A 115,343-nucleotide genomic window follows, 5' to 3' on the forward strand; every position below is an offset into this window, starting at 1 on the left:
CTTAGTTTGCCTGCTGGTGTAGATGTAGAAATTAAGCTTTAATGGAAGAGTTTGAGGGGCGTCATGTCTGAAAAAATAGGAATTTTGGGTCAAAAGTTAGGAATGACTCAGGTTTTTGGTGGAAATGGATTTGCTGTTCCTGTAACTGTTGTTCAAGCTGGGCCATGTCCTATAGTGCAAATTAAGACAGTAGAAAAAGAGGGGTATAACGCTCTTCAGATTGCCTTTGGTGAAGGGAAAAAGAAACATGTTTCAAAGTCTATGCAGGGGCATTTTTCTAAAGCAGGTTTAAGTCTTTATCGAAAAATACAAGAGGTACGTCTTAAGGGTAGCTTAACAAGTTATGAGGTAGGACAAGTCCTTACAGTAGGATTATTTTCTGTAGGAGATAAAGTAAAAATTACCGGGAAAAGTATTGGTAAAGGCTTTCAAGGGGCTATGCGTCGTTGGAACTTTGCTGGCTCTAAAGATAGTCATGGTTGTGAAAAAGTCCATCGTGCAGCTGGCTCTATAGGTAATAATACATTCCCTGGACATGTCTTTAAAGGGAAAAAGATGGCTGGCCATTGGGGTACAGAGAAGGTGACAGTTCAAAATCTTGTTGTAGTAGATATTCGGCCAGAGGATAATATTATTCTGATACATGGTTCTGTTCCAGGGCCAAAAAATAGTTTTTTATTTATATCTATGCAATAGGTTTGGAGAAAATATATGGCGATTGTTACAGTTTATAATCAGCAAAAAGAAGAAACTGGTAAAATTAATTTATCTTCTAAAATATTTGAAGTTCAAGTGCAGCCAGAAATTCTCCATCTTGTAGTAAGAGCACAGTTGGCAGCTAAGCGTGCAGGAACTCATTCTGTCAAGACAAGAGGACATGTCTCAGGTGGTGGTGCAAAGCCTTGGCGTCAAAAAGGAACTGGACGTGCACGTGCTGGCTCAAATCGTTCTCCATTATGGAGAGGGGGAGGAATAGTTTTTGGCCCTCAGCCTCGTGATTATAGTTTTAAAGTCAATAAAAAGATTCGTAGCTTAGCGCTATGTATGGCATTATCTTCACGTTTTGCAGAAGAAAATCTTATAGTAATTGATAATATTGTCCTTCCTGAGATAAAAACAAAGCATTTTGTTGGAGTTGCAAATATACTTGGACTTCATAAGGCTCTTATTGTTGCTCCAGTGGAGTCAACACAACTTTTGCTTTCTATGCGTAATGTCCCTAATGTTAAATTGCTTACTTATGATCGCTTAAATGTATATGATATTCTTAAGTATAAACAGCTTGTATTATTAGAGGGTGCTGTTCAACATATTGAGGCTCGTTTAAAATAGGTGGTTATTTATATATGCATCCTACACAAATTATATTACGTCCTGTTATAACTGAAAAAGTAACTATACTAAGAGACAGTGTAAAAAAAGTTGCATTTTTTGTACATCCTCAATCAAATAAAATTGAGGTTAAAAAAGCTATAGAGTTACTTTTTAATGTTAAAGTTATGGCTATAAATGTAGTTAATTATACTCCTCGGGTACGCACACGTAATCGTCGTAAGGTACATGTTTCTGGGTGTCGAAAGGCATATGTGACTCTTGCCCCAGGAGAGAAGATTTCATTTTTTGAAGGATTATAATAATGGCTATACGTAATTTAAAGCCAACTTCACCAGGTTGTCGCTTCCAGACTATTTCAGATTTTAAAGAAATTACTTGTTCAAGCCCTGAAAAAAGTCTAACATATGGGCTTTGTAAAAAAGCTGGTCGTAATAATCATGGTCATATAACTAGTCGGCGTCGAGGTGGTGGTGCTAAAAGGTTATATCGTCTTATTGATTTTAAAAGAGATAAGGTAGGAGTTCCAGCAAAAGTAGCACAAATAGAATATGATCCAAACCGTACAGCACGTATAGCATTATTGCATTATGTAGATGGAGAAAAGCGTTACATATTGGCTCCAGTAGGTATTAAGCAGGGTGATATTATAGAAACAGGCGTAGATGCTGATATAAAGCCTGGGAATTCACTTCCAATGCTTCATATTCCTATTGGAACACTAATTCATAATATTGAATTAAATCCTGGTCGTGGAGGACAACTTTGTCGTTCTGCTGGAGCTTATGCTCAGCTGGTGGCTAGAGAGGGTAAGTATGCTTTGTTAAGAATGCCATCAGGTGAGGTCCGTAAGGTTTTAGCCAGTGGGGCAGCAACAGTAGGGCAGGTAGGTAATATTCACCATGAAAATATTTCGTTAGGTAAAGCTGGGCGTAATCGTTGGCTAGGACGTCGTCCTAAAGTTCGTGGAGTTGCAATGAACCCTGTTGATCACCCTCTAGGTGGTGGTGAAGGAAGAAGCTCAGGTGGTCGGCATCCAGTTTCTCCATGGGGGATGCCAACTAAAGGTTACAAAACTCGAGATAAAAAGAAACCTTCTTCACGCTTAATAGTTAAGCGTCGTGGGCAAAAATAGGAGTAGTTATGCCTAGATCTTTGAAAAAAGGCCCTTTTGTGGATAAAGATCTTATGAAGAAAGTTGATGCCGCAATAGCTAATAATGACAGACGAGTTTTGAAGACTTGGTCTCGTAGATCAACAATTTTACCTGAGATGGTAGGATTAACGTTTGCTGTTCATAACGGTAAAAAATTTCTTCCTGTTTTTATAACTGAGAATATGGTTGGCCATAAGCTTGGAGAATTTTCTCCTACACGTACTTTTTATGGTCATGCTGGTGATAAAAAGACAAAGGCAAAAAAGTAGTGGTGAAGTAATATGGAGTCAAAAGCATGTGCTAAATTTATACGTGTTTCACCTAGGAAGGCAAGGCTTATTGCTTCTAATGTTAAAGGAAAAACTGTTGAGTTAGCAATGAATATATTGAAATTTACTCCTAACAAGTCAGCAGGTATTATTTTAGGTGTAATGCGTTCTGCGCTTGCAAATGCAGAGCATAATGCAAAGCTAGATGTAGATACTTTGATTGTTAAAGAAGTAATAGTGAATGAAGGACCTACATGGAAGCGTTTTATGCCACGTGCACAAGGTCGTGCTACTCATATTCGTAAAAGAAGTAGCCATATTTCAGTGGTATTATCAGAGGGGCAGGAATAAATCATGGGACAAAAAGTACATCCATATGGATTTAGGCTTGGGTATAATAAAAATTGGCAGTCTCGTTGGTTTAGCAAAAAAGATTATGCAAATTTTATATATGAAGATTACAAAATTCGTAGTTATATAAAAAAATTATTATATAGTGCTGGTATCTCTAAAATGGAGATTGAGCGTGCAGGTGGAAAGATATGTTTAATGTTATCTACTGCACGTCCAGGTATAGTTATTGGTCGTAAGGGAGTTGAAATTGAAAAGCTTCGTCTAGAATTACGCAAAAATTTTGGACAAGAATTTTCTCTTGAGGTTACTGAAGTCCGTCGTCCAGAAGTAGATGCACAACTTGTAGCTGAGAATATTGCTATGCAACTTGAGCGTCGTGTAGCTTTTCGTCGAGCAATGAAAAGAACTGTTAGTATGGCTCGTAAGTTTGGTGCAGAGGGAATAAAAATAACTTGTTCTGGCCGACTGGCTGGTGCTGAAATTGCTCGTACAGAATGGTATCGTGATGGACGTGTACCCTTACAAACACTACGTGCAGATATTGATTATGGTTTTGCTGAGGCACATACAACATATGGTATTATTGGAGTCAAGGTATGGATTTATAAGGGTGAAGTCCTTGATAAAGAGGTTGAAAAATAATGCTTGCACCTAAAAAAGTAAAATTTCGAAAATGGCAGAAAGGACGTTTGCGTGGTCCAGCATTACGTGGAATTTCTATTGCATATGGCGATATTGCCTTGAAGTCAACTGAGCATGGAAAGTTAACAAGTCAACAAATTGAGGCAGCTCGTATTGCAATGATGCGTCATATAAAGCGTGGAGGAAAAGTTTGGATTAGAGTATTTCCTGATCATCCTATTACAGCAAAGCCACTAGAAACACGTCAAGGTAGTGGTAAGGGTTCTCCAGTAGGTTGGTGTGCACCAGTAAAGCCAGGCCGTATTTTGTATGAAATAAAAGGTGTAAATATTGATCTTGCTAGAGAAGCATTAATTCGTGCAGCACACAAATTACCAGTAAAAACAGTTATTGTTTTAAAAGAGAGGCTGTAGTGAAAGATAATAAATATCAGCTAATGGATGAAGCAAGTTTAAAATTAAAGTTAGCTGAAAAACGTGAAGAGCTTTTTAAATTACGCTTTCAGCATGCTGCAGGTCAACTGGAAAAGACATCATCTCTTTTAGTATTAAGAAGAGATATTGCACGGATTTTGACAATATTGAAGGAAAAGGTATAGCTATGCCTCAGATAATAGCAAAATGTAATGGTCGTGTGCTTGTTGGTACGGTGATTAGCGACAAAAATGATAAAACTATTATTGTGCATGTTGAAACACTTGTGAAGCATCCTTTACTTAAAAAATTTATTCGACATAGAAAAAAGTTTACTGCTCATGATCCATTAAATGAATGTAGTATTGGTGATACAGTAAAAATAATAGAGTTTCGTCCATTAAGCCGGAATAAACGTTGGCATCTTGTGGCAATACTTGAAAAGGCTGTTTAATAGGGGAGAGTTATTATGATTCAAGTTGAGTCTACACTTCAAGTTGCTGATAATTCAGGGGCTAAAAAGGTTGCATGTATTAAAGTGTTAGGTGGTTCTAAGAGACGTTATGCTACTGTGGGAGATATTATAGTAGTTTCAGTTAAAGAAGCAATTCCACATAGTAAAGTTAAAAAAGGTGAAGTATTACAAGCTGTAATTGTTAGAACTAAAAAGGAAGTTCGTCGGATGGATGGTTCATATATTAAGTTTGATTCTAATGCTGCTGTATTACTTTCTAAGCAAGGAGAGCCAGTAGGAACTCGTATATTTGGTCCTGTAGCACGAGAATTGCGTGCACGAAATTTTATGAAAATTATATCTCTTGCACCTGAAGTTTTATAGGAAATATTATGCAACAAATACGCATACATAAAAATGATAAAGTAATGGTTATTGCTGGCAAAGATAAAGGTAAAATTGGCAAGGTTCTTAAAGTTTGTCATAAGCATAATAGAATACTAGTAGAAAAAGTAAACATAGTTAAGCGTCATGTAAAACCAAATCCATATCGTCGTGAACATGGTGGCATAATAGAAAAAGAATTGCCTATAGTTACTTCTAATCTAATGATTATTTGCTCTTCGTGTACATCTCCAACACGCGTACACTATCGTTATTCTGAAAGTGGTAAAAAATTACGTATTTGTAAAAAATGTAATGAGTCACTATAAGGTGATATTATGACACGACTTGAAAAATTTTATCAAGAAAAAGTAGTTCCAGCTTTACAAAAAGAATTTCTTTATAAGTCTATTATGCAAGTTCCTACAATTGAAAAAATTTCACTCAATATTGGACTTGGTGTTGCTAGTCAAAGCAATAAAATTATGGAAGAGGCAATATCAGAGCTTTCTTTAATTGCTGGTCAAAAAGCTGTTATAACTCGCGCTAAGAAGTCAATTGCATCATTTAAGTTGCGTGAAGGGATGCCGATAGGCTGTAGGGTAACTTTAAGAAAAGAGCGTATGTGGGATTTTCTTGATAAGTTAATGAATTTTGCATTACCTCGAGTCCGAGATTTTCGTGGTGTTTCAGAAAATGGTTTTGATGGTCATGGGAACTTTACACTTGGTATTAAGGAACATTCTATTTTTCCTGAACTGGAGATAGATCGTATTGAAAACACTAAAGGTATGAATATTACTATAGTTACTAGTGCTGTATTAGACAGTGAAGGTAAAGTTCTATTAGATTTATTAGGAATGCCTTTTAAAAAATAAAATAAGGGGTCAAAATTGTGTCACGTACTTCTCTTGAAGTAAAGGCAAGACGTAAACCTAAATTTTTTGTTCGTGCATATAATCGTTGTCCTATATGTGGTAGAGGGCGTGCTTTTATGCGTAAGTTTGGTTTATGTCGTATATGTGTTCGTAATATGGCTCATCGTGGTGAGCTGCCTGGTGTTCGTAAATCAAGCTGGTAATAATGCAATGTGTTAGGAGAATATATTAATGATGACTGATCCTATTTCGGATATGTTAACACGTATTCGTAATGCACAGTTGGCTCTACATAAAGATGTAGCAATCCCATATTCAAAGATAAAATATTCTATTGCAAATATTCTTAAAGAAGAGGGTTATATTAATGAATTAACTTTGAATAATGGTACTATTACTCTTTACTTCAAATATTATAAAGGCAAAGCTGCTATTGAAGGCTTGAGGCGTATAAGTAAATCTGGAAGAAGAGTTTATGTAAGTACACATGATATTCCTTCTGTACAAAATGGATTAGGTATTTGTATTCTTTCTACATCGATTGGTGTGATTGGCTGTAATAAAGCTCGTTGCTCAAAAGTGGGTGGAGAGCTTTTATGTGAAGTATGGTAGGGATATTATGTCAAGAATTGGAAAGTTACCTATTATGATTCCAGCTGGTGTGGAAATTACATTTGGTGAAAAAAATATTAGTATAAAAGGACCAAAGGCAACTCTTGTTACACCAAAGTGTGAACTCCTTTCTTATGAGCATAAAGAAGATAAAATAATTTTAACTTGTAATTTTGATACACGTGAATCATTAGCACAGTATGGATTACGTCGAACTCTTTTAGCTAATTGTATAGAAGGGGTAACTAAAGGTTTTTCAAAAACACTTGAAGTAATTGGTGTGGGATATCGTGTTTCAGTAAAAGGTAACATAGTTGAATTGTCTGTAGGTTATTCTCATCCTGTACATATTGAACTACCTGATGGTATTACTGCAAAAGCAGAAGGTCAAAAGCTTACAATTATGGGATCTGATAAAGTCCTAGTAGGTGAGATGGCAGCACGGATTCGTCGTATACGTAAACCTGAACCATATAAAGGTAAAGGTATTAAGTATGAAAGTGAAATTATACGTCGAAAAGCTGGTAAGTCAGGTGGCAAGGGGAAAAAGTAGTTAGGAGTAGTTATGAGTATTAAAAGTAAGAATAAACTTAGACAACATCGTAAAATTCGAATTAGAAAAAAAATTTTTGGTACTGCTGACCAACCAAGACTAGTAATTTTTAGATCTAACTTACACATTTATGCACAACTTGTTGATGATATTACAGGATCTACTCTTTTAACAACTTCAACTCTTTCTTTAAAAGATAATGGAATAAATATTCGTGCTAATAAATCTGGTTCAACATTAGTTGGGAAAGAGATTGCACGTTTAGCAATAGAAAAACAGATTATAAAAATTGTATTTGATCGTAATGGATATTTGTACCATGGTAGGGTAAAGGCAGTAGCAGATGGTGCTCGTGAAGGCGGATTAAAGTTTTAGGTTAGTTAGGAAGAGGCTTTTATTATGGAACAAAGTGAATTAGGCTTCATTGAAAAAGTTGTTTCTTTAAACCGTGTAGCTAAAGTGGTAAAGGGTGGTCGTCGTTTTAGCTTTAGTGCGCTTGTGGTTGTTGGTGATGGTAAGGGGAGTGTTGGTTTTGGTCTTGGGAAAGCACAAGAAGTTCCTGAAGCATTAAGAAAAGCAACAGAACAAGCACGAAAAGCAATGATGAAAATTCCTCTTATTGAAGGTACTCTTCCATATGAAATACTTGGAGAGTTTGGTGCAGGTAGTGTAATGCTTAAGCCAGCATCTCGTGGTACAGGTATAATTGCTGGGGGTGCAGTTCGAGCTATAATGGAAGCAGCAGGAGTTACAGATGTACTTGCAAAAGCTATTGGTACAAATAACCCTCATAATGTTCTTCGAGCTACAATGGCAGGCTTGTCAGCATTACGTAGTGCACAATTGGTGAGCAATATTCGTGGTAAATTGTTAGAAGCACCAAGGAAATAATGATATGTCTTATATTAGAATAAAGTTGAAAAGAAGTCGCATCAACTGTACTCCTATTCAGCGTAAAGTTTTGGATGCACTTGGGCTTCGTCGTCGTGAAATGGTAAAAACTTTTACAGATAGTGCTTCTATTCAAGGTATGATTATTAAGGTATCACATTTAGTTGAGGTAAGTAATTTATGAACTTAACCACACTTTACCCATTTTTAGAAGAGCGTAAATTGCGTAAAAGAGTCGGGCGTGGTTCTGCTTCTGGTTTAGGTTGTACTTCAGGGAAAGGGAATAAGGGACAAAATGCCCGCTCAGGTGGAGGCGTTCGCCCAGGCTTTGAAGGTGGCCAAATGCCATTACAGCGACGTTTACCAAAACATGGATTTAAAAATGCATTTTTTAAAGTTGAATATGCAATTTTTAATTTGGATTGGTTAACAACTTTTTTTAAAGGGAAAAATGAAATTTTACTTGAAGATATTTATAGCCATAAATTATGCTCTGTGGGTACCCCTGTAAAAATTCTTGGTTCAGGTAGCATTTCTAATATAGTGACAATTGAAGCACATAAATTTAGTCGGTCTGCATTGAAGAAGCTTCATGAAGTAGGTGGTCAAGCAAAGATTATAGAAAAATAGGGGTATATTATATGGCCGTTAGTACTACAACTCTTAATGCAGCACCTGAATTAAAGATAAAATTATTATGGACAGTAGGACTTTTGTGTGCCTATCGTATTGGCGTCCATATTCCTGTTCCAGGAGTTGACGGAATTGCTCTTACTCATTTTTTTGAAAGTGTAGCAGGAACCTTGTTTGGATTATTTGATATGTTCTCAGGTGGAGGCTTGAGAAATGTATCAGTGTTTGCACTTGGGATTATGCCATATATTTCTGCTTCAATTATTATGCAGTTATTACAGGTAATTATTCCTGACTTTAAGAGAATGGCAAAAGAGGAAGGTGCAGCAGGACGATACAAAATAACACAATATACTCGTTATGGAACGGTGATTATTACTCTTATTCAAGGAATTGGCATTGCTATTGGTCTTGAAAGTATGTATAGTCCTACTAATATACCTATTGTATTGGAACCAGGCTGGGTATTTAGAATTGTAACAGTTTTAACCTTAACTGCAGGGACTGTTCTAATTATGTGGCTTGGTGAGCAAATTTCAGAAAAAGGTATCGGTAATGGAATATCTTTAATTATATTTTCTGGAATTGTTGTTGGTATTCCTGGTGCAATAGTCAAAACATATCAGTTAATAATACTTGGTGATATGAATATACTAATCGCATTAGTTTTAATGTTATTTATGTTTGCTGTATTAACTGGTGTTGTTTTTATGGAAAGAGCTCAACGAAGAATTCCTATACAATATGCAAAAAGACAGCTAGGAAGAAAGGTTTATGGTGGACAATCAACACACTTGCCTCTCCGTGTTAATACAGCAGGTGTAATTCCACCTATTTTTGCTTCAAGTCTTCTTTTATTTCCTGCTACAATGGCTAGTTTTGATATTTCTGATTGGTTAAAAGATATTGCAGTTTGGTTTTCGCCATCAACTATACTTTATAATTGTATTTTTTTAGTACTTATTTTCTTTTTTTGTTATTTTTATACAGCAATTATTTTTGATTCTAAAGATATTTCAGAAAATTTAAAAAAAGCTGGTGGTTTTATTCCTGGTATTCGTCCAGGAGAGAAGACATGTGAATATCTTGATGGAGTCCTTTCAAGACTTACTCTTTGGGGGGGGGTATATATTTCAATTATTTCAATTTTACCTATGATGCTTATTTCTCAATTTAATGTCCCATTTTATTTTGGGGGGACAAGTATTCTTATTTTAGTTGGTGTTGCAATGGACTTTATGTCTCAAATTGAGTCACATTTCATATCTAAACAGTATGAAGGGCTCATGAATAAAAAGACTAAAGGACGAGGCTAACTTGTGAAAAAATATAGAGGTACATTCCTTAAAAATGAAAGAGAAATAGGAATTCTTAAAGAAGCAAATCGTATGGTAGCTACCATACTTGAAGAATTAGAAAAACAAGTTAGACCTGGATTATCTACTCTTTATTTTGAAGACATTGTGCAACAAATGTGTCGTGAATTCAAAGTTAAACCAGCATTCCAGGGTTATTATGGATATCCGTATGCACTATGTTGTTCTGTAAATGAAGCTGTTGTTCATGGTGTCCCATCAGAAAAAAAAATTCTTCAAGAAGGAGATATAGTTAGCTTTGATGTTGGGGTTTTATACCAAGGATTTTATGGTGATGCTGCTAGGACAGTTCCTGTAGGTACTATTTCATCGGAAGCATCTCAACTTATACAGATAACAAGAGAAAGCTTAGAACTTGGTGTGTTAGAGACAAGAGCAGGAAATCATTTATATGACATTTCTTCTGCAATTCAGCATCATGTGGAAAGTGCAGGCTTTCATATAGTTAAACGTTTTGTAGGACATGGAATTGGCATAGGGTTGCATGAAAAGCCTGAAGTTCCTAATTTTGTTCCTACTGTAGGTTTAGGAATACCTTTAAAGGTAGGAATGGTATTAGCAATTGAGCCTATGGTAACAATAGGTTCTCCAGAGGTAGAAATATTAGAAGATAAATGGACAGCTATAACTTGTGATAGAAGTTTAGCTGCTCATTTCGAGCACAGCGTTGCTATACTTCCATCTGGACCTTGTGTGTTAGATAGTCTAGTATAATTTAGTATTTGACAAAATATTTTAAAAAAGTTAAGGCTTCCTGTTTTATATAAATAAGTAAGAATTAACTGGTAAGGTGTGGAAGTAGCCATGAAAGTTAGACCATCTGTAAAAAGAATTTGTCCCAAATGCAAAGTTATTAGGCGTAGGGGGATACTTAGAGTTATCTGTGAAAATCCTAGGCATAAACAACGCCAAGGTTAATAGTTAGGAGAAAAACTGTGGCTAGAATAGCTGGTATTGATTTGCCAAGAGGTAAACGTTCAGATATAGCATTAAGTTATATTTATGGTGTTGGTAGAGTAACAGCTCTAAAAGTTCTTGATGCTGTAGGTATTAACTGGAGTCGTAGTATTGATGATCTTTCTGCTGAAGAGTTGAATGAAGTTCGTAAAGAGCTTGAGAAAAATTATAAGGTAGAAGGAGAGTTACGTAGAGAAGTGTCAGCTAATATTAAACGTTTAATGGATATTGGCTGCTACAGAGGTCTTAGGCATCGAAAGGGTCTTCCTGTTCATGGTCAGCGTACTCATACAAATGCACGTACAAGAAAAGGACCAAGAAAAGGTGCTGTAGGAAAGAAAAAGTAAAATTTATACTTTTTTAATCATTAGTTAATTCAAGTCTATTATATAAAAGAGAAGTTATGGCTAAACCAAAACGTATTGGGAAAAAACGTGAAAAGAAAAATATTCCTGTTGGAGTAGTTCATATTCAAGCATCTTTTAACAATACAATAATTACATTTACAGACCCACGTGGAAATACTATTAGTTGGGCAAGTTCTGGTCAAAGTGGTTTTAAAGGTTCACGTAAATCAACTCCTTTTGCAGCACAAGTTGCAGCAGAACAGGCTGCACGTCGTGCTCAAGATAATGGTATGCGTACTGTGGGGATATATGTAAAAGGGCCAGGTTCTGGACGTGAATCTGCTATGCGTGCTATTAATGCTGTAGGATTTAAAGTTGCTTTTATTCGTGATATTACCCCCATTCCACATAATGGTTGTCGCCCACCTAAGAGGCGTCGTGTCTAGTTTTTACTAGAGGAGGATTGTCTTGGCTAAATATAATGATGCCAAATGTCGTTTATGTCGTCGTGAAGGAACTAAGCTTTTTTTAAAAGGTGATCGTTGTTTTACTGATAAGTGTGCATATGATCGTCGACCATATGCTCCTGGACAACATGGTCGTGTACGGAAAAAAATGAGTGATTATGCCATACAACTACGTGAGAAACAAAAAGTTCGTCGAGTATATGGTGTATTAGAAAAGCAGTTTCGAGAATATTTTGTCCATGCTGATATGGCAAAAGGTATTACAGGAGTAAATTTGCTTTCTTATTTAGAACGTCGTCTTGATAATGTTGTGTATCGTCTTGGACTTGCAAATTCACGCGTTCAAGCACGTCAACTTATTAGACATGGAATTTTTACATTAAACGGACATAAGGTCACTATCCCTTCATTGCAAGTTAATGTTGGAGATAGTATTGAGGTACCTGAAAAAAATCGTAAAATATCTGTTGTTGCTGACGCACAATCGATAGTTGGTCGTCGTGGGTGCCCATCTTGGCTTGAATTAGATGCTTCCACTTTTAAGGGTGTTGTAAAGGCGCTACCTCAGCGTGAAGATATTCAATTCCCCATTAATGAGCATCTTATTGTTGAGCTTTACTCCAAATAGGTGGAGGATTATATGCTCTTTAGAGAAGGAACTAGGCTTATTAATTCACGTAACTGGGCAAAACTTGTACGTCCAGAAGCAGTGATAAATAATATGGAATCCAATACTACGACATACGGACGTTTTGAGTATGAACCACTTGAACGTGGGTATGGTATTACTATTGGTAATGCATTACGAAGGGTGTTACTTTCATCTCTTCAGGGTGCTGCATTTGTATCTGTAAAAATTCTTGGTGTTCAACATGAGTTTACAACTATTCCTGGAATACTTGAAGATGTAACAGATATTATTCTTAACCTGAAACAGGTTCGTTTAGCTATGGATACAGATGAACCACAGCACCTTTCTCTTTTTGTATCTAAAAAAGGGATTGTTACTGCCGCTGATATCCAAACGAATCAACATGTTGAAGTTTTAAATCCAGAACAACATATTGCAACATTAACAGAAGATATTGAGCTTCGAATGGAGTTTGAAGTTCGTATGGGTAAGGGCTATGTTCCTGCAGAAATGCATGAAGATCTTCATGAGGAAATTGGTCTTATTAAGTTAGATTCAAGTTTTTCACCAATTCGTAATGTAACTTATGTAGTAGAACAAGCACGTGTTGGTCAGATGACAAACTATGATAAGTTAGTGCTGGAAGTATGGACAGATGGTTCAGTTTCTCCTGAAGATGCTATTGCATACAGTGCTAAAATTATCAAAGATCAAATTTCTGTTTTTATTAATTTTGATGAGCGTATCTCAGGGAGTGGTGGAAATGAAGGTAGCGGTAGTTCAGATCTGAATGATAATCTGTTTAAAGGTATTGATGAACTTGAACTTTCTGTACGTGCTACAAATTGTTTACGTAGTGCTAATATTTCGACTGTTGGAGAGCTTGTCCAAAAGGCAGAAGCTGATATGTTAAAGACAAAGAATTTTGGGAAAAAATCTCTTGATGAAATTAAGGCACTTCTTACTAGTATGGGGCTTGATTTTGGTATGAAGATTGACGGATTTGAGAAAAAATACCAAGAATGGAAAAGGAAGCAACATCATGAGGCATAAAAATTCTGGTAAAAAATTAAATAGAACCCCATCTCATCGAAAAGCATTATTTCGGAATATGGCAAATGAACTTATTAAGCATGGAAAAATTTGTACAACTGAGACAAAAGCCAAAGAATTACGGAGGATTGTAGAACCTCTTATCACACTGGCTTTAAGAAATGACTTACATTCACGTAGATTAGCTTTTCAATCAATGGGTGATCATCAGTTGGTAAAGCATCTATTTAATAATGTAGCTCCAGCGTTTGTTAATGTTCCTGGTGGTTATACTAGAATTACGCGCCTTGCATTAAGAAGAAAAGGTGATTGTGCTCCTATGGCAATGATTGAGTTTACTTGTCAAAAAATTGATGAAAAGAGTATTTAGTAATTTTCATTGAATAATACATAATAATAAAAGGTCACCTTTTCATTTATAGGTGACCTTTTATTATTATTATTATTATTATGTATTATTTTATTTGACGCAGTTATGACTAATTTTTCTTTTCTATAAGATTTATATTGAAATTTTACTTTTATCTTCTTATCTATTTTCAATAATGTAATAATAAATTAAATGTAGTGTTATTAGAAATAAATTAACAGTACATCACCTTATTAATTTTTATTAGTTTTGGTAATAGCTCATTATTAATAATATAACTCTTGAGGACCTATGATGAATAACATTTATCCTATCATTTTGTGTGGAGGAAGTGGTACTCGCTTATGGCCGTTATCAAGAGAATATTATCCAAAACAATTCATTAATTTTGGTTCTGGCACTCTATTTGAGAATACATTGTCGTGTATAGCTTCGTTAAGAAATGTCCAAAATCCTATAGTAGTCTGTAATGAGGAACACCGTTTTTTTGTTTCGAAATTGTTACAACAACAAAATAGGGTTGCAACAATTATTTTAGAGCCAGAAGGGAAAAATACAGCCCCTGCAATTGCCCTTGGAGTATCTGCGGTTAGTGAGTTAGAAAGCGATCCTCTTATTCTTGTTTTGCCTTCAGATCACCTTATCGGTTCTAATTCTATTTTTCACTCAGCAGTAATGAGTGGAATTTCAGTTGCCATTGAAGGACATTTTGTAACATTTGGGGTGAATCCTACAGGTCCAGAGTCAGGTTTTGGTTATTTACAATATGGGCAAGAAGTTAGTGATGGTATTTTTAAAATTTTAAACTTTACTGAAAAGCCTAGTAAAGCTAGGGCAAAAGAGTTTCTTGCATTAGGCAATTATGCATGGAATAGTGGAATTTTTCTTTTTCGTGCTTCAACTTATCTAAATGAGTTAGAATTATTAGCACCACAAATTTTTAGTGCTTGTAAGCAAGGGTGGGATGAGCGTACTCAGGATCCCTTAGGTTTTTTCCGTCCTAATAGTCAAAAGTTTTTACAATCACCTTCAGGTTCTATTGATTATGTCATAATGGAAAAAACAGAAAAGCTTTATATGGTTAAACTTGAAACCAATTGGAGTGATCTGGGTTCATGGGAATCATTTTATAATGCAGAGGTACATGACAGTATGGGAAATGTTGTATCTGGAGACGTTATAGCTCAAGATACTGAAAATTGTTACCTTAATTCTACACAACGTCTTGTATGTGCATTAGGTGTTAAAAATATTATTGTTGTTGAAACAGCAGACGCTGTTCTAGTTGTGGATAGAAATCAAACACAAAATGTAAAAAATTTATTGGAACAATTACGTATTTCAGGTCGTACAGAGTCTGAAACTCACATGCGTGTTTTCCGTCCTTGGGGAAGTTATGAAACACTTTTTTCTAGTACAGGTTATAAAGTAAAAAAAATTACTGTTTCTCCTGGAGCTACATTATCACTTCAGTTACATCAATATAGAGCAGAACATTGGATTGTTGTATATGGAATAGCTAATGTTACTATAAATAAAGCAGAGCATATAGTAAAAGTTAATCAGTCTATATATATTCCTGTAGGTGTAGAACACCGGCTAGCAAACTATGGAGAAGAACCTTTGGAAGTTATTGAAGTACAGTCAGGCTCATATGTTGGAGAGGATGATATAATTCGCCTTGAAGATGTTTATGGAAGAACAGAGTAATAATTATTGAATATTCTATAAAAATATAGCTAAAGAATAGAGACAAGTAAAAAGATATTACTTTTTATTTTTAAGATTAAATAAATTAAAAGTAAGATAAATAGGAAGGTTAGTTGTGTGTAATCTAAACAAGAACATAAATAATGAGTGATTTGTTGTTGATTTTTATTAAGGATAGTAGAATAATATTCTTATATTTATTTACTTAAAAATAATAAATAGTTTTTAGTTACTCTTAGTTAATATGAATTCTAGAGTAGAATCTATATCCCATCACTTTTAGGTTGTTTTGATGATTGATGAGACTGAAAAACCAAATGTTGTTGCATTATTCCCGCTAGTTATATTTCTTACCCTCTTTATTGGGACTGGTATATTTTTAACTTTTATGGGAACAGAGATGGCTTTTTATCAGCTTTCAGCAACAGTCGCTATCCTCCCAGCTATTTGTATAAGCGTATTACAGGGGAAGTCTAATTTAAGCAAAAATATAACGATATTTCTCTATGGAATGGGTGAAATTAATATCGTTACTATGTGTTTAATTTATTTATTAGCAGGCGCATTTGCTTCTGTAACTACTTCTATTGGTTGTGTTTCAGCTACAGTTAATTTTGGTCTTTCTCTTCTTTCTCCTTCAATGATTTTACCTGGTCTTTTTCTTACTGGAGCTTTTATCTCTACAGCAATGGGTACAAGTATGGGAACTATTGCTGCTATAGCTCCTATTGCTGTTGGAGTAGGGCAGCAAACAGATATTAGCCTATCACTTCTTATGGGAGTAGTTATAGGTGGAGCTATGTTTGGTGATAATCTTTCTTTTATTTCTGATACAACTATTGCTGCAACACGTAGTCAAAATTGTGAGATGAAAGATAAGTTTCGGATGAATTTCTTGATAGCACTACCAGCAGCACTAATTACTATATTCTTACTTTGGGCTAGTGGTACATCTTCCTATGTGGTGCATAACGAGTCATATGAATTTATAAAAGTTTTACCATATCTTGTTATTATTACTTTAGCTATGATAGGTATGAATGTCTTTGTAGTGTTAGCTGTTGGGATACTTTTTTCAGGAATATTAGGTTTAAGCACTACAAATTATTCTTTTTTAATTTGGGCCCAAGATATCTATAAAGGTTTTTTGGGGATGAATGAAATATTTGTACTATCAATGCTTATCGGGGGCCTTGGAGAGCTTATAAGATATCATGGTGGTATTGCCTGGCTTTTAAAAATGGTAGATACTTTAGTAACTCATTTATCAAAAAGAAAATCTCCAAAGGTTGGAGAATGGTGTATAGGTTTACTTGTAACTTTAGCTAACTTATGTGTTGCTAATAATACAGTAGCAATTATCTTAACAGGGAAGATGAGTAAAGAAATTGCTGATAAACATGGGATTAGTTGCCGTAAAAGCGCTAGTTTATTAGATATTTTTTCGTGTGTCATCCAAGGGCTTATCCCGTATGGTGCACAGTTATTACTTGCAGGATCCATTTCACAGGTTTCTCCATTTTCTATAGCAATTGAAAATTGGTACTGTATGGCTTTATTTTTAGCTGCTTGTATCTCCATATGGATTGATTAATAGAGAACGGGACTATATAGAAATATTTTTATAGATATAGGTACGTTAAGCAAAATTATAATACATTAGTCTTATGCTGACAACAAACCTAACGTTAGTTAGAGAGGTTGCTGCAAGAAAAGTCATTGTATATATGCAATAGTTGATACTTAACTTATTTATTATTATTATTATTTTATAGTCTATTTCAAAATATTTTGACAATTATATGCAGACAATTTATTCATATATTTATATATGATAACCATATGTTTCCCTTCACTTTTACCACAGATACTGTGGTGATACTATGAATAATATAATTACAGCTATTAAAGGTTTTTCTGACTTATTTCAGCCAGAAAGTAATATGTTTTCATACATAGAACATACTGCTAGAGCTATTTTTTCTCTTTATAATTATGAAGAGTTAAGAATACCTCTTCTTGAGCGGACAGAACTTTTTTGTAGAAGTATTGGTTTAGAAACAGATATTGTACAAAAAGAAATGTACACATTTTTAGATCGTAAAAATCGATCACTTACATTACGACCAGAAGCAACAGCTAGCATTATTAGAGCATATATTGAAAATAAAAAATATACACAAGAAGCTGTGTCTAAATTTTTAAGTATAGGACCCATGTTTCGCTATGAACGTCCTCAAAAGGGGCGAATGCGACAATTTCATCAAGTTAATTGTGAATGTTTAGGAGTTACAGATAGTTATATAGATGCTGAAATAATTATTATGTTAATGCAATTTTTAACAGCATTAGAGATTAAGGATATTAGATTAGAAATTAACTCATTAGGATGCGCTGATTGTCGGCCATTATATAAAGATATATTACAGAAGTGGCTTGATCAGCTTGACACACAGACTTTATGTGATGATTGTCAGCGTAGAAAAGAAACAAATCCATTGAGAGTACTAGATTGTAAAGTTTCTTTTTGTAAAGAAAAGACAAGTCAAGCTCCTCACTTTTTAGACTATCAATGTAAAACCTGTCTTGATCAGTTTTCAACAGTGACAACTCTTTTAAGCTTAGAGAATATTCCATATATTATTAACCATCGTCTTGTACGTGGCCTTGATTATTATATGCGTACAACATTTGAAGTAATTTCTTCTAATATAGGTTCTCAAGGAGCCATTGCTGGGGGAGGACGTTACAATGGGTTGGTTGCACAGCTTGGTGGTCCTGATATCCCTGGTATTGGTTTTGCTTGTGGTATGGAGAGGCTAGCATTGCTTCTCCCACGAAAAGACTTGCCAAGGCCTGATTTTATGATTGGTGTTTTTATCGCTGAAGGAAAAGATAAAGCATTTTCTATTAGTTCACAATTACATAAAGCAGGTTTTAGTGGCGAAATGTTATTCAACTTAGGTAGCATGAAAAGTTTAATGAGACATGCTAATAAGGCAAGAGTACGTTATTGTTTGTTATTAGGAACTGAAGAGTTAGCATTGAATTCTATTTCTATTAAAAATATGGATACAGGAGTCCAGGAAAAAATTTCTTTAGATAAGGTCAGTTCTTATTTCATAACAAAGCTAAGTAAATAATATTGGGAGGAAAAAAGAGGATGTGTAATGTCTGAAAGCAAAAAAGAGGTTATAATATGCCAGTCTTGTGATGGATGGAAGCGTAGTCATACCTGTGGTGAGTTATCAATAAAAGATATTGGAAAGCATGTAATACTAATGGGTTGGGTACAATCACGTCGGGATCATGGTGGATTAATTTTTGTAGATTTACGTGATCGCTTTGGTATAACCCAAGTTGTTTTTAGTCCAGATAGCTCTTTAGAAGCACATTCAACAGCACATATTATTCGTCCTGAATACGTTATTGCTGTTGATGGAATTGTTCGTATGCGTCCAGAAGGGATGATTAACCCAAATTTGGAAACAGGACAAATAGAAATTTTAGTTTCTTCTTGGAAGCTTTTAAATATTTCGAAAACACCTCCTTTTCAAATAGAAGATAATATTGAAACAGGAGAAACACTCCGTTTGCAGTGGCGATATTTAGATTTACGTCGTCCAGTCATGAAGAAAAATATTATATTGCGTAGTAATGCTATGCAAATTATACGAAACTATTTATCTTCTCACGGTTTTTTAGAAATAGAAACACCATTTCTTACAAAGTCTACACCTGAAGGGGCTAGAGATTTTTTAGTACCAAGTCGCTTATATCATGGGAAGTTATTTGCTCTTCCTCAATCTCCACAGATTTTTAAACAGTTATGTATGGTTGCTGGTTTAGATCGATATTTTCAGATAACTCGATGTTTTCGTGATGAAGACTTACGTGCTGATAGACAGCCAGAGTTTACTCAGATTGATATTGAAATGAGCTTTGTTAACGAAGAACAGGTAATGGAATGTGCCGAACATTTAATGCAAACTCTTTTTCAAGAAGCATTATCTACAGAGATTTCACTTCCTTTCCCAAGAATAACATGGTTTGAAGCAATGAAGCAATATGGAGTGGATAAGCCGGATATACGATTTGGGTTAGAGCTTCATGATGTGACATCTATAGTACATATGTCAGAGTTTAAATTGTTTTCACATGCAAAGCTTGTAAAGGCAATAAGGGTCCCAGGAGGAGCTTCATTAAGTCGGAAAGAAATTGATGACTTTACAGAGTTTGTAAAAAATTATGGAGCACAGGGACTTGCATGGATCAAAATTAATGAAGAGGAATGGCAGTCACCAATTGCAAAGTTTTTATCAGAGAAAGAAAAAGAAGAGCTTTCTATAGAACTGAATGTATCAAAAGGAGATATATTATTTTTCCAGGCAGGTTCTCCTGAAGTTGTAAATGCTGCTCTTGGTAATTTACGTGTTCAATTAGGTAACTATTTAGGATTAATCCCTCAAAATACATGGTCTTTTGTGTGGGTAACAGACTTCCCTCTTTATGAATACAGTGAGGAAGAAAGGCGTTATGTTTCTTGCCACCATCCTTTTACTGCACCTAAAGAAAGTGATATTCATTTTATGAAGACTAATCCTGCAGAAGTTAAAGCTCGAGCATATGATTTGGTCCTTAATGGTAATGAAGTAGGTGGGGGCTCCATACGTATTCATCAAGCTGAGATACAGCGTCATTTGTTTGAGGATTTAGGATTTTCTTTAGAAGATATTCAACAACAATTTGGTTTTTTTATAGAAGCTCTTGAGTATGGCGCGCCACCACATGGTGGTATTGCCTTTGGATTAGATAGATTAGTTATGCTTATGAGTAACTCTGAGTCTATCAGAGATGTTATTGCATTCCCAAAAACTCAAAAGGGTGCTTGTCCTTTAACAGGAGCGCCAGACTTTGTTTCTTCAAAACAATTACGTGAACTTGGTTTAACTTTACGTAATAAAAATTAATTAACCTTATCTTTTTGTGGGAAAAAGGGTATGTTATTCCTATAAAATATAAGAAAACTATAGGTCTGTAGGTTTTATCTGGATAATTTAATGAATCAGAATAGCTATACTAAACCTCTTATAGAATGTAATAGTTTAACAAAACATTTTGCTATAAGGCATGGTGTATGGCAACGTATACAAGGATATGTACATGCTGTTGAAGAGGTTTCACTAACAGTTTATCAGGGTGAAACTTTTGGTCTTGTTGGTGAATCAGGTTGTGGAAAGTCTACATTAAGCCGTATGATTGTTGGGTTATTACACCCATCTAGCGGTGAGTTGTTTTTTAATGGTCAATCCATTTTTGATTCAGTGAACAAAAAAGCTCTTCGACATAAATTACAGATGATTTTTCAAGATCCATTTTCTTCTTTAAATCCACGCTTACCTATAGGAATTTCTATTGCAGAACCTTTAACAGTTTTAAAGGTATCTGCAAAGAAAAAGTTAGAAAGTATATTAGAGATATTAGAGTTTGTAGGTCTTCAACCAGAACAAAAAGATCGATATCCTCATGAGTTCTCTGGAGGACAGCGTCAACGTATAGCTATTGCTAGAGCTCTTATTGCTCATCCTGAATTACTTGTATGTGATGAGGCTGTATCGGCTTTAGATGCCTCTGTTCAAGCACAAGTATTAAACTTACTAAAAGATCTTCAAGCACATTTTGGTTTGACTTATATCTTTATCTCTCATGATTTAGCTGTAGTAGGATATATGAGTGATAGGGTTGCAGTTATGTATCTTGGAAGAATAGTAGAGTTAGCCCCAACAAAATCTTTGTTTGAAAGACCAGCACATCCATATACGCAAATTTTATTAGACTCTATCCCTATTCCTGATCCTTTTTCTCGAAAAACATATAGATTACTAAAAGGGGAACTTCCAAGCTCTCTTTCCCCTCCATCTGGTTGTCCTTTTCATCTTCAATGTCCAAAAGTTATGCCAATTTGTCGTAAAGAACTTCCTCAACTTACGGTATTAAAACAGACAGAACTAGTAGAAAAAAATAGATTTGTTCGTTGTTTTCTATATACATAATACTATTGTATTAGTATGAAGAAATTGTATAATAAAGGTTACGTTATAAGAAAATAAAGAATTTTTATGAAAAATAGGACTTTTATAATTAAGATGGTTATATAATATTAACATTAGCTAGAGTGGTAATAATAACAAATGAGTCAAATATCCCCTTTATACTATGGAATAATTCCTGCTAGATACGGTTCTTCACGTCTTCCTGGGAAACCATTAATAGATATTTGGGGAAAACCTATGTTTTGGTATGTATATCAGAATGCAGTAGAATCTAATATTTTTAGATCTGTTGTATTAGCAACAGATAGCGAAGAAATTGCTGAATCAGCCCATCAGTTATCAATTCCTTATGTTATGACAAGTGTTGAACACATTAGTGGTACAGATCGTGTGTATGAAGCAGCTATAAAGATGAATATAGAACCTGACTCTGTAGTAGTAAATATCCAGGGAGATGAACCATTAGTAAAGCCAGAAGCTATTCAACAACTAGTGGAGCCATTTATTGATGTTTCTATTCAGGTTACTACCCTTTCTACAAGAATTACAGCAAATCAAGCAATGTTACCTCATCAAGTTAAAGTTGTTGTGTCTTCTAATGGTGATGCTTTGTATTTTTCAAGGGCAGCCATTCCTTATTTAAGAGATAACGATACTGATGGATATTACTTAGGTCATATTGGGTTATACGCTTTTCGTATGCATACGTTGGATAAATTCGTTCATTTGCCACCGTCCCAATTAGAACAATTTGAAAAGTTAGAACAACTAAGGTTGCTAGAGAATAATATACCAATTCGTGTAGTAAACACTAACCATACTTCTCAGGGTGTTGATACAGTAGAAGATTTAGAAATTGTTCAAGGATTATTAGCTCAAAGAATGGAGGCAGTAAGTCGTTAATGAAAGCTTTGCTAGCACTAGAAGATGGATTTATTCTTGAAGGTCAATCTATTAATGGTCACTGTGAAAGTAGTGGTGAAGTTATTTTTAATACTGGAATGACAGGTTACCAAGAAATCCTTACTGATCCATCTTACTATGGACAAATGGTATGTATGACATGGCCTCTAATAGGTAATTATGGTATTAATAAAGAAGATATGGAGTCTGAAAAAATTCATGTATCTGCATTAATTGTTAAAGAGTGTTGTAGAAACCCTTCAAACTGGAGGTCTGAAACATCTTTACCTAAATTTTTACAAGAATATAACATAGCTGGGATTGAAGGTATTGATACTAGAGCACTGACAAGACACATTCGGATAAACGGAGCAATGAGGGGTATTATTTCTACCTCGATAACAGACCCTAATGATCTTATATTAAGAGTAAAGAAAGTTCCTTCTATGGAAGGGCAGAATTATGTTACAAAGGTTGCTCCTAATTCCCCATGGGTGTTGTATGGGCAATGTGTTGTACCTGCTGATATTAAAGAGGATGGAAGTTTTCTTTGGAAACAAAATAAGATACCTCTTATTGTTTATGATTATGGTATTAAGTGGAATATTATTCGGTTGCTAGAAGGAGCAGGTTTTGATCCATTAATGGTACCACCATTATTTTCTTTAGAGCAAGTAAAAGCATCAGGGGCTAAAGCTATATTTTTATCTAATGGTCCTGGCGATCCTGGAACACTTATAGATGAGATTCAAATTATTCGTGAATTAATGGAGTATTATCCTATTGCAGGAATTTGTCTTGGTCATCAATTATTAGGGCATGCTGTTGGCGGTACTACAAGAAAATTGACTTTTGGTCATCATGGTTCTAATCATCCTATAAAAAATCTTGCTACAGGTCATATAGAAATTTCCTCACAAAATCATGGGTTTTGTGTAAACTTTGAAAGTAATAATGATATAGAAGTTACTCATATTAACTTGAACGATAATACGTTAGAAGGTTTCATTCATAAAACAAAACCTATTCTTGCAGTCCAACATCATCCTGAAGCAAGTCCAGGTCCTATGGATAGCCAATATTTTTTTACTCGCTTTAAGGAGGTAGTACTATTAAAGTTAGGATGCTAACTTTAATAGTGAAGAACTTTTTAGTAAAATTTACATTATTTTTCTGTGGCTAGTTGAATATTTTGTGGGATTAATCAAGATGTTATCTCTTGGGTATAATTTTATTATGCTAATATTTCTTAACTTAAGAATTAACAAAAAGAAGCCTAGTTAATTGGTGTGAGGGAAGTGAGGTAGTTATGTCCAACGAATTGACACGAGTCAGACAGCAACTTAGCCAGATTCGTACACAGTTACGTAAGGATAAAATCCTTCCTGCTATTCAGGCATTACATCATGCAATAACAGTGATTATAAAAACACCATTATTAAAAGCAGAAAAAGAAGAGTTTGAACATATGCTTCATGATGCTTTAGGAAGTATTATGGAGCATCCAAAGGTGCGTGAAATTTTTCCTCTAACTATTATATATACAAAAGGTCAAGAGCGCCAATTATTGAGCGATGTTTATGAGTTGTTAACAGTTGTAGATTCAACTATTCAGGATGCTGCAAAAGAAGCATTAAAAGATTTTGAAACACGCAGAGAGAGATTGTTTAATGAGGGGCAGAAGCAGCTTGAAAAAGGAAATATTTTAGAAGCTAGAGAAGCTTTTAGTAAACTTGCTAAAGAATTTAAAGATGATCCAGAATTAATGGGCCAGATTGGTAAAATGTATCTTAAATATGAGTATTATGAAGATGCAATTATATACTTAGAGACAGCGTTAACTATTAATCCTGAGCTAGCATACCTTTATAATTACATTGGAATAGCACTACGTAAAGTTGGAAAGTTTGATATAGCTGAAAAATACTATCTCAGGGCATCTAAGTATTTAGGGAAAGATCCTAATCTTTTTTTTAATCTTGGGAGATTATATATTGATTGGGGAGATTGGGAAAAGGCTATTGTTTCGGCTTCAGCAGCACTAAAAGTACGTCCAGATTTTATGGAAGCCAAAAAGTTACGTAAGTATGCAGAAAGGATGAAACATAAGAACTCTTCAGTACTTTTTGAAGAGTGATGGTTCACAATAGTTAATTTATCTAAAAAATATTGAATAGTAATCTACCAGTAGAATGTTTCATGTAATACTTTACTACGGTATACATCATATTTACCCATAATTCCAGCAAGAGTGTAGGGTAATACAGTAAAGAATGACCATAATAATGTTTGTGGAGATACCCCAACCATCCAACCAATAATGCCGATTAAAAGAATTAATACTAATTGGTTACTTTTTTTCCTAAGTAGAAAAAATATAAATAATGAAGTTAATGTTGACCAAAAACTTATAGTAGCAATGATTGAAATATGTTGATTAGTAGAAAGAAAACAATAGTATATGAATATTGGTAGAAGTAAAATAATAAGCCCTATTATAACCTCAGTATATTGAAGAAATATCATCATACAAAGTATAAAGCACCCTATGACTAAACATATAGAAGAGATGATCTCTAAAGGTGTAGTAAGTGGTTGTATAATAGGTAATGGCTGGAACATAGCAGGAATATTAAGTGCAAGAAGTATTAAAGCTTTTCTCCATATGCCCTTATAAAGATAATAAATACTACCAAAGAGATAGGCTAAAGGGTTAAATAATGTTGAATCAGGAATGGGTGGATTAAAGAAGGGTAAGCCCAGGGAGTATGAAGGTGTAACAACCCTATTGTTAAAAAGATGAAAATAGTTTTCTTCATACAAAGCATGCTTTTTTTTCATTGAGTAACCCTTATTATATAGCTTTGGTAGATAGTCAAAAGACTAACAGATTTAGAAAGAGATACATAGTAGTTAGAGTTTGTTGTGGAGGGGGTATACCATACAACAAGCTTTTTGCTTTTTTATTAATGAATTGTTAGTAGAAAGCTGCAAGAATTAGAAAGTAGGTTAGAATAAAGTCAGAACTTTAGTAATATAACATTTGATGGTTAGTTAGTATTATAGGATTAAGACTATTATAAATTTTTTAATTAGGTAAAATAGTTACTAACATATTTAAAAAAGAACATTTTTTTCTTATTATATCAACGGATTATTATATCTTCTTATATATAAGAAGCTAGGTTAGTTGAAGAAAAAAGTTTAGTTGCGTAATGTAGTGGAGATTGTCTCCTACTGTTAATAAATAGTTTTTTATAATTAATTGTATTAATGTAGAAATTATTTATAGGGTGTTTCTTTTTATAGGAGTTCCTATGCATGGTTTATTTTTATTAAAAGGTCTAATCATTTTATGGGGTATTGGTGCTGGGTTAATAAGTTGTTCTTCAAATGAACAAGCAAGTATGCCAGCTCCACTTGTTGAAGTGATGACCATTGAATCAAAAGATACGCCTATTGTTTTAACATTTGTTGGACAAACAGAAGGCTCAAGGTCTGTTGAAGTTCGTGCTCAGGTTTCAGGCATTTTAATGAATAGAGCCTATGAAGAAGGGCAATATGTTGAAAAAGGACAGCTTCTTTTTGAAATAGAACCTGATACCTATAAAGCTAACTTAGAGCAAGCCCAAAGTATGATGGAGCAAGCTAAAGCAAAGTTTGTTCAAGCTCAACAGGAACGCGATCGTATTCTTCCATTGTATAAAAAGAATGCCGTTAGTCAAAAGGATCGTGATAGTGCTGTAGCTTCTTATAATGCTGCAAAGGCAGATCTTGATGCTGCAAAAGCTGAAGTTACAGAAGCTAAAATTAAATTAGGATATGCTTATGTAAAATCACCTGTTTCTGGTTATGCAAGTAAAGAAAATAAGACAATAGGTAATCTTATTACGGCAGGTTCATCTAGTGATAGTTTGCTTACAGTGGTTAATCAAGTAAATCCTATATATGCAAATTTTTCTATTCCAAGTCCTCAATACATGCATATAAAGATGTTAAAGTCTGAAAATCTTCTTACTATTGATAATCCTACGGCAACAATGACATTAGCAGATGGAAGTATATATAAAGAAACAGGTAAAGTAACTTTTATTGATAAACAAGTGAATCCATCAACCAGTGTTGTTGCAGCTAGGGCAGAGTTTATTAATCCAGACGCTCATGTGTTACCAGGACAATTTGTACGTGTGAATGTTCAAGGTGTTATATTAGTAAATGCTATTTTAATACCACAGAAAGCTCTCATTCAAACACAGAAAGGTACTGTGGTGGCAGTTGTTAACAAGGAAAATAAAGTAGAGATGCGTCCAGTAAGAATTGGACAAAATTATGGAGAAAATTTTTTTGTATATAGTGGACTCTCCAATGGAGATCGTGTGATTGTTGAAGGGAATAACAAGGCAATCCCTGGTCAACCTGTACGTCTAAAAGAATCTATACAACCCGCAATGAATGAAGCAGGCGGTAAGAAGTAATGAGTAATAAGGAGAATATTACAGAAGTGAAAGAAGGATTTTTTCTTCGCCGTCCTATTTTCTCTACTGTTATTTCATTATTTATTACATTTATAGGGATATTAGCTATTTTTTCTTTGCCAATTGAGCAGTATCCTAATTTAACACCTCCACAGGTAGAGATAAAAACAACATATAATGGTGCAAGTGCTAATACTGTATCTGAAAGTGTTGCTTCAGTCCTTGAAGAACAAGTGAACGGCGTTGATAATATGAGTTATATGAACTCTGTTAGTGCAGGAACAGGTACTATGACTCTTACTGTTACCTTTGATGTAGGTACAGATCCTGAAGAGGCCACTATTAACGTTAATAACAGGGTACAATTAGCAACTCCAAAACTTCCTCAAGACGTACAGCGAACAGGGATTTCTGTTTTAAAAAAATCTCCAGCAATTTTACAAATTGTCTTTCTTACTTCTCCAGATGAACGCTATGATACAATTTTTCTTAGTAACTATGCGCTACTTAACATTGTTGATGATTTAAAGCGTGTTCCTGGTGTAGGGGATGTTCAAAATTTTGCAGGACAAGATTATGCTATTAGAGTCTGGTTAAAACCAGATCGTATGGAACAGTTAAAAATTACACCAAATGATGTAATTAATGCTATTAATGATCAAAATATTCAGATTGGTGCCGGACGTATTGGGGATGAGCCTGTATCTTCGTCTATTGGGGTAACTTGGCAGATAATTACAAAGGGTCGGCTTGAAACGCCAGAACAATTTGAAAATATTATTCTTCGTACAGAGCCTGATGGATCAATCTTACGGCTAAAAGATATTGCACGGATAGAACTTGGTGCTCAAGTTTACAATTTTACAGGTAGGCAAGATGGACTTGCTGCTATTCCTATAGGCATTTTTTTAGCACCAGGTGCTAATGCACTTACAACAGCTGAAGCTGTTCGTGTTAAGATGAAAGAATTATCAACACAGTTTCCTGTTGGTGTAGCCTACGATATCCCTTACGATACAACTACATTTGTTAATATTGCTATCAAAGAAGTTGTTAAAACATTATGTGAGGCAATGTTTCTTGTTTTTTTAGTGGTTTATTTATTTCTACAGAATTGGAGAGCAACACTTATACCTTGTTTGGCAGTACCAGTGTCTATTGTAGGTACGTTTGCAGGTATGCATCTATTAGGTTTTTCTATTAATACATTAACAATGTTTGGACTTGTCCTTGCTATTGGAATTGTTGTTGATGATGCAATCGTTGTATTAGAAAATGTTGAGCGACATATATCTGAAGGGCAGCCAGTGCATATAGCAACAGCTAAAGCAATGTCAGAAGTAACTAGTGCTATTATTGCTATTGTGCTTGTGTTATGTGCTGTTTTTATCCCTGTAGCTTTTATAGGCGGCCTTGCTGGACGTATGTACCAACAATTTGCAATCACTATCGCTGTCTCTGTAGTGATTTCAGGTGTTGTAGCATTAACTTTTACTCCAGCGTTATGTATTGTTTTATTAAGAAATTATGAACCAACAACTAGTAGTTTTTTTAAAAATTTTAATGATTGGTTTGCTAATATAACAGGAAAGTATATTCATATTGTTAAGGTTTTATTACGTCGTACTTTATTAACTATTTGCCTTTTTTGTTTAGTATTATTAGGAACCACAGCACTTATAAAAATTGTTCCAAGTGGATTAGTTCCAGATGAAGATCAGGGATATTTTATATCTTTAGTTATGCTGCCTGATGGAGCTTCTCTTTCTCGTACTTCTAAGACTGCTAGTATCCTTGAGCAACAGCTTATTAAAGATTCTTCTGTAGAGCATGTTATGAGTTTTTCTGGATTAGATGCTATTAGTGGTGCTTCTAAAACAAATGCTGCTACAATATTTGTTACACTTAAACCATGGGGAGAGCGAAAGAAGAAAGATGAATCTTCTTTTGCTATTGTCCGGAAAGTGTTTGGGCTAGGTAGTGAGATACCTGAAGGATATGTTGTTGCTTTTAATCCTCCACCAATAAGTGGTATGAGTAATACTGGCGGGTTTGAGTTGTGGGTGCAAAATCGTATAGGAGCTAGTGAAGTTGAGCTTTATACTATGATACAGAAGGTACTTCAAAAAGCTCGGGGACGTAAGGAGTTACAAGGACTAAATAGTTCATTTGGTGTAAATGCCCCACAGTTATTTATAGAACTTGATCGTGAGCAAGCTGAAACTTTGGGAGTTAGTATTTCAGATGTTTTTTCAGCTATGCAGTCTACATTTGGCTCCTATTATGTTAATGATTTTAATCTATATGGTCGAACATTTCGTGTATATACACAGTCGGAGTCTGACTACAGAGCTCTTCCAGAAAATATAAAGGAAGTTTATGTTCGTAATAGGAATGGAGAGATGGTGCCTATTATCTCTTTACTAAAGGTAAAACCTATTGCTGGCTCTCAAATTATAGAACGTTTTAATGGTTTTCCTGCTGCTAAAATAATGGGAAGTCCTGCATCTGGATATAGTTCTGGTCAGGCTATGGATGCTATTGAGTCTGTAGCAAAAGAAGTCTTACCAGAAGGGTATACATTAGCGTGGTCAGGTTCTTCCTACCAAGAGCGGGTTGTGAGCGGTGGTGGATCATTTGTACTTCTTTTATCTTTAATTATGGTATTTCTCATCCTTGCAGCACAATATGAAAGTTGGTCTTTACCTTTGACGATATTAACAGCAGTTCCTTTTGCAGCTTTTGGTGCTATCTTAGCCATTTGGTTAAGAGGAATTGCAAATGATGTTTATTTTCAAGTTGCTCTAATTACACTTGTAGGTTTATCAGCTAAAAATGCAATTTTGATTGTTGAATTTGCAGTAGAAAAATATCGTCTAGATGGAATGAATATTATTGATGCCATTGAAGAGGCTTCACGATTACGTTTTCGTCCTATTATTATGACATCTTTAGCATTTATTCTTGGATGCGTTCCACTTGCTATTAGTACCGGAGCTGGAGCTGCCAGCCGTCATGCAATAGGAACAAGTGTTATTGGTGGGATGTTATTGGCTACGATTATTGCACCATTATTTATCCCATTCTTTTTCCGCTGGATTATGGTGATTTCAGAAAAATTTTCAAGTAAGAAATCCACTCAGGAGTAATCCATGAAAAGATTGTTACTCTGTATTATAACATGTGTTATTGTATCAAGTTGCTCTTTTGCTCCAGATTACAATCGACCACATTTAGAGTTACCTGAGGTATGGGTTAGTTCACCAGAGACAGGAGTTCCTGCTTCTATGCAGTGGTGGAAACGCTTTAATGATTCTACACTTGATATTTTAGTAGCAGAAGCTTTGCAGCATAATAGAGACTTAATTGCAGCTGTGGCCAGAGTAGATTATGCACAAGCTCAGTTAGGAGTTGCTCGATCAGATTTGTTTCCACATTTTTCAGGAAATGCTCAAGCAACACCTGTATGGGTAGATCATAAGAGGGTTACAGATGGACAATCTCCATATAGCGCAAACTTTTCAGCAAGTTGGGAAATTGATATTTGGGGAAAGATACGGAATGCCAAAGATGCTGCATTTTCTCAATTAATGGCTACAGAAGCAGAAAAAGAGGGTGTTTTTCTTTCTATTGCTGCCCAAACAGCAAATGCTTATTTTTTGTTGAGGAGCCTTGACTTACAATGTTCTATTGCAGAGAGGACAGTAAAAACACGTGAAGATGCATTAAGTATCTATACTGCACAATATCAAAAAGGATTTATTAACAAATTAGATTTAACTCGAGCAAAAACAGAAGTTGAGACAGCACGTACAGCACTTTATCAAAAACGTATTGCACAAGAGAATGCTGAAACAGCTTTATCTGTTTTGTTAGGCCGTTCTCCACGGTTAATTATGGACACAGCAATTGAGCGTGGGGTATCTATGAAAGATTTATCTTGTATTCCTGTTATTCCTCAAGGTATTCCTTCAGAGCTTTTAGAAAGACGTCCTGATATACGTCAAGCTGAATATACGTTAAAAGCTACTAGTGCAAATATTGGTGTGGCAAGAGCAGCTTGGTTACCATCTATTTCATTAACAGGATTATTTGGTATTGTAAGCCCACATTTAAGTGATTTATTAAAAAATCCTTTAAAAACATGGAGTTATGGGGAAACTGGAACTGTGCCTATTTTAGATTTTGGTCAGGTATACTATAATGTGGAAGCAGCCCAGGCAAAAGAACGTGAAGCATTAGCTAACTATGAAAAAACAGTACAAAATGCTTTTAAAGATATTCATGATGCTCTTATACGGCAATATGAATCAAAGAATATAGTTAATTCACTTGAACGAATGGTGAAAGAGTTACGTATAGCTGTACATCTTGCACGTACTCTTTACGATAATGGTTATACATCTTATCTTGATGTGTTAGATGCAGAACGTGCTCTTTTTCAAAGTGAACTAGATCTTGCTAGTGCTTGGAGTGATCGCCTATCTTCTATTGTACAAGTTTGTTTAGCATTAGGAGGCAGTTGGGAATAATAATTATGTGTTTAGTTATATTATCTCTTTTTCTATGTATATAGTAGCAGTGTGTAATGTGTTTTAGAGTTATTGCTAGACAAATAATTTATTCTCTATTATATATTAACTAATTGTAACTTAGGAGTCCTACATGGCCCATAAAAAAATTGAACGTAAAAAAGAACTTGATAGACGGCGTCAACGTCGTGCCAAACGCCTTAAGAAGCGTATCAAGGAGAATAAAGCTGCTAAAGCTACTAAGTAAATTTTTAGTCTTTAATTTATGAAAATAAATTGTGTCATTATTTTTTAATGATCATTGGACCAGCGGTTTCGTTTATCGTCACCGCTGTTGTTTTTAAGTCCATACATGTTGTGGAGCTAGTATATGCCAATTTATGAATATTATTGTACACAATGTGATAATACCTTTGAAGAGTGGTCAAAGAATGCGTCATCTCATGAACATAAAAAGTGTCCCAACTGTGGTGGAGATGCAAAACAACTTATTTCTAATACAGCGTTTATCCTTAAAGGAAGTGGTTGGTATGTAACAGAGTATGGAAATAAAAAAAGTGAAGAGCAGAACAAAAAAAATACTTCCGATAAAACAGAGGTGTCATCTGACTCTTCTAGCACTACATTAGAGTCTTCTGGTGATGGAAGTAGTTCTACAGAGACTCATAAGACACCTTCAATAAGTGAGCCTCAAAAAACATCTAAAGAAAAGCCTAAAGTTCAACAGAACACTAAGTCTGCTGTAACAGCATCAAGTGAAGTAACAAGCAGTAATGAAGCAACTATTAGTAAGTAATAATTATATCCTTTGAGGTATTATAAAGGTTAGGGTTTACATGATTGATCGTTATACACGTAAGGAAATGGGTCGTATTTGGACGTTAAACAATCGTTACCAGACATGGCTACGTGTAGAGCTAGCAGTATGTTTAGCTTGGAATAAGTTGGGTGTAATTTCAGATGATGCCTTCAAGACCATTCAGGAACGTGCTGTGATTGATGTGAATCGTATACTTGAAATTGAGAGTATTACACATCATGATGTTATTGCATTTTTAACAGCTCTAGAGGAGCAAATAGGACCAGAAGCTCGTTTTATTCATTTAGGTTGTACTTCATCTGATATTGTAGATACAGCAACGTCACTTTTACTTATAGAGGCAGGAGAGCTTATATTAAAAGGTTTTGATAAGCTACTTACATCTATTGAATCCCTTGCATTAAAACATCAAGGGTTGCTTTGTATGGGTAGAACACATGGGGTTCATGCTGAACCAACAACATTTGCCTTAAAGTTTGCTAATTTTTTTGCTGAAATCCAACGAGATAAAGAGCGTTTTGTACAAGCATTTAATGGTATTCATGTTGGAAAATTTTCAGGTGCTGTTGGTACATACACATTTCTCACTCCAGAAGTTGAAACTATTGCATGTGATATCCTTGGGCTTAAACCTGATACTATTTCTACTCAAGTTATACAGCGAGACCGTCATGCTGAATATTTCACAGCTCTTGCTATTACAGCAGGAAGTATTGAGCGACTTTGTGTAGAATTACGTCACTTACAAAGAACAGAAGTACGAGAGGTAGAGGAAGGTTTTCAGAAGGGACAAAAAGGTTCTTCTGCTATGCCTCATAAAAAAAATCCAATTTCTGCAGAAAACATGACAGGGCTTTCTCGCCTTATCCGAGGAAATGTTCTTGCTGCATTAGAGAACCAAGCATTATGGCATGAAAGAGATATTAGTCATTCATCAGTAGAGCGTGTAATAATGCCTGATACAACTATATTGATGGACTATATCTTTCATCGTTTATCTGGGATATTAGATGAATTAATCGTTCTTCCAGAAAATATAGAATGTAATATGCAGGCCTCATTTGGTTTATTTTATTCACAACGAATTTTGAATGCTCTAATAGAATCTGGGATGGGTCGTCAGGAAGCTTATGTTTCTGTACAGCGTAATGCTATGCAGAGTTGGGAGACTAAACAACCTTTTCAAGAAGTTATTATGGATGATACAAATATTGTATCTTGTTTAGGTCAAGAAATGTTAGAGAAGTTATTCGATACTAGTTTTTATCTTCGTTATGAAAAAGTTATATTAGGGCGAATATTTGGTGAATCTACTTTACAGAAATATCAAGCAAATAAGAAAAATTAATTAGGAAACTAATAGTTAGGTTGTGTGGTAATGGATATTTTAAAAAAACGATTAGCAAAAATTTTTTTTGAACGTTCATATAAAGAAGGAAATTTTACTTTAAGTTCAGGCCGTAAGAGCGATTATTATTTTGATTGCAGACAAACAGCATTACATCCTGAAGGGGCTTGGTTAATAGGAAATCTTCTTAATGCATTACTTGTTGATGTAGATATTTCGGCAGTGGGAGGAATGACCTTAGGTGCTGATCCTCTTATTTCAGCAATAACTGTTATTTCATATGAATTAGATAGGCCTCTTTCAGGACTTATTGTCCGTAAAGAGGCAAAGTTACATGGAACTGCTCAATATGTCGAAGGTCTTGCAAACGTCCATTCTGGAGATAGAGTTGCTGTTATTGAAGATGTTGTAACTACCGGAAACTCTTTACTTTTAGCATGCGAACGTATTAAAGCTTCCGGATTGACTATTGCTATTCTCTGTACAATATTTGATCGTGAAGAAGGAGGGAAAGAATTTCTTCAGGAAGCTGGTTATGAATTACGATCTCTTTTTACCCGTAAAGAGCTTGTAGACCTTGCAACTAGTCTATAATGTTATTTAACCTAGTTTAGTGATTGATAGTAAGTTAATCCTTAAAAAATAGGTTTCAACTAATAAGGTTATATTATATTTTCATTATATATTAATAGGAAATGTTTTTTTAAAGGTAGAGGTCTTTCTTTTTTTATGGTATAGCCTATTGTATATTGAATACATGCTTTCTTATTGTTTTATAAAGTGAAGTTGAATTTATAGTATATAGTAATTATTATAGTTAACTTTTTATTAGTTCCAATGGGTTGGAGTTCCGTAATTTAATACTTAGGATTAGTTGTATGTATTATGAGTTATTTTAATAAAATAAAAGAAGTCAGAAATAAATATTATTTTTATTTATTAATAATTGGAGGATGCTTTTTTTTTTACTATAGGTATCCACTTAACAACATTTAATACTTTTATAAGTATAAAAGATATCTTTCAAGTAAATAAAATAGCTATTGCTGAAATGCATTCTAGCATGATTCCAGGAAGAAGGGATAATGTATCTCTTAGAAAACCAAGAAATCAGGAAGGTACTTCGTATATTAGTCAGTTAAAGAATAGGACAGTTCAGTGGAATGATGCTTGGGTAAAACGATCGTTAACTTTTTTTGATTTTTATTGGCCTGAAGCATATACAGTATTCCAAGGTATTCCTTTTCAGGAATATAAAGATAAAGAAGTAAACTCATTTAAAGTAAACCAGTGGGTAGATAGTTTTTGTGGAGAGATCCATGTTGAAAAGGAAGCAGAATATTGGGTTTCATGGTTTCATCAATATTTACGTATGCCTAATAGTTCTATAGAGGGCATTCGCAAGCTTTATTGGAAGGAAAATGAACAAGGTGAATTAAAGATTGTTGGTATGAAGTGGATTCCTCAGGAGCTTGATTTAGAATCTTCATATTTAGAAAGTATAACTTCCAAAATTACAGCTTTTATCGAAGATTGGAGGTTTGCTTGGGAAACAGGGGATGTTGAAAAGTATGCTGTTTATTATGCCGAAGATTCTATTCAGGGTGATAGGCGTGGAAAAGACGCAATTATAGAGCATAAAAGATCAACTTGGAATACAAGGAAGCCAAAAGAAGTCTTTTTAACAGGTCTGCGTGTTATGGCTGTAAAAGATGGTATTCAGGTTGATATGGCACAAAGGTTTCATGATGCGTTAGCCTATAGTGATAAAGGAATAAAGACATTATTGTTACGTCCTACTGGCAAATCATGGGTTATTGTCCGTGAAGATTGGAGTGAGATACTACAATGAATACAAAAAGTAGCATGTTAAGCCTCATTCTTATGCATGACGATGGTGAAGCACGTAGTATACGTATAAGCAAAAGAGGTCTATGGCTACTAGTAATACTTACAATTTTAGCTCCTATAGCTGGTCTTATAGGTTTATGGGTTGGTTGGGAAGCTTGGGAATCTATGTCTAACTGGCAACAAGAAAAACTTGCTTACCAAACTCAGATTGATGAATTACGTGTTCAGTTAGAAAGATTTGCTACATTAGAAGCATTATTAAAACGTCAAGATGCTGCACTTGGTAGTAAAGTTGATAATCCTCAGCTACAGAAAGAACGCCAAGTAAATACATCAGAAAAAAAGGATGTAAAAAAAACTATAGAGGAGAATGAAGGAGTAGCAAAAAATTCTTCATCTATGGGTACAATCATGCCTCCTAAAGCTATCCCCCAGTCTTCTATAGTACCAACATCCACTGGTTCAGGGGTTAAGGAAATATCGCATGCTTTTGAATCTCATTCAAGTGATAAGCAAAATTATGAAGGGAATATTCATACTACTTCTATACAACCTTCAGTAGTTACAGGAAAAAGTGCTCATACAACAGGAGAGCAAAGTTCTTTCATTGACTATGGAGTTGTCAAAGTTGAAAACGTTCAAAAGCAGATTATACAAGGAAAACGTATTCAAGCACAAATAAGTTTATTTAATACAGAAAAAGTTCCTCAATTATCTGGCCACGTTCAGTTTGCACTTATTACTAATGATGGGAAAAAGTATGCGCTCTCTGGTTCTGATACAAGTTTTCGTATAACACGCTTTAAAAGCATGTTCATAGATTCTGAGTTGCCAGTATCGGATGCAATTGCACAAAAGAGTAAATTACTTATAGAAGTAGTTTCTGGTGATAAAGTTGTTTTCCGTCAATTATATCCTCTTTCTGAGAAATAGAGAGCTATCTTTTCATTTTATCTTTTTACCATATATTCTTCTATATAAACTAAAAAAGCAGAGTTTCTGCTTTTTTAGTTTATAATTATTTTGTTGATATCACTAATTCTAATATTAGTGGATTAACCATTAGGTTGAAATAAAGTAAAATAATTGAGAAAAAAATAACAAACAGGTTTATTTTTAAATAAAAATAACAAACTATAAAAATAATACAATGTAATAAATTTGGAATCATAATTGCAGTTAAACAACTGTTACCTCTATTATTGTAACTATTTTGAATGAGATTATAAAATAGTTAGCATTAAATATATTATATATAATATATTTAATAGAATTTAAAAAAGTATGTACTATTATTATTTTATTCAAAATAATAATTTAACTATCTCATAATATATTATATAATAATTTATTATGCTAGTTAATTACTGTTGAATAATCCATATGTATTAATCTTATATCTTTTAGTTTAATTATAATTTTTCATATTGTATTCATATTCTAGGTGTTTTTATTAAAGCTACTTGACATAGTGTGAAAATAGTAACAATATTTATTCTAATCTAGTAACTGTGCAGCTAAATATTGCTTTACTAGGGGGTAAAGATGTCTAAAGAGTCTCTATGGAAAAGTCCATGGTTTAAGTATCTTTTAGGCGGCTTTATATTGGGGATAATTGTTATTGTGGGGATTAACTGGGGTATGAAGGTAACAGACTCAAGGCCATTTTGTGCAAGTTGTCACATAATGGAGCAGGCAGCAGTAACAAATAAGTTATCCATACATGCTAACTTATCTTGTAATGATTGCCATGCACCACATGAGTTATGGAGAAAAATTCCATTTAAAGCAAAGGAGGGAATCCGAGATTTTTATATGAATACAATTGGGAATGCACAGTTACCGATTATTCCAGGAACAGAAACAAAAGAAGTAGTTAATGAAAACTGTAAGGCATGTCATGCTATATCAAATATGACTGTCTCAAGTACAGAGGCAAAACCCTATTGCGTGGATTGTCACCGTGATATGAAACACATGCATATGCAGCCAATCAGTAAAAGGATAGTAGCCGATGATTAATCAAATTATATTAAAGAGTGTATATGGGCTGTTACTTTGTTTAGTGGTTGTTCTTTCTGGGTGTGGTGATGTAGATACAGAGTTAAAAACACCAGAATATAACACAGGATTACCTGCAGATCATTTAGGTAATCTTGCTTTTAAAAAAATATTTCCTTTACATTATGCATCATATGAATTGAATAATGAAAGTAGTATTATGACAGTATATAAGGGCTCCGTTCCTTATATGAAGAATGATAATAAAGATCCTTTACCAGAAGGATACAAGTATGCACAACCTTATTTGAAAAATCTTTGGCTAGGTTATCCTTTTATGTATGATTATCGTGAATCTCGGGGCCATACTCATGCTATAGGAGATGTCCTAGACTCAGATCGTCCTAATCGTTATGCATTTAAAAGTGGTCTTCCTGCTACTTGCTGGAACTGTAAGACTCCACAGATGCTTAAGTGGACCAAAGATGATGGTAATGCATTTTGGTCAAAAGATATGAATGAGTTCCGTGAACGACTTCATCCAGAAGATGATACTGTAGGATGTGTCAATTGTCATAATCCACAGACAATGGAACTACAGCTTTATAGTGAACCTCTTAAAGATTATTTAGTATCTGTAGGAAAAGATCCTGATAAACTTTCAAGGCAAGAAATGCGTTCGTTAGTTTGTGCACAGTGCCATGTAGAATACTACTTTGAAAAGACAGGTGTGCCTGCTAAACCAGTCTTCCCATGGGCAAAAGGATTTAATCCTGAAGATATGTATCAATATTATAAAGAACATGGTGATTCTACTATTCCTGGATTTGAAGGCCAATTTTATGATTGGATACATCCAGTTTCAAAAACACCTATGATTAAGATTCAACATCCTGAATATGAGACATGGATTGATGGTCCTCATGGTTCAGCTGGTGTGACATGTGCTGATTGTCATATGCCTTATATACGAGGAGAGAATGGTCAAAAGATGTCTAGTCACTATTGGACATCTCCTCTTAAAGACCCAGAGATGAGGGCATGTCGTCAGTGTCATGCTGATAAAAGTCCAGAGTTCTTAAAAGAGAGTGTTGTTTCTGTCCAAAAAGCAACATTTGATCAATTGTTGATAGCTCAGGAGCTTTCTGTAAAAGCCCATGAAGCAGTACGGTTAGCTGATGAATATACAGGTCCAAGAGCTAATAATTATGATCAACTCATGATCCAAGCAAGAGATATGATCCGTAAAGGACAACTATTCTGGGATTATGTATCTGCTGAAAATGGAGTTGGATTCCATAACCCTGTAAAAGCATTGAATACCTTGGCATCTTCAATACAATATAGTCAAGAAGCTATTAACCTGGCTATGGAGGCAACAAAATATGCCATTGGGCCAAACCTTCAAGGAGATATTAAAGAAATAGTTCCACCTATTTTGGTTATGTCTCGTAAATTACAACAAGATCCAGAGTATCTTAAAACAAACCCTTGGTTTAAGTATCTAAAAGTACTACCAAAAGCTGAAATTGAATGGGATGGTACAAAATACTTAGGTGATAAATAACAAACTCTATTCATATAATTATGATATAAAATGAGCCCATTATACTAGTATAATGGGCTCATTAACTAATTAGTTTTTAACATATCAGAACCTATGAAAGACTAGCAACATCATTTTGTAATTCAAATACATCATGGAGTGTCCGAACAGCAAGCTCTGTATACTTTTCTTCTATTAAACAAGAAATTTTTATTTCTGATGTACTAATTAATAAAATATCAATATTTTCATCTTTTAATGCATTAAAAGCTTTTGCAGCAACCCCAGCATGGTTTCGCATACCAACACCAATGAGAGAAACTTTTGCAACATTAGTAGCACATTCAACGCTTTTCCCTCCAATAGACTTAATTAGCTCTTCCATTAGATTACATGCTCTAGTTAGATCTTTACGAGATACAGTAAAAGTTATGTCTGTCAGATTATTTCTACTTGAAGCTTGAATAATCATATCTACAAGGATGTGTTGTTCAGCTAGAGGCCCAAATATTGACGCTGCTGTTCCAATGTGATGTGGAATATCACAGAGAGTAACACGTGCTTGATCATTATCATATGCAATACTAGAAACAAGAACAGCTTCCATAATTGAATTCTCCTGAGTAACCATTGTTCCTGATGCGTTACTAAATGTAGAAAGTACTTTTATAGGGACATTGTATTTTTTTGCAAACTCTACAGATCGAATCTGTAATACTTTAGCACCCATAGAGGCCATTTCAAGCATTTCGTCATAACTAACATATGCAAGCTTTCTAGCTTTTGTACATAAGTTTGGATCGGTTGTATAAACACCTTCCACGTCTGTATAAATTTCACATTTGCATGAGCCTAAAGAAGCCGCAATAGCTACAGCAGAGGTATCTGAACCTCCACGTCCAAGGGTAGTGATTTGTCCTTCTTGTGTAACTCCTTGAAATCCTGCTATAATAAGAGCATCATAATTTTTAAGCTGCTTATAAAGCATGTCTCCATTAATGGAAATAATCCTTGCTTGTCCAAAGTCATTATTTGTTAAGATAGGAATTTGCCAACCAAGTAAGGAACGTGTTTTTATACCTTGCTTGTTAAGTAATAGACTAAAAAGTGTAATAGATGCATGTTCCCCAGTAGAAAGAAGACTATCAAGTTCTAAAGGGTCAGGGTTTTCTGCACATGAGTGTGCAAGCTCTAATAATGTATTTGTTTTTCCTGCCTTAGCTGAAAGGACAACAACAACTTTAAATCCGTTATTAAGAGCATTAGTCACTTTCTGTTGCACTTGTTTTAGACATTCTAATGTAGCAACAGAAGTTCCTCCAAATTTTTGTACAAGAATTTGCATAGAGTTATACTATAGGTGAAGAGAGATTTTGTGTATTCATTAGCTTTAATTGGATTACCTGTTGATGTTGTATCAGAGAGTCAATAATTTTAGCTGAGATTACTCCATGATGATAACACGATATTTGTCGAGTATTTTTTTCATCTAGTGAAAGAGAAAAAATAATACACTCAGTAGGAAATAGTTCTTCTGGGAGATATTCTGCCCATTCTATGATTACTAACCCTTGGTGATCATAAAGCAATTCATATATCTCTTCAGGGATTGTATGAGAGCAGCGATAAAGATCACAATGTATAACAGTAGGATTTGTTGGATAATAGTTACAAATAGTAAAACTAGGGCTTGAGACTTCAGCATATTCATTATACAGGAAATGTTGTACTAATCCACGAGTAAAGGTTGTTTTGCCACTTCCAACTTCTCCGTAGAGTAAAATAACAGGCATAAAAGAATAGTTTACAAGAAGAGTTGCTATATATTGTCCAAAATAAGTCATACTATTCGGGTTAGAAATAGTAAATATTACAGAGGGAGGAGAATTTTGTGTATAAGTTTTTGTAACTATAGAGGACATAGGTGGTGTGTTCTGCAAATTATTATACATAGGCACTATAATAACTGGGCTTTACAAGGAATTCAATAGATTCTTGTCAAGGATATAAAAAATATTGTTGCATGAATTATTGCTTGGAATTAATATAACAAGATAAGTAGACTTGTGAAGCAAAAGAGAGTATGAGTTTTAGTAGATGGAACAATATCATGGTCTTTTGGTTGTAAATAAGCCTCAAGGAATTACTTCAGCAGCTTGTACGTATTATTTAAAAAAAATGGGGCAAAGAAAAATTGGCCATGCAGGAACATTAGATCCTATGGCACAAGGTGTGTTGCTTATCCTTTTAGGACATGGGACAAAAATTTTTAACTATCTTCTTGAAGGAGGAGAAAAAGTATATAAGGCAACAGTTTGTTTTGGACAAACTACAGATACTTGGGATAGAGAAGGAAAAGTCCTTACAACACAGAGTTGGGAACATATTACTTCAGAAGAGGTTAGGGAACATATTTTTTCTTGGAAAGGTATAAACAAGCAGCTTATCCCACCATATTCTGCTGCTAAATATCAGGGGCAGCCTTTATATGCTTTATCCCGTAAAGGGGAAAACACTCCACATAAAACAAAGAAAATAGAAATTTCATGTGTGGAAGTTCTTACTATTAACCTCCCATATGTAACCTTTCGAGTTACATGTAGTTCTGGTACCTATATACGCTCTCTAGCCCACAGCTTGGGGATGCGAATGAGGTGTGGGGCTGTTCTCACAGAGCTGACTCGAGAGTATAGTTATCCTTTTGGGCTTGATACAGCAATTCCATTTGAGGATCTTGTAACCAATCCAGATTTATTACTAGATCGGATTATTCCTATTACAGCAGCATTGCCTGACTGGTCAATTGTTGTTGTTAATAAAAGTGAGGTTTCACAGATTAAAAATGGTATTCCCCTTTTTAGAAGAGATACAACATGTCTCTCAGGTAAAAAGACAGTACTTTTGCTGGAAGATGGAACACCTTTAGCACTTGCTGAAGCAATGAATACTTCTAATGGAGCTGTATGGACTTTACTCAGAGGATTATGGACATAAAACCTAAAATTATAATATGAGGAAATTGCTGTGGTAATGGATGCATTACAAAAAAAGAGTATTATTAATGTATATGCTAAACATGAGGGCGATACAGGTTCTCCAGAGGTACAGGTTGCATTATTAACTGCTCGTATAGAAGTTCTTACAGAGCATTTTAAGTTACACAAAAAAGATTTTCATTCTCGTCAAGGGTTATTAAAACTTGTAAGTCGTCGTCGAAAGTTACTTAGCTACCTAAAAAGTAGAAATATTCAATCTTATCGTGATGTTATTGCAAAACTTGGCTTGCGGAAATAATAATTGTTTTATTGGGGGAGAATTCCCCCTTTTTATTATATTTATATTATAATCTATAAATTTTATAGATTATAATTAGTAGTATAAATTTTAGATATAGTAAGAAAGGTTACATAATTCACCAAGTTGTTAATGAGTAATTTTATAAAATTATTATTTTGACTTACGGTTATTATAGTACTTTTTTGACATAAAAAGGAAATGTATGAGCTTTAGAAAACCCCCCATTCGTTTAGCTACTCAAGTTGGTGGTAAAGAAATTATTTTTGAAACTGGTTATATGGCTACACAGGCAAATGGTTCTCTTACAGTTCAATGTGGTGGTACCATTGTTCTTGTAACAGTTTGTTCTCAACCCCTTGAGTCTGACAAGGGTTTTTTCCCCCTTACTGTGGAATACTCAGAAAAGATGTATGCTGCAGGAAGAATCCCTGGAAGCTTTTTTAGACGAGAAATAGGACGTCCTAGTGAACGTGAAACACTTATTTCTCGACTAATTGATCGTCCTATTCGTCCAATGTTTCCTAAAGGCTTAGCAGAAGATGTCCAAATTTTGGCTAATGTAATTTCTTCAGATCAAGAAAATGAATCTGATATTTTAGCAGTAACAGGGGCATCAGCAGCTGTAATGCTTTCTTCTTTACCTTTTGAGTGTGCTATAGCAGCTGGGCGTATTGGACGTTTAAATGGTCAGTTTGTATTAAATCCTACAATTAATGAAATAGAATTAAGTGATTTAAATATTGTTTTTGCTGCGTCTTCAGAGGCTGTTGTAATGGTTGAAGGTGAAGCAAATGTTGTTGAAGAGGAAATCATTATTGAGGCTCTTGAATGGGGTCATAAAGAAATTCAGCCAATCATAACCCTCCAAAATAAAATCCAAGAACTTGCTGGACGAAATAAAATACCATTTGTTCCTGTTGAAGAGAATATAGTTTTTTCTAAAAAAGTAGAAGAATTAGCGGATAAATTTGGTATAGTAGAAGCTATGCAAGTTAAAGAAAAGCAATTTCGTAAAGAAGCTCGTAAAGCTGTTAAGGAAAAAGTGTTAGCTATATTAAAAGAAGATCCTCTTTATGCTGAACATAGTGATATACTTAATACAGTAAGTGAAATTATTGGAAATTTAGAAAAGAAGATTGTTCGTCAAAGAATAGTAAAAGAAAATTTACGTATTGATGGACGTGATACAATAACAGTGCGTCCTATAGCAATTGAGGTAGGTTTACTTCCACGTACGCATGGTTCAGCCCTCTTTACTCGTGGTGAAACACAGTCATTATGTATTACAACATTAGGAAGTTCAACAGATAATCAGAGAGTAGATTCACTTGCAGGAGATACAGTTAAAAATTTTATGCTTCATTATAATTTCCCTCCTTTTTCTGTAGGAGAAGTAAAGCCCGTTCGTGTATCTAGACGTGAAATTGGTCATGGTGCATTAGCAGAAAAGGCACTTAAATATATTCTTCCTTCTCAAAATACGTTTCCTTTTACAGTCCGTATCGTTGCTGAAACATTAGAATCTAATGGCTCTTCTTCTATGGCTGCTATATGTGGTGGTTGTTTATCATTGATGGACGCTGGTGTCCCAATTTCTGCTCCAGTGGCTGGTGTAGCAATGGGGCTGATTAAAGAAGATGATCAATTTATTGTTTTAACAGATATAATTGGTGATGAAGACGCCTTTGGTGACATGGATTTTAAGATTGCAGGCACAACTAAGGGTATTACAGCTGTTCAAATGGATATTAAAATTACTGGCTTGACTACAGATGTAATGCGCAAAGCAATGGAGCAAGCACGTGAGGCTCGTATACATATTCTTAGTGAAATGGCAAAAGCATTAGATGTCCCACGTTCTAACCTTTCACAGTATGCACCACAACACGCTGAGCTTGTAGTAAATCCTGATGCTATTCGGATGATTATTGGTCCTGGTGGTAAAAATATTAAACAGATTACAACTGTTACTGGTGCAGCTATTGATATTAATGATAGTGGAAAAATTTCAATTTTTGCTCCTACATCTGAAGCAATGGAACAAGCAAAACAGATGATTTTATATTATGATCAACGTCCAGAATTAGGTAAAAACTATAAGGGGAAAGTTCGTAAAATTTTAGAAATAGGTGCTATTTTAGAAATTATGCCTAATGTGGAAGCATTTGTTCATATTTCCCAACTTGCTGTTGAGCATATTGCACAGGTGACTGATGTTGTACAGCTAGGTGAAGATATGATAATTAAAGTTATTGAAATTACAGGTGATAGAGTCCGTGCAAGTCGTAAAGCAGTATTACTAGAAGAAGAAGGTATAACTTGGACTCCTGAAGAGAGTAGTCGTTTTTCTAAAGGAAATCGTAATGGTGATCGTAGTCGTCACAACAATAGAGAACGTACACGTCGGACATAACTTTTATTAAGAATAACTACTAGGTTATATAGGCTGATTGATTCTTCTTACTAAAGAAAAATCAATCAGTTTTGATTATACTATATTATTAAAAGTAGTAAATTTTTAACTTAGGTTATTTTGATAATATATTATGAAGTGCTTGATTAACAAGTGCTGGATTAGCTTGTCCCTGCATTTTTTTCATAACTTGTCCAATAAAAAAACTTAATAATTTTGTTTTTCCATTTTTATATGCGGCTACTTCAGTAGGATTTTCAGCAAGAACTTCAACTACAATTGTATCAATAGTCTTTGTATCAGAAATTTGTGTTAAGCCATGTTTTATTACGTAATCTTTAGGCATTAATTGTTTGCTAAATAAATCTTCAAAGATATCATGAGCAATTTTGATACTAATAAGATTTTCATCAATAATAGCTGCAAGTTCAGCAATTGCTTCAGGCTTCATTGTACATTGTTGGATTGTTATATTATGCTCATTAAGCATATGTAATAGTAATATTTTAATAAGGTTAGCAATTTTTTTAGGTTTTGGGTATAATTTAACTGCTTTTTCAAAAAAGTCAGCAAGTTCTCGACTTGATGTAAGTATTTCTGCATCCTGATGAGCTAAACCCCATTCTATTACAAATCGTTTTTGTCGACTATCCGATAATTCTGGGATTTCACCTTTCCATTTTTCTATTTCCTGAATAGTAACATAAATAGGTACTAAGTCAGGATCAGGAAAATATCTGTAATCATGGGCTGTTTCTTTATCTCTCATAGGGGTAGTGATATCTTTATCACTATTATAAAGACGAGTTTCTTGTATTATTGTTTTACCATCTTCTAATATATCTTGCTGACGATTGATTTCAAATTCAAGAGCTCGTTGAACATTTCGGAATGAATTTAAGTTTTTGATTTCAGTTCGAGTCCCTAGATGTTTAGAATTATATGGTCGTAAAGAAATATTTGCATCACATCGAAAGTTGCCTTCTTCCATATTTCCATCACTGATACCAAGATATGTTACAATTGCATGTAAGCTTTTTAAATAAGCAACAGCTTCAGAAGGAGTATTTATATCCGGCTTACTAACAATTTCAATAAGAGGTACTCCTGCTCTATTAAGATCTATAAAACTTTTATTTTCATGAGGAGAGTGAATACTCTTTCCAGCATCATTTTCTAGATGAATTTGGTGGATCCCTATTCTTTTATTGTTATTTTTTATAGTCAGATCAAGATATCCTGAAGTACAGAGAGCATGGGTACCCTGAGATATTTGATATCCGTTTGGTAGGTCAGGATAAAAGTAGTTTTTTCGAGAAAAAAAAGAGTGAGTATTAATTGTACAATGCAATGCAAGTCCAGCTTTAACTGCGTATTCAACAGCTAGTTTATTTAGGGATGGTAATGCACCAGGCATACCTGCGCAGATTTCACATATATTAGTATTTGGTGGAGTTCCAAATGTTGTAGGGCAAGAGCAGAAGAGTTTAGACTTTGTTCCAAGCTGAACATGTACTTCTAGCCCAATGACGGCTTCAAAGTGACTCATGTATAGATTTCTCCCTTATTAGGATGTTAGTGAATACAGTTGTGGGTTAAGAGAAGGATTGTTATACATCTTATATTGGAAATAAAGTTTAGGTTTTCGGATTCCTTGGTGGAATTCGTTTACTAGGTTTAGGATAGCATTATTAAGATCAATATGTTGTTCTTTTAGTACATGTAATTTTTGTTTACAATTTTCAATATGTTCAATAGTAACGTCGCTACGTTCGACCTGTTCATTCATATGCCATATCTTTAGGCTTAAAATAGAAGAGCGATCAATAGCCATTCCTAATGACTCAGTATTTGTATGTACATTGTTAGTATTAGTAGGTAGTAATGGTTGAATAAGGTTAAGAAAAGCTATATCAATTTGTTCCATAAAATCGTTTCGTTGTTGGTTTAATTGATCAATAGATCGTTTACATTCTGCAATCAGTATAGGTTCTATATCACGCCGACGTGCAATATCTTCTTCATGCCAGATTTTAAAATTAAATAGATGTTGAATAACAACAAGTTCTTTAAAAATAGATGGAGTATAGACAGTTTTTAGTTTGGGTGGCTCAATTTCAGGTAGTTCTTCATGCCAAAGCATAGTTTTTTGTGTTTGTAGTTCAAAACATTCTATAAGCATAGTTATACAATCGTGTATATTCATCAGAAAAATATCCTTAGAAAGTTTGTTATTATAACGATTGGAAAGTTATATTTGTTTTTTTGTTGAAAAGACTTTTAGTTGTTTGACCTATAGCTTAATTTTGTTATATTAATCTGATATTACTAACATTTAGTTTACACAATATAAAAATTATATGTTTTATTAAATAGTAAAATAAGTTTTTTATTTTTTATAGTTAAGAGTAATTTCAATCCGTTATAGTTTGAACGGTAATAGAATTGTTATTAATCCACTTGACTATATTTGTTTTTAACGAAAAATTACATAATTATCCAGTATGTTACTCGTATAAACTAATGGGAACAGGAACATACAAAAGATTGAAGATGGCTCATTAATGCATAGTGGCCCTATGTATTTATTTCTATTTATAACTATAGAGTAGAGGAGGCAGAATATACTGGTATAATTTAGTATAGTTAATTACCATTTATTTTTTAACTTTTTTATGTATATAAAAAAAGTTAGTTATTTTGATAGATAATAAATGAAATACAAAAGCAAAAAGTAAAGAATGCTATATTAATATTAAGAAACATTTTTTTATTTAACGATAAGAGATAATAATAAATACAATAACTATACTTAGTATAAGTTTCGTTAGGTTATTGATATCTATAAGTTAAAATCTGTGGAAGATAAAAGACCTTTTTTTTGTAGGTGTTGTAAATAGCTATAGTTGGCTGTAGTGTATATAAGAAGCCCACTTTTTATTCCTTGAATTCCAACACTATCATTGGGTTTAAGTACAAAACCTTCTTGTCCATCGACTGTAAGGAATGGTTCAATAGCATGAGGTGAAGGTGTAAGCGTAATTGTTGTTGATAGAGGTAAAACTAGCGGAGGTGTACTTCTGAAGAGTGTCGATACAGAGGTCAGTGTAAGTGCTTGCACATCAGGATGAACTAATGGTCCATGAGCAGAAATTGTATAACCAGAGGTCCCAAGAGGAGTAGAAACAAGAATACCATCAGAGCGAATCACTCCAATATGATGTTTATTAATAGAAACATCAACAGCAAGAACTCGTGCAAGAGCTCCACGTCCTACTACAACATCATTTATAGCAAAACCATTTTTTATAACTTGATTATGACGAATTATTGACCAGGAAAGGACTATTTTTTTTTGAAGAACAAGCTTATGAGAATAAAGTTGTTCAAGCATTTGTGGCCAGTTTTCAGGATGAATTTCTACAAGAAAACCAACTTGTCCAAAGTTAATACCTAAAACAGGTATTTGTTTTTCAATAAGGTTACGGGAAATACTAAGGAAAGTTCCATCTCCCCCAAGTATAATAGCTACTTGTGTATGAACAAGTGATTGTTTTAATTGTGACTCAGGAATATCAGATGAAAAGAGATTTGAGGTTACATTCTTATTATAAAACCAATGTTGGATATCATGTGCTGTTTTTTCTGCTTGAGGATTTCCTACTTTATATACAATAAGGGCATGTTTAAGCGTTTTCATATTAAATGTTGTTAATAATATTTTTTAGTGTGAATAATTAGTTTTTATAGTTAAGTTAAAATCATTTGTTATTAGTATAATCTTTTTATTATGCTTTATCATTAAAGATATATGTTATCTTAGTTAAGATAACAAGCTATAATAAAGAATAACACAGAGTTATAGTTGTCACCATGAGATGATCAACTTATTCTTAGCTGAAATAAAAAAAATTAGAAAGCTATTTATTTTATGTGAAAAGGAGTAGTCCTAGTTTCATGAATAAAGCATTTCAACTTATTACTTCCCATTTAGAAACAGGAATAAAATTACGTTCTGAATTTTTTACTGCTCATGCCAGTACAATAGTTGAGATGGCTCGACAAATTGCTTCATCAGTAGCATGTGGGGGTAAAATTATTATAGCTGGTAATGGTGGTAGCGCTGCAGATGCTCAACACTGGGCAGGAGAATTTGTTAATCGCTTTCTTTTAGATCGTCCTCCATTACCAGCTATTGCATTGACTACAGATTCTTCTATTTTGACTGCTATTGGTAATGATTTTGGATTTCATCTCATCTTTGCAAAGCAACTTCAGGCAATTGGTCAACAAGGGGATGTTTTTTTAGGTATTTCTACATCTGGTAATAGTGTAAATCTTATTGAAGCACTGCATGTAGCTCGTAAACAACGTATTACCACAGTTGGATTAACTGGCAAGGGAGGAGGAGGGATGGCACCTTTGTGTGATTTTTTGATTGATGTCCCTCATCAATCAACCCCTTTAGTTCAGGAGGTACATGCAACTATTGGACATATGCTATGTATGTTAATAGATTATTTCCTTTTTGAGAACGTTTCAGCTATTCAACCATTATTAAACGATCCAGCACCACATGAAAACAATGAATAATATTTTTTTATGAACAGTAGGAGATATTTCATATAAATATACTTAGTAAGTATGATATGTAAAAAGAAGTAGAAAAGTTAATTCAGTAACTATAAGAACTAATATAAATTTCAGTATAACTAGTGTATAAAAGTAGTAAGTTTAATATAAACTATTTTAGATAGGAAATAGCTGTGTATTAGTAAACTAACAACACTCTTATAAAGATTAATTATTAAGATTAATTAGCATCTACAGAGTAGTTTATATTTAAATAATGTGACTATTAAGGTATTAAATATAATATTATGCTATGGGAGTAACATAATAGTTGCTATTAATACTTTAATAGTTAGGAATAAAAATGAAAAAGATCACTATTGCTACAAGAGGAAGTAAATTAGCTTTTTGGCAGGCTAACTACATTAAAGATCAATTACAAAAAATGTATTCTTATCTTGAAGTAGATTTAATGGTTATTAAAACAAAAGGTGATCATATTCTTGATGTTCCACTGGCAAAAGTTGGAGGAAAAGGTCTTTTTGTTAAAGAAATTGAAGAGGCTCTTTTATCTGGAGAGGCTGATTGTGCAGTTCATAGTATGAAAGATGTCCCTATGGAGTTACCTTTTGAACTTTGTTTAGCTGCTATTACAGAACGCGAAGATCCTACAGATATGTTTCTTTCTATAAAGTATAGTGGTGTTAAAAGTCTACCTGAAAATGCATTAGTGGGGACAAGTAGTCTGCGAAGGCAAGCACAACTTTTAGCATTACGGCCAGATCTTCAAATTATACCATTAAGAGGTAACATTGATACTAGACTACGGAAACTTATGGCAGAAGAGTTTGATGCAATTATTATGGCAACTGCAGGAATAAAACGTTTAGGCCTTATAGCACCATATATGTCCTCATTGCCTTGTAGTGTTATGCTTCCTGCTGTTGGTCAGGGAGCCCTTGGGATAGAAGTTCAAAAAGAAAGACAAGATGTATTGGAGCTATTTTCTTTTTTAAATCATAAAGAGACATATCATTGTATTCAAGCTGAGAGAGACTTTTTAGCAGGCCTTGATGGTGGATGTCAGGTTCCTATTGCAGGTTATGCTACTATTTGTAAACAAGAAACTATCTGCTTAGAAGGTTTAGTTGCTAAGAGTGATGGTTCTGTTATGATCCGTAACCGGTTAGAAAGATCAGTAAGTGATGCATATGATATTGGTATGACATTATCAAAAATACTTCTTGCTGAAGGTGCGGATGATATTCTTGCATCAATGCATACTATCCTGTAACTTCTAATAGTTATGACATACCAGCATAGTTGATAATCTTAGTTTTTTTAACAGTTAGAATTTTTTAATACGTTTTTGGAGTACCATGTGGCTAAAGTTTTACCATTACCTGTATCTCGTCTTTGTGCAAGACTCTCGCCTGACCGAATCCCATGGGAAGTAAGTAGTGAAATTCCTAAAAATGTATCTCACCGTCTATCTCTTCAGCCTCGTGTGCATAAAGCATTAGAGCGTGCACTTGCTATAACGATTTCAGGTTATAATATATATCTTTCGGGAGAAGCACTGCTTGGCCGGTCATATCTATTAAAGGAATTTTTAGTCCCACGTGCTAAAAAAATGCAGACACCACCAGATTTACTTTTTGTACATAATTTTAATGAAGTAGACAAACCATGTTTACTCACTGTTCCTTCTGGACAAGGGAAAAAGATACAAACAGGATTAACAAAGGTTTTGTCTGAAATTCGTAAACAAGTTCCTTTGTGGCTTGAAAATGAAGAATATATTAAGAAGCATAATACAATAAAAGATAAGTTCCAAAGTAGCCGTAATAAACTTCTTAAAGAAATGCGAGGAGTGGCTAATAAACAAGAGTTTAATGTAGATCTTGATGAACATGGTGGATTAACATTATATCCGCTAGTTGAAGGAAAACGTTTAAGTGAAGATGAGTTTAATCGATTAGACGTTAATCTTAGGCAATCATTAAAGCAAAAAGGAGATAACTTATTAAGTTCAATGTCAAGTATGGTACGAAAATTAAGAAATGCAGAAAAAACATTCCAATCTGCAGAAAAAAATCTTGATCAAGAAGTAATTACAAATCTTCTTGATAAACTTTTTGTACCTTTTGTTGAAGAAGTATTACGACATTGTCCTGATAACAAATCACTAAAGAATTATTTTAATGAATTACAGAAAGATATTTTTGAGCACCCAGAGTCCTTCATCACACGTGATAATGCTTCTATAGCATTACATCAGCAACATGATGTTAGTCAGTTATGTCCTACAGAAACAGAGCAATATAGGTATTATATTAATATTTTTGTAGATAATAGTAATACAAAAGGGGCACCTATTGTTTTTGAAGATCATCCTACTGCTACACATTTGTTAGGTTGTATAGAAAGAGAAGCTGAAATGGGTGCATTAATAACTGATTTTACACTTATAAAGTCAGGGTCGTTGCATAAAGCTAATGGAGGTTTTCTTATATTACATCTTGATGATATATTACAACATCCTTTAGCATGGGAAGGATTATTGCTTGCATTGCGTTCAGGTGTTTCAACATTAGAAGATTTTGGAGAGACAACAGATGGAACTATACGTACAAAAGGGATTGAACCAGAATCTATCCCCTTAGATGTAAAAGTTATTCTTGTTGGAAATGAGGATTTTTATGAAAGATTATTGGAGCATGATGATCGTTTTAGTAAGCTTTTTAAAATTAAAGCTCAATTAACTACTACAACTGAAAGAACAGCTAAAGGAATCCGAAGTTGGCTGTTCCAATTATCTAAAATTATAGATGATACAATGCTATTACCTTTTGATGCTGAATCCCTTGCAGGACTTGTAGATTATAGTTCAAGAGAATGTGAGGATCAGAAAAAGCTTTCTTTACGTTTTCCTTTAATACGAGATGTAATGATTGAAGCATCTGCTATTGCAAATATGGCAGGCAATGAGCTTGTGCAAAAAATTCACTTAGATGAAGCTATTGCTTCTAGGCTGAATAGAGTCAACTTAGTAGAAGAACTCTTTATTGAAGAATATGATCGTGATCTTATAAAAGTTATGACAACAGGATGGAGTGTTGGTAGGGTTAATGGGTTGTCTGTATCTTGGTATGGTGATTTTGAGTTTGGATTACCACATCAAATTTCTTGTACAGTTGGTGTCGGTCATGGAGGAATTATTGATCTTGAACGTGAATCAGAGTTGGGTGGTCCTATCCATACAAAAGCTATGCTTATTTTGAAGAGCTATTTAGTTGATCAATTTGCAAAGAAAAAACCTCTTGTACTTACAGGTAGCCTTTGTTTTGAACAAAATTATGCTGGAGTTGAAGGTGATTCTGCTTCTGGTGCAGAACTTGCTGCATTACTTTCAGCTGTATCAGGTGTTCCTTTGAAATTATCTCTTGCCTTTACAGGTGCAGTTAATCAATCAGGACAAATTATGGCTGTAGGCGGGGTTAATAGAAAAATAGAAGGTTTTTTTGAAATATGTTCACGTAGAGGGCTTACAGGAGAGCAAGGTGTAATTATTCCTTATGATAATATTGATCATCTAATGTTAAATCCTAAAGTCATTGAGGCAGTCAAAGACAAAAAGTTTGCTATTTATCCAGTAAAACATATTACAGAAGCATTAGAACTTTTAACAGATATGCCTTCAGGCCGTCCTTTAAAAAAAGGAGGTTTTTCTCCAAACTCGTTATATGATAAAGTTGATAGCAGATTACAAGAGTTAGGTCATCTAGCTGAGCATGCATTCAGTAAAACTTATAGAAAAAAAACTAGGAAATAATAATCAGATAGTTATAACTACTAGTTAGGAACTATAACTTGTTTTACTTTGACTTTTAAAAGGTTAGTTATCCAAATACAACCAATAGAATAAAGAGCTAGGCAAATAAAGCCTATCCCAAATGTTAGGTGTTCCCCACAATATCCAAGAAACATTGTTATCCCTCCATTTGAAATAAGACCTGAGCTTGTCATAGACAAAGACATTAACAGAGCTTGTTGGCTAAGTGGAAAGCGTATAGCAAAAGCCTTAAAGATAGAAGGGAAAAGACATGATATCGAAATGGTTTGGAAGATGATACCTATAATAGATAGTGATGGAATATCAAATGCCATAGCGGTAAGGGCTAATGTATGAAGAATTAGGCAAAATTTAATGATAAAGTATACATTAAAACGATCTGACGCCCATCCTCCTAAAATTACAATAAAGGGAGTAATTAGCCGTGAACTAGATATAAGGATATTAGAACTTCCTGGTGTAAACCCTACCTCATCTGTGAGATATAATTGTAATATGCTAAAGACACTATATTCTCCAGCTTGAGCAATAATAAGTAGTATAACAACAGCCCAACTTGCTGGGGTAAAAAGAAGCTCTTTATAACCAGAGTAAGATGGTAAAGGGACATGTTCTTGTCCTCCTCTACCAAAAAATATAAAAAGTATACTAAGTACTAACATAGGCCAACCAAGGTAAGCACAAACACCTTGCCAATTAGTAACTTGTAAAAATAATTGAGCTAATAAAGGAATAAGTATAAAATTAAGATTAGCTGCAACTTCATGAATACTTATAGCTTTTCCCCAGTCTGAGGGATAAACAAGTGTTGATAGGACTGCTATTCCTGCCGGAAAATAAAAACCACATCCAAAACCTAGTAATGCAAAAAGTAATCGAGCTTCACTAAGTGTCTCCACATAAGGCATTAAGCATAGGCAGATACTTGAGAAGAAGACGGAAAAGGCTACCATATGTGCAGGAGTAATCTTTGAGAGTAAAAATCCACAGGAAAAAAGACTAATACTATATCCTATACTCTGCATAAGAAGAAGGCTTGTAGATTGTATATGGCCTATTTGAAGACTATTTTCTACATAGACAAGTAATGGGGCTAAGGTAGATCGAGTCATATAACTACATAAAAATAATAGAGAAACTGCGCTTATCCAAGGCAGTGCTTCACGAAAAGGCATTGGGAGAGTATAGTCATGTTTAAACATATATGAGGTTACTTAATAGTAGCTTGTTGTAAGTAAAAAATTAAAAAGATATTAGCATACTAATGAATTATTGAATTAATTCTAGTATAATTTTTTCAATGTTCAAGATAGATAAAGAAATAATAAAGATAAGAATAACATCAAGCTATGAATGAGTAAATATATTGTTATTACATATAGCATCTATCGTATAATATATAGATAATTATGACATATTACATGTTATAGTTATAGGAACAATTCTAATGAAATAGAAGAAGATCGTTATTACTTGTCTTTAAATGGAGTTCAATGTATTTGTTATACTGTGCTGAGTAATGCTTAGATTAAGTATAATGCATATAAATATTGTTAGAGTAAGGCATAGAAGGTTACAACTTATGTATAATACACAAAATTTATCTTTAAGAACTTTTTTTTCTCCTCAAATATTACCTGTTAAGTCAAAATTTTCTCAAGTTTCTGCAATTCAAAAAACTGTTATTCTTACAGGTTGGCTTGAAGAGCATAAGGCACAGAATGTGCTAGCCTTTGATGTAGTAAATAAAAATTTATGTATGGATATTGTAGTGATTTTAACAGCTACGTCTTCTCGTCATGCAAAAGGACTTGCAGATGGAATCCTTGAGGAGTGTACAAAACAAAATTTTGAATATCTTCGAATGGAAGGGTATCAATATGGTCAATGGATTTTAGTAGATCTTAATGATATAGTTATAAATATTTTCCAGGCAGGGATACGTGAGTTATATGCTCTTGAAACTCTTTGGAAAGGGTGTCCTTTATTAAATGGACAATTAGCCACTAATACTCTTTAATCAAGGATGTATTTATGAATGTAGTGCCAATACTATTACTAATTCTTGATGGTTATGGTCTTGCACCTGATAGTACTGGTAATGCAGCTAAATTAGCGTTTACACCAAACATTGATAGAATGTTAGCTATGTCAGGTGGAACTCAAATACATGCTTCAGGTCGTGCTGTTGGTCTTCCAGATGGATACATGGGAAACTCTGAGGTAGGGCATCTTAACATAGGGGCAGGTAGAGTTGTTTATCAACAAATGACACGTATTGATGTAGCTATTGAAAATAAAGAGTTAGATAGTAATCCAATTTTACTTGACCTTTTTACAAAAGTTAAATCATCTAATGGTCGATTACATCTTTTAGGATTGTTATCTAATGGTGGAGTTCATAGCCATATTAGACATCTTGAAGCTTTATTATCCATTGCTAAAGAGCATAATATTCAAGTGATATTACATCCTTTTATGGATGGGCGTGATACTGGTCCAAAAGATGGTTTAAAATTTATGAAAGAAATTGTTTCATTTTTAACATCTACATCTAGCGGGGTAATTGGTAGCTTTTGTGGCCGTTTTTATGCTATGGATCGTGATAAGCGTTGGGAAAGGATCAAACTTGCTTGGGATGCAATTGTACATGGAGTAGGCTTGCATGTGGAAGATTCTGTTAAAGCATTAGAGCAGGCGTACGCATCTGGAGAAACAGACGAGTTTATAAAGCCAAGAGTCATGGGCAATTCTAGTGTAAACTGTGTTCAGGATAATGATGCAGTATTATTTTTTAATTTTAGAGCAGATCGTGCCCGAGAGCTTGTCAGTGCTTTTATCCTTCCAGATTTTAATGGATTTGATCGTGGCCGTGTTCCCCATTTATCAGGGATTGCAACAATGACAATGTATGACAAAGAGTTTAATATTCCTGTTCTTTTTAATCATGAGAATATAACTAAAACATTAGGTGAAGTCGTTTCTGCTCTTGGATTGTTGCAGTTACGTATAGCAGAGACAGAAAAATATGCTCATGTTACATATTTTTTCAGTGGAGGACGTGAAGAGGTTTTCACAGGAGAAGAAAGGATACTTGTTCAATCTCCAAGAGATGTAGCAACATATGATTTAAAACCAGAAATGAGTGTGATGGAAGTAACTGATCGCTTACTAACAGCATGGAATAGTAAGAAGTTTTCTTTGATTGTGTGTAACTTAGCTAATCCAGATATGGTTGGTCATACAGGAAATATTAAAGCATCTATTTCTGCACTTGAAGCTGTTGATAACTGTGTTGGACGTATAGAAAAAGCAGTAGCTGAACAGCATGGTTGTTTTATTTTAACAGCAGATCATGGTAATGTGGAAGAAATGCTGGATAAATCTGGGCAGCCACAAACAGCACATTCTTGTAACCCTGTCCCTTTGATAGCAATATATGATGGGAAGCCTCTTAACCTTAAAGAAAGTGGTAAACTTGGAGATATTGCACCAACTATTTTGAGTATATGGGACGTTTCTATTCCTAATGAGATGACAGGTAATAATCTTCTTTCATCGGAGTGATAAAGTATGCATGAACAAAATCGTCCTATATCTCCTGTATCACCATCAGGAATGGAACTTCTTTTTATCTATAAGTGTCCACATTGTGGAAGGAAAATGCCTCTTATTTCACCAACACAACCTGCAATGACTCAATGTGATTCATGTAGCTTGGCCTTTCCACTTGTTCCTGTTGATGAAAGGACTATTCATTATTTAAAAATTATACTTGCTCAGGGTAGAGCTGCTGTTGATCCTGACTTTATTTAAGAATTAAATACAAACCTTAAAATAAATAAAGACTGAAAAAATTTTTTTCAGTCTTTATTTATTTATTTATTTGTTATGCTATATGAGGAGGTAATCTATTGAGCAATAATTGAAAGTTTATGTAACTCATTATCTAGCATTGAAGTTGCTTGTCCAACAGATAGTTTATAACCTTTTAAAACTTTTTGTTGTTTTTTTGAAGCTGAGAGTTGTTGCTGGATATTTGTTTTAAGTTTTGTTCCTTCTTGTATAAGTTCTTCTTGTAATGTTTTTATAGCAAGTAATTTTGATCGAATTTGTTCATTTTCAGCATCACGAATATTCCATGCATTTTCTAAGAGTTGAGCACGGTGATTACAATATTCATCAGCTTTTTCTACTTCTTCAGCTTTTAATGCATCTAACTCCAGTTGGCCAATATGTAATGCTTCATCATACAATGCTAGACTTTTAGACATACTAAGCTCCAAGATTATTTTGGATAGCTTTGCGTAACTCTTCAATAATAATATTCCAACGTTCACAAGCAGGAATTAACTCATATTCTAATAGATCTGCAAGCATGATCCAATCTTCTTGTTCAAGCACGTCTGTCATTTCGCTTAATAAAGATGAAATTTGTTCACTGCAATCTGCAAAGACGTTATCGTCTGTAACAATAAAGTCAGTTCGTAATACACTTACCATTGTCATAAAATCTCTTATAACATCTAGTAAGTCTTGAAAAAGTTCAAGTCCTTCATCATCTTCACCTCTTCTAAAGTGTTGAGCAACTTCTTTGCTGCCTGTAGCAATAAAGTTAGAAACTTTTAAAAGTTCTTCTGTAATATTATATGCCATCTCTCCAAAAGGAATAGAGCGTATTTCTACAGAATTTATTTCATTTGTTGGAATATCTTCTGCTTGGTGAGGATATAGTTCAGAGAAGAGTTCATCATTTAACAATACATCAGTAACAATTCTATTTTCAAGACGTGAATCGCTTGCTGCGTAAAGTAAAATTTCTTCAAGGTTAGAAAAATTTTTAATTTGCATATCAGTTTTATTACCGTCGATTATAATCATAATGCCTCCTCATATGCTATTAATAGTAGTTACAAGATATCTTGCAAGAGGTGAGCCATTATTTTAGAGAATTATTCCATTTTGTAATGATTTTTTGAAAGGAGTTAGCAATAGTTAATACATGTGATAAATTGTCAGCATGTTCATGGATCGACATTTTCCAGAATATCCCTAGTGCAGTAAATAATTCGTTTTGTTCAAGTAGTTCTGTAATATTATAGGTAGTAGAAAGAAATTTTTTACCAAATTGTGAAATATGTTTTTCAGAAAGGAGAAGGCCTTGTTGTTCTAATAACTTGAGAAGGCTAGATATCTGTTCTAGAGTATTGGATGCTTGTTGCCTAACATTCTGAGATAACTGTGAGATAACCTTTGTAGATAAAGGACGATAACTTTTTGTTGTATTAGGGTTATCTAACAAGTCAATAAGTTGACGATAATAATATCGTTGGATATACAACCAACTACTTCTATCTTCTTTATCATGGCCAGACAGAGATTGAAGATTAAAAAAACCATAATGATCTCTTGTTGTTATCCATACCCGCGCTACAGTAGATGTTTCAATTGGTGCTTTTTCAGGCCATTTTTTGTTAGTTAAACGATAAGTAAGAAGTGGCCAGATAGCATCAGCAGAAATTGTAGTACGACAGATTGTATCAATAGGACATGTGGTATCAAAGTCACAAGGGTGACAATTTAATGATGGCTCAAGACAACAACAGTCTTCAAGATATGGACCAGTATCATATGGTTGAGCAGTTGCAAGAAAGATAGCAAGAGAGGGTATACCCATTCCTGCAGCTAAATGCATTGTTCCTGTATCATTTGTAATAAGAAGAGAGATATGTAATAGGATAGCTGCAAGTTCTGCAATTTTTGTTTTTCCTACAAGGTCAATACATGGAGCACCAGTTTTGATGTATTCTTGAGCAAGGTGTTGTTCAGATTCGCTACCAAAAAGTACAGGGATAATTCCTAATTGATTATATAACTTTTTTCCTAATTGTGCGAAGTGAGATACAGGCCATTGACGCAATGTTGAACTAGCACCAAGTTGAAATCCTAGATATTGTTTATTGGTTTCAAAAATATGATTTTTAAAGTGTGTTGTTGAGGTTAGTAAATTTGTTTTTTGGGGAAGTTTAAGTTTATAGCATGCAGGAATATGTTCAACATGAGATATCATTCTGAATAGATCTACAAGATTGTATGGACTACATCGTCTTTTTTTTGTTGAAGCTTCAAAGAGTTTTGCCCACATTGAGTCACTTACACCAAACCCGTATTTATCGACACTAAATCCTTCTACTGGAATAATTGATTGTGAAAGACCGTAAGCTAAGAGACGAGCAGGAATATGAGGAGTAAGATTGAGAATTCGGTTTGGCGGGAATGTATTATAGATTTGTTCTATCCATTCTTGGAAATTAGCAAGAGCATAAATCCAATTTTGTTCAATCAATGATAGTAATTTCCCCCCAGAGATAGGATTCACATATGTTATATGTGATAAACATGATGTTGCATCTACAAAGCTGGATAGACAAATAAGTCCAACTTGATATCCATCTTGGTGAAGTGCTGTTATAACAGGTTGCGTCTGTATTAAGTCACCAAATCTTGATAGGTTAATAACGATAGCATGCATAATATAATTATTATATGCATAATGTAACAGATGTTAAACTAAAAAGATAAAAATATCAGATGATAGAAGATAGTAAGGAAGTTCAGTTTATAACAGTCTACTATTACTATTTTATATTTGATTATTGTAGATTATATGAAAAGTTTAGTATAATCATAAGAATGGAGCCCTTGAGCAGGATTGAACTGCTGACCTCATCCTTACCAAGGATGTGCTCTACCTACTGAGCTACAAGGGCATAGTGTCAATTTTGTAAAAAGTTTCTATGTCATATTATTATAGTAAGTCAAGTTCGTCAGAGGGTTCAGATCCACTAGCTGTATTGCACACACCTCTTTCACTATTGCGAATAAAACGAATAATACTTTGAACTTCTGGAACATCTGGATATTTTTTTTCTAAAGTTTTAAGTGATTCTGGTCGAGGGATAGTACTTTTCCAAATAAGCTTGAATGTATCTTTAACTGCTGCAATAGTTGTTGAAGGTACATTAGCACGTCTTAATCCTACAAGGTTTGGACCATGTATTATACCTTTCCTCCCAGTTATAAGCATCCAGGGGGGAATGTCTTGGCTAATTCCTGTCATTCCACCAATAAAGGCATGTTCACCAATTTTGCAGAACTGATGAACAGCTGATAAACCTCCTAATATAGCAAAATTATCTATATGCACATGACCTGCTAAGGTTGAACAATTTGACATAACAATATTACTACCAAGAATACAATCATGGGCTACATGTGTATAGGCCATAAAAAGATTGTTATTCCCAATTTTAGTTATTCCACCACCTCCAGCAGTCCCACGGTGTAATGTAGCAAACTCTCTAATTTTGTTATAATTACCGATTTCTAACCATGTTATTTCACCAGAAAATTTTAGATCTTGAGGTTGTCCTCCAACCATAGCATGTGAATGAATATGATTATCTGTTCCTATCCTAGTGTATTGTTTAATTACTGCATGAGAATCTATATATGTTCTATCTCCTACATTAACATCATCTTCAATAATTACATAGGGGCCAATGGTTACATCAATACCTATTTGTGCTGAAGAAGCAATAATTGCTGTAGGATGAATAGTTACAGACATTAAAAATTTTCCTTGTTTGTCATTGCTGCAGTTAGTATTGCTTCTGCCACAAGCTTATTATTTACAAATGCCTGGCAAGACATTTTCCACAACTGTAGTTTATGGCGAATTATTTCACACTCAAGAATAAGTTGATCCCCAGGAATAACTTGTTGACGGAATTTTACATTTTCTATCCCTGCAAATAGAAAAACTTTACCTTGTAGTTCATTAATAGGAAAAGATTGGAGTACTGTGATTCCACCTGATTGCGCCATAGCTTCTAAAATTAGAACTCCAGGCATGACAGGAAATCCAGGGAAATGACCCTGAAAAAATGGTTCATTAATACTAACATTTTTATAAGCTTTAATATATTTGCCAGCATTAAATTCAATAACTCTATCTACAAGTAAAAAGGGATAACGGTGGGGAAGTAACTGTAGAATTTCTTGGATATTTGGAGGTAATGGATGGGACATTAATTTTTCCTATATATTATGCTCTTTTTTCTTTTCTAAAATTTTTTCAAGCTTTTTTATACGCTTAAAGAGCTCTGGGAATCGTGGCATAAGTACAGATGTTTTTAAAAAAGTTTGTCGGTCAACTGCAGGGCTTCCTCCTAGGATTTGATTGTCAGGGATATTTTTACCAATACCAGATTGTGGACCAATAGTAACATTATTACCTATAGTAAGATGGCCTGAAATTCCTGCTTGGCCGGCAAGAATACAATTATCCCCTATAGATGTAGAACCAGATATACCAACTTGTGAAACAATAACAGTATTTTTACCAACTGTTACACCATGTCCAATTTGAACAAGATTATCTATTTTAGTGTTTTCATTTATAGTCGTTGTTCCTAGGGTTCCTCTATCGACAGTTGTATTAGCTCCGATTTCCACTTTATCTTTAATAATTACATTTCCTACTTGAGGAATTTTTTGTTTTTCTTCTGTAAGTGCGAATCCAAACCCATCAGAGCCAAGGACTACTCCTGCATGAATAATGCAGTCATTTCCAATTGATGTGTTTGCCATAAGTACTGTATTAGGGTAAATAGTACAATTTTTCCCAATATGACAATGTTCACCAATGTATACACCTGGGAATAGAGTAGTATTTTCTTCAATAACAGTATGTGATCCTATAAAAACAAAAGGATAGATAGTAGCTGTTTTAGAGACTTGTGCTGTAGGGTGTATATAAGCTTGATGACTTATACCATCAAAACATCCTTGAGGTATAGAGAATAAAGAAAGAACTCTACCAAAATCTCTATATGGTTCAGTACTGATTAGTGCTCGTGGAACACGACTAGCATATTCTTTTGAAAGAATAATAGCACCAGCCTGTGACAAAACAAGCTGGTGAATATATTTAGCATTTGCTAGAAAACTTATCTCATTTGGTGATGCATCTTGAAGTGTATTTACGCCTACAACTTCAATATCATCACCTTGTAATGTTAAGTTTAAAAGTTTAGCAATTTCTGAAAGTTTATACTGGGGCATCTGTTATTTTTTCCGGTTTGCCATCTCTGGAAGTTTACTTCCACCTTTTTTCCATGCAGCATTTATGGCTTCAAGAATTTCTTTTGTAATATCTAGATTTTTTTCAAGGTACATTACACTTCCACTAGCACTATCAAGAACAAGTTTTAACCCTTTCTTTTTTGCTATAGTTTCAGCAGCAAGATAGATTTGTTCAGCTAGATATTGACGTAATGTGTTTTCAGCTTGTTCGACACGTATTGCAAAGTCACGAGATTTTTCTTCGAAATTACGACGAAGTTCAAGAAATTCTCTTTGTTTATCTTCACGTGCTTGGTTAGACATAGCTGCTGACTTAGCTTGTAAATCATCAGCTTTTGTTTGCAAATCTTTTGCTTGTTTTTCAAGTTGTGTTTTTTCATTACCAAATTCTGATTGTAATTTTTTTTGAGCGGCCTTAGCTGCTTCACTCTCCATGGCAATGGATTGAGAATTAAAGACACCAATAGGGAAGTCAGCCGAAAATGCACTGTTAGCTACTAATAAACAAGCTAAAATAGCCATGGAAAGAGTTTTTACTTTCATAATGAAGCTCCTCTGAATGAATAAAGTATGGTTGCATAATTTTTACATTTAAAAGCTTACAGGTAACCTTCACATGGATAGCCTTCATATAATAATTCGTCAAGCTATTAAGTGCAATTAGATAGAATAAAACTAGAGTAAATATCAAGGTGATTGTAGTTTTTTTAGGTAACAGAAAATACCTTTAGCTAATCCTTCTATTAATGCTTTTTGGTAATTACTAGATGCCAGACGCTGTGCTTCAGCTTTATTACTACAGTAACCTACTTCAACAAGAATACTTGGTATTTTGGGTCCTATAAGAACATGAAAAGGTGCAGATTTTATCCCACCATTGTGAGTATTATAATTTTTTTGTATAAGGTGGGTAAGAATATTTTGATGTACAGACTCTGCAAGTCTACGTGATTCATGCTTTTTTGATGTTAACATCACATCTTTTAAAAGTATATCAAGATCATTTAGTGTTTTTTCACTTGTAGAATTTTCAATTCGGGCAATATATGTAGACTCTTTAGATCTTGCAAGTCCAAGGTAGTATGTTTCAAGACCATGGATTTGTGTGTTTTTATTTGCATTAATATGAATAGAAATCATAAGATCAGCTTTAACTGTAGTCGCTTTCCGTGAGCGAGCTTCAAGTGCTACCCATGTGTTATTTTGTCTTGTATAGTGTACAGTAAAACCTTTTGCAGCTAAAATTTGACCAAGTTTTTTAGAAAGTTCAAGAGTCAATTCACTTTCAATAATTCCATTATGTGTAGCTCCAGGATCTTTGCCTCCATGTCCTGCATCTATAAGTATTGTTTTTACTGTTAAGCCGAGTTGTTGTGCAAGATCGTGTGCCACAATAGGTTTTGGAGAAGTGGATTTTGGGTGTGAATGTTTTGTTTGGCCAATTTTCATTCCATTTGCTATTCCATCAGGAGTAGGTGATGTGTAAATAATGAGCTGAAAAGGATTATGTGTTGTTTCCACTTTAAATGTTTTTAGATCACTAAAATCTAGCAAGAGTTTTGTGACAGTTGGAGTGGAGAGATCCACTCTTAGTTTTTCTAGTTTGTTTTGTTTAATACATATTCCTGGTTTTATACAAGGATTTGGAATTGTGTTGTGTAATTCTATAAGTAAACGGATAGGATTACCTGTTTTAGGGTTTGCTGGATGAGATATTACATCCCATGTGATAGGTTCTGTAAGAGTAATAATAAGTTTAAGATAGCTCTTTTTTACTTCCCATCTGATATTTTCAAGTTGTGCTAATGTTTTTTCGGAAGTTTTTTTTTGTAAATGAGAATTTTTTTGTTTGGATGTTGAGTGGAAAGCTTCTTTTGCTTTAGATGTGCTTGTAGTCGAAGTTTTTTGAGGTTCCTCTTTAAGGTTTTCAAGGCTTTTTAAGTATATCTGAGCTTCGTTTATTTTATCACTTTTAGGATAGTCTGTTAATAATTTTTGGAGATACTTTTTGGCATCATTAGGTTTATGAAGTCGTTCAGCATAAACTTTTGCAATATTTAGTAATGCACTTTCAGTAATAGTTCTTTTAGGATATTTAGTTATGACAGATTGATAACACTTAATAGCTTTTTCAGCATCAGAAACTGTGAAAGAATGTTTTGCAAGTTCGTCAAGGGCAACAGCTGAATAATAAAGTGCAAAAGGACGATTAATCCAATCAGGAAATGAAGTATATATTTTAAAAAATAGATCAGAAATTTTTAGCCAAGGATCTCTAAGTTTTTGATTTATAGAATCTGACTGAAGATTTTTTAATGCTTTTTTAGCTTCTTCATAACGTGCACCTGGACTTGTAGGTGCAGCTGCTTGTATTATGTTATTATTGGTTATGACAATAAAGTAAGCTAGGATAGGTATCCATAACAGTTTTTTCCAATAAATATAATTGGATAAAATTGCAATGGCTTGTCGACAAATGATGTTGCTCATGCTTGCATTGAAGAGAATATGTTATATTCATCTATTTCCTAGTGCAGTAGTTATGGCATAACAACATTTTTATGGGGCGGCTCCCTGCACCTCTCATCTTTAAATTTATAGTATCTCTTATTTTATGAGTTATATTATGTTATTAGAAGAATTGCCCCATTGAAAATTCAAATCTACCACGAGTTTTTTTGCCACTAACATTTTTATTGAGTGGTATACCATAGGCAAATCGCAAATCTCCCATTGGTGAACGCCAGCGAAGTTCAAGGCCATATGATTGTTTGAGTTTAGAGAATGGGTTAGAAGTTTGTACAGAATCTGTTTGGAATCCTATGTCATAGAATGGAACTAATGCAAGACCTAGCTCTGGCTGGAATGTCCAAATATACTCTAGGTTAAGAAAAGCCATCCTATCACCACCAATTTCATCTCCAAAGCGAGGATCTTTTGGTGCAAGATCTTCTGTATCATATCCTCTAATACTATCTATACCACCAATAAAAAATCGGTCAAATACTGGCACAGGTTTTTTACTATTCTTATAAGCTGCACCTGCACGTGTACGCCAATGTATTATATGGTTTTTACTTCTTGAAATTGAGTAAAATCCTTGTAGTTCAGCAATTGGCTTGAAGAAGTTATCATTACCACCAAGACCACCACCTCCATATTCAACAATTAGTTTTGCAATATGCCCTTTAGATGGTCTCTCACGACTGTCTGTAGAATCAAAAGTAAAACCACCACTTACTACACTAGAAATATTTTTCCCTTGATAGTCAAGATAAGAGCGTGGTGCTGTAGATGGAATATCATATAGACGATATTGATCAATTCGATAGCCAACAAAGATAGATGAATATTCTCCTATAGGGTGAAATAGACGTATGGTATCTCCATAAGTTTTTTTACGGAAGTCATCCCATTCATCTCGTAGCGTATAAATGTTATTACTAAAGCCAAAGTCTGTATCATAAACACGAGGATTGGTAAAAGAAAGATCAAGAGAAGATGACTTACTAGAAATAAAACCTTCAATACTTAAAATATAACCTTTTCCCCATAAGTTTCTTTCTGAGATACTTCCTGAAACACCAAATTTAGAATGTGTTGAGTAACCAACACCACCTGTGATTGCACCTGTTCGAGCTTCTTGAACTTTTACAAGTAGATCAACTTCATCATCTTTCCCTGTAGGCAGTGTATCTGTATCTACTTGGTTAAAATAGCCAAGGCGGTTAAGGCATTCATTAGAGCGTCGGAGATGTTGACCATTAAAAAGATCTCCATCAGCAAGGCGTAATTCACGGAGGATAACATTATCTCTAGTACGAGTATTTCCTTCAACAATTATTCTACGAAGAAAGACTTTTTGTTTTTTATCAATAAGGAAAGTAACATCAATTGTTGCATCTTCTTCATTTTTGGTTGTTTCAAGATCTACTTCAGCAAATGCATAACCATAATCTGAATAAAAATCTGTTAATGCTTTTACATCATCTTGCATAACAGAAAGAGAAAAATACTGCTCATAGTTTTTATGATCATCAATTTTTGTTACTTTAAGGAGTTGTTCATTTGTCTCAATAAGATCTCCTTTAAAGTCTATTTTTCCTATTTTATAGCGCTTACCTTCTTTTACTCTAAATGTAATAACAATTCCTTTTTCATTGAATGTTACTTCAGGTGAAGCAACTTGAATATCTACATAGCCATGATTCATGGCATAGGCAGAGATTGCTATAGAGTCACGTTCAAGATATTCTTCACGTAATACACCTGTTCCAGTAAACCATGATAAAAAATTACGTTCTGTTAATGCTAACTCTTTTTTTAAAGTTTTAGCTTTTATTGTTTCAAGTCCTTCAATTCGGACATCTTTAATATAAAGTTTTTTCCCTTCATTTACTGTTAACAATAGTGTTGCAGAAGAAGTATTTTCTTTCTCTTTTATTTCATAATTAACTTCAGCGAGATAGTAGCCTTCTTTTCTATAGAGGTCGGTAATTTTTTGAATATCTTGGGACAATAGTCTATCACTAATAACTGATCCTTTTTTAGAACTCATTGCAGCAAGAATGTTATCGATACTTACAGCTTTTGAGCCTTGAACAACAACATCTGTAATTTTAGGCTTTTCTTGTACAGTAAATACAAGTAATCGTCCTTCCCCGCTTTCTTCAATACTTGCAGAGACATCACTAAAATATCCTAATTCCCATATTTTTTTGATTTCTGCATTAATTTTGGCATGATCAGTATGATCTCCCTTATTAATAGTGAGTCGTGTAAGGATTACATCAGGATCAAGAACTTTAAGCCCATGAATACGTACATCAGCAATAGTGTTTTTCTTTATAAGGCCATTACTTATACGTTCAGCAAGTTCTGTTACAGCAATATTTAGCTCATTAAATTTTGGTTTTTCTATGTATAATGGACGTGCAGATGCTACACCTGTACTATCAATAAGCCTACTATCAATACTAAAATTTTCACCTGTTTGATTGAAACTGCCGTATACTACATAGTCAGCATGGAGTTGTTGAGCTACCTTTTTTGCAGTAGAAATATTAAGTTGGGAGATATTTTGTTTATATAGAAGATTTAATGCAGATTTATTAGGGATGACACGAAATCCCTTATTCTTTAATGCAGTTGCAAGAAGCATTGGTAGTTCTGTTTGTAACTCTTCATCATTTGATGAGCCATTAATTTGAAATGGGAGAACCACAATAGAAGGATCGTCTTTTGAAGCAGCATTGGCTATTATATTACAATAAAGTATATTACACAGTAACAGTAGAAGAAATATATTCAGGCGTTTTGTCATGTAGATCTCCGGACTTCAGCTCAAGGCAGCGTCCCATAGAATGGGCAATATCATTATTATGTGTGACTACAATAAGAGTTATATTAAAAGTTTTATTAAGTGAGATTAGAAGATTGGCAATGTGTTCACCTGTTTTTTGATCAAGGTTGCCTGTTGGTTCATCTGCAAGAAGAACTTGGGGTTCTAATAAAATAGCTCTAGCTATGGCTACACGTTGACGTTCACCTCCTGACAACATTGTTATTCTGTGATGGTATTTATTTTCAAGTCCTACACTACCAAGTGCTTCTCGTGCAAGCAGAAGAGCTTTCTTTTTTGGTATACCAGCAATAAGAGCTTTCATTGCAACATTTTCTTCAGCAGAGAATTCTGGAAGTAAGTTGTGAAATTGGAAAATAAATCCCAGTAGTTTATTACGAAAGCATGCTTTTTCATTTGGGCCCATATGACTTAAATTTTTATTATTAAATAACACAGTGCCAGAAGATGGTATATCTAATGCTCCAAGGATATGCAATAGGGTTGATTTCCCAGAACCAGATGCACCAATAATAGCTAATGATTCTCCGTGAGCTATAGAAAGATTTATTTTATGTAAGACACAAATAGGTTCAGAAGGACTGTCATACTGTTTTACTATATTTTCTAATAGATATTGTGACATTTTTACTCGTACCTTAATCCTTCAATAGGCTGTAGTCGAGCCGCTTGATGGGCAGGGTAGAGAGTAGCAAAAAAACATAGTAGCATGGCAGAAGTACCAATAATGAATATATCTAGCCAATTAAGTAATACTGGCAAGTGATCTATTGTATATACCCCAGGGGGAAGTTTAATGAATTGATATTTCTGCAATAAAAGTGCAAGAGTAATTCCAAGTAGATAACCTAGCAAAGTTCCTACAATACCAATAATAGTTCCTTGTAAAATGAAAATACGACGGATCATTTGGCTTGTAGCCCCCATGGAGGTTAGAATAGCAATATCTCTTGTTTTTTCCATTACAAGCATAATTAATGTTGTAACAATAGAAAAAGAACCAATGAGAACAACCATAGCTAATATAATAAACATTCCAATTTTTTCAAGCTTAAGTGCTGCAAATAAATTTGCATTCATATCCATCCAGCTTCGTACAGAAAAATTATGACCTAACTCTTGTTGCAGTTGGTTTGTGATATAATTTGCTTGATACACATCATGAATACTGACTTCTATTCCAGAAATATAATTGTGAGGTAGTCCAAGAAGTTCTCTTGCTGCATTAAGAGAAGTAAATGCAAGAGAAGTGTCATATTCAAACATACCTGTATGAAAGATTCCTGTTACAATAAGTGGTCGTATCCGTGGCTGAAATCCTGAAGATGTTTTTTGTCCTGTTGGTGAGAGTAAGTTTACACGACTACCTATTGTTACATTGAGTCTTTGGGCAAGCTCATTACCAATAATAATACCGTCTGGAGTCCCTAAAACTTTAGGGATAAGATCTTCAAGATTTCCTTTTGTTAGATGAGAAAGCATAGAAATGACATTTTGTGCTGATGAGGGATCTATCCCCCTTAAAATAAGACCTTTTACTCCATGAGGAGAGGATATCATACATTCTGCATAAATAAAGGGAGTAGCACCTATTATCGCAGAAGTTTGTTGAAGTTTATTTAGGATAATAAGAGCATTTTGGGACAGCATAGAAGTAGTTGACAGCTGAGTAAAACTTGTAGGTTCTTCTATAGGTGAATCAAAGTTTCCTGTAATAATAATATGTGCATTAGCTCCAAGAATTTTGTCACGGATATCTATAGTAAACCCATTATAAACCCCTAATACAACTACAAGAGAGGCAACACCAATAGCAACTCCTAAAATTGACATTAATGAAATAAGATAAATGAAAGCTTGTTTTCGTCTTGCAAAGAGATAATGTAGAGCAATAAAAAGTTCAAACTTCATTAGCGTTCTGTTCGTAATAGAGGGAAAAGGATAACCTCTCGTATGGAAGGAGAGTCTGTAAGAAGCATAACGAGTCGATCAATTCCAATACCTTCCCCTGCTGCTGGTGGCATTCCATATTCTAATGCACGAAGATAATCTTCATCCATGGGACATGCTTCTTCGTCTCCACGTGCTTTCTCAAGAACTTGTTCTTCAAAACGCAGACGTTGATCAATAGGATCATTAAGTTCTGAAAATGCATTAGCAATTTCTTTTCCTGCAATAAAAAGCTCAAAACGATCTGTTACTTCTGGGTTATCTTTATTTTTTTTGGAGAGTGGAGAGATATCAGTAGGATAGTGATAGATAAATGTGGGTTGAATCAGTTTGTTTTCTACGTCAAGGTCAAAGAGTTTAGCTTGAAGTTTTCCTATTTTGTCAGTTGTCAGAACTTTTTCTCCATGTTCTTTAATATATTCACTAACTTTTTCAAAGTTATTATAAAACTCTGGAGAATGCCCACCAATTTTTTCAAGAGACTCATGAAATGTATATTTTTGCCATGTCCCAGGTGTAAAATCGATTGTATTTCCTTGGTAAGATATAGTCATAGTACCACAGATTTTTTTTGTAAGGTATGCAAACATTTCTTCTGTAAGTTCCATAAGATCTAGATATGTTGCATAGGCCCAGTAAAATTCACACATGGTAAATTCTGGATTATGTTGGATAGAGATTCCTTCATTACGGAAGCTACGATTTAATTCAAATAGTTTTTCAAAACCACCAACAAGAAGCCGCTTTAAATAGAGTTCAGGAGCAATGCGCATATAAAGGGTCATATCCATTGCATTATTATGTGTAGTAAATGGACGCGCCATTGCACCACCTGGAATAGGTTGAAGAATAGGTGTTTCTACTTCTATAAAGCCATTTTCTTCTAAGAATGCTCTAATTTCATGAATAATTTTACTACGCTTTCTAAAGATATCTCTTGTTTTAGGATTAACAATAAGATCTATATATCGCTGGCGATACCTAAGTTCTATGTTAGTAAGGCCATTATGTTTTTCTGGTAAAGAACGGAAGGACTTAGCTAATAATGTGATAGTGGAGCAGTTGAGAGTTAATTCTCCCATTTTTGTACGGAAAAGTTTTCCATTAACACCAACAATGTCACCAATATCAAACTTTTTGAATGTACTAAATGCTTCTTCTCCCATATTTTCACGAGATGCATAACATTGAATGCGACCGCTTCTATCCATGATATGAAAGAATATTACTTTACCAAATGACCGGAGAGAGATAATACGTCCAGCACAAGCAAAAATTTCGTCTAGTGATTCAAGTTCAGATGCACTATAGGCTTCATATTCAGCACGAAGCATACCAGCATAATGCTCTTTAACGAACTCATCTGGGTAGAGAGGAATTCCTGAGTCTAAAAGCTCACAGGATTTTACTACACAGTTTTTGATAACTTCATTAAGCTCATTTTTTTCTGCAAGGCTCTCAAGCAGAGGTTTAAAATAAGATACATGAGGTGACTTGGTAGCTAATTTAATTGGGGGATGAGATTTTTTTTTCTGTATCAATGAATGCTTCTCCAGTAATACAATTAAGGCGTATTCTATATTTAATTAGCGGTAGTCCAAAAGAGCTTGATAGTCAAGAAGATAAAATGAGTCTTGAAAAATAAAAAGCTTGACTGTATGGTTTTGTTTAGATAAACACCAACTTAAGTTAAGTAGCGTTCCCCGGTAGCTCAATAGGCAGAGCGGGTGACTGTTAATCACTAGGTTGGCGGTTCAAGTCCGTCCCGGGGAGCCAAAATTAGGTATTATGAAGGGTGTCAAAGTGTAATAATCCTTTTTGGTACCTTTTCCTCTCAATGTCCAGCCATGTTTGGTTGCATCCCAAAGTTTGTAGGTATATCTCTAGACATGGCCATGCTATGATCCATTATAATATTCACATGGACAACTGTTTGTGGTTACAGAATTTTTGTCCACATAGGTATTGCAAAATTCAAAGAGATGTAGGGAGTTGACGATGCCCATCACCGATATCTACATTCACAGTTTGAATCCTAATACTAGCCCTGTAAATATTTTGATAGTAGTGAATCTAAGACTATCGGCCTGTTTGCATGCTTTGTGGGTGAATTTGAAGTAATGTTTGTAGGTGTGGAACCGGTTTTTCATTTTTTTCATTTTTTTTGAAATATAATAATATATCTGAAAAATATCAGTAGATAATTTAATGCTAGGAAAGTGGTTATGAAAAATTTTTTTGTTTTATTGTATATTATGGCGTTGTCTGTAGTACACGTTTCGGCATCATCCTTAGAATTATTCAAAGATCAAAGCGGAGTTTTAGATATAGCTGGTGGTACAGCACACCTCCCTGTAATGAAGCAAGCTGCTAAAAATATAATGATGGTGAATCCTGCCATCAAAATTACTGTTACAGGTGGAGGATCTGGTGTAGGCGTAAAGAAGTTAGCAGAAGGACTTATTAGCATAGGTAATACAGGTCGCCCTTTGAAAGAGTTTGAAGTTGAACAATATGGACTTGTAAGTTTTCCTTTTGCAATTGATGGAGTTACTATTATTGTAAATCCTTCAAATCCGATAACACAATTAACTAAACTGCAACTTAAGAAAATTTTTTCTGGAAAGATAAGAAACTGGAAAGAAGTTGGAGGGAATAATGCTCCTATTTCCCTTTATATAAGAGAGGACGGAAGTGGAACACGAGAGGTTTTTGAAGATAAAGTAATGCATAAAACTCATCCTTATAAAAAAGCTAATGTATTTAATTCAACAGGATCTATAAAGACAGCTATCAGCCAAGATAAGAATGCTATTGGTTATATTGGGATTGGATATTTGGACAGTTCTGTAAAAGGATTAGTTGTTGATAATATGATCCCTACACAAGAAAATACATTTAATGGTTCTTATACTATAAGTCGTTTACTTTACATGAATACAAAGGGAGAGCCTAAAGGTATTACAAAGTTATTTATAGATTATATTTATTCCCCTGATGGGAGAGATATCATTACCAAAGCAGGATACATTCCTATTGAAAGAGAATAGCGTGTGAGTAGTTATTTTATAGCCAAAACTAGTTACCTGTGTGTTTTTATCTATGAGTTGGCTCAAAGTTAGTATATATTTTGCTGTAAGTATAGTTTTAACAGGTATTTTAGTACTTATAACAATGCTTATTGCTCTTGCTTTACCTATAATAAGTAATACTAACTTGGAAAAGATTATTTCATTAACTTGGCAGCCTAATGAAGGCTATTTTGGGATCCTTCCTATGTTGGGAGGTTCTTTTTTTTTAGCTATTTTTGCCCTGTCTCTAGCATGGCCATTAGCTCTGGGCTTGAATATTTGGATGTTGAAGGTAGATAAAAGGTTTTTAGCTAGAGTGGTTGCTTATTTTATAAAGCTTATGATAGCTATTCCTACAGTTGTTTATGGTTTTGTAGCTGTTTTTTTACTAGTTCCTTTAGTTCGTGAAGGAGCTGGAGGTACAGGTTTTTGTTTATTTTCTGCAGGTGTTATTCTTGCATTATTAATCCTTCCAACTATAACCTTAGTCTTTGAATCAGGATTAGCTACTTCTTTAGAAAAGCTACGTCTTGAAGGCATTGCATTAGGTTTTTCAAGATTAGAGCTTTTTTATTTTTTTGTATTACCAAAATCAAAAAAAATTTTTGTTGTAGCAGCAATAATTGGCTTTGGACGAGCAATAGGAGATACACTAATATCTCTTATGTTATCAGGAAATTCACCACAATTACCTCAGAATATTTTTGAGAGTATACGAACGCTTACAGCACATATTGCACTCACAAGTGCTAATGAAATGTCTGGTATGGCATATGATTCACTTTTTTTATCAGGGATTCTTTTACTTATCATTAATGCTACAGTAAGTATATTAGTACGCCATATAATAAAACTATCATGAACCAAGTATTTTTATTTTTATTTTCTTTACTAGCATCCTTTTCAGTAGTCATTATTATGGTAGTCATTTGTTTTTTTATAGCTTTTCTTATTTGGAATGGGTTACCTACATTAAATATAGCAATATTTTTTGGGAATGTTCCACCTTTAAGGGCTTTATTAGGTCTAGAGCCTGTATGGGACGGGATATGGCCAGCAGTTCTAGGAACATTAGAGCTAATTGGGATTACACTATCTTTAGCTATCATTCCTGGTATAGGATGTGGAATTTTTTTATCAGAGTATGCGTCAGCATCTCAATCTTATTATATAAGATGGCTAGTTGATATCCTTTCAGGTATTCCATCAATTGTGATGGGATTATTTGGTTTTTTACTTATTATATTTTTACGTCATACAATATGGCCAGAAGCTAATACTTGTTTATTATTAGCAGGAGGCTGTTTAGCTTTACTTGTCCTACCTACAATTATTGTTACTTCTCAAGAGGCTTTTTCTGCAGTCTCAAATGAACTGTATTTAAGCGCTACAGCATTAGGGTTTACTAAAGAACAATTTATTTGGTTTATAAAATTACCTGCTGCTAGTCGAGGTTTGTGGGGAGGGGTTTTATTAGCTATTAGTCGTTCTGCTGAAGATACAGCAGTTATTTTACTTACAGGTGTAGTTGCTAATGCAGGACTTCCTTCAGGACTAGGTTCAAAATTTGAAGCATTACCTTTTATTATTTACTATACTGCTACACAATACCAAACACAACAGGAGCTTAGTCAAGGGTTTGGAGCTATTATTGTGCTTCTTTTTTTAATAGTTAGTTTATTTTGTATTGCTAGGCTTATTGGTTCTAAAATTTATAGATTTAGTTATAGAGAGGGGAAATGTCTATAGCTGTACATGTAGTTGATCTAACAGTTTCTTTTCATCAACAAGAAGTTCTCAGTCATATAACTATGGATATTCCAAGTCATGGAATTTTTGTTATAACTGGTCGTTCTGGATCAGGTAAGACAACTTTATTACGTAGTATAAATCGGCTAAATGAAGAATTTGATGGTTGTGTTACTAAGGGGTACATTGAAGCAGATTTAGGTTATGGGTTAAAATCTGTTTTTCCATCTATTCAGAAGAACTTTACATTATCAAAGTTACGTCAGAAAATTGGGATGGTATTTCAAACTCCAAATGTTTTCCCCACTAGTGTATATCGAAATATTTCTATTCCTCTTGAACAATTAACACACTATGCTAAAAAAGATATTCCTACATATGTTTATTCTGCACTAGATAGGGTTGGTTTATTACAAGAAGTTGAAAATCGTTTAGATATTCCTGCACACTATCTTTCTGGTGGTCAGCAACAAAGACTTTGTTTTGCAAGGATGTTAGCTTTAGAGCCTGCTATACTTCTACTAGATGAACCTACATCATCTTTAGATATTCATGCAACACAGAAAATTGAGTCTTTACTATTAGAGTTAGCTAGTGAATACCCTATTATTATGGTTTCACATAATATCACACAAATTTGTAGATTAGCTCACGAAATTGTTATTCTTGAGTATGGAACAATTATTAATAAATTAACAGAAAAAGCCTACTATAAAGAAATATTAACTAGTATTATTGAACATAATATTAATATCATTAATTAACTTATGATGAAGTTATAGTTCTTTATAGTATGCTTTACTTACGGTTAGTACTAACTATAAGTAACGCTAAAAATTAAGGTGGCTTATAAGCCATTTATTTTTATTATACACGTAGTCCATCTTTATAATTTACATCTTCAGCGTTGTCTCTATTGCCTGAACCAAGAACAATATCTTGGCATTCTTCACGCCAAAACTTTAGACGATCAAGAAAACGTTCTAAAGTGGTTTGAAAGTCAGAGAAAGAGTTTTTTTCAACAGCTAGAGCAATATGCATAACAATGGACTCTTGGTTTATGTCATAGCCTAGGGTAGAACCAAGTGTTTCTCCTCCAAAAAGATTGCCTGTTAGAAGTCGTGTAAAGAGTTTTTCACGTCTTCCTGGAGGAGGTACAGGTGAAACTTGAGCATAAATGTATAACATACTTCCATCTGGTAAAGCTTCAAAGTCTACAGGCATGTCGTCAAATTCTACACGACAGACATTATTTTCATCAAGAGCAAGATCAGGAAGATTGATAATGGGCCCTAGTTCTTTAATAAGGCTTTGAGCATCCATAAAAAGCTCCTTGGAATAGATGTATATGTTATAGTGTAGGTAGTAAAAATTAACTATGAGAAGAAAACTTTATTATAAATGTATCTTATTATTCTCTATTGATGTTATATCGATTAGTGATATTGTCAAGTGTCTATTTATAGTATTTTATATGGTAGGGTATGTATTTTAGAGTAGAATATTAAATTTATTCTAATCCATAACCTTTTCCACCAATGAAGCTCAATATCATAATTAGTGTTTTTGAAAGAAAGTTTGATTGTGCCATTAAACGAGTTACTGCTGCTTCATTAGAGTTAGCTTGGGATAATTTTTTTGCTAGGTTTAGGCCATCCTTATCTATTTCTTTAGCAAGAACAGATAATTGTTCTCGTACGGTTGTATCTTGTAATTGAGGATGATTAAGTTTTGTTAGTAAATATACAACAGACAAAATTAGATTTTGTTTGTTAGAAGGGTATATATCCCACTCATTATTAAATACAGTGCGTGCTTGGTCACAGAGAAGTCTAGAAAGCTGAATAGCTGTACGTTTCTTTTCTTTAATATCTTCTGGTGATTGTGTTATTTTTTCTATTAATGGAGATATGTTACTATTAGAAACTATATGCATTGATTTTTCAAGAAGTATCATTGTAATGTGGCTATCTTTTGTAGCAGCATTTGTAAGGATCCCAGCTTGGATTATAGTACTATAAAACGAATCTGATAATTGTGAAAGAATTTTTTCATAAACACAAGCAGGGATTTCAGTAGGTGTTCCGTTTTTTTGATTAGCAGTTTTTTCTATATTATCTGCTGCAGTATAAAGTTTAGTTAAAATAGTTTGGCGTGGGAGAGCCATTACTTCTTGGGGTGTTGCATTAAGTGCATTTAAGACTGCTTTAAGGCCAGTTTCAATACACTTATCTATAACTTTTTCTTGAATAATAATATTTTTTGTTGAAATAATTATATGACGGTTAAGTTCTTCTATACTTTCTTTTAGCATCGAAGGTGGACCAGTTAGAACACCTTCTATTTCTGAATTAAATTTTGTTAAAAGAAATTGTACGATAGGTCCAAGGTTGACATCTGAAGTCGTTGAAATTTGAGATGTAACTTTATTTATTATATGTTCTTTTAATACAGTATCATTTAGTTTAGCACTTAAAAGTTCTTTGAACATTTTTTCTGATAACTTAGGATAATTTGTTATATCATTTCTAAGTTGTTGTAGTGCACTATCAATAAAGTTTTTAGGATTTGGGACATCTATCCCTTCAAAAAATTGGGAGGTACTCATTATAACATTTTCTTTAACCCTAGGAAACATAGGGAGTTTGTTTGGGTCTAAATGGCTATCTATTATTTGTAGATTGTGTTGTGCTATTTGTGCTTGACGTACTTGAGGAGTGTTATTATTTGGGGTATGTCTTGTTCTATACGCCCTTAATGCAAGTCTTGCTAATTCAGTCATCCCTAGGCTAATTAGGGCTAGGAATATACGACGTCCTCTATTCCTATTTGTATTTTCTCGAGGCCTGTTATGTGGAGCAATCGGCATAGGGTTAGAAATATAGATGTCACTACTGTAGTGTGAAGTAGAGTTTACCATGATTTCCTCACAGATAGATTAAACATTAAAGCATCATAATATATATATATATGATGCGTCCTTATAATTACTAACTAGAGATTAGAATGGTAAGCGTAATATATACTACATAATTACTGTTGTTTATTAATTAATATCTTTATAATTATTTTTTATAATTTCAATACAACAGATTGTAATATCAATAATGTATACTATTCTCTATAAACTAATTTTTTCTTAAAATCATTAGATATAATTTTTATATATAATTTAAATATTACTATACATTGATATAGTAGTTATATTTACTTTTTTATTAAATAAAGCAATCATAAAATGAAGTATCAGATAGTAAGCTTTACTAAAGATATGTTTCTCTAAATAGTATTTTTCTTTAAGAATAGATTTACTAAGGTTAGAGAACTAGATATATCATCAGCATTAGAAGAGGTTTCTCCTTCTTCATTATTTCTCTGCTGAATTTCTTCTAACTGTTCTTTGACTTCTTCTATAAGAAGTTGGTTTTCTTTTAAGAAGGGTCCTAATATCTTATGCTTACGGGTTAGTAATGCACATAATACACGGAGATATAGCTCTTTTTGATGTTGTGATAAGTCACTCCAATCATCTTCCCCTAGAGCTGTAATAAGGCATAATTCAAGTTCATGATAGAGAGTAGGGAGTTGTTTTCTTAGTTCTTCAGGAGTTATTAGTGGATTACATATAACTACTATTGTGCCAGATTCTTTTAATGCTTCATATGCTTTTAAACCAGAGGTTATTATTTTAAAACATTTTTGTTTATCTTTTACTAGCTTACTTAAATGCATACCAACATCTTTAATACACTGAAAGTAAGAATCTGCAGAGCTAGAAAGTCTTTCTTTATACTTTTCTTCAGGAACAGCTTTAATAGGGCCCTTATTGTTTTTTTGTGCTTCTTGTTCAGTTTCTTCTGCTTCCTTTTTTAACACATTCCCTACAGTCTCACGTAAGGTTGGATTAGTTTGATAACTATTAAGATTAAATGCCCAAGCAAGACCTTTAGCAACTGTGTCTATTACTGTAGCTATTATACTGTCTTCTTTTTCTATATTTAAGCATGTGGTATATACATAATCTGCTAGCTCATTGCATCTTTCTTTTAATAGCGTTGGCGGAACTTCTCCTAAGGCAGTGATAAGTTTTTGCCGACGTTTTATGGCACGTTCTAATATTGACTGTTCAACTTGTCGTCCATCTTTATCATAAGCTTCTTTTACTTTAGCCTCAATACATCTTTGGAGAGCAGTAAGTTTTAAAGAATCACATAATAATTTACAATAATGTTCAGAATCAAGACGATCTTCTAGTTTTATTATCTCCTTTTTTAAATATAGTAATGTTTCGTCCAGAGTAGACTGTGGATCTTCTATTTCTATCCCTGACTCTTTTAATTCTTGAGTAGTTTTGTTTAAAACTTTGATTGCAGTTCCAGGGAATTTAGAGTCTTTTGTATGATCTAGATCAGATTCTATAACTTCTTTATTAAAGTATTGAACTCTATGTTTTTCTACTTTTGCTGTAGAATTTCCATATGTGGCTTGATATGCTGTGATAGCATATCTTACTATTTCAGATACACCTAGTGTTGCAAATCCCAAAGCAACACGACAACCTATTTTGAAATAACTTGCTGTTGGAACAGTAGTAGGTTGGTCTGGTCGATTTTGAGCTCTTGATGAACCCAAAAAATCAAAAATACCCTGTATTGTTGAGCTAATAGGCATAGTGTTATCCTTATTTAAGTAGTAGTCATCATTATTTTTAATAAGTTATAATAAGATGGTATTATACTTATCTATATAATATAAATAGATACTGAAAGGGAAAGGGTATAAAAATATAAAGTAAGATTGAATAAAGATAGAAATAGTACTAGTTAAGAATGATAATATAATGTAAAGTTACTATATAACTATATCATAATAATTAATAGTTGATTGTCAATTGAAGTATTTTTCACATTTATTTAACATAGTAATATATTATAATTTATTATATATAATAGGTTAAGTATATAGATTTTTGTAATTTTACTTGTAGTATATTAGTTAGTTAAGTTATATAATAGTAATTGTATAATTAGTTTTTACTAAAAAAGTATGATTTGCCAACTTTTTAGGCAGAGCTGAGTATATTTATGGCAATTAATTTATGGGCTGCTAATATACCTATATATAAAAAGTAATAAAATATAAATGGTTATGTTAAATTATAATATATAAGCCTACTATAATTTTTATTACAATAACATATTATGCATATAATGAGCCAAGTAGTTTGGTAACCAAGGAATATTGTATGTTCTATAGGTTAAGAATAGATAGGTGTAACTGATAGGATAAAGCTATAGATAAGTATTTTGTGTCTTTTAAGTATGTTGTGTTTCTAAAGTATCAAAAAATGGTTCTGCTGTTTGAGTAAAGATATATCTATAAGCACCAATTGGTATTACAGGCATTTCTCCACCATTTCTTGAAGTCTCTCTTGCTTCATATTGTTCAGCTTTTTCATCAATGGCTAGTAGTAATTTTCGTAGCTCGGTATCTTGCATCGCCTCCTGACTGTTAATGTCAATACCTTTTACTTCAAGGTAGAGTTGTTTAATCTCACGTTTGGCTTTCCCGTAGTTTTGTAAAGATTCTGCTAAGTTAGCCACTTTTATAACAATACTTGTTAGTTCCTGTGATAGACGTTCATTCGAATAGTAACATAATCCTTCTATAGTTTTTGCTTTCCTTTGTAATAGAACTGCAAGTGAACCTTGGTCATACTTTACTCCTCTGGTGTCAAGCTCTGTTTGTAATTCTTTTATTACTTGTTCCTTAATAAGAATATTTTTTATTTCTTTGCTAATAATTGTAGAAAGTTCTTCTTCTGTTAGTTTATGTTGTTTATTAGGAGTAAGCCAAAGCTGTTGATATGCACGTTTTATAATAGGTTGAGCATCAGGATTTTTTCTAATACTGCTTTGCTCAAGTTCTTTTTCAACTTTTTTAATGGCATTTTTTAAGACATCAGAGGTGGAAGTATTTGGAGTATCTTCAAATACAGTTTTTAATAATCTTGCATTATACCGTTCTGTTTTGTTTTTAAATAGACTAGGATCAAATTCGGTACTTAAACGAGGTTCTTGACTTATAATTCTTTTGGCTTGGTAGGACTGTACTGCTCTAACAACTTCAGTTATTCCAAATGATAGAAATGCTAAAGCAATACGTGGAATTCCTTTTGTACGTAAAACATATTTAGATTGAGATGATTTTTGCTGTTCGATTTTAGCTTCTTCAGTAGACTGTGATTCTGTTAATGATTGAGTCGTTAGGATATTTATACTTCCTATTGGTATAGGGTTAATTTCCATAGTATTTTTACCTTTCTTATTTTTTATAGAACAGTCTACTTATAGGGTATAACTCATAACTATCTTCCAATTTATTAGCCTTTATCTTTTATATTTAGTTAGTTCTTTTTGAGAGCTAGCTACTATTCTTTGTTATAGATCCAGTTTTTAGGTAGAAGTAAATAAAAATTAAAGAATTGTAGCATTAATACCTATATTATTTAAATATGGTGCTGCAACTCCTTGAAAGATTTCTCTATAGTCTTGTAGGCTTATTTCTGGTAATTGGCCACCATTCTTTGTTGTGTATGTCTCTTCAAGTTCAAGTGCAGCCTGGTCAAGCTTTAGCTTTAGCTCTTTAAGTTCAGGAAGCTGACTTGCTTCTTGTTTAGTCATATCTTTATTAACCATTATTGCTTCAATGTATGTGTTTTGTATTTCATTTTTTGCTTGAGTATAATTTCGTTGTGTTACAGCATTATCACTCATAGAGGTGACAAGATTTTCTATAGTTTTTTGTAAATTTTCGTTTGGAGTACGAGCTAATGCACCCATCTCATATTGTTTTGTCATGAGTAGTGTAGCCATTGCACCTTCATCATTTGGTACTCCTCTTGTTCCTAGTTCATTTTTTAGATTTTGTACTACAACGTCTTTTAGTAAAATATTTTTCATTTCTGTAGTAAGCAGTGAAGTCATTATATCATCAGTAAGTTTAGTTTCTAGTTTTGTTATACTCATAGAAAGGTTGTTCAAAGCAGTAGATGTAATAGATCCAACTTCTTTATGAGAGATACCAGCAAGATCCTTAATTGTTTGCTTAGTAGCATTATCTATAGCATTAGGAAAGGGTTGTGGTTGATTTGGATCAAGCATCTGACTTATTAAATCTCTATTTTGAAGCCGTATTTCATTTTGTTGTACACTTGTTGACTGTGTAGTTGTTAGAATTGCTGTTTTATATTCTTGAAGTGTACTTGACACAAAGTTAACAGCAGAATTAAGAGCAGCCATAATACGAGGAATAGCCCCTTTACCTACTCGAGGTTGTCCATCTTGTGTGTTAGCCTTCTGCTTGTTTTCAGTAGCTTGTACATTTTCAAGATTCTGAGAAGAATCTGAAACATTTCTAAGTTGTACTTGCATTTTTTTCCCTTTAAGAATAAAAAAAGCAACAGGTTACAATTAGCTACTTAATCTTATATTATGTCTTCAGATTGATAACTATCTATTCTATAACTATATGCATAGTACTTGAAATGCATATGGTATGTAGTGATAATCAACTATCATTTATTTTGATACAACTACTAACGTACCCCTAGCTCTATTAAAAATTGTTGTGTTGTTCTATGTAGTGCTTCTTCATAAGAAGATTGAGATATAAGAGGCATAAGTCCTCCATTGCGGGCTGTTAGTTGACGTTCGTGCGTACCTGCTGATTCATCAAGTAGTAATTTTAGCTTCTTATATTCTGGGTTCCCTGTAACTTGTGCATTTGTTAGTTGGAATCTATCCATAACAGCTTGTACATAAGCACTAAGAGCACTTTTCCTAGCTTCAGAAGAATTATGTAAATTTTCTCCTCTAGTAACCATTTCACTGACAATTTTTTCTAGTTCTCTATTAATTTGATCTGGTGGATAATTAGTTAGTCCTCTTATGTCCTTACTACGTTCAGACAAAAGTCCTGCTCTATCGGCACCATATCCCCATGGTCCACGTTTGCCTAGAGCATGTCTTAATTGTTTATTAGCTTCTTCTAATATCATTTCTTGTTTTAATTCTTTTGAAAGTAAATGACTAAGGCTTTTGTCTGTGATTGGTTCATCAAAAGCACTAGGTTTACTTTGGAGACTTAATATAGAGCGTCCAAGAAGATGTCGTGGGTCTGTACTAGCTATACCTTGAAGATCAGTTTTTGCTTTTTCCATAGCACTTTCAACGGCTTCTTGATGTGGGAATTGGAATTGTCCTGTTGCAACATTATCATGGAGTTGTTGAAGAAGCTGACGATTTTCACGTTGAATTTGTTGATTAGCAAGTGCTCTAGGTGCAGCACCAGCACTTTCACGTGTGTTGTAGCCATGGAGAGCTCTTGCTAATTCGCTTAAACCTAGCGTACCTAATCCCCATCCTACACGAGCCAACCCTGTGGCAGTAAGAATTCTTTGTCCTAATGATCTAGGTGGTTCAGCTTGATGTTGATGATCTATTTGTGCAAGTACTTTGGTACGTTGCTCTCTATCATCAACAGGGGTTTGATTTGTAGGACCAGTGAAACGTACAGGAAGCATTGGCATAAGCATATCCCCTTATATTTTTAGGTTATATGTGCACAACGTTATATAGAGCTCATTCAAATATTATTCTATAAAAATATTTAATCCTTTCTTTATCAATAGATTAAGAACTATTGTTATACTCAATTATATCTTTCTATTTTTTTGATACCTATATTTAGGTTGTTGTTGTTGTTGAATCTATTCTCTTGTATAATATTACGTTATTTACATAAAACCTATAGCAATCCTATAGTATATGTTAGCTACCTATTAAATCATAAATATCTAAAGCGTGTTGAGGGAAATATGTAATAGTATAGTATTAATAAAGATTAATTATTATAATTAATTATATGATTATATTTAGTTTCAATATATTTAATTAATTTGTAAACTAACTGTTTTATTTCTTTTGACATAGTATAGTCAGGGTTGAGAGCTAATGAAACAATTTTTGTATGTTCTGTATGAAGCAAGTAAGATTTATCTATTTCGTCTATATAGATATTTTTATTTTTTAACTCATTATGCAAGTCAGATAAAATTTTTTCTTTAATGATAATTAGTTTTAGTTCTTGAATAAGTTTTTTTATAATATTTTCTTTTGTAAGGTTAGTTTTTGTTTGAGGTATTTCTAGACCATATTTAGCAAGAGGTAAGGGAGCAGTATTTGTAGTAGCAGTAAAACTATTTTGTATATTCTCCATTGTTCTTTTTATGTTATTAGGGAGTAGTGTTTTTTCTTCAGAGAGAGGTTGTAATATATGATAGCCGTAGTCAGAATATTCATCTTTTTCCATAGAAAAAAAAGATGATTTTGATTTACTATTAAATATACTACAAGTAACTTTAATAAGTTCATATATACCTAATGTTATTAAGCTTAAGCAAATACGATGTAAGTATTTTGAAGAGTTAGAGGGTGTAGTTAAAGTCTGTTGTCGAGTAGTAATAAATGGAGGCTTATCTATATCACTAATAATAGGACTGCCGATAAAAACAGTTGGGAGTGTTAACATATAAATATATTCCTTATTTATAGTTACTTTTGTGCTATATTTATGTATTACTACGTAAAAATTTTATATATAAACTATAACATAACTATATTTTGTCAACAAATATATATTATTATAATATAGTTAATAATATTTATATAAAAATAAAATATTAAATTTAATAAAAATTATGTAATATATTATATATTATATTTGTAATAATTCATAACATATATAATTATATAATAGTTAATATGTATATTAAATTCATAACATAGAAATAATAAAACAAAAAACAGTTGCATTGATATAATATATCAGATCAACTGTTTTCTGTTCTTTTAAGAAGCTTTTTAGCTTCATAGTTAAAGAGAAAATAATAATTTTCTAATAGATATTGAATAATTACTTATTGATATTTATGGGTTATTTACTAATGTCTTTATAAGATTACGTTTTTTAAGCTAGTAAAAATGTAACAATCAATTTTGACGCTATTTTTTATTTTACTTTAATTTGTTTATGTTACTTGTTGTTCTAATTCTGAAAGGAGTTTTTTTACTAACTCTTCATATCTTGATTGTATGGAATCAGTCCTTCTTGAAGTAGCTCCTACAAGAGTAGCAGCTCTCTCTGCATCAATTTTTTCTCGAGCTTTTTTTTCTGACTGTTTGAGATACTCAATACGTTCTTGACGAGTTTTTGGTCTGTATTGTTGTTGAGCTGAAGAGATTTGGGTATGATTCTGATTTTCAAAATCTTGTATTTGCTCTTTGCATAGTTCTTCTGCTAGCTTTTCAAAGAGGATAGCTGGTATAACAGGTACATTATTTTCTGTGTGTTTTGTTTTAATAGTAGATTCTAATACTATTGTAGCTAATTTATAATTTTCACATAATTTTTTGTAGTTACAATGGGTTGATACAAGAAATGAACGTATTCCTGTTTTATTAGCAATCAAATTTTTGAGCTTAATAGAAGCATTTTGTATTGCTTTGTCCGAATTATGTTTATTTTCTATTGTATTAGCTAGTTTTGATACAGCTTGCTCTACTTTTAATTTAGTTTCATTTTCTGATATACAGCCAGATATGTCTAATTCAGGCTTTTCTCCTGTTAATATCAAGAGGGATGTACTTGATACTGGTATGCCTCTGTTGTCACATTCTATCTTTACCTCCTCTATAAGTACTTTTTGGAGAAGGAGTTCTTTTAATTTTTGTATAAATATTGTTGTAAAAACTTCTTCATCTAAGCATGTTGGTAATTGAAGCACTTCAGGCTTCAATGCTTTCAAAGCTTTTTCTAAAATATCTTCAGGTGAATCTTCAGAATAAGAACCAAGTTCTTCTTCAACTTTTTGTACAGCATTTTCAATAGCATTAGGGTAAGGAAATTCTTTATTTGGATTACACATATCTTCTAATAGCTTTTTGTTATACTGTCGTGCTTGGGTTTGGTTTACTCTAGGTTGTTGATTTTGGTTTCTTTGTGCACAATAACTTTGTATTGCAAAGACTGCCTCAGATACCCCTAAAGTTACTATTGCTAATAAGACTCGAGAAATACCTTGTGGCCATCTTCTTTGATTTTGTTGTGTAGATGACAGATTCCTATCAGTGGCTACTGTAGGGCCTTGTGTATATGGAGAATGTTCTATAATCATATATCAGTCCCTCATAAATTTTAATTAAGTTATAATGAAGTTCTATTATTAATACTAAGGACTTTATTTTTAGTACTTATATGAATATTATATAATTATGGTAATGATAGTCACTAACAAAATGTATGTACTAAGTAGGTACATGTATTATAATTTTGTACTACTATAAAATAAGTTGTTGTTAAGTATCTTGTAAAATAGTTAGTTATATATTATTAGTATAGTATGAATTTATTTTTATTAAATACTAGTACTCACTATACTACTATTACTATTATTATGGCTAGATGAGTTATACGTTTGTAGTTGACGTTGAAGCATAGTGATTTCTGAAGACAATAATTTTTGGTAGTCCTCAACAGACTTTCGTGGAGTGTTATTTCTATGCTCTCTTCTTATTTTGTGGTCATCCATATCTAATGTAATTCTACAGTTATTAGCAGTATCTTTATATAGTTTAGATTGTCTTACATCTTCTTCAGTATACTGACCTGAGGTGATAAGAAGAGTACAGATTTTTTCTTTTATTCTATTTAAAACATAAGTTGAATTTAACATGTTTTGTAATTGATTCCCAAGATTTTCAGTGACTTGAACAACTGAATCTCCTAGTTTCATTTTTTCTGATCTTTTATTTGGAGAAGGAAGAGCAGCTAGTTTATATAGAGTTTGTTTTCCTCTTGATTCTATAATATATTTTATAAGCTGTTCATCTACTGATTCTAAGCATCCAGTCACTGGATTTATAGAGCTTAGTTTAGATTGTATTAAAGATGAAACTATCTCTTCAAGACAGTGATACTTTATCTCTTGACTAAGATACATAACCATTAACTCATAGGTTAACTTTTCTTTCATTTGAGGAGTATTCATTTTGAGTGTTTTTAGACTATGTGATAAGTGTTTTTGAACATCAGGTTTAAATCCATATTTTCGTAAATCACTACAAGCCAAAGCCAAAGCCTCATGCATAGCTCCAGGAAATGTAGACTCTTGATATGGATTAGTCATGGAGTCAACAACATTATAGTTATAGAGCCGTATTATATTCCTCTGAACATCTGGGGATGATAACTGCTTGGCTGTACGAAAGTTTTGTACAGCAGTTACAAGTTCAGAAATACCTAGTGTGGCTATTCCTAATAGAATTCGAGGGATACCACATGGCCGATTAGTTGTATTTTTTTGTGTGGGGATACGTGAACTTCTTTCTATTCCACTGACTATAGGACCACCAAATATAGTAGGAAAGGCAGGCATGATAGATTCCTTTTAAAGAAGCATGGACGACGGAAAACCATACCTAATTTTAGATGGTAAAAACAGAAAAGATTGCCTATAATGCATATAATTTATAGCAAGTTAGTGTTGATAATAGGATAACCTCTAGTTGGACAATTAAGTTTAGTTTTGTTTATGAGCTACATCAAAGATGATAAAAATGATTGATTGAATTTAAGAAAGGCGTCTTGATACATATCAACAGTCACTACAGGATATTCACCAGGATGTTCTGCTTGTTTAGCATCTTGGAGCTCTGTACAACACTTTACTAGTTTAGTTGAAAGTTCTTTATATTTACTATGCTCTTTGGCTTCTTGTTCAGATATACTGTATTGAGTTATAAGATCTAGTTTTAAGTCTTCTAATACTTTTTTACGAGCTTGTTTAGCATTATCATTGCTTAGTATTATTGCTGTTGACTTTAAGATAAGTTTATTCATTGCTTCTGAAATTTTTTCTTTTGGCATTGTAGAAATTTGTTTTAACGTAGATGTTTCTACTGTGCACATCTGTGATATACACTCTGTTGGAGGTTCAGAAATACCTTCTTGTTGTAATCTTTCTATTAAAGTTTTTGAGAATAAGTTTTTGACAAGATTGAATTTTATTTCTTTTGTAAGTTCTAATTCAAATGATTGACTTGTAAATGGCTCAGGAAATTCATGAAGTCTCATTTGAAGTCCACTTAGGCTTTGTTTTAATATATTTTCATCTACAGAAGTAATTATAGGTTTAAGACAGTCTTGAGCATCTAATATAGCATTTTGTATAGCTTCTGGAAAAGGTGATGTTTTAGACTCAAGTGAACTACATATTATTTTATAATTTTGGTGTCTAACACCATTAAGTGGTGTTCTCATAGCTTGAGGTGGTTGAGCTTGAGCTTTTCTTGTATAATAAGAATGAATAGCTAGTACAAGTTCAGAAATACCTAGTGTAACTATCCCTAATAGGATTCGAGGGATACCATGTGAGCGATTTTTACTTTGTTGTGTGGGAGTTTTCGAATTTTTGTCTGTTCCACTGACTATAGCACCATTAGATATAGTAGAGACGGCTGACATGATATATTCCTTTTTAGAGGATGGTTGTCAAAAAACATACCTAATTTTAGATATTAGAAAAAAGGAGTGACCTTATTTATGTAATATAAGGAATAATTAAGCTTAAGATATATGATTAGAAGTTAACTAGTGTATATAATTTGTAGCAAGATACTTATACAATATATCTAACTTTTATTTTGTCAATGTATATACATATACTTTTAATACAGAGAAGTTAGAAGGTAAATATAATGAAAGAATAATGAGTTCTTCTAAGCATTTTTTATACTTCCTTTATTTATTACTTTATAATCAAGCTGAAAATTATAAAATTATACTAATTGTTATATTAGGTTATATAGTATATTATTACTTTCATAATTAATTATAGATGCTATTAATGCTATTAATTTATTTAGCCATCTACTCATATAACTATGATATCATAGTAAGTTAAGAAGAGTTAGAATTTTGTTTCTGTAACACCAAATATTGCTAAAAATGGAGCAGTAACTTCAATAAATGCTTCTTGGTATGTACGTAAAGGTACTACAGGATATTCAGGATGTTTTGCTTTTTCAGCATCTTGGAGTTCTGTACTACACTCCATCAATCTAGTTTCAAGCATTTTATAGCCGTTATCTTTTTTAGCTTCTTGCTCAGATATATTATATCTAGATGTAATAACATGCTGATAGATAGATAATGACTCTTCGCGAGCTTGTTTAGAATTATGAGCGTTATGTATTGTTGCTGCTGACTTTAAGATAAGCTTATTCATTGCCTCTGGTATTTCTTCTTTCGGCATATTAGAAATGTTGGTGAGTACTGGTGTTTCTATTGTTCTGAGTTGCGAAATAAATTCTGGTTGAGGTGGAACTTTTCTTTGTTGTAATTCTTGTATTAAACTGTCTGAGAATGAATTTTTGAGAATAGTAAGTTTTATTTCTTTTGTAAGCTCTAGTTCAAATGATTGACTTGTAAATGGTTCAGGAATTTCATGAAGTCTCATTTGAAGAGTAGTTAAGCTTCGTGTAAGAATGTCTTCATGTCCGGGAGTAACTATAGGTTTAAGATATTCTTGTGCACTTACCATAGCATTTTGGATAGCTTCTGGAAAAGGGGAGTCTTGTTTAGGGTCTATTGTGCTATGTATTACTCCATAATTGTGGCGTCTAGCAGCTTCATTTAGTGGAGTTCCTTCACGAGCACGTAATCTAGGGCTTTCTTTCTCTGCAACTTGAGCTCCTTGATGTTCAGAGCTTTTTGTACAATAAGAGCTAATAGCTCTTACAGCTTCAGAAATACCTAATGTTAATGCAGCAAGAATAATACGTCTAGTACCACTTGAATTCATTTTTGTTTGTCCAAATTGACTTGAGCTATCAGTATTAGTTTCTTTGAAATGTGTTTCTACAATGTGTTGAGTACTACTACTGTTACTAATACGTGATGTAACTCCTCGCATATAACCTCCCATGATGATTCACTTGTTAGATTATACATTATTAGCTGTTATATTATAGCTATATTATCAATATGGTATATTAATATATTAAGTTTAATTTTATTATATTTTATATAAAAATATAATAAGCTATTACATATATATATATTAATATTATTTTAACTAGTTAAAATAATATTAATCATAGTATAATATAGTAACATTATTTTTTTATTTTTAGTTAATATATATTATAATATTCATAACCTATAACTATAAAATTAGAATAATAAAAAGTATAATGACCATCTTAATAGTAGATGGTCATTATAAATAAAAAGAAAAGAAAGATATAAAATTGCAGTTAAAATTAAATAAAAATTGTTATTTGACTAAGTACTCTGTATTCACAACAGATTGTGGTTTACCATCCATCCATGCTTTAAGATTTTCAGCAAGAATTCGTACAATATTTCTCCGTGCTTCAACAGATTCCCATGCAATATGGGGAGTAAAGACAGTATTAGGAGCAGATAATAGTGGGTTATTAAGGTTAATAGGTTCGTCAACAAAAGCATCAGATCCAAGACCTCCAAGTTTCCCTGAAATAAGAGCATCTGCTACAGCTTGCTCATCAAGTAATGCGCCTCTAGCTACATTAATAATAATAGCACCGTCTTTCATAGTTTCAATACGTTTTTTATTGACAAGGTGAAAGTTGTCTTCTGTGAGTGGACAATGGAGGCTAAGAACATCAGCATTTTTGAAAACTTCATCAAGATCAGCGAAAGAAAAAGGGGTATATGAAGGTGGTTGTACAGGTCTTTCATCATAAGCAAGAACACTCATGTCAAATCCATGAGCAATGTATCCAGCTTTTTGGCCGATATTACCATAGCCTATAATACCAAAACATTTATAGGTAAGTTCTACTTGTGGATATTTCCAAGGAGCCCAGTCAGGGCTTGACCATGCACCATTTCTAATTGCTTGATCAAGAGCTGCTGTATGTCGACATAACTCAAGGAGTAATGCAAATGCATGTTGTGCAACTGCATCAACACCATAAGCTGTTACATTTATAACAGGGATACCACGTTTACCAGCAGTTTCAATATCAATTTGATTATAACCTGTTCCTAATACACCAATACATTTAAGTTTTGGTAGCTCTTCAATGTGTTCAGTTGTTAGTATATCTCTACCTACAAGTAGTATATCTGCATCTTTAGCACGTTCAACGGTTTGTTCAGGTTTTGTAAGATCATAAACAGTAAGTTTCCCTAAGGCTTCCAGAGGAGTCCAAGGGTTATCCCCAGGATTAGTTTCTTTACCACTTAAAATTGTTATTTGCATAAGGGGCCTCCATGTATGAAATAAGTTTTATATGTTTCCCTTAATGGCAATCACATAAAGTTAGTAACCTTTATAATCCAGTTATTCTTTTAGAAGTTCATAAGGTAAATGGCTACGAATTTCATCGCCAACAAATGTTCCTAGTTGTTCAAGTAGGATTCCCTCTGTTATAACCATATCTGTAATACTTGGACCTGTCATAAGTTTTTTTGTAAAACGTCCTGTGTGAGAAATTTTATGTGTGCTTGATGAAAGTGTCCAAATAGCATCTAGTATCACTTCATTATTAGGGGCGCCATCAAACTGAAAAATGTTTACAGTTAATATCCAATCTGGCTTTATCATTGAGTTTGGACCAACAGCTAATCCATTTATTGGTGCTAAAACATTAGAGATAGCTTGTTGTAATACACGATTAATACCTTCAGCTAGAGACTCACTCCATCTATGGAGTTCAGCGAATTGGACAACTGTTGCTTCTCCTTCTCGTATAAAAATTTGTGGTTGATCAAGATAGCCAGGGATAGTTATAGTGTCTATTGCAACAATTGGTCCTGTGATATCATGTTTAGAAGTAAGAAGTTGAGTTAATTTTATAGATGGTTGGAGAACATAATATGTAGGTATTGGACTTCTATATAATAGTCCACATCCAGGGAGTAATAGTAAGATTATAAGGAGGCATTGAAATAACATATTCATTTTTGATTAATACCTTTTCCTCTTATAAGGACTTCAGGATTTCTTTCCAGCATGTTTGCAAGAATACGTATAGCTTTTGCAGCTTTTGAGACTTCCTGTAACATATGATGGATGTCTAAAAGTGTAGGGCTATTATTACCAAGTAATCGTTCTGTTGTATTGTTAATTGTTTGAAAAGATTTTGTTGCTTCTTTTAAGGTAAGGGAGAGTTCTGTATTAAGCCCTTCAACCATTGTACCATATTTTTTACTTGCCTTTCGTATATCAATAAGAGATTGATTAAATTCTGCTACAGCTGCTAGCCCCTGATGTAAAAAATTGGATAGTTGTGGAATAATGTTAGGTGTCTCAGGTGTATTAAGAAGTATCTTGAGGCTATTTGTGATTTCTAAGATATTTCCTGAAATTTTGTCTAGAGGCAAACTAGTTAACTCTTTAAGAATGTTGTCTAGCTTTGAAGGTACAGTTGGGATAACAGGTGTACCTTTATAAAAAACAACATGTGTTGTGTCCATTTGTGATTCTGGTGTAATAAAATTTAGTTCAATCATTAGTTGACCTGTAAGTAAACTTTGCTGTGCTAAACTTGCTCTTAATCCTTGTTTTATTAGGTTATTAAGATACTCTGTTTCTTCTTCCTCTTCTTGAGGTAAGTTATGTTTTATAAATATTGTATGTGTATTTTCATAAAGTTCAACATATACAGGAATTGTAAAACCTATATCATTGGATATTTTGTCGACTTTAATGTCAATAACTCGACCAACAGGAACACCCATAAAGACAACAGGGGAACCAGGTGACAATCCACTTATAGATTTATCAAAAAACATGACAAATGTAGCTGTGCTATTAAAAAGTTTAACTGAGCCAAAAAAAATTATAGCTATAATAAGAAGTAAAATAGAGCCAGCAACAAATGCTCCAATAAGAGTTTTACTGACTTGATGACTCATAGTGGAGATCCTAGAGTATATTGTGTAGGTTGCTTCCCTCTTGTGAGAAATCGGATGACTTCTGGCTGATGAGTATTTTCTTTGAGTTGTTTAGGATCTCCTTGAGCAAGTATAGTGTGTGTTGCAGTGTCTAAGAAAATGCTATTAGTACCAATAGATAAAATAGTATCTAAATCATGTGTAACAATAATGACAGTCATAGTGAGGTTACTTGTAAGTTCTACAATTAACTCATCAAGCATTCCTGCACTAATAGGATCAAGACCTGCTGATGGTTCATCAAAAAAAACAATTTTTGGGTCTATAGCTAGTGCTCTTGCAAGTCCTGCACGTTTTTTCATTCCACCACTGAGTTCAGATGGATAGTAGTTTTCAAACCCAGATAGACCTACTAAAGAAAGTTTTAAAGATACTTGTTCCTGAATTTCTGCTATAGACAGTTTGGTATAACGTTCTAATGGGAGAGCAATATTTTCTGCAAGAGTCATAGATGTCCACAGGGCACCACTTTGAAAAAGAAGTCCAATATTATGAAGTTGTTCAAGTCTTTTTTCTTCTGTTAATGCCCAAAAGTCTACGTTATTATAGTATACATTACCTACTGATGGTCTATGAAGTCCTACTAAAGCCCGTAATAAAGAGCTTTTTCCACAACCACTTGGTCCCATAATAATAAAAATATCTTGTTTGTTTATTGTGAAAGTAAGATTTTTTTGAACAATATAGTCATCATATGCAATAGTAAGGTTTTTGACTGTAATGAGTGGTTCATTTGTAGTATTCATATAAGGCTCATATATTAAATATATTAAATATAATGGTTAAACAAGCTGTTGCAATGACAATACCTACAATTGAATATACTACTGCTGAAGTTGTTGCTAAACCAACTGCAGATGCATTTTTCCCACTATTTAATCCTTGATAGCAACCTGTTATAGCAATAATGATTCCAAATGCTATACCATGTATAATACCAACCCAAAGATTTTTTAATGCAAAGCCTTTTTGGGTAAAGTTTATATATTCTAATGGCTCAATACCAAGTACTCCTACTCCAACAATAAAACCTCCAAGCATTCCCATAAAATCTGAATAAACAACAAGCAAAGGTGTCATAGTTGTTAGAGCAATAAGTCGAGGCATAACTAGAAAATCTGAGGGGCGGATACCAAACGTCATGAGTGCATCAATTTCTTCATTCACATTCATTGTTCCAATAGTAGCTGCATATGACGCGCCAGTCCTTCCAGAGAGGATAACACCTGTCATAACAGCACCCATAATACGTGTCATTCCTATTGCCACTAAGCTAGATACATAAATTTCTGCACCAAACATTCGTAATTGTATGACTCCAACAAATGCAAGGATAAGTCCAACAAGAAGACTAATAAGTGAAACAATAGGTAATGCTTCAACTCCTGCTTGTTGCATACAACGCCAAATATTTGTTGAACTGCAGTCAGAATGGCCTGTAATAAGTCTTTTGGTAGAAAGGGTCATTTCTCCAAGGAAGGTTAAAATTTTTTGAATGGTACTAGGTAGAGATAGGGTGATATCTCCAATATATTCAAGGAATGAGATTTGAGTAGTTTTTTTATGTGCTTCTTTATTAGGAGGTGTTTGAAAGGCAAGCTGTATAAGATTTTTTATTCCTGCAGGAAGTTCATGATCATTAATAGTTATCTGTTGTGATTGAGCTTTATTAATAAGTGTTTTTATAAATGCAATAAGACTACTGTCCCATATGCCAAGACTATTAGTTTTGAGATATAGTTCTTTAACTACAGGATAGTTAAGTTGAGAAGCAAATCTTGTTGCATCAGGAATAGGTTGGTTAAGTTGCCAGTTACCACTAAAGCTGATTTCTAATGTCTGCCTAAATAATGTTATATTAGCAGAGGGGGGTAGGTCATCTTTACCTGGTAAATGTGTTGTATTTTGCAACATATTCACACTATTTTATTAGTTAAATATAATACAATAACCATGTTCTTATCCATATCTATATATTATAGTTAAAGTAGTTAGACTGTAATTTATTATAGTTTTAACTTTTAGTTATCTGTATTCCTCACTGTAAGAAAAAAGTTAATATTTATTTATTTATTTGTATTACTGTTATTTTTGTTTGAACTTACAGAAACTTTTGCAGGTCTAAGTAAACGTTCATATAATTGGTATCCTCTTTGGTGAAGAGTACTTACATGTCCTTCAGGGATATCTTCACGCTCCTCATGTGCAATAGCCTCATGAAGTTCTGGATTAAATGGCTCATTTATTTCACCCAATACTGTTACGCCATATTGTTTGAGTGTATCAAGGAATAGTTTTCGAGTCATAGAAACACCCATTAAGATATCTTTACATGCATCGTCATTACTTCCATATTGTATAGCAAGGTCAAGACTATCTAGGACAGGTAACATGTCTGTAAGAAGATTATCTATAGCATAACGTATTTGTTCATCATGATCTTTTTGAAGACGTTTTTTGAAATTTTCCATTTCAGCAAGCGCACGAAGACGTATTTCCTGAGCTTCCTCTTCAGTAATATAATTAGGTCCAATTTCTTTTTTATCTTCTTCTTCAACAAGCATTTCAGCCGATGTATCTTGATCAGCTTGATCTGTTATTTCATGTTTTGGTTGAAGAGGGGTATGGTCAGTCATAACTACTCCTTAAAGATTTTTCCTTAGAAACTTTATTGTTTTTATCTTGGTACAATTAATAAAAATAAAGTTTTCATGGTGAACATAGTAAAGAAGCTAGAAAGGTTCTGCAACCCTATTAAAGTCTATTACTATATTTTTTATTAATAAACCTTAATAAGTTATTAAGGTTTTTGCTCTAAACTTTTTTTTATATAGACCGATTAGTTTGTTAGTATTTTTGCAGTTATCATATATTACTAATAGTAAAATTGGAATATTTTTAAGGGATAGTTTTTTATTGATAGCTACTTTTTGGATAAAGGTAATGATATAGTTTAAGGAGGAATATGTGGAGGGAGTAAGTTTTGCTACGTATGGACTTAAAAATGCGTTAAGCATTCAGTCAAATGCTGTTAATCAATTGATGGCTGGTGCTGCTAGCGTGCAGTCTATAGCTCCAAGTGGAGATAATAATCTATTACGTATAGAAGTCATGAAACAAAATGGAATAGGTCAACATCTTAATATTATAACATAATTTTTTGATTAAAGTACAACATTTATAATATAAAATAAGCCAAACAGTAGTAAGATATGCTTGGCTTATTTTATTATTATTATTATTATAGCTATATTGTCTAAAGTTTTTCATTTAGATAGAGTGTAAGGAAGAGTAAATAAATTTTAAAGCATTATATTTTGATTAGTAAGGAATCTAAAAAGGAAAAGTAGTATGATGAACTCAAGGATCATTCAATGGGTAGTATTGTCAGTTTGTATGACACAATTATTGGCATGTGGTTCTCTTTTTAGAGGCTTTACTGGTGAAACGTTGGTATCAGATGCTCAACCTTCTTTATCTGTAACTGTAAAAATGCCTATGTTGACTGCAGGGCAAATTACACCATATTTATATACAGATTATGGTTATCAGTTTCCTGTGACATTTATCGCTGTTTATGGTGTAAATGAAAACAGCCCTATGGCTATTTCTACATTAAGCTTTACTCCCAATAACTGGCAATGGGATCCCCTATCCTTTAATATGGTAGATAGTCCAGTAACTTCTTATGAATCCTTTGATGGACATAATTTTGAAGGCTCTACACATATTATTAATGGAGCAAAGGATCCATTTACTATTCTTGTTGCCCCACAGGAACGTTTAGCTTCAATTTATTGGCTTGTACAGCGTTATGCTTATAGAGCTTTTTTTAATAAAGCAAAAATTATTCTTGAATATAGAGAACCATTACCAAGCAATTTGTCAGAAACTACAAAGCTTTCTGTAACAAATCCTGAGATACAAGCATTTCAACAGCGTGCTATTACCGCATTTATTGTATCTTTTAACTATAAAGGAGTAGAAAAACCTACGGCACCTTACTTGAAGGGTATTAATTCAAGAATGGTTGGTAACTATCTTGGAAGCATGAGTTTTATTGAACCAAGAATGATTGAACACTAGTTTTACTAACTAGTTATAAAAACAAAATAGATTATATTTGTTAATATAACTTAACTATATAAATAAGTAAAAATGGATAGAGATTACTAGTATTAATCAGATTGAGGATATTGCTTTCTCCAACTATCTTCAGTAATTGACTCATCTACAAGCATAACAGGAATGTTTTCATGAACAGGATATACAACTTTACATGTAGAACAAAGAAGGCCTTGTTCATCACTTATAGGTGTAACTGAACCATGACACTCTGGACAAGCAAGAATAGTTAGTAATTCAGGGTTTAAATTCAAAGATACCTCCAATATCTATTTTAAGATATAATAATTATATTAAAAAACAATATGTTATATAGTAAAGTCTTTCAAATTATAATTTTCTAGTTAACAAAAGAGACTATGGAATGCAACCTTACTTTGTTGATTTACATACACATACAATAGCTTCTGATGGAACAGATACACCTAGAGAGTTAGTCATAAAAGCTGCAAAGTTAAAGCTTGCTGCAATAGCTATTACAGATCATGATACTATTGCAGGTTTAGAAGAAGCTGAACAAGCAGGGAGAGAAAATCAAATTGAAGTTATTCGTGGATGTGAGCTAGGTGTTACAAGTAAATATGGAGAGATTCATTTACTTGGATTATGGTTACCTTATGATAATATCAGTCTTAAAGAAATGTTTAAAACATTACTTAAAGATCGACATGACCGGGCTAAATTAATCATAAGTAAACTTAATAAACTAGGCTATAATATAAGTTATGAAGAAATTATAGCAAATATTCCTGGTGAAGCTATAGGACGTCTACACATTGCACAACATTTAACCCAAAAAGGTTATTTTGTTGATACGAAAGAAGCATTTAAGTCCTGTCTTGGACATAATGGTTTAGCTTATATTCCAAAGACAACAATATCTTTAAAAGAAGGGGTTCGTGTATTAGTAGATGCTGGAGCAATGGTAAGTTTTGCTCATCCTATGCTACTAAGATGTCCAAAGGATTGGCTTGAAGATACTATTGTTATGCTTAAAGACTATGGTCTTTCTGCTATTGAAGCTTATCATAGTGAGCATTCACAAAAAGATGAGCGATACTGTGTTGACTTAGCAAGCCGATATCAGCTTGGAATCACAGGTGGCTCAGATTATCATGGATCAGGTAAATCTAATGTAAAGTTAGGTAGAGGCCGTGGAGGAGTTCGCATGACATTGGCTATGTTAGACGTTTTAAAAGAAAGACATTTTAGAATTAATCAAACTATATAACTTCAGAGAAAATAGGTATCAACTAGAATATATAGGTTACTTAAAAAATAATGCTATAAACTATAAATAATTTTTAGAGAGTTACCTTTTACCTTTTCTTCTTTAAATATTTTTTTAATCATCTACTATTGACATCTGGCTTAACATAGCTCACTCCTTTGAGGTATATTTTTGTTTTAGTTAGTGGGTATCCCTCATACTCTTTTTTTATTTTTTTAGTATATCTATATATCATTATTGGGTTGAGGAAGGAGTTCTTATGACTGACTATAAGGAAACATTAAATCTTCCTAATACGACTTTTCCTATGAAAGCTAACCTAGTGCAGCGTGAACCAGAGATTATTCTTTGGTGGGAAGAAAACGCTGTTTATGAAAAAATGCTTGAAGCTTCAGGTGCAAAGGGCATTTTTATACTTCATGATGGTCCACCCTATGCTAATGGACATATTCATCTTGGTACAGCACTCAATAAAATTCTTAAAGATATTGTTATTAAGTCTCGTAACATGCAAGGGTATCGCTCCTGTTATGTCCCTGGGTGGGATTGTCATGGATTACCTATTGAGCTGAAGGTAGAGCAGGAGTTGGGTAAAAAGAAACAAGAAATGCCTCTATCATTAATAAGAAATCGTTGTAGAGAATATGCTGAGAAATTTTTAGATATCCAACGCGAAGAGTTTAAAAGGCTTGGAGTATTTGGCTCATGGGATCATCCATATCAAACAATGGATCCAATATATGAGTCTGTTATTACTCTTGAACTTGCTAGGTTTGTAGAAAAAGGTAGTGTGATTAGGAGTAAAAAGCCTATTTATTGGTGTTATTCTTGTGAAACAGCTTTGGCAGAGGCTGAAGTTGAATATGCTGATCACACATCATCAGCTATTTTTGTACGTTTCCCTATACATGATAAAAGATTACACACAATATTCCCACAAGCAGATCTTACAACAACTTCTATTGTTATTTGGACTACAACGCCATGGACTCTTCCAAGTAACATGGCTATAGCACTCAATGCTGATTTTGATTATGCATTACTCCAGTATAAAAATGAATATATTATCATAGCTTCTGAACTTGTAGATATATGTTTAAAGCAGTTTAATTGGGAAGATGCAAAAGTTATTAAGGTTGTTCAAGGAAAAGATTTGGAGGGAATGAAAGCTAGACATCCATTATATGATCAAGAGTCTATGATTGTCTTAGGTGATCATGTTACTCTTGAGGCTGGAACAGGCTGTGTACATACAGCACCAGGTCATGGTCCTGAAGATTATGAAGTTGCCTTAAGATATAACTTGGATGTCTATTCTCCTTTAGACGATCAGGGAAGATATTTAGATACCGTAAAATTTTTTGCAGGGTTAAGGGTTGATCAGGCTAATCCTGTTGTTATTCAAAAACTTGAAGAATTTCATCGTATTATTCAAAAAAATACTATCCAGCATAGTTATCCACACTGTTGGCGCTGTAAGAGTCCAGTTATTTTTAGGGCTACGACACAATGGTTTATAAGTATGGAAAAAAATAATCTTCGAGAACAATCCTTAAAAGCCATTAAAAAGAATATAGAGTGGATTCCCTCTTGGGGTGAAGATCGTATTTATAATATGATTGCTTCAAGACCTGACTGGTGTATTTCTCGCCAGCGTATTTGGGGAGTCCCTATTGTAGCACTTATATGTGAAAGTTGTGGAGAAGTTTGGAATGATCCTTCATGGATGAAGAAGATAGCAGAATTTTTTGCAATACATCCTAGAGGATGTGATTATTGGTATGAAGCAAAGCTTGAAGATATTGTCCCTGTAGGACTTAAGTGCCCACATTGTGAAGGCGAACAGTGGAAGCGTGAGTCAGATATATTAGATGTATGGTTTGATTCTGGTTCAAGTTTTGCTGCAGTATTAGAAGAGCGTCCTAATTTAGGCTTTCCTGCAGATTTATATCTTGAGGGCTCAGATCAACATCGAGGTTGGTTTCATTCTTCACTACTTATTTCTATTGGTACACGTGGAGTTCCACCATATCATGCTGTACTTACACATGGATATGTCGTAGATGGTGATGGTCGAAAGATGTCTAAATCTATGGGAAATGTAACATCTCCTCAAGAAATTATTAGTAAATTTGGTGTTGAAATATTAAGATTATGGGTTTCTTCTGTTGACTATAGGGAAGATGTGAGGATTTCTAATGAAATTTTACAACGCCTTGTAGATGCCTATCGTCGTATTCGTAATACTTGTCGCTACTTACTTGGAAATATAAATGATTTAACTTTAGATGAGTTAGTCCCTGTAAAAGAAATGGAGTCGTTAGATCAATATATTTTAGATGTAGTAGCTACAGCTTATACAGAGATTCAAAAATCTTACATCTCTTATGATTTTCATACCGTATTTCATAAGTTGCATAATTTATGTACAACAGACCTGTCTGCCTTTTATTTAGATATATTGAAAGATCGTCTGTATACTTCTGGAGTAAGAAGTCATAAGCGTAAGTCTGCTCAAACAGCTCTATTTTATATTTTACATATGTTGTTAAGAAGTATGGCACCAATTTTGAGTTTTACTGCAGAAGAGGTTTATAAATATATTCCAGACACACTGAAAGATGATAATGTTATTTCTGTATTTATGTTACCATTTTTTGAAACTTCTTCATTTTTATTGGATGATAGAGTACGTAGTTACTGGGAAACACTATTATTAATTCGGGCAGAAGTTAATCAAGCTATTGAACCAATGCGTAAGAAAGGAGAAATAGGACATTCATTAGATACACATATAACACTTTATGTTGCTCCAGAGCTACATACGTTACTGTTGGAGTTGAACACAGATTTATGTAGTTTATTTATTGTTTCACAGTTAGATATTATGCCATTATCGGAGGCATCAGTTGATGCTGCAGTTAGTAAAATAGATGGTCTTGCTGTAGCCGTTAACAGAGCACAAGGTAATAAATGTCAGCGATGCTGGATGTATAAAGAACTTGGTTCTAATCACCAATATCCAACACTATGCCCACGTTGTACAGAAGTTGTAGAAAATATGAAAATATAAAAAATTGGAAAAGAATTTTGTATAATGCGATATTGTATAATTAGTTTAGTTGCACTTATTATTTTTTTAGCTGATCAGCTTACAAAATTTTGGATAACCCATATCATTCCTTTGTATAGTTCGATTAATGTTATTCCTGATTTTTTTGATTTAGTGAACATCCGTAATAGAGGTGCTGCATTTGGTTTTCTAAATCGATCTGATATTGAATGGCAGTTTTGGTTATTTTTAGGTGCAACGTTTTGGGCCATAGTAATCATCTTTTTTTTAGCACGTTCTGCACATTCTAATGAAAGATTTTTATTTTGGGGACTTGGCTGTATCTTAGGTGGTGCTTTAGGAAATCTTTTTGATCGACTCAGGATACGAGCTGTAATAGATTTTTTGGATTTTTATATTGGTGACTGGCATTGGCCTGCTTTTAATGTCGCAGATATAGCGATTTGTTGTGGTGGTTTTTTAGTCCTTATTTCTATGTGGCATAATGAGAAAATTAAGAGAAATACTATAAAAGAATAAATATGCTTTTATTCTTTTCGCTATATTTGGTTAAGCTATTTTTTCAAATTACTGTGGTCTAAGAAGCAAATTATTTATGCTATTTATTCTGATAGGATATAACATAAATAATTTGATATGGTTATATAGGTACCTTATTGAATTGTTAGAAAAAGAACGATATTATCATACAACAATTTTGTGTTTAGGATGGGGGACTATGAGAGAAAAGGTAGCTATGGTACTTATATTGGGAAGTTTATTATGTATTTCAGGCTGTTTTGGTCAAAATACAGATACATTGCGACATCAGCTTGATCAACAACAGGAAGAAATTCGCCAACTAAAAGCTCAATTGTCAGGGGTACAACCAGCTCAGGCTGATACATGGGCTCAAGTCCAAAGTTTACGTCAAGAACTAGCTAGCATAACAGGGCAAATTGATGACTTCAATCATGCTACAGGCGCAGTTGGAGGTATTGCAGGTTTAGCAAGTAAAGTAGAAAAAAATGAAGCTGCAATTCGAAAGATTGAGAAGCAGTTTGATCTAAAATTGTTAGATGATCAGCCTGCTCCATCTTCACCTATTAGCAATACGGCGAGTCCTCCTGTAACCCCTCCTCAAATGAATTCTAGTACAGGTTTAAATAACGAGTCTGGGGCACAAACTAACTCTCAACCAAAGCAATCAACTCCAAATAAAATAGATACAGCTACTGTCCTTTATGATACTGGGGTAAAACTTTTTAATGAACGTAAGTATAAAGAGGCATTACAGTCTTTTACTGATTTTACTAATACATATGGTACACATAAGCTTATTTCTAATGCTTGGTTTTGGCGTGGTGAGGCTAATTATCAACTAGGTAGTTATCCTGCTGCTGCACTTGATTATGAGCAAGTCATTTCTAAATATCCAAAAAGCGGCAAAATTGTTTCTTGTTATTTTAAGCAAGCATTGTGTTTTTATAAAACAGGGAAAAAAGATGCAGCAAAGTTTAGATTAGAGGAGGTTATTAAAAAGTTCCCAACTTCTCCTGAGGCAAAAAGAGCTAAGCAAATACTAAAATCTGATTTCTGATACTGTTAATATATCTGTCAACTGGCTATACTTTGTTGAAGTATAGCAATGGAATATTAAGATAAAAGAAGTATTAATGTCTTTATACTTACTATGAGGTTATTATGCCAGATCCAAAAAGTATATTGCAAGATGATACAATCCAAAAAGTTGTGACTGATGTTACAGATAAAATTCTTAAGGAGTTATATGAAATTCTTGCCTCTGAGTTAGCACCAAAAATTTCCTCTACGCTTATACAACCATTTTTAGAAAGCAAATTTTATCAGCGTATTAGTAATGATATGCAAGATGGGTTAAAACGTATTTATAAGGAAATTTCTACTATAAGTGATAGTCCTGTAAATACAGTCTCTGTAGATAAAGTGAAAACAGAATCCCTTTTTCATGAGGCATCAGAACAACTTTCAGAAGTCCTTAAGCAGACAGAAAAGGCTGCTATAGCTATTATGGAGGTTGTTGAGCAAGATATAGTGTTACAGGAAGAAGCTACAACATTGCTTACCAAACTTAACTCTTCCCACATTAATATTGATCCAGATTTTATTCGTCTTAAAGAGATTATTCATCTATTTGGAGAACATCTTAGTAGTGTTATGCTTTCTTTAAGCTTTCAAGATCTCACAGGCCAGAGGATTAAAAGAGCTGTTTCAGCATTGAAAGAAATAGAAAAGACAGTTGTAGAACTTTATTTATCAGCAGGATTATTAATGCAAGCTCGTGACAAAAATCCAAATAAGAGTATAGACGAAATTGAAGCTGATACACGGCAACAAGTTTTGGCATTAAAGGACATACAAATTATAGGTTCTGAGCTAAAAGGACCAACTTCTGGTGTAGCACAAAAAGATATTGATGAACTTATGGCAAAATTAGGTATGGACTAGGACTAAAATATTAGGTATAAGCTTTTTTCTTATGGACCCATAGCTCAGTTGGTAGAGCTACCGGCTCATAACCGGCAGGTCGGAGGTTCGAGTCCTTCTGGGTCCACCAAATTTTAACACCTTACAAGTAGTAAGGTGTTTTTTTATAAATAGCATGATTGTTTTTTTTCATTAGTAATGTTGTATAGTATCTAAGGTTAATGTATAGTTAAACTGAGATAGTAATCGTGAAATATTAGTTTATATGAACTAGCAATAACTTACTGTTGTACTGTTTAAAAAAGTATATTTATATCAATAACTCAATGAATGGATCAACAATATAAGATAATTTAATATTCTTTAATATATTATTGAGAATATAGGTAGGAAAAAAATATTATGGCAACAGTGTGGATTAATGCTGGAGAAGTTTCTGGTGACTTACAGGCTTCAGTTTTATTAAATGCAATGAAAGAATATCAGCCTGACATAAAAGCATATGGGATGGGTGGAGAATATCTTAAAGCTGCAGGACAAAAAAATTTGTTTAGTATTGATGAGTTATCAGTTTTAGGTATTGCAGAGATTTTTACAACTATACCACGTGCCATACAGATATTGAGAAAGATAAAATATGAGCTTAAAATACTTCGTCCAGATGTTGTTATTCTTGTAGATGCTCCAGAGTTTAATTTTCGTATAGCTAAAATTGCTCATGAGCTTGGCTTGTTAGTTTGCTATTTTATTCCACCAAAAGTATGGGCATGGAGGACAAGTCGAATCCACTTTTTGAAAAAATATGTAGATTGTATTATTAGTATATTACCTTTTGAGCCTAAATTTTATCGCCAATTTGGGATAGAAATAGAATATGTAGGTAATCCTCTTACTGATCTTGTTAATTGGCCTAGAATAGAGCATATACAACCAGTAGAAGGTCGTATAGGTATTATGCCTGGAAGTAGAAAGAAAGAGGTTGAGCGATTACTTCCCGAGTTTAGCTATGCAGCTGAAGAGCTATATACTAAATATCCTCAATTATCTTTTTATTGTATTAAAGCTCCAAATATTTCTACAAGCTATTTAAAATCACTATGGTTTTCTTCTATCCCGTTATGTATAGAAACATCAGTAGATCGATATTCAGCTATGCGCTCATGTGAATATATTATTGCTGCATCAGGGACAGCAACATTAGAAACTGCATTAGTAGGTGTTCCTACAGTAGTTACATATAAAGTTTCTTCTTTATCAGCACTAGTTGCTCGTTTAGCTTTAAAAGTAAAGTGGGTGAGTTTACCAAACTTGATTTTAGGTAAAGAAGTATTTCCTGAACTTTTGCAAGAAAATGCAAAAGGTTCTAAAATATCTTTTATTTTAGAACATTGGATGAAACAACAAAATATAACAAAAGAACTTCAAAAAGATCTTCATGAGATAAGAAAGCAGTGTGGAGAGATTGGTAGTGTGAGCCAGGCAGCACGAATCATAGTTCAAAAATTTTTGTCTCACTAAGGTTATATGTCAAAAAAAGATCAGTATACTCAACAAAGCACTTCTAAAAGTATATTATGCCTAATGTTGACTGCAGGTTCTATTGGAGTACATTTGATTTCAGGTATGTTGGTAGGCGTCTTATTTGGCTATAGTATTGACTTTTGCCTTGATAGTTATCCATGGTTCAGTGGTATTGGGCTGTTATTTGGTATTATTGCAGGTTTTCGTCTTATATGGATAGATACAAAAAAAATGATACATAAGGACCCATATGAGTAGGATAAAGAGACTACTTCATCTACTTGAGTTAATTTATTGGAAAAGAGAAATTTATAGTCCTGAAATACGAAAAATATTTGTTTGGCAAACAAATATTATCTGTGTATCATTTATTATTGGTATAGGTACATTTTTTTATTCTAAGTGGATGATATGGTTTTCTATTGTTGCGCTAATTTCTTTATGGAATTTTTATATGTTGGTAAAGCAGGTAATGAAAGTTGTAAATAAACCATTGATAGCTTCATTACATATTTCTTTTTTAATAAATACAACATTACGGATCTTGATTACATGTCTATTAGGGTATATAGCCTTAGTAAACCTTCGTGCTCCTGCTTTAGCAGTATTGTTAGGTTTTTGTTCTATTATAATATGTATACTAGGTATAAATATAAAGGCGCTATTTTCAAAAAAACAGTTGAATGTTTTTCACATAGACTGTGAAGAAAATAGTAACTAGTATAGCTGGATGAGAATAAAAGGTGGAGTAAAAAAATGGCTGAACAACTTCCTGAACCAGTTCTTTTATCTGAATTGCTTCATATGGATAAAGTTACTATTGCTGGTCAGCTAGTTGAATTTAGACATGTATTTTATACTTGGATTGCAATGTTGATCCTTTTTATTGTAGGATTGATTGTCCGGCGTAAATTGACACTTGTTCCAGGGAGATTGCAGAATTTTTTTGAAGTTCTTATTAGTAGCTTTGAAAATTTTACTGTAATCAATATAGGCGAGGAGGGACGTAAATTTTTTCCTGTTCTTATAGGTATATTTTTACTTATTGCAGTTGAAAATTTATTGGGGCTTATACCTTTGTGTGATGCTCCTACAGCTAATATTAATACAAATATTGGTATGGCTATATTTGTATTTCTTTATTACAATTATGAAGGGATTAAAAAGTGGGGGTTCCATTATATCCATCATTTTATGGGACCGAGTATAGTCCTAGCTCCTTTTATGATAATTTTAGAGTGTATTTCTCATCTAGCACGGCCATTATCACTTACACTACGTCTTTTTGGTAATATTAAAGGTGAAGAGATAGTCTTACTTCTATTTTTTCTTATGGCCCCATTAGTAGGCACAATACCAGTATATTTTTTATTTTTACTTGCTAAATTGTTACAAGCATTTATTTTTTATATTCTTACTTTGATCTATTTAAAAGGCGCATTAGAGTCTGCTCATTGATTATGAAAAAAATGATTTTTTATATACAATTATAACTATTACTAGTGAGGAGTAATATTATGTTCAAAGGTGTTATAGGGATATTAGTAACCTTTATTGCATTAGGTATTACAAGTGTTGCATGTGCAGCAGATCCTGTTATTGTTGGACATGTGGTGAAACTCGACCCTTCTAGTTTAGGTCTAGCAATCTTTGGTTGTGCAATAGGAATGGCTTTAGCTGCACTTGGCTGTGGTATAGGACAAGGTCTTGGTTTAAAGGGTGCATGTGAAGGTATTGCACGTAATCCTGAAGCATCAGGGAAGATACAAGTTGCTCTTATTTTAGGTCTTGCATTTATAGAGTCTTTAGCTATTTATGCTCTTGTTATAAATTTGATTATTTTATTTGCAAACCCTTTTGTATAAAAGCTAGTTAGATCTAATAACTAGATTAAGTGCTAAGTGATAGGTATGTTTCCTCTTAAAAGTGAAAGAATTCCTTTAGCCACAATTCGAAGGCTTGCTTTATATGTTCAGGTTCTTGAAGATATAGAACGTAATAATACAGAAGTTATTTCTTCTAAACCATTAGCAGAAGCGTGTGGTGTAAATGCCTCACAGCTTCGTAAAGATTTAGCTTACTTTGGTGAATTTGGTGTTAGAGGTGTTGGGTATGATGTAACAAGTCTTATTAAAGCTATTAAAGTATCCCTTGGCGTTAACCGTGAATGGAAAGTAGCTCTTATTGGCATAGGAAATCTTGGAAGAGCATTATTGAATTATGAAGAATTTAAGCATCGTGGCTTTCATATTATTGGAGCATATGATTGTGATCCTTTCAAGATTGGAGAGCATGTTTATGGTCTTGAAGTTACTTGTACAACCAAGTTAAAAGAGAATGTAAGAAAACAAAAAATTGAATTAGGTATTATTACAACGCCTCCAGAGCGTGCTCAAAAAGCAGCAGATTCTCTTGTTGATGCAGGTGTGCGTGGTATTCTTAATTTTGTTTCTGCAAGAATTCAGGTTCCTGAGCATGTTATTGTAGAATATGTTAATTTTTTTCACTATTTGTATTCGTTAGCTTTCAAAACTTCTATTGCTTAGCGGTACTATAGTTAACTTATAAAAATTGTTTAAATAAGATAGTTTTTTTCTCTTAAAAAAGGTTTATTCCTTTTTAGGAATATTTTTTGCATAATTTTCTTTAATAGAAAGTCTTCCTCAGTGATATATTTAAATAGGTGCCAGTTATGGCTGCTTTTCGATTCTCTCTACAGCAAGTGTTAGATTATCGAGAACAGTTATCTGAACAAGCTCGTGTAGAGTTAGCAAAAGTAACAGCAGCAGTTATTTCTGAAGAAAGAAAAGTAAAAGAGCTTCAAGAAGCTATTCATACTCAAGAGACTAATTTAAGAGCTCTTGATCTAAATAATATAGGGGAGCGGTGGTTATTAGAAAATTTTATTAAAGGTCTTCAAGAAGACTTACGTATTAGTTTAGCTCAACTTCAAACTTTACAGAATGCATTAAAAGAAGCACAGGGAAAAGTAGCTCAACTTGCTAAAGAACATAAGGTATTAGAAAAACTTAAATCTAAGCAGGCAGAACGTCATGCAAAGAGTGAACGTCAAAAAGAACAACAAAACTATGACGAAACAGCCTCAATCAGATTCAACTCTAAGACTTTCTAGACTATGTCGTTGGATTTTGATCCTTGGGACATTTAAATTATTATTTTTAGGTTCTATGTTTATTTTTTCTGAGCCTCAAGTAGTTATAGTTGCAAATAAGGAAGAGGAAATAAAAGAAAATAAGAGCCCTGATACTTCTATTAAAAATTTTGTTACAAAAAAAGTAGAAAGTCCATTAGCATATGCCCAACCAACTACAGCAGTAAATGTTACTCCTCCTGCTCCTAAAGTACGTCAGAATACATCTCCTTTTTCTCAAGATATTCAGCCATTTGGGGACACAGCAAATAATTTAGGAGAGGCATATCCAGTAACAATTCCAAAAGCAGATCCTAATAATATTTCAACAAGGCCTGATGAAGCTCTTGTAACACCAGCGCCAGCACCAAAATTAAACCCTTTTGTTCCTAAAGACTCTGTCCAGCGTAAACAAGAAGAGCTTAATCGACGTGAACAAGAACTTTTATCTTTACAGCAACAGATGCAGTCTCGTTTGGATGAATTGCATGCTCTTGAAGGAAAAATTCAGAAGATGTTAGATGAGGCTAATAATGTTAAAGATCAAAAACTAACACATCTTATAGATGTATACTCTAATATGAAGCCAAAACAGGCAGCTGATGTTTTAGCTACGCTTGATCCAAAAATTGCAGTCAAAATATTGTCTGGTATGCGTGGCCGTCAAGCAGGAGAAGTTTTAACATATATGGCACCAGAGCCAGCAGCGAAACTCTCTGAAATGTTAAGTCGAACCCAACTTCCTAATTGATGGTATAAAAAAGAAAGAGTACCATGCCACGTTTGAAATTTACATTAGCTTATGTAGGTACAGCATATCATGGTTGGCAAACACAACGTCGAAAAAGCCTTCCAGAGTTACCGACTATTCAATCTACATTAGAAAAGGTTATTGCATCTATTATTGGAAAACCAGTTCGTGTATGTGGTGCTGGACGTACAGATGCTGGTGTTCATGCTGAAGGTCAAGTTGCTCACGTAGATATTCCAGAATCAAAATTGAAGCTTGATTGGCAGCTAGTACTTAATGCAAGTCTACCTAAAAATATCCGTGTTGTACATTCTTTATATGTAGAAGATACATTCCATGCACAACATGATGCTGTACAAAAGCTTTATGCATATCGTTTGTGGCTTAATCATCGATATACTCCCCCTGTTCTATATCCGTTTGTATGGTCTTGTGGTAGATTAGATCTTGAAGCAATGGATAAAGCAAGCACATTTCTTTTAGGGACACATAATTTTGTAAGTTTACAGAATAGAGGAACTAAGTTGTTATCTACTGTAAGAACTATATCTGCTCTTTACAGAGAGCCCTCACAGTTTTTTTCATTGAATGAAAGTCATGAAGTGACATGGTTTTTTAAAGCAGATGGTTTTTTAAAGCAAATGGTAAGAAATATAATGGGACTTCTTGTACTAGTTGGTCGTAGGAAAATACAACCTGAAAAGATACCTTATATTTTGGAGGCAAAAGACAGAAGACATAGTGCACCTACTGCTCCTGCTCATGGGTTGACCTTGAAAAAAGTTTTTTATTCTTAAATCAATTTTTGATCTGTTTTCATAAATATATTGACGTTACATATTTTTTTTGTATTAATTTATTTCTTCTTTCTTTATGTTTTTTACTTGTATTATTACTAGTTATTATAAAATAAGCTAACTTGTAATATAAGTAATAAAATGTTTATATTGTTATATAGTTTGTTAGAAAAATAAATCTAGAGAAAGTCTTGATTTTTATAGCACGTTGTGTAGTTTTAATAAAAATAAGTTCAGTATAGGAGTATGACATGCCCCAGGTCGCTGCGCGTATAAGCGAGCAACAAGAACAATGGCTTAAGGATTATTTCCGTACAAAGAGTGCAGGTGCAGAGTTTGTCTTGCCATGGGTTGTGGATACCTTTTTTCGTGCTGTTACAAATATTAAAAATACATTTTCAAATGTAGAATTAAAAGCCATTATTGAAGCACATAAGGATTTTAAATTATTACCTGCCCATACTCGTCTGTCTTATCTTATGTTAAGAGTAAATGATGCATGCGATCTTTCTTCTGTACACAATAGGTATGGTGTTAGTAGATCAAGTCTTGAAGCTAAATTAAAGCGTCTTGATGATACTCAAGCTGCAGCACTAATGGTTTGGGCTTCTGCTTTTTGGGTAAGTCGTAATTGTTCCGCAGATAACATGGATGAGTATATTACTTCTTATTAGTACATACTAAGTATTAACGTAAGCTTAAAAAAATATTATATAGTTAGTGATATTAATTTTTATAATAACCACTTGTTATAATTTATAATAACAGTGGTTTTTTTATTAACTAACAAGTTATTTTATTCTTTTATAGCTTTATCTGTAATAAAGAAGTAAAGTTAGGTTAACCATTAGTTAACCTTTAAGTAGATAGTAGTTGTTGTTATTAAGAATAAAACATTTATTACCCTGAGGACTGCTTCAGGTATAATGTAGAGATAAGTTATGGGTAAATATCGTTTTATAATGCATGAAGAGAATTGTATAAACTGTAAAGCTTGTGAAAATGTTTGTAGAACTACACATGATACAGCTCCAGGATTATGGTTAGGGAAACTGCTTTATACAACGCCAGAAGGTAAAATGGAAGCACAAGTAAAGTTTAGAGCTTGTCCTCAGTGTAATCATGCTAAGTGTGTATCTGCTTGTCCAACAGGTGCGCTTATTATGAGAGACTTAGATGGGATTGTATATGTTGATGTAGATAAATGCACAGGATGTGGATTATGTCTAATAGCATGCCCCCATGATCTTCTTTGGAAAGATCCTAGGACAGGGAAAATTGTAAAGTGTGATATGTGTTATGAAAGAATGGATCAAGGTCTAGAGCCTAGCTGTATAGCAAGTTGTCCTACAAATGCATTGGAACTTATTGAAAGAAAACCAGGAGAGCCTTTACATAAGATCCATCATAAAAAATGATATTAAGTAATCTCTTGAAAGGTTGAAATTGGCTAACTTTTGATAAAGAAGTTATTGTAGAAGATGAAACAGTTAGGTTTCCATAGGTAGAAAATATGTAAAAATATATTCACGTAAAGCTTGGGGCCAAGGACGGATAGAAATACCTGTTATTTGACGGTAACGTTCACAGTTTAACACAGAATAGGCAGGGCGTTTTGCAATGTTTTTCCCCCACTCATTAGTGGAAATACCTTGTATTGTACAAGATAAGTTTGCTTGTCGAATAGCTTCTGCTGCAAACTCACACCAAGATGCTTGTCCACTATTAGCGATATGGAATATTCCTTTTCCTTTGTTTTCTACTAGAGATATAGAGGCTTCTGCTAGATCCGGTGTATAGGTTGGAGAGCCAATTTGATCATGTACAACATGTAGAAAGTTTTTAGTTTTTGCTAGTTCTAAGATTGTTTGTATAAAATTTTTTCGTCCTGGCCCAAATAGCCAAGATGTTCTAATAATAGAATAGTTTTCTAATTTAAGTTGAAGTATAGCTTGTTCACCAGCAAGCTTACTAGAGCCATATACAGAGAGAGGATATGGTACGTCTTCTTCTACGTATGGGACATTTTTTGTCCCATCAAAAACAAAGTCTGTACTAAATTGTATAAGATGAGTAGATGTTCCTTTTAAAATTGTACCTAATAATGAGGGAAGTGTTCTATTAATAAGTAATGCATCATTACTATGTGTTTCTGCAAGATCTACTTGAGTCCATGCAATGGTATTAAAGATAGCATTAGGAGAACATTTATCAATGTAATTACTCAGAAAATCTGGTTGTAAAATATCTCCATCTTCTCTACCAAGTGTATGTACATCCCAGTTTTTTTGTTGAAGGCACCTAACAAGAGACTTGCCAAGTAAACCTGTATTTCCACCAAGGACAAGAGCTACTTTATTATTCACAAGCGATCCTTATACCATCTATTCATAAATTCTTTATAGTCTCCTGAAAGAATATTTTGTACCCAATCTCTATGAGAGAGATACCAGTTTACTGTTGCAGCAAGCCCTTTATTAAATGTTATTTGTGGCATATATCCAAGTTCTTTTGCTGCTTTTGAGAAATCCATAGCATATCTTCGATCATGACCAGGGCGATCTTTAACATGATGAATAAGAGAGTTTGGTTTATTAAGAAGATGTAAAATTTCTTTTACTACAGCAAGATTGGTTTGTTCTGCAGAGCCACCAAAGTTATATATATTTCCTGGTCTTCCTTTCTCCAGAACAAGTAATATCCCTCGGCAATGATCTTCTACATGAATCCAGTCTCTGACTTGTAGTCCATCTCCATAAATAGGTAGAGATTCATCCATAAGTGCTCGATGAATCATAAGTGGAATAAGTTTTTCTGGGAATTGATAGGGACCATAGTTATTTGAACAACGAGTGATAATGGTATTTATTCCATATGTTTTATATGCTGCATGAACAAGCATATCAGCACTTGCTTTAGATGCAGAGTAAGGACTATTAGGGGATAATGGTGTTTTTTCTGAAAATTTTCCATTAATTCCAAGAGAGCCATATACTTCGTCTGTGGAAATTTGTATAAATTTTGGAACATTCATTGCTCTTGCAGCATCTAGAAGAATTTGGGTTCCTAGGATGTTTGTGGTAATAAAAGGTAGAGCATTTGTAATAGAGCGATCAACATGACTTTCTGCTGCAAAGTTAATAATAGCATCAAAGGAATAGGACTGTAGAAGAGACTGAACAAGTGTTGCATTACCAATATCACCATGAATAAAGAGGTATTGATCAGGTTTTGTTGTTTCGATCTCTTTTAGATTATAAGGGTTCCCTGCATAAGTGAGATTATCTAAGTTTACAATATAGACATCTTTTAACTCTTTCAGGGCAAGTTGGATGAAATTTGTTCCAATAAAACCACATCCACCTGTTATAAGTAATTGCATCTATACTCCTATTGAGAGATAAGTTAACTTTGCAAAGAGAAATAATTGTTATGTTAGGTTCTAAAAGATGTTTATTTATGTATGATAAATAGATACTGAAATATTAGCAGAGAGCCTTTAGTAGGTCAATGTATTCATAATTATAATTTAGTTGTACTGTTTTAGTTAGTGGTGTTTTTATTATCTAGTAATTGTTAGTATAAAAGTATATCAGGTGAAATGTATTTTATGGTAGTTTATTTAGATAGGGGTACATTTTTATAATACATATTGGTATGTTTTGTTATTATGAAATATGGTATTCTTTTAACCACGTTTGGATCTTTTAATTTGTACTGCAAAGTATCTTTTTCAAATTTTGAGTCTCAAGTTCAAGAATGTTTTCCTACTATTCCTATTCGTTGGGCATTTACTTCAAATGCGTTAAAGAAACAGAACATATTTAGGGATGAAAAGATAGGTCTTTTAGATGAAGTATTATCTAAGATGGCTTTTGAGCAGTTTACACATATCGCAGTTCAACCCTTACAAGTTATTGCTGGTATGGAATATTCAGGAATAGTATCAAAAATTAAAATACTAGGTGAACGTCTTGGTTTTTCTTCCATTTTAGTAGGAGAGCCCCTAATAACAAGTTCTATTCATTCAATTGAAAGAGTTAAAGAAGCTATTTTTTCTGTTATTCCTTATAAGAGGAAGCAAACTGAACCTGTTATTTTTATGGGGCATGGGAATAAATCTATGTTTAAGGATAAATATAGAACCTTATCCATTGCTGTGAGGAATAATGATCCATTAGTATTTATAGGAACAATGGATGGTAGTTATAGGTTAGAGCATATTTTATCAGCTTTGGAGAATGCATTGCAGACTGTTTGGTTAATGCCTTTTTTTACTATTATTGGAAAACATGTATTAGAAGATATGGTTGGAAAGTCACCAAATTCATGGCAGTCACGTTTAGAAGCAGCTGGTTTTTCATGCATACCTATTTTAAAAGGCTTGCTTGATAATAAGGCATTCTCAGATATATGGATAGAACATTTAAAAATAGTAATAACTAATCTATATAATACTTGAATATATCTTATATAGAAGTATAATAGTTTATACTATAAGTTGGTTATACATTAAGGATATTATATGTATCATTTTAATAAACAACTTGTATTATACTATATTGTAGCACTATGCTTGTATTTATTAGTAAATATTTCAATAGCTAATGCACGTATTATTGTAGTAATTTATGGTGGAGATACATGTATAACAGCCCAGCAGGCTTGCAGTATAGCTATTGCTGAAGCTTTATTAATTGAATCAGAAGAGTATCTTTCTCATAAATTTTCTGAGCCTAGACGAGAAGCTATAAAAAAATATTTTAGTATGGTTTCTCCTGGTTTAGTATTAAATACTACTGAGTTAGAACCAACCTCATTGGAGGATGGAAGAATAAAAGGCGTATTTGATGTTCCTATACGTAAAACAGCATTATATCGTTTATTACGTGAGCTAGGCCTCTCTTATACTACATCGTTTATACAACCATATGTACTAAGTATGTTTAATGTTCCTGATGAAATAGCTTTGCTTGATAAACTATTTTTATTAGAACAGGTAACTGGAGTTGTTCAGAGTGAAAAAGTTGATAATACTTCTCATAAAATAGAGCTACAGCTTAGTTTTGAGGATGGAATATGGGTGGCAAAGCTTTTGGGGGCAGCGCAACCTATTCAGGCTTCTGGTTACTCAATAGACAATATTTGGAGAGAGATCTGGGGAGCTTTTTTTTCTCAACGTCAAAAAGAAACTTCTTCATATTTACAAAGCTATTTATTAAGGGTTTCAGGATGGAAACATGCTGTAGAAGTAGAGGCATTGGGAAAGACTTTATCTCATTGGGAATCTATTACAAAAAATGTTTTGTTACATGAAGTTAGTATTAGTAAGGGAGTAATAGCAGCTCAGTGGACGTTAACTATATTAAATATGGATGGGTTTGAAAAACAGATAAAACAATATAGCTTAGCACGAAAGCTACACTATGAAATAAAGCCGTTTGAGGCTATCATAAAGGATAATAGTATTGATATACAATGTATTGGTAACTAATATAAAATTACAATTTAGGTTATGAATAACTATTATGAATTTTTTATTATTTGAAATTATGTATATTTAATAAATATAGCAGATAGAGGCATAGTATATATTTATTATATATCATTCAGCTTAGTATAAATTAATTCTAATCTACATAGTTAGGTATAGTATTAAGGAGTTAATTATTTTCTATATTATTTTTAAAGATAGTAAGATAGAACAAAAATACTTTTTGATAGTAGAAGGTTGTTCATAGTGACTACTTTTTTA

The 115,343-nt window shown here is 33.4% G+C and carries 119 protein-coding genes and 3 tRNA genes (1 of these 122 cut by a window edge); 82 read left to right on the forward strand and 40 right to left on the reverse strand.

Annotated features, from left to right (window positions below; genetic code table 11):
• From rpsJ to LI_RS05420, 37 genes are all read left to right on the forward strand, one after another.
• Positions 1–42, forward strand: the 3' end of a protein-coding gene (gene rpsJ / locus LI_RS05245; protein WP_011527042.1) for a 30S ribosomal protein S10. Its footprint begins 276 nt before the window's first position; the window shows 42 of its 318 coding nt (coding positions 277–318); the start codon falls outside the window, past its left edge; the stop codon is at positions 40–42.
• A gap of 21 nt (positions 43–63) precedes the next feature.
• Complete coding sequence (gene rplC, locus LI_RS05250) at positions 64–696, forward strand: 50S ribosomal protein L3 (RefSeq protein WP_011527043.1); 633 nt, start codon at positions 64–66, stop codon at positions 694–696.
• Positions 697–711: 15 nt separating this feature from the next.
• Entirely contained in the window at positions 712–1,332 is a 621-nt protein-coding gene (gene rplD / locus LI_RS05255) for a 50S ribosomal protein L4 (protein WP_011527044.1), read from the forward strand.
• 14 nt (positions 1,333–1,346) lie between these two features.
• Entirely contained in the window at positions 1,347–1,634 is a 288-nt protein-coding gene (gene rplW, locus LI_RS05260) for a 50S ribosomal protein L23 (protein ID WP_011527045.1), read from the forward strand.
• Between the two features lie 2 nt (positions 1,635–1,636).
• Complete coding sequence (gene rplB, locus LI_RS05265; RefSeq protein ID WP_011527046.1) at positions 1,637–2,467, forward strand: 50S ribosomal protein L2; 831 nt, start codon at positions 1,637–1,639, stop codon at positions 2,465–2,467.
• 8 nt (positions 2,468–2,475) lie between these two features.
• On the forward strand, positions 2,476–2,757 hold the full coding sequence (rpsS, locus tag LI_RS05270; protein WP_011527047.1) for a 30S ribosomal protein S19: 282 nt from the start codon (positions 2,476–2,478) through the stop codon (positions 2,755–2,757).
• 12 nt (positions 2,758–2,769) lie between these two features.
• Positions 2,770–3,108, forward strand: coding sequence for a 50S ribosomal protein L22 (rplV, locus tag LI_RS05275; RefSeq protein ID WP_011527048.1), 339 nt, complete (start codon positions 2,770–2,772; stop codon positions 3,106–3,108).
• A gap of 3 nt (positions 3,109–3,111) precedes the next feature.
• Positions 3,112–3,753, forward strand: coding sequence for a 30S ribosomal protein S3 (rpsC, locus tag LI_RS05280; RefSeq protein WP_011527049.1), 642 nt, complete (start codon positions 3,112–3,114; stop codon positions 3,751–3,753).
• Complete coding sequence (gene rplP, locus LI_RS05285; protein WP_011527050.1) at positions 3,753–4,166, forward strand: 50S ribosomal protein L16; 414 nt, start codon at positions 3,753–3,755, stop codon at positions 4,164–4,166. The genes rpsC and rplP overlap by 1 nt, the downstream gene beginning before the upstream one ends.
• A 23-nt stretch (positions 4,167–4,189) precedes the next feature.
• Positions 4,190–4,351 carry a 50S ribosomal protein L29 gene (gene rpmC, locus LI_RS05290; RefSeq protein ID WP_172621353.1) on the forward strand — a complete coding sequence of 54 codons (162 nt, stop codon included), beginning with the start codon at positions 4,190–4,192 and terminating at the stop codon, positions 4,349–4,351.
• 2 nt (positions 4,352–4,353) lie between these two features.
• The gene (gene rpsQ / locus LI_RS05295; protein ID WP_011527051.1) at positions 4,354–4,620 is read left to right on the forward strand and encodes a 30S ribosomal protein S17; all 267 of its coding nucleotides are present in this window, start codon (positions 4,354–4,356) and stop codon (positions 4,618–4,620) included.
• Between the two features lie 15 nt (positions 4,621–4,635).
• The gene (gene rplN / locus LI_RS05300) at positions 4,636–5,004 is read left to right on the forward strand and encodes a 50S ribosomal protein L14 (RefSeq protein WP_011527052.1); all 369 of its coding nucleotides are present in this window, start codon (positions 4,636–4,638) and stop codon (positions 5,002–5,004) included.
• An 8-nt stretch (positions 5,005–5,012) separates the two neighbouring features.
• On the forward strand, positions 5,013–5,333 hold the full coding sequence (gene rplX / locus LI_RS05305) for a 50S ribosomal protein L24 (protein ID WP_011527053.1): 321 nt from the start codon (positions 5,013–5,015) through the stop codon (positions 5,331–5,333).
• Between the two features lie 9 nt (positions 5,334–5,342).
• Positions 5,343–5,882: a 50S ribosomal protein L5 gene (gene rplE / locus LI_RS05310; RefSeq protein WP_011527054.1), complete on the forward strand. Its 540-nt coding sequence runs from the start codon at positions 5,343–5,345 to the stop codon at positions 5,880–5,882.
• Between the two features lie 17 nt (positions 5,883–5,899).
• Entirely contained in the window at positions 5,900–6,085 is a 186-nt protein-coding gene (locus LI_RS05315; protein ID WP_015353802.1) for a type Z 30S ribosomal protein S14, read from the forward strand.
• A gap of 28 nt (positions 6,086–6,113) precedes the next feature.
• Positions 6,114–6,494, forward strand: coding sequence for a 30S ribosomal protein S8 (gene rpsH, locus LI_RS05320; protein ID WP_011527055.1), 381 nt, complete (start codon positions 6,114–6,116; stop codon positions 6,492–6,494).
• Positions 6,495–6,501: 7 nt separating this feature from the next.
• Positions 6,502–7,047 (forward strand): 50S ribosomal protein L6, encoded by a 546-nt coding sequence (rplF, locus tag LI_RS05325; protein ID WP_011527056.1) that lies wholly within the window; start codon positions 6,502–6,504, stop codon positions 7,045–7,047.
• A 12-nt stretch (positions 7,048–7,059) separates the two neighbouring features.
• Positions 7,060–7,422, forward strand: a complete 363-nt coding sequence (rplR, locus tag LI_RS05330) for a 50S ribosomal protein L18 (protein ID WP_011527057.1) — start codon at positions 7,060–7,062, stop codon at positions 7,420–7,422.
• Between the two features lie 24 nt (positions 7,423–7,446).
• Complete coding sequence (gene rpsE / locus LI_RS05335; protein WP_011527058.1) at positions 7,447–7,938, forward strand: 30S ribosomal protein S5; 492 nt, start codon at positions 7,447–7,449, stop codon at positions 7,936–7,938.
• 4 nt (positions 7,939–7,942) lie between these two features.
• Complete coding sequence (gene rpmD, locus LI_RS05340) at positions 7,943–8,122, forward strand: 50S ribosomal protein L30 (protein WP_015353803.1); 180 nt, start codon at positions 7,943–7,945, stop codon at positions 8,120–8,122.
• Positions 8,119–8,568: a 50S ribosomal protein L15 gene (gene rplO, locus LI_RS05345; protein ID WP_011527059.1), complete on the forward strand. Its 450-nt coding sequence runs from the start codon at positions 8,119–8,121 to the stop codon at positions 8,566–8,568. Before rpmD ends, rplO begins: the two co-directional genes overlap by 4 nt.
• 11 nt (positions 8,569–8,579) lie before the next feature.
• Positions 8,580–9,887, forward strand: coding sequence for a preprotein translocase subunit SecY (secY, locus tag LI_RS05350; protein ID WP_011527060.1), 1,308 nt, complete (start codon positions 8,580–8,582; stop codon positions 9,885–9,887).
• A gap of 3 nt (positions 9,888–9,890) precedes the next feature.
• Complete coding sequence (map, locus tag LI_RS05355) at positions 9,891–10,661, forward strand: type I methionyl aminopeptidase (protein WP_011527061.1); 771 nt, start codon at positions 9,891–9,893, stop codon at positions 10,659–10,661.
• A gap of 90 nt (positions 10,662–10,751) precedes the next feature.
• The gene (gene rpmJ, locus LI_RS07455) at positions 10,752–10,865 is read left to right on the forward strand and encodes a 50S ribosomal protein L36 (protein ID WP_076628689.1); all 114 of its coding nucleotides are present in this window, start codon (positions 10,752–10,754) and stop codon (positions 10,863–10,865) included.
• A gap of 17 nt (positions 10,866–10,882) precedes the next feature.
• Positions 10,883–11,251, forward strand: a complete 369-nt coding sequence (gene rpsM, locus LI_RS05360) for a 30S ribosomal protein S13 (protein ID WP_011527062.1) — start codon at positions 10,883–10,885, stop codon at positions 11,249–11,251.
• Positions 11,252–11,307: 56 nt separating this feature from the next.
• Entirely contained in the window at positions 11,308–11,697 is a 390-nt protein-coding gene (gene rpsK, locus LI_RS05365) for a 30S ribosomal protein S11 (RefSeq protein WP_011527063.1), read from the forward strand.
• A 22-nt stretch (positions 11,698–11,719) separates the two neighbouring features.
• Complete coding sequence (gene rpsD, locus LI_RS05370) at positions 11,720–12,346, forward strand: 30S ribosomal protein S4 (protein ID WP_011527064.1); 627 nt, start codon at positions 11,720–11,722, stop codon at positions 12,344–12,346.
• A gap of 12 nt (positions 12,347–12,358) precedes the next feature.
• A complete protein-coding gene (locus LI_RS05375; RefSeq protein WP_011527065.1) occupies positions 12,359–13,402 on the forward strand; it encodes a DNA-directed RNA polymerase subunit alpha in 1,044 nt (347 codons plus the stop codon).
• Entirely contained in the window at positions 13,392–13,772 is a 381-nt protein-coding gene (rplQ, locus tag LI_RS05380; RefSeq protein ID WP_011527066.1) for a 50S ribosomal protein L17, read from the forward strand. Before LI_RS05375 ends, rplQ begins: the two co-directional genes overlap by 11 nt.
• Before the next feature lie 291 nt (positions 13,773–14,063).
• Positions 14,064–15,482, forward strand: coding sequence for a mannose-1-phosphate guanylyltransferase/mannose-6-phosphate isomerase (locus LI_RS05385; RefSeq protein ID WP_414738624.1), 1,419 nt, complete (start codon positions 14,064–14,066; stop codon positions 15,480–15,482).
• A 292-nt stretch (positions 15,483–15,774) separates the two neighbouring features.
• On the forward strand, positions 15,775–17,076 hold the full coding sequence (locus tag LI_RS05390) for a Na+/H+ antiporter NhaC family protein (RefSeq protein ID WP_011527068.1): 1,302 nt from the start codon (positions 15,775–15,777) through the stop codon (positions 17,074–17,076).
• A gap of 289 nt (positions 17,077–17,365) precedes the next feature.
• A complete protein-coding gene (gene hisS, locus LI_RS05395; protein WP_011527069.1) occupies positions 17,366–18,625 on the forward strand; it encodes a histidine--tRNA ligase in 1,260 nt (419 codons plus the stop codon).
• Between the two features lie 27 nt (positions 18,626–18,652).
• Positions 18,653–20,452: an aspartate--tRNA ligase gene (gene aspS, locus LI_RS05400; protein WP_011527070.1), complete on the forward strand. Its 1,800-nt coding sequence runs from the start codon at positions 18,653–18,655 to the stop codon at positions 20,450–20,452.
• A 90-nt stretch (positions 20,453–20,542) separates the two neighbouring features.
• Positions 20,543–21,535, forward strand: coding sequence for an ABC transporter ATP-binding protein (locus tag LI_RS05405; protein WP_011527071.1), 993 nt, complete (start codon positions 20,543–20,545; stop codon positions 21,533–21,535).
• 138 nt (positions 21,536–21,673) lie between these two features.
• A complete protein-coding gene (kdsB, locus tag LI_RS05410; RefSeq protein ID WP_011527072.1) occupies positions 21,674–22,438 on the forward strand; it encodes a 3-deoxy-manno-octulosonate cytidylyltransferase in 765 nt (254 codons plus the stop codon).
• Positions 22,438–23,568, forward strand: a complete 1,131-nt coding sequence (gene carA, locus LI_RS05415) for a glutamine-hydrolyzing carbamoyl-phosphate synthase small subunit (protein WP_011527073.1) — start codon at positions 22,438–22,440, stop codon at positions 23,566–23,568. The genes kdsB and carA overlap by 1 nt, the downstream gene beginning before the upstream one ends.
• Before the next feature lie 179 nt (positions 23,569–23,747).
• Positions 23,748–24,575 (forward strand): tetratricopeptide repeat protein, encoded by an 828-nt coding sequence (locus LI_RS05420; protein ID WP_011527074.1) that lies wholly within the window; start codon positions 23,748–23,750, stop codon positions 24,573–24,575.
• Between the two features lie 44 nt (positions 24,576–24,619).
• Here the strand turns inward: LI_RS05420 and LI_RS05425 are convergent, their stop codons facing one another.
• Positions 24,620–25,279, reverse strand: coding sequence for a hypothetical protein (locus LI_RS05425; RefSeq protein WP_011527075.1), 660 nt, complete (start codon positions 25,277–25,279; stop codon positions 24,620–24,622).
• 476 nt (positions 25,280–25,755) lie between these two features.
• Here LI_RS05425 and LI_RS05430 point away from each other — a divergent pair, with 476 nt between their 5' ends.
• The 10 genes from LI_RS05430 to LI_RS05475 all read left to right on the forward strand — a co-directional run bounded on the left by LI_RS05430 (position 25,756) and on the right by LI_RS05475 (position 39,032).
• Positions 25,756–26,913 (forward strand): efflux RND transporter periplasmic adaptor subunit, encoded by a 1,158-nt coding sequence (locus LI_RS05430; protein WP_015353804.1) that lies wholly within the window; start codon positions 25,756–25,758, stop codon positions 26,911–26,913.
• Complete coding sequence (locus tag LI_RS05435) at positions 26,913–30,062, forward strand: efflux RND transporter permease subunit (RefSeq protein WP_011527077.1); 3,150 nt, start codon at positions 26,913–26,915, stop codon at positions 30,060–30,062. The genes LI_RS05430 and LI_RS05435 overlap by 1 nt, the downstream gene beginning before the upstream one ends.
• Before the next feature lie 3 nt (positions 30,063–30,065).
• Positions 30,066–31,445 (forward strand): efflux transporter outer membrane subunit, encoded by a 1,380-nt coding sequence (locus LI_RS05440; RefSeq protein ID WP_011527078.1) that lies wholly within the window; start codon positions 30,066–30,068, stop codon positions 31,443–31,445.
• A gap of 370 nt (positions 31,446–31,815) precedes the next feature.
• Positions 31,816–32,241, forward strand: coding sequence for an FmdB family zinc ribbon protein (locus LI_RS05445; protein WP_011527079.1), 426 nt, complete (start codon positions 31,816–31,818; stop codon positions 32,239–32,241).
• A gap of 40 nt (positions 32,242–32,281) precedes the next feature.
• On the forward strand, positions 32,282–33,613 hold the full coding sequence (purB, locus tag LI_RS05450; protein ID WP_011527080.1) for an adenylosuccinate lyase: 1,332 nt from the start codon (positions 32,282–32,284) through the stop codon (positions 33,611–33,613).
• 30 nt (positions 33,614–33,643) lie between these two features.
• Entirely contained in the window at positions 33,644–34,207 is a 564-nt protein-coding gene (gene pyrE / locus LI_RS05455; protein ID WP_011527081.1) for an orotate phosphoribosyltransferase, read from the forward strand.
• Positions 34,208–34,559: 352 nt separating this feature from the next.
• Complete coding sequence (locus LI_RS05460; RefSeq protein WP_011527082.1) at positions 34,560–35,465, forward strand: YybH family protein; 906 nt, start codon at positions 34,560–34,562, stop codon at positions 35,463–35,465.
• Positions 35,462–36,397 carry a hypothetical protein gene (locus LI_RS05465; RefSeq protein WP_011527083.1) on the forward strand — a complete coding sequence of 312 codons (936 nt, stop codon included), beginning with the start codon at positions 35,462–35,464 and terminating at the stop codon, positions 36,395–36,397. The genes LI_RS05460 and LI_RS05465 overlap by 4 nt, the downstream gene beginning before the upstream one ends.
• 612 nt (positions 36,398–37,009) lie before the next feature.
• On the forward strand, positions 37,010–37,486 hold the full coding sequence (locus LI_RS05470) for a cytochrome c3 family protein (protein ID WP_011527084.1): 477 nt from the start codon (positions 37,010–37,012) through the stop codon (positions 37,484–37,486).
• Positions 37,479–39,032, forward strand: a complete 1,554-nt coding sequence (locus LI_RS05475; RefSeq protein ID WP_011527085.1) for an ammonia-forming cytochrome c nitrite reductase subunit c552 — start codon at positions 37,479–37,481, stop codon at positions 39,030–39,032. Before LI_RS05470 ends, LI_RS05475 begins: the two co-directional genes overlap by 8 nt.
• A gap of 91 nt (positions 39,033–39,123) precedes the next feature.
• Here the strand turns inward: LI_RS05475 and LI_RS05480 are convergent, their stop codons facing one another.
• Together LI_RS05480 and tsaE are read right to left on the reverse strand one after the other, a co-directional pair.
• A complete protein-coding gene (locus LI_RS05480; RefSeq protein WP_011527086.1) occupies positions 39,124–40,356 on the reverse strand; it encodes an aspartate kinase in 1,233 nt (410 codons plus the stop codon).
• A 4-nt stretch (positions 40,357–40,360) separates the two neighbouring features.
• A complete protein-coding gene (gene tsaE, locus LI_RS05485; protein ID WP_172633679.1) occupies positions 40,361–40,951 on the reverse strand; it encodes a tRNA (adenosine(37)-N6)-threonylcarbamoyltransferase complex ATPase subunit type 1 TsaE in 591 nt (196 codons plus the stop codon).
• A gap of 157 nt (positions 40,952–41,108) precedes the next feature.
• Between tsaE and truB the strand changes: the two genes are divergently transcribed.
• The 3 genes from truB (at position 41,109) to pnp (ending at position 44,721) form a co-directional block, all read left to right on the forward strand.
• Entirely contained in the window at positions 41,109–42,005 is an 897-nt protein-coding gene (gene truB / locus LI_RS05490; RefSeq protein ID WP_011527088.1) for a tRNA pseudouridine(55) synthase TruB, read from the forward strand.
• Positions 42,006–42,035: 30 nt separating this feature from the next.
• Positions 42,036–42,305, forward strand: a complete 270-nt coding sequence (gene rpsO, locus LI_RS05495; RefSeq protein WP_011526353.1) for a 30S ribosomal protein S15 — start codon at positions 42,036–42,038, stop codon at positions 42,303–42,305.
• A gap of 205 nt (positions 42,306–42,510) precedes the next feature.
• A complete protein-coding gene (gene pnp, locus LI_RS05500) occupies positions 42,511–44,721 on the forward strand; it encodes a polyribonucleotide nucleotidyltransferase (protein ID WP_011527089.1) in 2,211 nt (736 codons plus the stop codon).
• A 115-nt stretch (positions 44,722–44,836) separates the two neighbouring features.
• Here the strand turns inward: pnp and gatB are convergent, their stop codons facing one another.
• The 3 genes from gatB to LI_RS05515 form a co-directional block, all read right to left on the reverse strand.
• On the reverse strand, positions 44,837–46,270 hold the full coding sequence (gatB, locus tag LI_RS05505; protein ID WP_011527090.1) for an Asp-tRNA(Asn)/Glu-tRNA(Gln) amidotransferase subunit GatB: 1,434 nt from the start codon (positions 46,268–46,270) through the stop codon (positions 44,837–44,839).
• A gap of 18 nt (positions 46,271–46,288) precedes the next feature.
• Positions 46,289–46,927 carry a DUF4254 domain-containing protein gene (locus LI_RS05510; protein ID WP_011527091.1) on the reverse strand — a complete coding sequence of 213 codons (639 nt, stop codon included), beginning with the start codon at positions 46,925–46,927 and terminating at the stop codon, positions 46,289–46,291.
• Positions 46,928–47,563: 636 nt separating this feature from the next.
• A complete protein-coding gene (locus LI_RS05515; RefSeq protein WP_011527092.1) occupies positions 47,564–48,421 on the reverse strand; it encodes an NAD(+)/NADH kinase in 858 nt (285 codons plus the stop codon).
• A gap of 257 nt (positions 48,422–48,678) precedes the next feature.
• Between LI_RS05515 and LI_RS05520 the strand changes: the two genes are divergently transcribed.
• The 3 genes from LI_RS05520 (at position 48,679) to LI_RS05530 (ending at position 53,128) form a co-directional block, all read left to right on the forward strand.
• Positions 48,679–49,314 carry a D-sedoheptulose 7-phosphate isomerase gene (locus LI_RS05520; RefSeq protein ID WP_011527093.1) on the forward strand — a complete coding sequence of 212 codons (636 nt, stop codon included), beginning with the start codon at positions 48,679–48,681 and terminating at the stop codon, positions 49,312–49,314.
• 343 nt (positions 49,315–49,657) lie between these two features.
• On the forward strand, positions 49,658–50,587 hold the full coding sequence (gene hemC / locus LI_RS05525; RefSeq protein ID WP_011527094.1) for a hydroxymethylbilane synthase: 930 nt from the start codon (positions 49,658–49,660) through the stop codon (positions 50,585–50,587).
• A gap of 87 nt (positions 50,588–50,674) precedes the next feature.
• A complete protein-coding gene (locus LI_RS05530) occupies positions 50,675–53,128 on the forward strand; it encodes an ATP-binding protein (RefSeq protein WP_011527095.1) in 2,454 nt (817 codons plus the stop codon).
• A 20-nt stretch (positions 53,129–53,148) separates the two neighbouring features.
• Here the strand turns inward: LI_RS05530 and LI_RS05535 are convergent, their stop codons facing one another.
• The gene (locus tag LI_RS05535; RefSeq protein WP_011527096.1) at positions 53,149–54,351 is read right to left on the reverse strand and encodes an MFS transporter; all 1,203 of its coding nucleotides are present in this window, start codon (positions 54,349–54,351) and stop codon (positions 53,149–53,151) included.
• A gap of 380 nt (positions 54,352–54,731) precedes the next feature.
• Between LI_RS05535 and rsfS the strand changes: the two genes are divergently transcribed.
• Genes rsfS through LI_RS05550 form a run of 3 tightly spaced genes read left to right on the forward strand, consistent with a single transcriptional unit; the run spans position 54,732 to position 56,965 of the window.
• The gene (gene rsfS, locus LI_RS05540; RefSeq protein ID WP_015353807.1) at positions 54,732–55,169 is read left to right on the forward strand and encodes a ribosome silencing factor; all 438 of its coding nucleotides are present in this window, start codon (positions 54,732–54,734) and stop codon (positions 55,167–55,169) included.
• Positions 55,170–55,183: 14 nt separating this feature from the next.
• Positions 55,184–56,716, forward strand: coding sequence for a 2,3-bisphosphoglycerate-independent phosphoglycerate mutase (gene gpmI / locus LI_RS05545; RefSeq protein ID WP_011527098.1), 1,533 nt, complete (start codon positions 55,184–55,186; stop codon positions 56,714–56,716).
• A gap of 6 nt (positions 56,717–56,722) precedes the next feature.
• A complete protein-coding gene (locus tag LI_RS05550) occupies positions 56,723–56,965 on the forward strand; it encodes a hypothetical protein (protein WP_015353808.1) in 243 nt (80 codons plus the stop codon).
• Positions 56,966–57,060: 95 nt separating this feature from the next.
• Here the strand turns inward: LI_RS05550 and LI_RS05555 are convergent, their stop codons facing one another.
• The 13 genes from LI_RS05555 to lysS all read right to left on the reverse strand — a co-directional run bounded on the left by LI_RS05555 (position 57,061) and on the right by lysS (position 71,149).
• On the reverse strand, positions 57,061–57,423 hold the full coding sequence (locus LI_RS05555; RefSeq protein ID WP_011527099.1) for a hypothetical protein: 363 nt from the start codon (positions 57,421–57,423) through the stop codon (positions 57,061–57,063).
• Between the two features lies 1 nt (position 57,424).
• Positions 57,425–58,030, reverse strand: a complete 606-nt coding sequence (locus LI_RS05560; protein ID WP_011527100.1) for a hypothetical protein — start codon at positions 58,028–58,030, stop codon at positions 57,425–57,427.
• 58 nt (positions 58,031–58,088) lie between these two features.
• A complete protein-coding gene (locus tag LI_RS05565; RefSeq protein ID WP_011527101.1) occupies positions 58,089–59,681 on the reverse strand; it encodes a glycosyltransferase family 9 protein in 1,593 nt (530 codons plus the stop codon).
• Between the two features lie 162 nt (positions 59,682–59,843).
• Positions 59,844–59,919 (reverse strand) — tRNA-Thr (locus LI_RS05570).
• Positions 59,920–59,957: 38 nt separating this feature from the next.
• Entirely contained in the window at positions 59,958–60,779 is an 822-nt protein-coding gene (gene lpxA, locus LI_RS05575) for an acyl-ACP--UDP-N-acetylglucosamine O-acyltransferase (protein ID WP_011527102.1), read from the reverse strand.
• Positions 60,779–61,240, reverse strand: a complete 462-nt coding sequence (gene fabZ / locus LI_RS05580; RefSeq protein ID WP_011527103.1) for a 3-hydroxyacyl-ACP dehydratase FabZ — start codon at positions 61,238–61,240, stop codon at positions 60,779–60,781. Before fabZ ends, lpxA begins: the two co-directional genes overlap by 1 nt.
• Positions 61,241–61,249: 9 nt before the next feature.
• Entirely contained in the window at positions 61,250–62,275 is a 1,026-nt protein-coding gene (gene lpxD / locus LI_RS05585) for a UDP-3-O-(3-hydroxymyristoyl)glucosamine N-acyltransferase (RefSeq protein ID WP_011527104.1), read from the reverse strand.
• Between the two features lie 3 nt (positions 62,276–62,278).
• Positions 62,279–62,839, reverse strand: a complete 561-nt coding sequence (locus tag LI_RS05590) for an OmpH/Skp family outer membrane protein (protein ID WP_011527105.1) — start codon at positions 62,837–62,839, stop codon at positions 62,279–62,281.
• Between the two features lie 144 nt (positions 62,840–62,983).
• A complete protein-coding gene (locus tag LI_RS05595) occupies positions 62,984–64,786 on the reverse strand; it encodes an N-acetylmuramoyl-L-alanine amidase (protein ID WP_011527106.1) in 1,803 nt (600 codons plus the stop codon).
• Positions 64,787–64,928: 142 nt separating this feature from the next.
• On the reverse strand, positions 64,929–67,619 hold the full coding sequence (bamA, locus tag LI_RS05600) for an outer membrane protein assembly factor BamA (protein ID WP_015353809.1): 2,691 nt from the start codon (positions 67,617–67,619) through the stop codon (positions 64,929–64,931).
• Complete coding sequence (locus LI_RS05605; RefSeq protein WP_011527108.1) at positions 67,576–68,283, reverse strand: ABC transporter ATP-binding protein; 708 nt, start codon at positions 68,281–68,283, stop codon at positions 67,576–67,578. The genes bamA and LI_RS05605 overlap by 44 nt, the downstream gene beginning before the upstream one ends.
• Positions 68,284–68,285: 2 nt before the next feature.
• Complete coding sequence (locus LI_RS05610; protein ID WP_011527109.1) at positions 68,286–69,569, reverse strand: FtsX-like permease family protein; 1,284 nt, start codon at positions 69,567–69,569, stop codon at positions 68,286–68,288.
• Positions 69,569–71,149 carry a lysine--tRNA ligase gene (gene lysS, locus LI_RS05615; protein WP_015353810.1) on the reverse strand — a complete coding sequence of 527 codons (1,581 nt, stop codon included), beginning with the start codon at positions 71,147–71,149 and terminating at the stop codon, positions 69,569–69,571. The genes LI_RS05610 and lysS overlap by 1 nt, the downstream gene beginning before the upstream one ends.
• Positions 71,150–71,308: 159 nt before the next feature.
• Between lysS and LI_RS05620 the strand changes: the two genes are divergently transcribed.
• The 5 genes from LI_RS05620 to LI_RS05640 all read left to right on the forward strand — a co-directional run bounded on the left by LI_RS05620 (position 71,309) and on the right by LI_RS05640 (position 75,192).
• Positions 71,309–71,384: transfer RNA gene (locus tag LI_RS05620), tRNA-Asn, on the forward strand.
• A 449-nt stretch (positions 71,385–71,833) separates the two neighbouring features.
• Positions 71,834–72,658, forward strand: a complete 825-nt coding sequence (locus tag LI_RS05625) for a phosphate ABC transporter substrate-binding protein (protein WP_011527111.1) — start codon at positions 71,834–71,836, stop codon at positions 72,656–72,658.
• 52 nt (positions 72,659–72,710) lie between these two features.
• Positions 72,711–73,541: a PstC family ABC transporter permease gene (locus LI_RS05630; protein ID WP_011527112.1), complete on the forward strand. Its 831-nt coding sequence runs from the start codon at positions 72,711–72,713 to the stop codon at positions 73,539–73,541.
• Complete coding sequence (locus tag LI_RS05635; protein WP_011527113.1) at positions 73,538–74,428, forward strand: PstA family ABC transporter permease; 891 nt, start codon at positions 73,538–73,540, stop codon at positions 74,426–74,428. Before LI_RS05630 ends, LI_RS05635 begins: the two co-directional genes overlap by 4 nt.
• A complete protein-coding gene (locus LI_RS05640) occupies positions 74,419–75,192 on the forward strand; it encodes an ABC transporter ATP-binding protein (RefSeq protein ID WP_011527114.1) in 774 nt (257 codons plus the stop codon). The genes LI_RS05635 and LI_RS05640 overlap by 10 nt, the downstream gene beginning before the upstream one ends.
• A 103-nt stretch (positions 75,193–75,295) precedes the next feature.
• Here the strand turns inward: LI_RS05640 and LI_RS05645 are convergent, their stop codons facing one another.
• The 17 genes from LI_RS05645 to LI_RS05725 all read right to left on the reverse strand — a co-directional run bounded on the left by LI_RS05645 (position 75,296) and on the right by LI_RS05725 (position 95,130).
• Positions 75,296–75,751, reverse strand: a complete 456-nt coding sequence (locus LI_RS05645; RefSeq protein WP_011527115.1) for a type III secretion system chaperone — start codon at positions 75,749–75,751, stop codon at positions 75,296–75,298.
• A 187-nt stretch (positions 75,752–75,938) separates the two neighbouring features.
• A complete protein-coding gene (locus LI_RS05650) occupies positions 75,939–77,348 on the reverse strand; it encodes a hypothetical protein (protein WP_011527116.1) in 1,410 nt (469 codons plus the stop codon).
• Positions 77,349–77,707: 359 nt separating this feature from the next.
• Positions 77,708–79,099, reverse strand: coding sequence for a hypothetical protein (locus LI_RS05655; RefSeq protein WP_011527117.1), 1,392 nt, complete (start codon positions 79,097–79,099; stop codon positions 77,708–77,710).
• Between the two features lie 644 nt (positions 79,100–79,743).
• A complete protein-coding gene (locus tag LI_RS05660) occupies positions 79,744–80,736 on the reverse strand; it encodes a hypothetical protein (RefSeq protein ID WP_015353811.1) in 993 nt (330 codons plus the stop codon).
• 168 nt (positions 80,737–80,904) lie between these two features.
• Positions 80,905–81,861, reverse strand: a complete 957-nt coding sequence (locus LI_RS05665) for a hypothetical protein (RefSeq protein WP_011527119.1) — start codon at positions 81,859–81,861, stop codon at positions 80,905–80,907.
• Between the two features lie 164 nt (positions 81,862–82,025).
• Positions 82,026–83,018 carry a PH domain-containing protein gene (locus LI_RS07635; protein WP_015353812.1) on the reverse strand — a complete coding sequence of 331 codons (993 nt, stop codon included), beginning with the start codon at positions 83,016–83,018 and terminating at the stop codon, positions 82,026–82,028.
• A 314-nt stretch (positions 83,019–83,332) separates the two neighbouring features.
• Positions 83,333–84,019 (reverse strand): hypothetical protein, encoded by a 687-nt coding sequence (locus LI_RS05675; RefSeq protein ID WP_011527121.1) that lies wholly within the window; start codon positions 84,017–84,019, stop codon positions 83,333–83,335.
• A 499-nt stretch (positions 84,020–84,518) separates the two neighbouring features.
• Positions 84,519–85,664 carry a hypothetical protein gene (locus tag LI_RS05680; RefSeq protein WP_011527122.1) on the reverse strand — a complete coding sequence of 382 codons (1,146 nt, stop codon included), beginning with the start codon at positions 85,662–85,664 and terminating at the stop codon, positions 84,519–84,521.
• Between the two features lie 240 nt (positions 85,665–85,904).
• Complete coding sequence (locus LI_RS05685; RefSeq protein WP_011527123.1) at positions 85,905–86,924, reverse strand: hypothetical protein; 1,020 nt, start codon at positions 86,922–86,924, stop codon at positions 85,905–85,907.
• 161 nt (positions 86,925–87,085) lie between these two features.
• Complete coding sequence (locus LI_RS05690; RefSeq protein ID WP_011527124.1) at positions 87,086–88,012, reverse strand: hypothetical protein; 927 nt, start codon at positions 88,010–88,012, stop codon at positions 87,086–87,088.
• Between the two features lie 445 nt (positions 88,013–88,457).
• Entirely contained in the window at positions 88,458–89,462 is a 1,005-nt protein-coding gene (locus LI_RS05695) for a hypothetical protein (protein WP_011527125.1), read from the reverse strand.
• Between the two features lie 363 nt (positions 89,463–89,825).
• On the reverse strand, positions 89,826–90,797 hold the full coding sequence (locus LI_RS05700; protein WP_011527126.1) for a D-2-hydroxyacid dehydrogenase: 972 nt from the start codon (positions 90,795–90,797) through the stop codon (positions 89,826–89,828).
• Between the two features lie 81 nt (positions 90,798–90,878).
• On the reverse strand, positions 90,879–91,499 hold the full coding sequence (locus tag LI_RS05705) for a PqiC family protein (RefSeq protein ID WP_015353814.1): 621 nt from the start codon (positions 91,497–91,499) through the stop codon (positions 90,879–90,881).
• Positions 91,496–92,455, reverse strand: coding sequence for an MlaD family protein (locus LI_RS05710; RefSeq protein WP_011527128.1), 960 nt, complete (start codon positions 92,453–92,455; stop codon positions 91,496–91,498). The genes LI_RS05705 and LI_RS05710 overlap by 4 nt, the downstream gene beginning before the upstream one ends.
• Positions 92,452–93,240, reverse strand: coding sequence for an ABC transporter ATP-binding protein (locus tag LI_RS05715; RefSeq protein ID WP_011527129.1), 789 nt, complete (start codon positions 93,238–93,240; stop codon positions 92,452–92,454). The genes LI_RS05710 and LI_RS05715 overlap by 4 nt, the downstream gene beginning before the upstream one ends.
• Positions 93,241–93,247: 7 nt before the next feature.
• Entirely contained in the window at positions 93,248–94,408 is a 1,161-nt protein-coding gene (locus LI_RS05720) for an MlaE family ABC transporter permease (RefSeq protein ID WP_011527130.1), read from the reverse strand.
• Between the two features lie 152 nt (positions 94,409–94,560).
• Positions 94,561–95,130 carry a nucleotide exchange factor GrpE gene (locus LI_RS05725; RefSeq protein ID WP_011527131.1) on the reverse strand — a complete coding sequence of 190 codons (570 nt, stop codon included), beginning with the start codon at positions 95,128–95,130 and terminating at the stop codon, positions 94,561–94,563.
• A gap of 331 nt (positions 95,131–95,461) precedes the next feature.
• On the opposite strand from LI_RS05725, the gene LI_RS05730 reads away from it, so the two are divergent.
• Positions 95,462–95,650 (forward strand): hypothetical protein, encoded by a 189-nt coding sequence (locus tag LI_RS05730; protein WP_041817054.1) that lies wholly within the window; start codon positions 95,462–95,464, stop codon positions 95,648–95,650.
• 195 nt (positions 95,651–95,845) lie between these two features.
• Positions 95,846–96,580, forward strand: coding sequence for a DUF4851 domain-containing protein (locus tag LI_RS05735; RefSeq protein WP_011527132.1), 735 nt, complete (start codon positions 95,846–95,848; stop codon positions 96,578–96,580).
• A 92-nt stretch (positions 96,581–96,672) separates the two neighbouring features.
• Here the strand turns inward: LI_RS05735 and LI_RS05740 are convergent, their stop codons facing one another.
• The gene (locus tag LI_RS05740) at positions 96,673–96,873 is read right to left on the reverse strand and encodes a Trm112 family protein (protein ID WP_015353815.1); all 201 of its coding nucleotides are present in this window, start codon (positions 96,871–96,873) and stop codon (positions 96,673–96,675) included.
• A 110-nt stretch (positions 96,874–96,983) separates the two neighbouring features.
• On the opposite strand from LI_RS05740, the gene LI_RS05745 reads away from it, so the two are divergent.
• The 17 genes from LI_RS05745 (at position 96,984) to LI_RS05825 (ending at position 111,006) form a co-directional block, all read left to right on the forward strand.
• Positions 96,984–97,850: a PHP domain-containing protein gene (locus LI_RS05745; protein ID WP_011527133.1), complete on the forward strand. Its 867-nt coding sequence runs from the start codon at positions 96,984–96,986 to the stop codon at positions 97,848–97,850.
• A gap of 259 nt (positions 97,851–98,109) precedes the next feature.
• Positions 98,110–100,923: an isoleucine--tRNA ligase gene (gene ileS / locus LI_RS05750; RefSeq protein ID WP_011527134.1), complete on the forward strand. Its 2,814-nt coding sequence runs from the start codon at positions 98,110–98,112 to the stop codon at positions 100,921–100,923.
• Between the two features lie 24 nt (positions 100,924–100,947).
• Complete coding sequence (gene lspA, locus LI_RS05755; protein ID WP_011527135.1) at positions 100,948–101,442, forward strand: signal peptidase II; 495 nt, start codon at positions 100,948–100,950, stop codon at positions 101,440–101,442.
• Positions 101,443–101,554: 112 nt separating this feature from the next.
• Positions 101,555–102,502: a tol-pal system protein YbgF gene (gene ybgF / locus LI_RS05760; RefSeq protein WP_223604182.1), complete on the forward strand. Its 948-nt coding sequence runs from the start codon at positions 101,555–101,557 to the stop codon at positions 102,500–102,502.
• A 104-nt stretch (positions 102,503–102,606) separates the two neighbouring features.
• Complete coding sequence (locus LI_RS05765) at positions 102,607–103,389, forward strand: protein phosphatase CheZ (RefSeq protein WP_011527137.1); 783 nt, start codon at positions 102,607–102,609, stop codon at positions 103,387–103,389.
• A 33-nt stretch (positions 103,390–103,422) separates the two neighbouring features.
• A tRNA-Ile gene (locus LI_RS05770) sits at positions 103,423–103,498 on the forward strand.
• 272 nt (positions 103,499–103,770) lie between these two features.
• Entirely contained in the window at positions 103,771–104,886 is a 1,116-nt protein-coding gene (gene lpxB / locus LI_RS05775) for a lipid-A-disaccharide synthase (protein WP_011527138.1), read from the forward strand.
• Between the two features lie 6 nt (positions 104,887–104,892).
• Complete coding sequence (locus LI_RS05780) at positions 104,893–105,147, forward strand: AtpZ/AtpI family protein (protein ID WP_081475775.1); 255 nt, start codon at positions 104,893–104,895, stop codon at positions 105,145–105,147.
• Positions 105,140–105,610: an ATP synthase subunit I gene (locus tag LI_RS05785; RefSeq protein ID WP_011527139.1), complete on the forward strand. Its 471-nt coding sequence runs from the start codon at positions 105,140–105,142 to the stop codon at positions 105,608–105,610. Before LI_RS05780 ends, LI_RS05785 begins: the two co-directional genes overlap by 8 nt.
• A 35-nt stretch (positions 105,611–105,645) precedes the next feature.
• The gene (gene atpB, locus LI_RS05790) at positions 105,646–106,347 is read left to right on the forward strand and encodes a F0F1 ATP synthase subunit A (RefSeq protein WP_011527140.1); all 702 of its coding nucleotides are present in this window, start codon (positions 105,646–105,648) and stop codon (positions 106,345–106,347) included.
• Positions 106,348–106,406: 59 nt separating this feature from the next.
• Positions 106,407–106,754: an ATP synthase F0 subunit C gene (gene atpE, locus LI_RS05795; RefSeq protein WP_011527141.1), complete on the forward strand. Its 348-nt coding sequence runs from the start codon at positions 106,407–106,409 to the stop codon at positions 106,752–106,754.
• Positions 106,755–106,799: 45 nt separating this feature from the next.
• A complete protein-coding gene (locus LI_RS05800; protein WP_011527142.1) occupies positions 106,800–107,435 on the forward strand; it encodes a redox-sensing transcriptional repressor Rex in 636 nt (211 codons plus the stop codon).
• Between the two features lie 146 nt (positions 107,436–107,581).
• Complete coding sequence (fliJ, locus tag LI_RS05805) at positions 107,582–108,022, forward strand: flagellar export protein FliJ (protein ID WP_011527143.1); 441 nt, start codon at positions 107,582–107,584, stop codon at positions 108,020–108,022.
• Entirely contained in the window at positions 107,979–108,791 is an 813-nt protein-coding gene (locus LI_RS05810) for a MotE family protein (protein ID WP_015353817.1), read from the forward strand. Before fliJ ends, LI_RS05810 begins: the two co-directional genes overlap by 44 nt.
• A gap of 23 nt (positions 108,792–108,814) precedes the next feature.
• Entirely contained in the window at positions 108,815–109,588 is a 774-nt protein-coding gene (gene truA / locus LI_RS05815; protein ID WP_011527145.1) for a tRNA pseudouridine(38-40) synthase TruA, read from the forward strand.
• Between the two features lie 251 nt (positions 109,589–109,839).
• Positions 109,840–110,262 (forward strand): hypothetical protein, encoded by a 423-nt coding sequence (locus LI_RS05820; RefSeq protein WP_011527146.1) that lies wholly within the window; start codon positions 109,840–109,842, stop codon positions 110,260–110,262.
• Positions 110,263–110,529: 267 nt separating this feature from the next.
• On the forward strand, positions 110,530–111,006 hold the full coding sequence (locus LI_RS05825) for a 4Fe-4S dicluster domain-containing protein (RefSeq protein WP_011527147.1): 477 nt from the start codon (positions 110,530–110,532) through the stop codon (positions 111,004–111,006).
• 72 nt (positions 111,007–111,078) lie between these two features.
• On the opposite strand, the gene rfbD is transcribed toward LI_RS05825, so the two are convergent.
• Both rfbD and rfbB read right to left on the reverse strand, forming a co-directional pair.
• Positions 111,079–111,954 carry a dTDP-4-dehydrorhamnose reductase gene (rfbD, locus tag LI_RS05830; RefSeq protein WP_011527148.1) on the reverse strand — a complete coding sequence of 292 codons (876 nt, stop codon included), beginning with the start codon at positions 111,952–111,954 and terminating at the stop codon, positions 111,079–111,081.
• Positions 111,951–112,970: a dTDP-glucose 4,6-dehydratase gene (gene rfbB / locus LI_RS05835; RefSeq protein ID WP_011527149.1), complete on the reverse strand. Its 1,020-nt coding sequence runs from the start codon at positions 112,968–112,970 to the stop codon at positions 111,951–111,953. The genes rfbD and rfbB overlap by 4 nt, the downstream gene beginning before the upstream one ends.
• Positions 112,971–113,258: 288 nt before the next feature.
• On the opposite strand from rfbB, the gene LI_RS05840 reads away from it, so the two are divergent.
• Together LI_RS05840 and LI_RS05845 are read left to right on the forward strand one after the other, a co-directional pair.
• A complete protein-coding gene (locus tag LI_RS05840) occupies positions 113,259–114,050 on the forward strand; it encodes a sirohydrochlorin cobaltochelatase (protein WP_011527150.1) in 792 nt (263 codons plus the stop codon).
• 63 nt (positions 114,051–114,113) lie between these two features.
• Positions 114,114–115,082, forward strand: a complete 969-nt coding sequence (locus LI_RS05845; protein ID WP_011527151.1) for a hypothetical protein — start codon at positions 114,114–114,116, stop codon at positions 115,080–115,082.
• Positions 115,083–115,343 lie beyond the last annotated feature (261 nt).

It is taken from the genome of Lawsonia intracellularis PHE/MN1-00, assembly GCF_000055945.1.
Classification (GTDB): Bacteria; Desulfobacterota; Desulfovibrionia; order Desulfovibrionales; family Desulfovibrionaceae; genus Bilophila; species Bilophila intracellularis.

Coding starts and splice junctions, on each gene's coding strand:
- rplC (WP_011527043.1), top strand. CDS start 64: ATGTCTGAAAAAATAGGAATTTTGGGTCAAAAGTTAGGAATGACTCAG.
- rplD (WP_011527044.1), top strand. CDS start 712: ATGGCGATTGTTACAGTTTATAATCAGCAAAAAGAAGAAACTGGTAAA.
- rplW (WP_011527045.1), top strand. CDS start 1,347: ATGCATCCTACACAAATTATATTACGTCCTGTTATAACTGAAAAAGTA.
- rplB (WP_011527046.1), top strand. CDS start 1,637: ATGGCTATACGTAATTTAAAGCCAACTTCACCAGGTTGTCGCTTCCAG.
- rpsS (WP_011527047.1), top strand. CDS start 2,476: ATGCCTAGATCTTTGAAAAAAGGCCCTTTTGTGGATAAAGATCTTATG.
- rplV (WP_011527048.1), top strand. CDS start 2,770: ATGGAGTCAAAAGCATGTGCTAAATTTATACGTGTTTCACCTAGGAAG.
- rpsC (WP_011527049.1), top strand. CDS start 3,112: ATGGGACAAAAAGTACATCCATATGGATTTAGGCTTGGGTATAATAAA.
- rplP (WP_011527050.1), top strand. CDS start 3,753: ATGCTTGCACCTAAAAAAGTAAAATTTCGAAAATGGCAGAAAGGACGT.
- rpmC (WP_172621353.1), top strand. CDS start 4,190: ATGGATGAAGCAAGTTTAAAATTAAAGTTAGCTGAAAAACGTGAAGAG.
- rpsQ (WP_011527051.1), top strand. CDS start 4,354: ATGCCTCAGATAATAGCAAAATGTAATGGTCGTGTGCTTGTTGGTACG.
- rplN (WP_011527052.1), top strand. CDS start 4,636: ATGATTCAAGTTGAGTCTACACTTCAAGTTGCTGATAATTCAGGGGCT.
- rplX (WP_011527053.1), top strand. CDS start 5,013: ATGCAACAAATACGCATACATAAAAATGATAAAGTAATGGTTATTGCT.
- rplE (WP_011527054.1), top strand. CDS start 5,343: ATGACACGACTTGAAAAATTTTATCAAGAAAAAGTAGTTCCAGCTTTA.
- rpsH (WP_011527055.1), top strand. CDS start 6,114: ATGATGACTGATCCTATTTCGGATATGTTAACACGTATTCGTAATGCA.
- rplF (WP_011527056.1), top strand. CDS start 6,502: ATGTCAAGAATTGGAAAGTTACCTATTATGATTCCAGCTGGTGTGGAA.
- rplR (WP_011527057.1), top strand. CDS start 7,060: ATGAGTATTAAAAGTAAGAATAAACTTAGACAACATCGTAAAATTCGA.
- rpsE (WP_011527058.1), top strand. CDS start 7,447: ATGGAACAAAGTGAATTAGGCTTCATTGAAAAAGTTGTTTCTTTAAAC.
- rpmD (WP_015353803.1), top strand. CDS start 7,943: ATGTCTTATATTAGAATAAAGTTGAAAAGAAGTCGCATCAACTGTACT.
- rplO (WP_011527059.1), top strand. CDS start 8,119: ATGAACTTAACCACACTTTACCCATTTTTAGAAGAGCGTAAATTGCGT.
- secY (WP_011527060.1), top strand. CDS start 8,580: ATGGCCGTTAGTACTACAACTCTTAATGCAGCACCTGAATTAAAGATA.
- rpmJ (WP_076628689.1), top strand. CDS start 10,752: ATGAAAGTTAGACCATCTGTAAAAAGAATTTGTCCCAAATGCAAAGTT.
- rpsK (WP_011527063.1), top strand. CDS start 11,308: ATGGCTAAACCAAAACGTATTGGGAAAAAACGTGAAAAGAAAAATATT.
- LI_RS05375 (WP_011527065.1), top strand. CDS start 12,359: ATGCTCTTTAGAGAAGGAACTAGGCTTATTAATTCACGTAACTGGGCA.
- rplQ (WP_011527066.1), top strand. CDS start 13,392: ATGAGGCATAAAAATTCTGGTAAAAAATTAAATAGAACCCCATCTCAT.
- LI_RS05385 (WP_414738624.1), top strand. CDS start 14,064: ATGATGAATAACATTTATCCTATCATTTTGTGTGGAGGAAGTGGTACT.
- LI_RS05390 (WP_011527068.1), top strand. CDS start 15,775: ATGATTGATGAGACTGAAAAACCAAATGTTGTTGCATTATTCCCGCTA.
- hisS (WP_011527069.1), top strand. CDS start 17,366: ATGAATAATATAATTACAGCTATTAAAGGTTTTTCTGACTTATTTCAG.
- aspS (WP_011527070.1), top strand. CDS start 18,653: ATGTCTGAAAGCAAAAAAGAGGTTATAATATGCCAGTCTTGTGATGGA.
- LI_RS05405 (WP_011527071.1), top strand. CDS start 20,543: ATGAATCAGAATAGCTATACTAAACCTCTTATAGAATGTAATAGTTTA.
- kdsB (WP_011527072.1), top strand. CDS start 21,674: ATGAGTCAAATATCCCCTTTATACTATGGAATAATTCCTGCTAGATAC.
- carA (WP_011527073.1), top strand. CDS start 22,438: ATGAAAGCTTTGCTAGCACTAGAAGATGGATTTATTCTTGAAGGTCAA.
- LI_RS05420 (WP_011527074.1), top strand. CDS start 23,748: ATGTCCAACGAATTGACACGAGTCAGACAGCAACTTAGCCAGATTCGT.
- LI_RS05425 (WP_011527075.1), bottom strand. CDS start 25,279: ATGAAAAAAAAGCATGCTTTGTATGAAGAAAACTATTTTCATCTTTTT.
- LI_RS05430 (WP_015353804.1), top strand. CDS start 25,756: ATGCATGGTTTATTTTTATTAAAAGGTCTAATCATTTTATGGGGTATT.
- LI_RS05435 (WP_011527077.1), top strand. CDS start 26,913: ATGAGTAATAAGGAGAATATTACAGAAGTGAAAGAAGGATTTTTTCTT.
- LI_RS05440 (WP_011527078.1), top strand. CDS start 30,066: ATGAAAAGATTGTTACTCTGTATTATAACATGTGTTATTGTATCAAGT.
- LI_RS05445 (WP_011527079.1), top strand. CDS start 31,816: ATGCCAATTTATGAATATTATTGTACACAATGTGATAATACCTTTGAA.
- purB (WP_011527080.1), top strand. CDS start 32,282: ATGATTGATCGTTATACACGTAAGGAAATGGGTCGTATTTGGACGTTA.
- pyrE (WP_011527081.1), top strand. CDS start 33,644: ATGGATATTTTAAAAAAACGATTAGCAAAAATTTTTTTTGAACGTTCA.
- LI_RS05465 (WP_011527083.1), top strand. CDS start 35,462: ATGAATACAAAAAGTAGCATGTTAAGCCTCATTCTTATGCATGACGAT.
- LI_RS05470 (WP_011527084.1), top strand. CDS start 37,010: ATGTCTAAAGAGTCTCTATGGAAAAGTCCATGGTTTAAGTATCTTTTA.
- LI_RS05475 (WP_011527085.1), top strand. CDS start 37,479: ATGATTAATCAAATTATATTAAAGAGTGTATATGGGCTGTTACTTTGT.
- LI_RS05480 (WP_011527086.1), bottom strand. CDS start 40,356: ATGCAAATTCTTGTACAAAAATTTGGAGGAACTTCTGTTGCTACATTA.
- truB (WP_011527088.1), top strand. CDS start 41,109: ATGGAACAATATCATGGTCTTTTGGTTGTAAATAAGCCTCAAGGAATT.
- pnp (WP_011527089.1), top strand. CDS start 42,511: ATGAGCTTTAGAAAACCCCCCATTCGTTTAGCTACTCAAGTTGGTGGT.
- gatB (WP_011527090.1), bottom strand. CDS start 46,270: ATGAGTCACTTTGAAGCCGTCATTGGGCTAGAAGTACATGTTCAGCTT.
- LI_RS05510 (WP_011527091.1), bottom strand. CDS start 46,927: ATGAATATACACGATTGTATAACTATGCTTATAGAATGTTTTGAACTA.
- LI_RS05515 (WP_011527092.1), bottom strand. CDS start 48,421: ATGAAAACGCTTAAACATGCCCTTATTGTATATAAAGTAGGAAATCCT.
- LI_RS05520 (WP_011527093.1), top strand. CDS start 48,679: ATGAATAAAGCATTTCAACTTATTACTTCCCATTTAGAAACAGGAATA.
- hemC (WP_011527094.1), top strand. CDS start 49,658: ATGAAAAAGATCACTATTGCTACAAGAGGAAGTAAATTAGCTTTTTGG.
- LI_RS05535 (WP_011527096.1), bottom strand. CDS start 54,351: ATGTTTAAACATGACTATACTCTCCCAATGCCTTTTCGTGAAGCACTG.
- rsfS (WP_015353807.1), top strand. CDS start 54,732: ATGTATAATACACAAAATTTATCTTTAAGAACTTTTTTTTCTCCTCAA.
- gpmI (WP_011527098.1), top strand. CDS start 55,184: ATGAATGTAGTGCCAATACTATTACTAATTCTTGATGGTTATGGTCTT.
- LI_RS05550 (WP_015353808.1), top strand. CDS start 56,723: ATGCATGAACAAAATCGTCCTATATCTCCTGTATCACCATCAGGAATG.
- LI_RS05555 (WP_011527099.1), bottom strand. CDS start 57,423: ATGTCTAAAAGTCTAGCATTGTATGATGAAGCATTACATATTGGCCAA.
- LI_RS05560 (WP_011527100.1), bottom strand. CDS start 58,030: ATGATTATAATCGACGGTAATAAAACTGATATGCAAATTAAAAATTTT.
- LI_RS05565 (WP_011527101.1), bottom strand. CDS start 59,681: ATGCATGCTATCGTTATTAACCTATCAAGATTTGGTGACTTAATACAG.
- lpxA (WP_011527102.1), bottom strand. CDS start 60,779: ATGTCTGTAACTATTCATCCTACAGCAATTATTGCTTCTTCAGCACAA.
- fabZ (WP_011527103.1), bottom strand. CDS start 61,240: ATGTCCCATCCATTACCTCCAAATATCCAAGAAATTCTACAGTTACTT.
- lpxD (WP_011527104.1), bottom strand. CDS start 62,275: ATGCCCCAGTATAAACTTTCAGAAATTGCTAAACTTTTAAACTTAACA.
- LI_RS05590 (WP_011527105.1), bottom strand. CDS start 62,839: ATGAAAGTAAAAACTCTTTCCATGGCTATTTTAGCTTGTTTATTAGTA.
- LI_RS05595 (WP_011527106.1), bottom strand. CDS start 64,786: ATGAGCAACATCATTTGTCGACAAGCCATTGCAATTTTATCCAATTAT.
- bamA (WP_015353809.1), bottom strand. CDS start 67,619: ATGACAAAACGCCTGAATATATTTCTTCTACTGTTACTGTGTAATATA.
- LI_RS05605 (WP_011527108.1), bottom strand. CDS start 68,283: ATGTCACAATATCTATTAGAAAATATAGTAAAACAGTATGACAGTCCT.
- LI_RS05610 (WP_011527109.1), bottom strand. CDS start 69,569: ATGAAGTTTGAACTTTTTATTGCTCTACATTATCTCTTTGCAAGACGA.
- LI_RS05625 (WP_011527111.1), top strand. CDS start 71,834: ATGAAAAATTTTTTTGTTTTATTGTATATTATGGCGTTGTCTGTAGTA.
- LI_RS05630 (WP_011527112.1), top strand. CDS start 72,711: ATGAGTTGGCTCAAAGTTAGTATATATTTTGCTGTAAGTATAGTTTTA.
- LI_RS05635 (WP_011527113.1), top strand. CDS start 73,538: ATGAACCAAGTATTTTTATTTTTATTTTCTTTACTAGCATCCTTTTCA.
- LI_RS05640 (WP_011527114.1), top strand. CDS start 74,419: ATGTCTATAGCTGTACATGTAGTTGATCTAACAGTTTCTTTTCATCAA.
- LI_RS05645 (WP_011527115.1), bottom strand. CDS start 75,751: ATGGATGCTCAAAGCCTTATTAAAGAACTAGGGCCCATTATCAATCTT.
- LI_RS05650 (WP_011527116.1), bottom strand. CDS start 77,348: ATGGTAAACTCTACTTCACACTACAGTAGTGACATCTATATTTCTAAC.
- LI_RS05655 (WP_011527117.1), bottom strand. CDS start 79,099: ATGCCTATTAGCTCAACAATACAGGGTATTTTTGATTTTTTGGGTTCA.
- LI_RS05660 (WP_015353811.1), bottom strand. CDS start 80,736: ATGGAAATTAACCCTATACCAATAGGAAGTATAAATATCCTAACGACT.
- LI_RS05665 (WP_011527119.1), bottom strand. CDS start 81,861: ATGCAAGTACAACTTAGAAATGTTTCAGATTCTTCTCAGAATCTTGAA.
- LI_RS07635 (WP_015353812.1), bottom strand. CDS start 83,018: ATGCCAATGCTTCCTGTACGTTTCACTGGTCCTACAAATCAAACCCCT.
- LI_RS05675 (WP_011527121.1), bottom strand. CDS start 84,019: ATGTTAACACTCCCAACTGTTTTTATCGGCAGTCCTATTATTAGTGAT.
- LI_RS05680 (WP_011527122.1), bottom strand. CDS start 85,664: ATGATTATAGAACATTCTCCATATACACAAGGCCCTACAGTAGCCACT.
- LI_RS05685 (WP_011527123.1), bottom strand. CDS start 86,924: ATGCCTGCCTTTCCTACTATATTTGGTGGTCCTATAGTCAGTGGAATA.
- LI_RS05690 (WP_011527124.1), bottom strand. CDS start 88,012: ATGTCAGCCGTCTCTACTATATCTAATGGTGCTATAGTCAGTGGAACA.
- LI_RS05695 (WP_011527125.1), bottom strand. CDS start 89,462: ATGCGAGGAGTTACATCACGTATTAGTAACAGTAGTAGTACTCAACAC.
- LI_RS05700 (WP_011527126.1), bottom strand. CDS start 90,797: ATGCAAATAACAATTTTAAGTGGTAAAGAAACTAATCCTGGGGATAAC.
- LI_RS05705 (WP_015353814.1), bottom strand. CDS start 91,499: ATGAATATGTTATTTCAATGCCTCCTTATAATCTTACTATTACTCCCT.
- LI_RS05710 (WP_011527128.1), bottom strand. CDS start 92,455: ATGAGTCATCAAGTCAGTAAAACTCTTATTGGAGCATTTGTTGCTGGC.
- LI_RS05715 (WP_011527129.1), bottom strand. CDS start 93,240: ATGAATACTACAAATGAACCACTCATTACAGTCAAAAACCTTACTATT.
- LI_RS05720 (WP_011527130.1), bottom strand. CDS start 94,408: ATGTTGCAAAATACAACACATTTACCAGGTAAAGATGACCTACCCCCC.
- LI_RS05725 (WP_011527131.1), bottom strand. CDS start 95,130: ATGACTGACCATACCCCTCTTCAACCAAAACATGAAATAACAGATCAA.
- LI_RS05735 (WP_011527132.1), top strand. CDS start 95,846: ATGATGAACTCAAGGATCATTCAATGGGTAGTATTGTCAGTTTGTATG.
- LI_RS05745 (WP_011527133.1), top strand. CDS start 96,984: ATGCAACCTTACTTTGTTGATTTACATACACATACAATAGCTTCTGAT.
- ileS (WP_011527134.1), top strand. CDS start 98,110: ATGACTGACTATAAGGAAACATTAAATCTTCCTAATACGACTTTTCCT.
- lspA (WP_011527135.1), top strand. CDS start 100,948: ATGCGATATTGTATAATTAGTTTAGTTGCACTTATTATTTTTTTAGCT.
- LI_RS05765 (WP_011527137.1), top strand. CDS start 102,607: ATGCCAGATCCAAAAAGTATATTGCAAGATGATACAATCCAAAAAGTT.
- lpxB (WP_011527138.1), top strand. CDS start 103,771: ATGGCAACAGTGTGGATTAATGCTGGAGAAGTTTCTGGTGACTTACAG.
- LI_RS05780 (WP_081475775.1), top strand. CDS start 104,893: ATGTCAAAAAAAGATCAGTATACTCAACAAAGCACTTCTAAAAGTATA.
- LI_RS05785 (WP_011527139.1), top strand. CDS start 105,140: ATGAGTAGGATAAAGAGACTACTTCATCTACTTGAGTTAATTTATTGG.
- atpB (WP_011527140.1), top strand. CDS start 105,646: ATGGCTGAACAACTTCCTGAACCAGTTCTTTTATCTGAATTGCTTCAT.
- atpE (WP_011527141.1), top strand. CDS start 106,407: ATGTTCAAAGGTGTTATAGGGATATTAGTAACCTTTATTGCATTAGGT.
- LI_RS05800 (WP_011527142.1), top strand. CDS start 106,800: ATGTTTCCTCTTAAAAGTGAAAGAATTCCTTTAGCCACAATTCGAAGG.
- fliJ (WP_011527143.1), top strand. CDS start 107,582: ATGGCTGCTTTTCGATTCTCTCTACAGCAAGTGTTAGATTATCGAGAA.
- LI_RS05810 (WP_015353817.1), top strand. CDS start 107,979: ATGACGAAACAGCCTCAATCAGATTCAACTCTAAGACTTTCTAGACTA.
- truA (WP_011527145.1), top strand. CDS start 108,815: ATGCCACGTTTGAAATTTACATTAGCTTATGTAGGTACAGCATATCAT.
- LI_RS05820 (WP_011527146.1), top strand. CDS start 109,840: ATGCCCCAGGTCGCTGCGCGTATAAGCGAGCAACAAGAACAATGGCTT.
- LI_RS05825 (WP_011527147.1), top strand. CDS start 110,530: ATGGGTAAATATCGTTTTATAATGCATGAAGAGAATTGTATAAACTGT.
- rfbB (WP_011527149.1), bottom strand. CDS start 112,970: ATGCAATTACTTATAACAGGTGGATGTGGTTTTATTGGAACAAATTTC.
- LI_RS05840 (WP_011527150.1), top strand. CDS start 113,259: ATGAAATATGGTATTCTTTTAACCACGTTTGGATCTTTTAATTTGTAC.
- LI_RS05845 (WP_011527151.1), top strand. CDS start 114,114: ATGTATCATTTTAATAAACAACTTGTATTATACTATATTGTAGCACTA.